Origin of the sequence: Pseudidiomarina woesei (genome assembly GCF_001418345.1) — a bacterium.
GTDB lineage: Bacteria > Pseudomonadota > Gammaproteobacteria > Enterobacterales > Alteromonadaceae > Pseudidiomarina > Pseudidiomarina woesei.
The window spans coordinates 1-115,343 of the sequence record NZ_LIPW01000003.1; the positions used below are offsets into that span (position 1 = coordinate 1).

General features: G+C 47.6%; 109 protein-coding genes, 1 tRNA gene and 1 riboswitch (1 of these 111 running past the window's edge). Of the genes, 43 read left to right on the forward strand and 67 right to left on the reverse strand.

From position 1 onward, the window contains the following. Window positions 1–198: 198 nt before the first annotated feature. Window positions 199–1,869, reverse strand: a complete 1,671-nt coding sequence (locus ASC40_RS05800; RefSeq protein ID WP_055438853.1) for a S8 family serine peptidase — start codon at window positions 1,867–1,869, stop codon at window positions 199–201. Window positions 1,870–2,087: 218 nt separating this feature from the next. Here ASC40_RS05800 and trmA point away from each other — a divergent pair, with 218 nt between their 5' ends. Continuing rightward, a complete protein-coding gene (gene trmA / locus ASC40_RS05805) occupies window positions 2,088–3,200 on the forward strand; it encodes a tRNA (uridine(54)-C5)-methyltransferase TrmA (protein WP_055438854.1) in 1,113 nt (370 codons plus the stop codon). Here the strand turns inward: trmA and ASC40_RS05810 are convergent. From ASC40_RS05810 to efp, 3 genes are read right to left on the reverse strand one after another with little or no spacing between them, the layout of a single operon-like run. Continuing rightward, entirely contained in the window at window positions 3,184–3,564 is a 381-nt protein-coding gene (locus tag ASC40_RS05810) for a MerC domain-containing protein (protein ID WP_055438855.1), read from the reverse strand. The genes trmA and ASC40_RS05810 overlap by 17 nt on opposite strands. Before the next feature lie 53 nt (window positions 3,565–3,617). Continuing rightward, entirely contained in the window at window positions 3,618–4,589 is a 972-nt protein-coding gene (epmA, locus tag ASC40_RS05815) for an EF-P lysine aminoacylase EpmA (RefSeq protein ID WP_055438856.1), read from the reverse strand. Window positions 4,590–4,597: 8 nt separating this feature from the next. Further along, window positions 4,598–5,167: an elongation factor P gene (gene efp / locus ASC40_RS05820; protein WP_055438857.1), complete on the reverse strand. Its 570-nt coding sequence runs from the start codon at window positions 5,165–5,167 to the stop codon at window positions 4,598–4,600. A gap of 111 nt (window positions 5,168–5,278) precedes the next feature. On the opposite strand from efp, the gene epmB reads away from it, so the two are divergent. Beyond that, window positions 5,279–6,277 (forward strand): EF-P beta-lysylation protein EpmB, encoded by a 999-nt coding sequence (gene epmB, locus ASC40_RS05825; RefSeq protein WP_241971001.1) that lies wholly within the window; start codon window positions 5,279–5,281, stop codon window positions 6,275–6,277. Between the two features lie 4 nt (window positions 6,278–6,281). Here epmB and ASC40_RS05830 read toward each other — a convergent pair whose 3' ends face one another. The 5 genes from ASC40_RS05830 to ASC40_RS05850 form a co-directional block, all read right to left on the reverse strand. Further along, entirely contained in the window at window positions 6,282–6,797 is a 516-nt protein-coding gene (locus ASC40_RS05830) for a DUF3016 domain-containing protein (RefSeq protein ID WP_055438859.1), read from the reverse strand. A 274-nt stretch (window positions 6,798–7,071) separates the two neighbouring features. Further along, complete coding sequence (locus ASC40_RS05835) at window positions 7,072–7,752, reverse strand: hypothetical protein (RefSeq protein WP_055438860.1); 681 nt, start codon at window positions 7,750–7,752, stop codon at window positions 7,072–7,074. 8 nt (window positions 7,753–7,760) lie between these two features. Next, window positions 7,761–8,921, reverse strand: coding sequence for an RHS repeat domain-containing protein (locus tag ASC40_RS05840; RefSeq protein WP_055438861.1), 1,161 nt, complete (start codon window positions 8,919–8,921; stop codon window positions 7,761–7,763). A gap of 311 nt (window positions 8,922–9,232) precedes the next feature. Continuing rightward, on the reverse strand, window positions 9,233–10,867 hold the full coding sequence (gene groL, locus ASC40_RS05845) for a chaperonin GroEL (RefSeq protein ID WP_055438862.1): 1,635 nt from the start codon (window positions 10,865–10,867) through the stop codon (window positions 9,233–9,235). A 12-nt stretch (window positions 10,868–10,879) separates the two neighbouring features. Further along, window positions 10,880–11,173, reverse strand: coding sequence for a co-chaperone GroES (locus tag ASC40_RS05850; RefSeq protein ID WP_055438863.1), 294 nt, complete (start codon window positions 11,171–11,173; stop codon window positions 10,880–10,882). Window positions 11,174–11,349: 176 nt separating this feature from the next. Here ASC40_RS05850 and cutA point away from each other — a divergent pair, with 176 nt between their 5' ends. The 12 genes from cutA (at window position 11,350) to ASC40_RS05910 (ending at window position 23,894) form a co-directional block, all read left to right on the forward strand. Continuing rightward, window positions 11,350–11,673: a divalent-cation tolerance protein CutA gene (gene cutA, locus ASC40_RS05855; protein ID WP_055438864.1), complete on the forward strand. Its 324-nt coding sequence runs from the start codon at window positions 11,350–11,352 to the stop codon at window positions 11,671–11,673. Then, window positions 11,670–13,448, forward strand: a complete 1,779-nt coding sequence (locus ASC40_RS05860) for a protein-disulfide reductase DsbD (protein WP_245622220.1) — start codon at window positions 11,670–11,672, stop codon at window positions 13,446–13,448. The genes cutA and ASC40_RS05860 overlap by 4 nt, the downstream gene beginning before the upstream one ends. A gap of 145 nt (window positions 13,449–13,593) precedes the next feature. Further along, window positions 13,594–14,058 (forward strand): type II 3-dehydroquinate dehydratase, encoded by a 465-nt coding sequence (gene aroQ, locus ASC40_RS05865; RefSeq protein WP_055438865.1) that lies wholly within the window; start codon window positions 13,594–13,596, stop codon window positions 14,056–14,058. A 32-nt stretch (window positions 14,059–14,090) separates the two neighbouring features. Beyond that, window positions 14,091–14,552 carry an acetyl-CoA carboxylase biotin carboxyl carrier protein gene (accB, locus tag ASC40_RS05870; RefSeq protein ID WP_055438866.1) on the forward strand — a complete coding sequence of 154 codons (462 nt, stop codon included), beginning with the start codon at window positions 14,091–14,093 and terminating at the stop codon, window positions 14,550–14,552. 23 nt (window positions 14,553–14,575) lie between these two features. After that, entirely contained in the window at window positions 14,576–15,925 is a 1,350-nt protein-coding gene (accC, locus tag ASC40_RS05875) for an acetyl-CoA carboxylase biotin carboxylase subunit (RefSeq protein ID WP_055438867.1), read from the forward strand. Window positions 15,926–15,930: 5 nt separating this feature from the next. After that, window positions 15,931–16,812, forward strand: a complete 882-nt coding sequence (gene prmA / locus ASC40_RS05880; protein ID WP_055438868.1) for a 50S ribosomal protein L11 methyltransferase — start codon at window positions 15,931–15,933, stop codon at window positions 16,810–16,812. Window positions 16,813–16,936: 124 nt separating this feature from the next. Further along, window positions 16,937–17,902, forward strand: coding sequence for a tRNA dihydrouridine synthase DusB (dusB, locus tag ASC40_RS05885; protein ID WP_055438869.1), 966 nt, complete (start codon window positions 16,937–16,939; stop codon window positions 17,900–17,902). A gap of 18 nt (window positions 17,903–17,920) precedes the next feature. Beyond that, a complete protein-coding gene (fis, locus tag ASC40_RS05890; RefSeq protein WP_055438870.1) occupies window positions 17,921–18,214 on the forward strand; it encodes a DNA-binding transcriptional regulator Fis in 294 nt (97 codons plus the stop codon). 68 nt (window positions 18,215–18,282) lie between these two features. After that, window positions 18,283–19,851, forward strand: coding sequence for a bifunctional phosphoribosylaminoimidazolecarboxamide formyltransferase/IMP cyclohydrolase (gene purH / locus ASC40_RS05895; protein WP_055438871.1), 1,569 nt, complete (start codon window positions 18,283–18,285; stop codon window positions 19,849–19,851). An 86-nt stretch (window positions 19,852–19,937) separates the two neighbouring features. Then, a complete protein-coding gene (locus ASC40_RS05900; RefSeq protein ID WP_055438872.1) occupies window positions 19,938–20,789 on the forward strand; it encodes a class I SAM-dependent methyltransferase in 852 nt (283 codons plus the stop codon). Between the two features lie 11 nt (window positions 20,790–20,800). Beyond that, entirely contained in the window at window positions 20,801–22,093 is a 1,293-nt protein-coding gene (gene purD, locus ASC40_RS05905) for a phosphoribosylamine--glycine ligase (protein WP_055438873.1), read from the forward strand. 79 nt (window positions 22,094–22,172) lie between these two features. Next, window positions 22,173–23,894: a GGDEF domain-containing protein gene (locus tag ASC40_RS05910; RefSeq protein WP_072243401.1), complete on the forward strand. Its 1,722-nt coding sequence runs from the start codon at window positions 22,173–22,175 to the stop codon at window positions 23,892–23,894. On the opposite strand, the gene ASC40_RS05915 is transcribed toward ASC40_RS05910, so the two are convergent. The 4 genes from ASC40_RS05915 to ASC40_RS05930 form a co-directional block, all read right to left on the reverse strand. Next, window positions 23,891–24,259, reverse strand: coding sequence for a MaoP family protein (locus tag ASC40_RS05915; protein WP_055438874.1), 369 nt, complete (start codon window positions 24,257–24,259; stop codon window positions 23,891–23,893). The genes ASC40_RS05910 and ASC40_RS05915 overlap by 4 nt on opposite strands. A gap of 112 nt (window positions 24,260–24,371) precedes the next feature. Further along, a complete protein-coding gene (locus tag ASC40_RS05920) occupies window positions 24,372–26,564 on the reverse strand; it encodes a TonB-dependent receptor (protein ID WP_055438875.1) in 2,193 nt (730 codons plus the stop codon). 2 nt (window positions 26,565–26,566) lie between these two features. Further along, window positions 26,567–28,651 carry a cytochrome D1 domain-containing protein gene (locus ASC40_RS05925; protein WP_072243402.1) on the reverse strand — a complete coding sequence of 695 codons (2,085 nt, stop codon included), beginning with the start codon at window positions 28,649–28,651 and terminating at the stop codon, window positions 26,567–26,569. 140 nt (window positions 28,652–28,791) lie between these two features. Then, complete coding sequence (locus tag ASC40_RS05930; protein WP_055438876.1) at window positions 28,792–30,078, reverse strand: acetyl-CoA hydrolase/transferase family protein; 1,287 nt, start codon at window positions 30,076–30,078, stop codon at window positions 28,792–28,794. A 60-nt stretch (window positions 30,079–30,138) separates the two neighbouring features. On the opposite strand from ASC40_RS05930, the gene ASC40_RS05935 reads away from it, so the two are divergent. Genes ASC40_RS05935 through ASC40_RS05945 form a run of 3 tightly spaced genes read left to right on the forward strand, consistent with a single transcriptional unit; the run spans window position 30,139 to window position 31,561 of the window. Further along, entirely contained in the window at window positions 30,139–30,510 is a 372-nt protein-coding gene (locus tag ASC40_RS05935; protein WP_055439130.1) for a DUF423 domain-containing protein, read from the forward strand. Then, entirely contained in the window at window positions 30,510–30,914 is a 405-nt protein-coding gene (locus ASC40_RS05940; protein ID WP_055438877.1) for a hypothetical protein, read from the forward strand. The genes ASC40_RS05935 and ASC40_RS05940 overlap by 1 nt, the downstream gene beginning before the upstream one ends. Further along, window positions 30,908–31,561, forward strand: coding sequence for a hypothetical protein (locus ASC40_RS05945; protein ID WP_055438878.1), 654 nt, complete (start codon window positions 30,908–30,910; stop codon window positions 31,559–31,561). Before ASC40_RS05940 ends, ASC40_RS05945 begins: the two co-directional genes overlap by 7 nt. Here the strand turns inward: ASC40_RS05945 and arsJ are convergent. The 7 genes from arsJ to orn form a co-directional block, all read right to left on the reverse strand. Beyond that, entirely contained in the window at window positions 31,551–32,762 is a 1,212-nt protein-coding gene (gene arsJ / locus ASC40_RS05950; protein ID WP_055438879.1) for an organoarsenical effux MFS transporter ArsJ, read from the reverse strand. The two genes, ASC40_RS05945 and arsJ, sit on opposite strands and share 11 nt — an antisense overlap. Then, complete coding sequence (locus tag ASC40_RS05955) at window positions 32,756–33,757, reverse strand: ArsJ-associated glyceraldehyde-3-phosphate dehydrogenase (RefSeq protein WP_055438880.1); 1,002 nt, start codon at window positions 33,755–33,757, stop codon at window positions 32,756–32,758. Before ASC40_RS05955 ends, arsJ begins: the two co-directional genes overlap by 7 nt. Next, on the reverse strand, window positions 33,747–34,505 hold the full coding sequence (locus ASC40_RS05960) for a metalloregulator ArsR/SmtB family transcription factor (protein WP_245622222.1): 759 nt from the start codon (window positions 34,503–34,505) through the stop codon (window positions 33,747–33,749). Before ASC40_RS05960 ends, ASC40_RS05955 begins: the two co-directional genes overlap by 11 nt. 122 nt (window positions 34,506–34,627) lie before the next feature. Next, window positions 34,628–34,703, reverse strand: a tRNA-Gly gene (locus tag ASC40_RS05965). Between the two features lie 43 nt (window positions 34,704–34,746). Continuing rightward, a complete protein-coding gene (locus tag ASC40_RS05970; protein ID WP_055438881.1) occupies window positions 34,747–35,061 on the reverse strand; it encodes a hypothetical protein in 315 nt (104 codons plus the stop codon). Then, window positions 35,061–36,377, reverse strand: a complete 1,317-nt coding sequence (locus ASC40_RS05975) for a hypothetical protein (protein WP_055438882.1) — start codon at window positions 36,375–36,377, stop codon at window positions 35,061–35,063. Before ASC40_RS05975 ends, ASC40_RS05970 begins: the two co-directional genes overlap by 1 nt. Window positions 36,378–36,413: 36 nt before the next feature. Beyond that, entirely contained in the window at window positions 36,414–36,959 is a 546-nt protein-coding gene (gene orn / locus ASC40_RS05980; RefSeq protein WP_055438883.1) for an oligoribonuclease, read from the reverse strand. A gap of 91 nt (window positions 36,960–37,050) precedes the next feature. Between orn and rsgA the strand changes: the two genes are divergently transcribed. The 3 genes from rsgA to ASC40_RS05995 are packed head-to-tail and all read left to right on the forward strand — an operon-like array spanning window position 37,051 to window position 39,706. Further along, window positions 37,051–38,109, forward strand: a complete 1,059-nt coding sequence (gene rsgA / locus ASC40_RS05985; protein ID WP_055438884.1) for a small ribosomal subunit biogenesis GTPase RsgA — start codon at window positions 37,051–37,053, stop codon at window positions 38,107–38,109. Continuing rightward, complete coding sequence (gene asd, locus ASC40_RS05990; RefSeq protein ID WP_055438885.1) at window positions 38,106–38,975, forward strand: archaetidylserine decarboxylase; 870 nt, start codon at window positions 38,106–38,108, stop codon at window positions 38,973–38,975. The genes rsgA and asd overlap by 4 nt, the downstream gene beginning before the upstream one ends. A gap of 2 nt (window positions 38,976–38,977) precedes the next feature. Further along, window positions 38,978–39,706 (forward strand): glycerophosphodiester phosphodiesterase, encoded by a 729-nt coding sequence (locus ASC40_RS05995; protein ID WP_055438886.1) that lies wholly within the window; start codon window positions 38,978–38,980, stop codon window positions 39,704–39,706. A 13-nt stretch (window positions 39,707–39,719) separates the two neighbouring features. Here ASC40_RS05995 and ASC40_RS06000 read toward each other — a convergent pair whose 3' ends face one another. From ASC40_RS06000 to nudC, 4 genes are all read right to left on the reverse strand, one after another. Next, window positions 39,720–42,830: an efflux RND transporter permease subunit gene (locus ASC40_RS06000; RefSeq protein WP_055438887.1), complete on the reverse strand. Its 3,111-nt coding sequence runs from the start codon at window positions 42,828–42,830 to the stop codon at window positions 39,720–39,722. Between the two features lie 3 nt (window positions 42,831–42,833). Next, entirely contained in the window at window positions 42,834–43,892 is a 1,059-nt protein-coding gene (locus ASC40_RS06005; RefSeq protein WP_055438888.1) for an efflux RND transporter periplasmic adaptor subunit, read from the reverse strand. A gap of 131 nt (window positions 43,893–44,023) precedes the next feature. Continuing rightward, complete coding sequence (gene hemE / locus ASC40_RS06010) at window positions 44,024–45,088, reverse strand: uroporphyrinogen decarboxylase (RefSeq protein WP_055438889.1); 1,065 nt, start codon at window positions 45,086–45,088, stop codon at window positions 44,024–44,026. Between the two features lie 83 nt (window positions 45,089–45,171). Beyond that, window positions 45,172–45,993, reverse strand: a complete 822-nt coding sequence (gene nudC, locus ASC40_RS06015; RefSeq protein WP_055438890.1) for an NAD(+) diphosphatase — start codon at window positions 45,991–45,993, stop codon at window positions 45,172–45,174. Between the two features lie 88 nt (window positions 45,994–46,081). Here nudC and ASC40_RS06020 point away from each other — a divergent pair, with 88 nt between their 5' ends. Beyond that, window positions 46,082–46,552 carry an Rsd/AlgQ family anti-sigma factor gene (locus tag ASC40_RS06020; RefSeq protein WP_055438891.1) on the forward strand — a complete coding sequence of 157 codons (471 nt, stop codon included), beginning with the start codon at window positions 46,082–46,084 and terminating at the stop codon, window positions 46,550–46,552. A gap of 28 nt (window positions 46,553–46,580) precedes the next feature. Here ASC40_RS06020 and ASC40_RS06025 read toward each other — a convergent pair whose 3' ends face one another. Beyond that, window positions 46,581–47,360, reverse strand: a complete 780-nt coding sequence (locus tag ASC40_RS06025; protein WP_055438892.1) for an FKBP-type peptidyl-prolyl cis-trans isomerase — start codon at window positions 47,358–47,360, stop codon at window positions 46,581–46,583. Between the two features lie 87 nt (window positions 47,361–47,447). On the opposite strand from ASC40_RS06025, the gene ASC40_RS06030 reads away from it, so the two are divergent. Further along, window positions 47,448–47,681 carry a SlyX family protein gene (locus ASC40_RS06030; protein ID WP_055438893.1) on the forward strand — a complete coding sequence of 78 codons (234 nt, stop codon included), beginning with the start codon at window positions 47,448–47,450 and terminating at the stop codon, window positions 47,679–47,681. A 68-nt stretch (window positions 47,682–47,749) separates the two neighbouring features. Beyond that, a complete protein-coding gene (locus tag ASC40_RS06035) occupies window positions 47,750–48,643 on the forward strand; it encodes a phosphoribulokinase (protein WP_055438894.1) in 894 nt (297 codons plus the stop codon). On the opposite strand, the gene ASC40_RS06040 is transcribed toward ASC40_RS06035, so the two are convergent. From ASC40_RS06040 to rpe, 8 genes are all read right to left on the reverse strand, one after another. After that, entirely contained in the window at window positions 48,640–49,482 is an 843-nt protein-coding gene (locus tag ASC40_RS06040) for a 23S rRNA (adenine(2030)-N(6))-methyltransferase RlmJ (protein WP_055438895.1), read from the reverse strand. The genes ASC40_RS06035 and ASC40_RS06040 overlap by 4 nt on opposite strands. An 11-nt stretch (window positions 49,483–49,493) precedes the next feature. Further along, the gene (locus ASC40_RS06045) at window positions 49,494–49,895 is read right to left on the reverse strand and encodes an OsmC family protein (protein ID WP_055439131.1); all 402 of its coding nucleotides are present in this window, start codon (window positions 49,893–49,895) and stop codon (window positions 49,494–49,496) included. A gap of 51 nt (window positions 49,896–49,946) precedes the next feature. Beyond that, complete coding sequence (astD, locus tag ASC40_RS06050; protein ID WP_055438896.1) at window positions 49,947–51,416, reverse strand: succinylglutamate-semialdehyde dehydrogenase; 1,470 nt, start codon at window positions 51,414–51,416, stop codon at window positions 49,947–49,949. Beyond that, on the reverse strand, window positions 51,416–52,444 hold the full coding sequence (astA, locus tag ASC40_RS06055) for an arginine N-succinyltransferase (RefSeq protein WP_055438897.1): 1,029 nt from the start codon (window positions 52,442–52,444) through the stop codon (window positions 51,416–51,418). The genes astD and astA overlap by 1 nt, the downstream gene beginning before the upstream one ends. 33 nt (window positions 52,445–52,477) lie before the next feature. Continuing rightward, window positions 52,478–53,680 (reverse strand): aspartate aminotransferase family protein, encoded by a 1,203-nt coding sequence (locus ASC40_RS06060; protein WP_055439132.1) that lies wholly within the window; start codon window positions 53,678–53,680, stop codon window positions 52,478–52,480. Window positions 53,681–53,870: 190 nt separating this feature from the next. Then, the gene (locus tag ASC40_RS06065) at window positions 53,871–54,458 is read right to left on the reverse strand and encodes an anthranilate synthase component II (protein WP_055438898.1); all 588 of its coding nucleotides are present in this window, start codon (window positions 54,456–54,458) and stop codon (window positions 53,871–53,873) included. Between the two features lie 3 nt (window positions 54,459–54,461). Then, complete coding sequence (trpS, locus tag ASC40_RS06070; protein ID WP_055438899.1) at window positions 54,462–55,466, reverse strand: tryptophan--tRNA ligase; 1,005 nt, start codon at window positions 55,464–55,466, stop codon at window positions 54,462–54,464. Between the two features lie 18 nt (window positions 55,467–55,484). Beyond that, a complete protein-coding gene (gene rpe, locus ASC40_RS06075) occupies window positions 55,485–56,156 on the reverse strand; it encodes a ribulose-phosphate 3-epimerase (RefSeq protein ID WP_055439133.1) in 672 nt (223 codons plus the stop codon). Between the two features lie 160 nt (window positions 56,157–56,316). On the opposite strand from rpe, the gene ASC40_RS06080 reads away from it, so the two are divergent. Further along, window positions 56,317–56,619: a hypothetical protein gene (locus ASC40_RS06080; RefSeq protein WP_055438900.1), complete on the forward strand. Its 303-nt coding sequence runs from the start codon at window positions 56,317–56,319 to the stop codon at window positions 56,617–56,619. A gap of 4 nt (window positions 56,620–56,623) precedes the next feature. Further along, window positions 56,624–56,842, forward strand: a complete 219-nt coding sequence (locus tag ASC40_RS06085) for a DUF2970 domain-containing protein (protein ID WP_245622224.1) — start codon at window positions 56,624–56,626, stop codon at window positions 56,840–56,842. Here the strand turns inward: ASC40_RS06085 and prlC are convergent. Further along, complete coding sequence (gene prlC, locus ASC40_RS06090) at window positions 56,820–58,877, reverse strand: oligopeptidase A (RefSeq protein ID WP_055438901.1); 2,058 nt, start codon at window positions 58,875–58,877, stop codon at window positions 56,820–56,822. The two genes, ASC40_RS06085 and prlC, sit on opposite strands and share 23 nt — an antisense overlap. Window positions 58,878–59,043: 166 nt before the next feature. Here prlC and ASC40_RS06095 point away from each other — a divergent pair, with 166 nt between their 5' ends. After that, window positions 59,044–61,329 carry a S9 family peptidase gene (locus tag ASC40_RS06095; protein WP_055438902.1) on the forward strand — a complete coding sequence of 762 codons (2,286 nt, stop codon included), beginning with the start codon at window positions 59,044–59,046 and terminating at the stop codon, window positions 61,327–61,329. Window positions 61,330–61,339: 10 nt separating this feature from the next. Here ASC40_RS06095 and ASC40_RS06100 read toward each other — a convergent pair whose 3' ends face one another. Then, entirely contained in the window at window positions 61,340–62,047 is a 708-nt protein-coding gene (locus tag ASC40_RS06100) for a M48 family metallopeptidase (RefSeq protein ID WP_055438903.1), read from the reverse strand. A 153-nt stretch (window positions 62,048–62,200) separates the two neighbouring features. Here ASC40_RS06100 and gorA point away from each other — a divergent pair, with 153 nt between their 5' ends. Beyond that, a complete protein-coding gene (gene gorA, locus ASC40_RS06105; protein WP_055438904.1) occupies window positions 62,201–63,553 on the forward strand; it encodes a glutathione-disulfide reductase in 1,353 nt (450 codons plus the stop codon). A gap of 48 nt (window positions 63,554–63,601) precedes the next feature. Here gorA and ASC40_RS06110 read toward each other — a convergent pair whose 3' ends face one another. The 5 genes from ASC40_RS06110 to ASC40_RS06130 all read right to left on the reverse strand — a co-directional run bounded on the left by ASC40_RS06110 (window position 63,602) and on the right by ASC40_RS06130 (window position 70,430). Continuing rightward, window positions 63,602–64,276, reverse strand: a complete 675-nt coding sequence (locus ASC40_RS06110) for a DNA-3-methyladenine glycosylase I (RefSeq protein ID WP_055438905.1) — start codon at window positions 64,274–64,276, stop codon at window positions 63,602–63,604. After that, window positions 64,277–64,693: a hypothetical protein gene (locus ASC40_RS06115; RefSeq protein WP_141656116.1), complete on the reverse strand. Its 417-nt coding sequence runs from the start codon at window positions 64,691–64,693 to the stop codon at window positions 64,277–64,279. A 146-nt stretch (window positions 64,694–64,839) separates the two neighbouring features. After that, on the reverse strand, window positions 64,840–66,327 hold the full coding sequence (locus ASC40_RS06120) for a DUF3300 domain-containing protein (protein ID WP_055438907.1): 1,488 nt from the start codon (window positions 66,325–66,327) through the stop codon (window positions 64,840–64,842). Between the two features lie 119 nt (window positions 66,328–66,446). After that, a complete protein-coding gene (gdhA, locus tag ASC40_RS06125; RefSeq protein ID WP_055438908.1) occupies window positions 66,447–67,799 on the reverse strand; it encodes an NADP-specific glutamate dehydrogenase in 1,353 nt (450 codons plus the stop codon). Between the two features lie 111 nt (window positions 67,800–67,910). Then, the gene (locus ASC40_RS06130; RefSeq protein ID WP_055438909.1) at window positions 67,911–70,430 is read right to left on the reverse strand and encodes an ExeM/NucH family extracellular endonuclease; all 2,520 of its coding nucleotides are present in this window, start codon (window positions 70,428–70,430) and stop codon (window positions 67,911–67,913) included. Between the two features lie 104 nt (window positions 70,431–70,534). Between ASC40_RS06130 and ASC40_RS06135 the strand changes: the two genes are divergently transcribed. Both ASC40_RS06135 and ASC40_RS06140 read left to right on the forward strand, forming a co-directional pair. Then, a complete protein-coding gene (locus ASC40_RS06135; protein ID WP_055438910.1) occupies window positions 70,535–70,975 on the forward strand; it encodes a DUF488 domain-containing protein in 441 nt (146 codons plus the stop codon). A gap of 2 nt (window positions 70,976–70,977) precedes the next feature. Continuing rightward, a complete protein-coding gene (locus ASC40_RS06140; protein ID WP_055438911.1) occupies window positions 70,978–71,673 on the forward strand; it encodes a 2OG-Fe(II) oxygenase in 696 nt (231 codons plus the stop codon). Here ASC40_RS06140 and ASC40_RS06145 read toward each other — a convergent pair. Then, on the reverse strand, window positions 71,662–72,111 hold the full coding sequence (locus ASC40_RS06145; protein ID WP_055438912.1) for an OsmC family protein: 450 nt from the start codon (window positions 72,109–72,111) through the stop codon (window positions 71,662–71,664). The genes ASC40_RS06140 and ASC40_RS06145 overlap by 12 nt on opposite strands. Window positions 72,112–72,205: 94 nt before the next feature. On the opposite strand from ASC40_RS06145, the gene ASC40_RS06150 reads away from it, so the two are divergent. Both ASC40_RS06150 and ASC40_RS06155 read left to right on the forward strand, forming a co-directional pair. Beyond that, window positions 72,206–73,885, forward strand: coding sequence for an NAD-dependent malic enzyme (locus ASC40_RS06150; protein ID WP_055438913.1), 1,680 nt, complete (start codon window positions 72,206–72,208; stop codon window positions 73,883–73,885). Between the two features lie 68 nt (window positions 73,886–73,953). Beyond that, window positions 73,954–74,949, forward strand: coding sequence for a hypothetical protein (locus tag ASC40_RS06155; protein WP_055438914.1), 996 nt, complete (start codon window positions 73,954–73,956; stop codon window positions 74,947–74,949). Between the two features lie 2 nt (window positions 74,950–74,951). On the opposite strand, the gene ASC40_RS06160 is transcribed toward ASC40_RS06155, so the two are convergent. Continuing rightward, entirely contained in the window at window positions 74,952–76,160 is a 1,209-nt protein-coding gene (locus ASC40_RS06160; RefSeq protein WP_055438915.1) for an Nramp family divalent metal transporter, read from the reverse strand. A 153-nt stretch (window positions 76,161–76,313) separates the two neighbouring features. Between ASC40_RS06160 and ASC40_RS06165 the strand changes: the two genes are divergently transcribed. Beyond that, complete coding sequence (locus ASC40_RS06165; RefSeq protein ID WP_055438916.1) at window positions 76,314–77,174, forward strand: universal stress protein; 861 nt, start codon at window positions 76,314–76,316, stop codon at window positions 77,172–77,174. Window positions 77,175–77,176: 2 nt separating this feature from the next. After that, window positions 77,177–77,626: a methylated-DNA--[protein]-cysteine S-methyltransferase gene (locus tag ASC40_RS06170; protein ID WP_055438917.1), complete on the forward strand. Its 450-nt coding sequence runs from the start codon at window positions 77,177–77,179 to the stop codon at window positions 77,624–77,626. A 14-nt stretch (window positions 77,627–77,640) separates the two neighbouring features. Here ASC40_RS06170 and ASC40_RS06175 read toward each other — a convergent pair whose 3' ends face one another. After that, window positions 77,641–78,162, reverse strand: a complete 522-nt coding sequence (locus tag ASC40_RS06175) for a WYL domain-containing transcriptional regulator (RefSeq protein WP_169782088.1) — start codon at window positions 78,160–78,162, stop codon at window positions 77,641–77,643. Between the two features lie 194 nt (window positions 78,163–78,356). Between ASC40_RS06175 and ASC40_RS06180 the strand changes: the two genes are divergently transcribed. The 3 genes from ASC40_RS06180 to ASC40_RS06190 are packed head-to-tail and all read left to right on the forward strand — an operon-like array spanning window position 78,357 to window position 80,028. Beyond that, a complete protein-coding gene (locus ASC40_RS06180) occupies window positions 78,357–78,653 on the forward strand; it encodes a hypothetical protein (protein WP_055438919.1) in 297 nt (98 codons plus the stop codon). 23 nt (window positions 78,654–78,676) lie between these two features. Further along, window positions 78,677–79,114 carry a DUF3667 domain-containing protein gene (locus tag ASC40_RS06185; protein WP_082432479.1) on the forward strand — a complete coding sequence of 146 codons (438 nt, stop codon included), beginning with the start codon at window positions 78,677–78,679 and terminating at the stop codon, window positions 79,112–79,114. 26 nt (window positions 79,115–79,140) lie between these two features. Beyond that, window positions 79,141–80,028, forward strand: a complete 888-nt coding sequence (locus ASC40_RS06190) for a MaoC/PaaZ C-terminal domain-containing protein (RefSeq protein ID WP_055438921.1) — start codon at window positions 79,141–79,143, stop codon at window positions 80,026–80,028. Window positions 80,029–80,077: 49 nt separating this feature from the next. Here ASC40_RS06190 and ASC40_RS06195 read toward each other — a convergent pair whose 3' ends face one another. The 6 genes from ASC40_RS06195 to recC form a co-directional block, all read right to left on the reverse strand. Next, window positions 80,078–80,275 (reverse strand): hypothetical protein, encoded by a 198-nt coding sequence (locus tag ASC40_RS06195; RefSeq protein WP_055438922.1) that lies wholly within the window; start codon window positions 80,273–80,275, stop codon window positions 80,078–80,080. A 158-nt stretch (window positions 80,276–80,433) separates the two neighbouring features. Next, window positions 80,434–82,959 carry an acylase gene (locus ASC40_RS06200; RefSeq protein ID WP_055438923.1) on the reverse strand — a complete coding sequence of 842 codons (2,526 nt, stop codon included), beginning with the start codon at window positions 82,957–82,959 and terminating at the stop codon, window positions 80,434–80,436. 74 nt (window positions 82,960–83,033) lie between these two features. Beyond that, a complete protein-coding gene (gene arfB / locus ASC40_RS06205) occupies window positions 83,034–83,450 on the reverse strand; it encodes an alternative ribosome rescue aminoacyl-tRNA hydrolase ArfB (RefSeq protein WP_055438924.1) in 417 nt (138 codons plus the stop codon). Further along, window positions 83,443–85,383: an exodeoxyribonuclease V subunit alpha gene (gene recD, locus ASC40_RS06210; RefSeq protein WP_055438925.1), complete on the reverse strand. Its 1,941-nt coding sequence runs from the start codon at window positions 85,381–85,383 to the stop codon at window positions 83,443–83,445. Before recD ends, arfB begins: the two co-directional genes overlap by 8 nt. Further along, window positions 85,380–89,030 (reverse strand): exodeoxyribonuclease V subunit beta, encoded by a 3,651-nt coding sequence (gene recB, locus ASC40_RS06215; RefSeq protein WP_055438926.1) that lies wholly within the window; start codon window positions 89,028–89,030, stop codon window positions 85,380–85,382. Before recB ends, recD begins: the two co-directional genes overlap by 4 nt. 1 nt (window position 89,031) lies before the next feature. After that, window positions 89,032–92,514, reverse strand: a complete 3,483-nt coding sequence (recC, locus tag ASC40_RS06220) for an exodeoxyribonuclease V subunit gamma (RefSeq protein WP_055438927.1) — start codon at window positions 92,512–92,514, stop codon at window positions 89,032–89,034. 158 nt (window positions 92,515–92,672) lie between these two features. Here recC and ASC40_RS06225 point away from each other — a divergent pair, with 158 nt between their 5' ends. From ASC40_RS06225 to ASC40_RS06240, 4 genes are all read left to right on the forward strand, one after another. Further along, entirely contained in the window at window positions 92,673–93,200 is a 528-nt protein-coding gene (locus tag ASC40_RS06225) for a protein tyrosine phosphatase family protein (protein WP_055438928.1), read from the forward strand. A 74-nt stretch (window positions 93,201–93,274) separates the two neighbouring features. Then, the gene (trhO, locus tag ASC40_RS06230) at window positions 93,275–94,204 is read left to right on the forward strand and encodes an oxygen-dependent tRNA uridine(34) hydroxylase TrhO (protein ID WP_055438929.1); all 930 of its coding nucleotides are present in this window, start codon (window positions 93,275–93,277) and stop codon (window positions 94,202–94,204) included. Between the two features lie 81 nt (window positions 94,205–94,285). Beyond that, on the forward strand, window positions 94,286–94,759 hold the full coding sequence (locus ASC40_RS06235) for a Dps family protein (RefSeq protein WP_055438930.1): 474 nt from the start codon (window positions 94,286–94,288) through the stop codon (window positions 94,757–94,759). A gap of 74 nt (window positions 94,760–94,833) precedes the next feature. Beyond that, window positions 94,834–95,031, forward strand: coding sequence for a DUF3185 family protein (locus ASC40_RS06240; protein ID WP_055438931.1), 198 nt, complete (start codon window positions 94,834–94,836; stop codon window positions 95,029–95,031). A 72-nt stretch (window positions 95,032–95,103) separates the two neighbouring features. Here ASC40_RS06240 and ASC40_RS06245 read toward each other — a convergent pair whose 3' ends face one another. The 6 genes from ASC40_RS06245 to ubiD all read right to left on the reverse strand — a co-directional run bounded on the left by ASC40_RS06245 (window position 95,104) and on the right by ubiD (window position 102,293). After that, on the reverse strand, window positions 95,104–96,429 hold the full coding sequence (locus ASC40_RS06245) for an MFS transporter (RefSeq protein ID WP_072243404.1): 1,326 nt from the start codon (window positions 96,427–96,429) through the stop codon (window positions 95,104–95,106). Window positions 96,430–96,452: 23 nt separating this feature from the next. Then, complete coding sequence (locus ASC40_RS06250) at window positions 96,453–97,193, reverse strand: phosphotransferase (protein ID WP_169782089.1); 741 nt, start codon at window positions 97,191–97,193, stop codon at window positions 96,453–96,455. Window positions 97,194–97,216: 23 nt separating this feature from the next. Further along, window positions 97,217–97,783 carry a nicotinamide riboside transporter PnuC gene (pnuC, locus tag ASC40_RS06255; protein WP_055438934.1) on the reverse strand — a complete coding sequence of 189 codons (567 nt, stop codon included), beginning with the start codon at window positions 97,781–97,783 and terminating at the stop codon, window positions 97,217–97,219. A 36-nt stretch (window positions 97,784–97,819) separates the two neighbouring features. After that, window positions 97,820–99,904 (reverse strand): TonB-dependent receptor, encoded by a 2,085-nt coding sequence (locus ASC40_RS06260; protein ID WP_055438935.1) that lies wholly within the window; start codon window positions 99,902–99,904, stop codon window positions 97,820–97,822. Between the two features lie 56 nt (window positions 99,905–99,960). Further along, window positions 99,961–100,079: riboswitch (TPP riboswitch) on the reverse strand. A 25-nt stretch (window positions 100,080–100,104) separates the two neighbouring features. Next, window positions 100,105–100,803 (reverse strand): NAD(P)H-flavin reductase, encoded by a 699-nt coding sequence (fre, locus tag ASC40_RS06265; protein ID WP_055438936.1) that lies wholly within the window; start codon window positions 100,801–100,803, stop codon window positions 100,105–100,107. 2 nt (window positions 100,804–100,805) lie between these two features. Next, complete coding sequence (gene ubiD / locus ASC40_RS06270) at window positions 100,806–102,293, reverse strand: 4-hydroxy-3-polyprenylbenzoate decarboxylase (RefSeq protein WP_055438937.1); 1,488 nt, start codon at window positions 102,291–102,293, stop codon at window positions 100,806–100,808. A 117-nt stretch (window positions 102,294–102,410) separates the two neighbouring features. Between ubiD and ASC40_RS06275 the strand changes: the two genes are divergently transcribed. After that, window positions 102,411–103,400, forward strand: coding sequence for an endonuclease/exonuclease/phosphatase family protein (locus ASC40_RS06275; protein ID WP_055438938.1), 990 nt, complete (start codon window positions 102,411–102,413; stop codon window positions 103,398–103,400). A gap of 6 nt (window positions 103,401–103,406) precedes the next feature. Here ASC40_RS06275 and rho read toward each other — a convergent pair whose 3' ends face one another. Both rho and trxA read right to left on the reverse strand, forming a co-directional pair. Beyond that, window positions 103,407–104,672 (reverse strand): transcription termination factor Rho, encoded by a 1,266-nt coding sequence (rho, locus tag ASC40_RS06280; protein ID WP_055438939.1) that lies wholly within the window; start codon window positions 104,670–104,672, stop codon window positions 103,407–103,409. A 232-nt stretch (window positions 104,673–104,904) separates the two neighbouring features. Further along, window positions 104,905–105,231, reverse strand: coding sequence for a thioredoxin TrxA (gene trxA, locus ASC40_RS06285; RefSeq protein WP_055438940.1), 327 nt, complete (start codon window positions 105,229–105,231; stop codon window positions 104,905–104,907). A gap of 88 nt (window positions 105,232–105,319) precedes the next feature. On the opposite strand from trxA, the gene rhlB reads away from it, so the two are divergent. Together rhlB and ASC40_RS06295 are read left to right on the forward strand one after the other, a co-directional pair. Continuing rightward, window positions 105,320–106,588, forward strand: coding sequence for an ATP-dependent RNA helicase RhlB (gene rhlB, locus ASC40_RS06290; protein WP_055438941.1), 1,269 nt, complete (start codon window positions 105,320–105,322; stop codon window positions 106,586–106,588). 9 nt (window positions 106,589–106,597) lie between these two features. Beyond that, window positions 106,598–107,521 (forward strand): Ppx/GppA phosphatase family protein, encoded by a 924-nt coding sequence (locus ASC40_RS06295; protein WP_055438942.1) that lies wholly within the window; start codon window positions 106,598–106,600, stop codon window positions 107,519–107,521. Between the two features lies 1 nt (window position 107,522). On the opposite strand, the gene hemB is transcribed toward ASC40_RS06295, so the two are convergent. The 10 genes in view from hemB to ubiE are tightly spaced (at most 17 nt apart) and all read right to left on the reverse strand, a layout consistent with a single transcriptional unit that may run on beyond the window. Beyond that, on the reverse strand, window positions 107,523–108,524 hold the full coding sequence (hemB, locus tag ASC40_RS06300) for a porphobilinogen synthase (protein WP_055438943.1): 1,002 nt from the start codon (window positions 108,522–108,524) through the stop codon (window positions 107,523–107,525). 13 nt (window positions 108,525–108,537) lie between these two features. After that, entirely contained in the window at window positions 108,538–110,337 is a 1,800-nt protein-coding gene (locus tag ASC40_RS06305) for a sensor domain-containing diguanylate cyclase (RefSeq protein ID WP_055438944.1), read from the reverse strand. Between the two features lie 7 nt (window positions 110,338–110,344). Next, window positions 110,345–111,124, reverse strand: a complete 780-nt coding sequence (locus tag ASC40_RS06310; RefSeq protein WP_055438945.1) for a TatD family hydrolase — start codon at window positions 111,122–111,124, stop codon at window positions 110,345–110,347. Continuing rightward, window positions 111,124–111,657, reverse strand: coding sequence for a hypothetical protein (locus ASC40_RS06315; RefSeq protein ID WP_055438946.1), 534 nt, complete (start codon window positions 111,655–111,657; stop codon window positions 111,124–111,126). The genes ASC40_RS06310 and ASC40_RS06315 overlap by 1 nt, the downstream gene beginning before the upstream one ends. 3 nt (window positions 111,658–111,660) lie before the next feature. Beyond that, complete coding sequence (tatC, locus tag ASC40_RS06320) at window positions 111,661–112,395, reverse strand: twin-arginine translocase subunit TatC (protein WP_055438947.1); 735 nt, start codon at window positions 112,393–112,395, stop codon at window positions 111,661–111,663. Then, window positions 112,388–112,795 (reverse strand): Sec-independent protein translocase protein TatB, encoded by a 408-nt coding sequence (tatB, locus tag ASC40_RS06325; protein WP_055438948.1) that lies wholly within the window; start codon window positions 112,793–112,795, stop codon window positions 112,388–112,390. Before tatB ends, tatC begins: the two co-directional genes overlap by 8 nt. A 5-nt stretch (window positions 112,796–112,800) precedes the next feature. Continuing rightward, window positions 112,801–113,016, reverse strand: a complete 216-nt coding sequence (gene tatA / locus ASC40_RS06330) for a Sec-independent protein translocase subunit TatA (protein WP_055438949.1) — start codon at window positions 113,014–113,016, stop codon at window positions 112,801–112,803. A gap of 17 nt (window positions 113,017–113,033) precedes the next feature. After that, a complete protein-coding gene (ubiB, locus tag ASC40_RS06335) occupies window positions 113,034–114,677 on the reverse strand; it encodes a ubiquinone biosynthesis regulatory protein kinase UbiB (RefSeq protein WP_055438950.1) in 1,644 nt (547 codons plus the stop codon). Further along, window positions 114,674–115,288 (reverse strand): ubiquinone biosynthesis accessory factor UbiJ, encoded by a 615-nt coding sequence (locus ASC40_RS06340; protein ID WP_055438951.1) that lies wholly within the window; start codon window positions 115,286–115,288, stop codon window positions 114,674–114,676. Before ASC40_RS06340 ends, ubiB begins: the two co-directional genes overlap by 4 nt. After that, on the reverse strand, window positions 115,288–115,343 hold the end of the coding sequence (ubiE, locus tag ASC40_RS06345; protein ID WP_055438952.1) for a bifunctional demethylmenaquinone methyltransferase/2-methoxy-6-polyprenyl-1,4-benzoquinol methylase UbiE. The gene runs 700 nt beyond the window's last position; only the last 56 of its 756 coding nucleotides appear in the window; the start codon falls outside the window, past its right edge — the gene reads right to left on this strand; it ends in the stop codon at window positions 115,288–115,290. The genes ASC40_RS06340 and ubiE overlap by 1 nt, the downstream gene beginning before the upstream one ends.

Below are 115,343 nucleotides of genomic sequence, written 5' to 3' on the forward strand. Positions count from 1 at the left end.
TTTTCAGACTCAAAACTTGTGCTTTTGGCGACTTCGTTGTCTGCCTCAAGCGTGGGGCGCATTTTAGAGATTTAACTGGCTGCGTCAAGCGCCTTTTTCACATTTTTATGTGTTTTTTTGCCGACTGCTGATTTTGTGAACGAAGCGCGCAAAAAAAGCCCACCGAAGTGGGCTTTTGAGATAAAAAGTAATCAGCTCTTACTTTTTGCCATTACCTTTACCATTACCTGGGCCCTTGGTACCGCCATCGTCACCACCGGTGTCTCCGCCACCCGTGTCACCGCCAGTAGAACCACCACAGCCATTCGCTGTTAAGTAATCGACAGCATCTTTCGCTTGTACCAAGCCGTGACCATACATTGTGTCTCGCCCAGCGGCTCCTAAATCTTTAGCGGTGACTGCTAATGCGTTACGAATGTCGTCGTTAGAACAAGTCGTGTGATGCGACCATACTAATGCAGCTACGCCGGCAACGTGAGGTGTGGCCATAGAAGTACCGTCAAAGTATGCCCAGTCGCTATCAGTTACACCAACTGTTGTGCTGTTGCCAACTTGTCCTAATAAAGCAGCACCATCGGTATCACTAACGCCAACCGCTGGAATTGATGCAACGTAGTCACCCATAGTCCCCAATAAAGCACCGGGTTCGTTATTATAAACAACGGCACCAACACCACCACCGGATTCACAGGCTTGTACTTTTTCAGCAAATGACACAACGCCGCGCTCAATTAAACAGACTTTACCTGCTGCGTCTTGGCACGCAGAGTCACCTAAACCACAGTTTGCTAATGCACCTGTTGCCTGAGTACGTGCTGTACCTTCCATTGCCAATGCTTCAAACGCCGTACCCGCAACAGTTAGTTCAACTTTCTCGCCAGTTCCGCGTGGAACTGATGACAATACAGAAACACCTGGGCCCGCTAACTCAACCTGATCGGTTTGCTGCGAAAATGCTGCATGCTGTTCATTTGCATCAACTGCGGCGACAGAAACAACCGCGTCATAAGACGCTGGATATGAATGACGAGTGTTGCCGTCGTTACCCGCCGCAGCGATGCTGAGAATACCGGCTGCATTTAGCTGAGCGAATGCGCGTTCTTCGGTGCGGTTTGCACGTGAACCACCTAAGCTCATGTTAATTACATTTGCGCCATAATCAGCACATTGTTCGGCAGCGGCCATTAATGAAGAAGAATATGCCCAACCAGAAGCTGAGAATACTTTCACAATATGAAGATTTACCTGGCCGTTTGGCATAACACCCACAACGCCTTCGCCATTAGATAGAGCAGCGATGGTGCCGGCTACGTGTGTACCGTGACCATTTTCGTCGGTATACCAAGTACCCGTGCCTGAGTCATTCACACCGGTTACACCTGAAGTTTGTAGGTCTGGGTGTCCCATATCGTAGCCGGAGTCGATAATACAAACCGTACGAGTACCAGCTGCGCTATCAGAAACCAAGTCAGCCTGCACCATTTCGATACCATATGGCTTACCTGGTTCCCACTGAGTGCTTAGAATTTCGCGTTTTTCATCAGGAGTTACACTGATTACATTAGGGTTATTCATTAAGCCATGAATAGCTGAATGTGGAACTTCAATCGCCATGGCGTTGAATCGTTTGAATTGTTGTTTGATCTTGTCTTTATCTTTATCGCCGTCTTTATTGTCATCCTTACCATCCCAATGACCATCGGCGTCCTCATGAAGTGCAGCTTCAATTAAATGCTTGGAACCTGGCTTAAATTCGACAATAACACGCTCAAGTGCATCGCCTGCTTTACCATGAGCGTGAATAGCTGTGCTAACAGCTAATGAAAGCGCCGCTAATGTTAGCGCACCTACTTTGGTAGCTTTAGACATAGATTTAACCTTTTTATAGTTTTCTAATTGTTGTTCTTTATAATTTGAGTTGTTTTCGCAAACTTATTTTTTAAGTCGCGACTCCGCATCTTGTAACATTTTGTAACTATGCGCAATGTTATATTGTCAGTTTATGGTAAAGATCTATCGCTTCAGCTTGCTGTAGACTTTTCATTGAGCATCGTTACAATGCGCGCTCACTTATTTTAGGAGACGTTATGGCACACCTAACAACGAACCCAGCTGACTATACACGACAACTCGATGAAAAAGCTCAAACGTTGACGGCCATGCTCGCTCCTTTTTACAACGACACACTTGCCGTATTTGCATCGCCAGAAGAGTTTTACCGCATGCGTGCCGAGTTTCGTGTTTGGCATGACGGCGACGACCTGTACTACATTATGTTTGATCCCGAAACGCGGGAGAAAATTCGCATAGAATCATTTCCCGTTGCAAGTCGCCTTATTAATCAACTGATGCCAGCCGTGCTCGACTTCATTCGTACGCGCCCGGAACTTCGCCAAAAACTATTTCAAGTCGAGTTTTTAACTAGCACCACTAATGAAGCATTGATCTCAATGCTGTATCACCGTCAGCTTGACGCTGAATGGGGAGCTTCCGCGCAGGAGCTTCGTCAGTTTTTAAGCCAGTTTGGAAGCATTGATATAATTGGTAGAGCGCGAAAGCAGAAAATTTGTCTGGATAAAGACTGGATTACCGAGACCTTGATCATTGAAGGAAAGAAGTTTCAATTTCAACAGGTTGAGAATAGTTTTACACAGCCTAACGCAGCGGTAAATCAACACATGATTTCTTGGGCATTGGCGGCAACTGCGGATAATGCGGCAAACAGAAGTAAAGACTTACTTGAGTTATATTGTGGAAATGGCAATTTTAGCCTGCCACTTGCGCAGAATTTCCGCCAAGTGTTAGCGACAGAAATAAGCAAAACCTCGGTTAATTCAGCGCGCTACAATTGTGAGCTAAATGGCATCGATAATGTCACCTTAGTGCGCATGTCTGCTGAAGACTTCAGTTTGGTTATGGCGGGTGAGAAAGAATCGCGGCGTGCTGAAGAAGCTAACTTGAGTAGTTTTGATTGTAAAACCGTCCTTGTTGATCCTCCACGGGCCGGCTTAGATGATGATACTATTGAATTGGTACGACAGTACGAGACTATTGTGTATATCTCGTGTAATCCGGAAACTTTAGTCGATAACTTAAAGTCTTTGCAGCGCACTCACGAAGTCATTCAAGCGGCATTGTTTGATCAGTTCCCGTACACCCATCATATGGAAGCCGGGGTTTTACTTAAGCGGAAACCGTAGCGGGTTTGATTTGGCGCACTAAGCGTAGGTTAATCCAGTGCGCTGCAACAATTAGCCCGGCGCCAACTAGAATGATGATGGGTTCGCCCATTTCGCCTAGGCTATCTTTGTGCCAATACACAAAGCCACCGAGCAGCAGCATGACAAAAGGGTAAAATTTTGCGTGTTTACGAATACCTGCTGATAAGGCGATAATTCCAAGTACAATACTAGTACCTAAAATAACGCGCTCAAGCAGTTCTTCACCGATAAACGACAAACCGATTAACGACAACAACGGTAGAATAACAGGCAGCAGCAAGCAATGCAGCGCACAAAGCGTGGTCACCCACATTCCTGTTTTATCTAATGAGCGTTGTGTCATAACGGTTCCTTACGACCTGATTCAGCGGTTTGTTATAGTATAACATTACTTAATCAGGCGCAAGAAATTGCGAAGGGTAACACTTGCGCAATGTCATCTTTTTTTGACTGCAACATCAACAAACGGTCAAAGCCTAATGCAACTCCGGCGCATTCAGGGAAGCCTGATTCTAACGCAGCAATCAAGCGAAAGTCAGCCATGCGCTCAGGTTTCTGGTGTTGCTGGCGTAACACATTATCATGCTCAAATCGCTGCTGTTGCTGCGACGCATCTGTCAGTTCTTGATAGCCATTAGCGAGTTCAATACCACCGACATACACTTCAAAGCGTTTAGCAACGCGAGAGTCGTGACGACATAACTGCGCCAGAGCTGCTTGGCTAGCTGGAAAGTCATTGATAACTGTAATGCTCTTTGGGCAAAAGCTCGGCTCAATAATAACTGACATCGCTAGCTGTAACAGCGTATCCCGGTCATCTTCGCGCGCACTCAGTTCGGCGACGTGGCTGTGCTGGCTGAGATTTGCTTTAATTTCAGCTACCGTTGCTGTTAGTGGGTCGAGTTGCAAGGCTTGCAAAAAAGCCTGTTGGTAGCTCAACTGGGTTACCGGCAAACTGCCGAGCGTTAATTGCAATAACGCAATCACCTCATCGATTAACTGCGTCATTGTGAAGCCAACCCGATACCATTCAAGCATGGTAAATTCAGGGTTATGATGACGCCCAACAAGGTCATCCCGAAATACTTTACCCAGCTGATAAATGCTCGTTTGATGCGCAGCAACCAACCGCTTCATGGCGTATTCAGGTGATGTTTGTAAGAAAAACGGCAGCTTAGGAAACGCTTGTAATTCAGTGGTGAGATTTCCCAAATGAAGATCGGTGACGCCAAACCGGCTTAATAATGGCGTATCAACTTCTAATACATCGCGCTGGGAAAAAAAATCTCGTACAGCGCGAAACAATGCAGCTCTTTGTTTTAATGTCGCAAGCGTTGCGCTTGGACGCCAATTATCAGAGAGCTGCATACCTAAACTTATTTTTGTACGCGAGACACGTATTCGCCAGAGCGCGTGTCTACTTTGACAACTTCGCCGGTTTGTACGAATAGCGGCACACGAACAACAGCGCCAGTTGACAAAGTAGCAGGCTTGCCGCCGGTACCCGCTGTGTCGCCTTTCAAGCCTGGGTCAGTTTCAACAATTTCAAGCTCAACGAAGTTCGGCGGGGTTACGGCAATTGGATTGCCATTCCACAACGTCAATGTACAAACGTCTTGCTCAACTAGCCACTTGGTCATGTCGCCTACAGCTTTCGCGTCAGCTGCTAGCTGTTCGAAGGTTTCGTTGTTCATGAAGTGCCAGAACTCGCCATCGTTGTACAAATAAGCTAAATCCATGTCGATAACGTCGGCACCTTCAACAGAGTCACCAGACTTAAAGGTTTTTTCAACAACTTTGCCGCTGATCAATTTACGGATGCGAACACGGTTAAATGCTTGGCCTTTACCAGGCTTCACCACTTCGTTTTCTAAGATGTTGCACGGTTCACCATCTTGCATGATTTTCAAACCGGCTTTAAATTCGTTTGTGCTGTAATTCGCCATAGCTTCCTCATATGCTTTCAAATTAAGCGATTTCGCCGGCAATAATAAACCATAACGGGGCAATTTTCAGGTAAAATAATTCGCGTTAATCAACATTTTTAAAAGGTGCCTGTGTTAAATCGTCAAATCGTACAAGTACGCCCTCAGTGGCAACAGGAACTCGCACAAGCCATTAGCGATCCATACCAACTGGCGGAAATTCTTGAATTGCCAAAGTCTTGGGCCGATCACCACGCCGCCGCTCGTGAATTGTTCCCATTGCGGGTACCACGATTTTTTGTCGACTTAATGCAACACAAAAATGAACAGGACCCCTTGTTGTTACAAGTTATGCCGAATGCGAATGAATTTCTGCAGCACCCAGAGTTCATTACCGATCCGTTACAAGAACAGCAAAGCAGCTATACGGGCATCTTGCATAAATACAGCTCACGCGTACTGGTGATTTTACGTGGTGGTTGCGCAGTAAATTGTCGATACTGTTTTCGGCGTCACTTTCCGTATGAGCAGCATCACTTTGGCCGCGAGCAGTTAACACAATTAGTCGCACTAGTGAAATCAGATACCGCCGTTAACGAGGTTATTTTAAGTGGTGGTGATCCGTTAATGGCTAACGATACGCAATTATCTAAAATTATAGATGCCCTAGAAGCGATACCTCATTTGAAACGTATTCGCATTCATACTCGCTTACCAGTGGTTATTCCTTCTCGGCTTACGAAAGAACTGTGCCAGCACCTGGCACGAAGTCGACTGCAAGCGGTAATGGTGTTACACATAAATCACCCTAATGAAATAAGCTCACTATTAAACACGCACCTGAATGATTTTCGCCGAGTCGGCATTACTTTGCTAAATCAGAGTGTATTACTAAAAGGCGTTAATGACAGCGCAGCCACTTTAGTTGAATTAAGTGAACGTTTATTTGATGCTGGGATAATACCCTATTACTTACACCTGTTAGACAAAGTTGCTGGTGCCAGTCATTTTGATATAGACGAAAAAAAAGCACGCAACCTGTTGATAAAGGTGCGTGCTCAAGTTGCAGGGTTTTTAGTGCCTCAGCTAGTTCGCGAAATTGCCGGCGAACCGAACAAAACGCCGATTTGACCGATTATTGTTTAAATGTGTCGCTAAACCAACGATCTAACAATTGCTTTTCGTAATACAAGTTATCGCGTCCGGTTGCCATTGTTGAACGACGCGTCGTCATAGGCGCTAAATTTTTTAATTCAATCATTTCGCCACTGGAAATCGTTTCACCTTGATCGTTCAAATATTCAAACGAAATTATCAGCTCAGGATAAGACAGGTCATCAAGTATACGTTGATGTGTACTTGCCAATGCGCCAAACGTCGGTTCAATGCGGCCGGCAATATCGACATCATTGAAAGTAACCGCCAATGAATTACTTGCAGGCAACTGTTCTGCCAATTTTTCAACGTGTTCCGTCAATGCTTTCATAACCGATTCTTCAAAGCGATCTTGCCGAGCATTTACCGCCTTAATATCAGTGAATGATTTTACGTCATCCCATTTCACTGTAACTTGGGCTGCGTGAGCTGATGATGACACAAGCCCGATTGACACACTCAAAACACCTATTACTAAGAATTTCATCGCATTCATACTATCTCCTTAGAACACTCTATCAGCACATTTTGCTGTACGTGTTTCACTAATTATTATCCTGTAAGATGCGGTGGACTCAAAGTTTGTGACAAATAATAAAGTGCCTGTGACCTTATCGGCCGGAAAAAGCGTGCAAATATTCTACGAGATGACTGTGTTATAAATGGGGTATTTACAGGGCTGCTGGTGATGCTCCGAATGCCTATCCGAAAAAGCCAAGCGGGGGCTTGGCTTAATAAGTTACTCTTTTATCATTAAATAATTTACTCAGCTATAAATTATCATCCAGTAATTTAATCGACTGAACAATTGACGTTTCTATCTCTTTTGCGGCAGCTCTCCAATTACTTTCTGACTCTTTAGAATTGGGTGTATAGTCAAAACTAAGCTGTAAGTAATGAGTGTCGGACAGTTTTGTCACATAATTAGAATTAGGCTGATTACGATAAGTGATATTATAATATACAAATTCTTTTCCATTAATTTCGATCTCTTCATATTTCTTTGGTAATTCCACAACGGCTACACCATCAATATAATTCCCGATCATTTCTTCATGCTCTTTTCTAGTCTGCTCCTTAAGGTGTGTTTTTAAGGCTTGACTATTTTTCAAGGATTCACTATCTGTAATTTGAACTAAAGCAATAAAAGACAAATTTCCATAAGTGCGGCCAATAAAGCGTGACTTCCATCCCCAAACATTTTTTATAAAAATATGAACATTATGTTTATTGTAAATAGACCTATCAGCTATATTCACAGTCGAAGGAATTTCTTTTTCTTTTCCAAAGATAAACTCTTTATCCTGTTCTTTGGCAGGCAGCGAAATTTCTAATACCTTATCACCAAGGTTAATTTTGTGATGAATCATTTGTTCATTTCCAGAATCTTGTTTACTTAAAGTACAGCTTGTAAATAACAATGTTGTCGCTAATAGTACTACAGTTTTCATGGTTGCTCCTAATGAGTATATTCGCACATTTGGCACGGCATTGTATGAGGACTCCAGTAGGGATCATTCTCACTCCCAACCAAAGATGGTGCGTTCCATATAGACCGAATTATTTTGAAAGGATTTGCTGTATTGAGACCGATAATGTTAGGGACTGCATCACCAGGGTGATTTAAAAAGCCTCGAATGCTCACGTTAGAAGATGCCATAATTCTTTTGGTCATCCAAGTATTGCTGGCTGATGCATGAAACGCAACTGTAGTATTAGATAAATCTTTTCCTAAATACCTGACAGCTTCTGCAAAAATGGCACCGCCTTGACTATGGGCAACCCACTTTACTCTTATCCCAGCCTTTTGAGTATCATCCAGTACTCTAGCAAGCCCTTTTGCAACATCAGTAGTCCAACCCATTTTATCTCGGAAGGTTTCCCATGAATCCCAAAACACACCTTCTGTTGGGTTATGGTACAGTGTGTATTCTGTAATTTCGTCATCTTCGTATGCATGCTCTAAATGATCACCCATCAGCCCTGCCGCCCTATCAGCTTCATTCAGAATTCCATTTACAGCCGCATGCGCCGTCGTCACAGAATCGACTTCCCCTGCAATCTGCCACTTACCTTTAACTTTAACTACTTTATAAAGTGTTCCGCCAGATGAGGATTTTGAGCTACTACCTCCTCGCCTTTTCTTGATATATCCATCATCTTCAAGCTTACTCATTAACTTTTCAGCTTCTTGACCCTTAATGGCTTTAGGATGATTTAAGTTAACGTATCCATTCGATACTTCGAAGCCAAGTTTGGTTAACACTTGCTCTAACTCTTCCAACGTGCCTGTTTCGCGATCCCATATGGTTTCCCATTTATACCCACTCGGATCCGTCCCTGCCAATGGGTTGTTCATGATGTAGCTGTAGGGGTTCATGGACTGGCTGTTACCAGGGCTTTGAACGAATGGATCAACGGAGAGGAATCGGCCAAGATTGTAGTCGTACACCCGCCCGTTCATATGAATCAACTGCGCTTCATCAATGTGCTCGTGGTCGGTGAAGCCGCGTTGGGTGAACGGTGTGCCGCTGGCGATGGTCAATAGCGTGGCCGTGGAGCTAGCCTGCATGGTGCCATAGCGTGGCTTGCCAAATGGGTCGTAGCTACGATGCTCCATAATGAGATTGTGGTGGTTGGTTAGCGTTACCACCGAGCCTAAGCGGTCACGCAAGGTGTAGGTGATGTCGTAGCGCGGTACTTCCTTGTTGAGTTTGCATGAACGTCCGTGCTTTTATTGGTTTGTTATAAACTGTTTATAACAATTTAATAAATAAATGCAATAAAATTTTAACCTTTGCTGTGTTCACAAATAAAAAGGGAGATGCCGAAACACCTCCCCTTTCCTGACTGTCTACATTGATGTCTATAATTGCGTCTACACCAATATCAACTAATTGTTTTTGAATGGATTATATGATGCAACCGAAATTACATCATGCCGCCCATTCCGCCCATGCCGCCCATGTCTGGTGCAGCCGGCTCTTCTTTTGGAATTTCAGCAACCATAGCTTCAGTGGTAATCATCAATGCTGCCACTGATGCTGCAAATTGCAGTGCTGAACGCGTTACTTTGGTTGGATCCAAAATACCCATTTCTAGCATGTCGCCATAGGTATCGTTGCCTGCGTTGTAGCCATAGTTGCCTTCACCGTTTTTCACGTTGTTAGCTACTACTGATGCTTCGGCGCCAGCGTTGGTTGAAATTTGACGCAATGGCGCTTCCATAGCGCGCAATGCCAGCTTGATACCTACGTTTTGGTCTTCGTTGTCGCCACGCAAGTCAGCTAGTTTGCTCGCTGCGCGAACTAGGGCAACACCACCACCAGGTACCACGCCTTCTTCAACCGCTGCACGAGTTGCATGCAGGGCATCTTCAACGCGCGCTTTTTTCTCTTTCATTTCCATTTCAGTGGCTGCGCCAACCTTGATTACCGCAACACCGCCAGCTAATTTAGCTAGACGTTCTTGCAGTTTCTCACGGTCGTAGTCTGAAGTGGTTTCTTCAATTTGCTGACGAATCTGGCTAACGCGACCTTCAATGGCTGCTGCATCGCCGCTGCCATCAACAATGGTGGTGTTATCTTTGTTGATAACAACACGTTTCGCGGTACCTAAGTCTTCAAGCTGCGCTTTTTCTAGTTCCATGCCAATTTCTTCTGATATGACATTACCACCAGTCAATACTGCGATATCTTGCAACATTGCTTTACGACGGTCACCAAAGCCAGGTGCTTTTACGGCTGCAACTTTGACGATACCGCGCATGTTGTTCACAACCAAAGTTGCTAAGGCTTCGCCTTCAACATCTTCAGCGATGATCAACAATGGTTTGCCTGATTTCGCAACACCTTCAAGTACCGGCAACAATTCACGGATGTTTGAGATTTTCTTATCAACCAACAAGATAAATGGGCTGTCTAACTCAACTGAGCCGCTTTCTTGATTGTTGATGAAGTATGGCGATAAGTAGCCACGGTCAAACTGCATGCCTTCAACCACGTCAAGCTCGTCTTGCAGCGCTTGGCCTTCTTCAACGGTAATTACACCTTCTTGACCCACTTTGTCCATCGCTTGGGCAATGATTTCGCCAATAGTGGCGTCAGAGTTTGCTGAAATGGTACCAACTTGCGCAATCGCTTTTGAGTTGTTGCACGGCTGAGACAATTCTTTCAGCTCAGCAACAGCAGCGATAACTGCTTTATCAATACCGCGCTTGAGGTCCATTGGGTTCATGCCCGCAGCAACTGCTTTTAGGCCTTCGTTAACGATAGCCTGCGCTAAAACGGTTGCAGTGGTGGTACCGTCACCCGCTTCATCGTTTGCTTTAGACGCGACTTCTTTTACCATTTGTGCGCCCATGTTCTCGAACTTGTCTTCAAGCTCGATTTCTTTGGCCACTGAAACACCGTCTTTGGTGATTAGTGGCGCGCCAAATGATTTTTCTAAAACAACGTTACGGCCTTTCGGGCCCAAAGTTACTTTCACTGCGTCAGCAAGAACGTTCACGCCTTTCAGCATGCGCTGACGTGCATTGTTACCAAATTTTACTTCTTTAGCTGTCATGTTCGTTTCTCCTTAACCTTCGATGATCGCAAGAATGTCAGACTCACTCATGATCAGGTATTCTTCACCGTCGATCTTCTGAGTTTTTACACCGTAGCTTTCGTTAAATAGCACAGCGTCGCCTACTTTTACGTCTAACGCTTTCACGTCACCATTGTCCAAAATGCGACCATTGCCTACGGCAACAACCTCACCGCGGGTTGATTTTTCTGCTGCTGAACCGGTCAGCACAATTCCACCTGCAGATTTGGTTTCTGCTTCCGAGCGCTTAATGATCACACGATCATGTAAAGGACGAAGTTTCATCGTTGATAACTCCTAAACCTAAGGTTGTGGTTAATAACACTGCCCCAGTGATGAGCCGGAGCTGTTAAAAAATTGTCTGTGCCCCTGTTTATGGGGGAGAAAAATTTGATATCAAGGTTTTCTGATAATTTTTTTTTGTTTTCGTATACTGAGCAAAATGTTACCAAGGTGAGCTTATGCAAACTGAATTTCGCTTAGTGCTTTGTAGCTGTCCTGACAAACATGTCGCCAAAGCCATTGCCGACAAAGTGTTGCGCGCGCGACTTGCTGCTTGTGTGAATATCTCAGCGGCAAGTACATCAATGTACTGGTGGGATGATCACATTCATGCCGAAGAAGAAGTCACAATGCAGATCAAAACCACCAACGCTTCATTGAACGCGTTATTTGATCTGATTCAAACTGCGCACCCGTATGATGTGCCAGAATTAATTGCTTTACCCATAACCGAAGGTTCGCAAAGTTATCTTGCGTGGCTAACACAGGTAACCCAACAATGATGCATCAGCTGTACCGTATTGCTCTTGGTTCTCTCGTTCTTATTTGTGCCATGCTATGGGCAGTTGCGCCTTCTACGCAGGCTGCACAAAGTCAATTTGAGCTGCAACAAAACGACTTGTTTGCCTCACAAAATCAGTTTTTACCGGTTGATGAGGCGTTTCGTTTTGACTTTCAGCAACAAGGTAGCCAGTTGACCTTAACGTGGGATATTGCTGACGATTACTATATGTACCAACATCGGTTTGTGCTGAAATCGCCAGTACAGTTGGCTGCTGAACCACATCTGCCGCCAGGTGAAGCGCACTTCGATGAATTTTTTGGCGAAACCACGGTATATCGGAATTCCGTAGAAATCACCTACCAGTTACATTCAGCCACCCCAGATCAAGAATTCATTATTTCTTACCAAGGTTGCGCCGATGCTGGCTTATGTTACCCGCCGACTGAAAAAACTGTTTATCTAAACGGCGTTCAGGGCGAAGGTGAAGCTGCTGTGAATTTTGAACAAATTGCCGAAAACAGCCAACAAAATACCTCAAGCTTTTTTGACACCATTACCGACCAGCCTTTGTGGCTTGTTCTACTTATGTTTGTGCTGCTCGGCATCGGGCTCGCATTTACACCCTGTGTATTACCCATGTACCCAATTATTTCAGCCATTATTATGGGGCAATCGAACAACGCCGCGAAACCGCTTAGTACGCGCCGTGCGTTTACCCTCAGCTTGGCCTATGTGCAAGGTATGGCAATAACCTATTCTTTGTTAGGTATAGTGGTTGCATTAGCCGGACTGCGATATCAGGCCATGCTGCAACACCCTGCAATATTGATCACGCTGGCGGTAATTTTTGTGGTGTTATCACTGAGCATGTTCGGTGCGTATACCTTGCAATTGCCGCAACGCTGGCAGAATTACTTCAACCAATTAAGTCAATCGCAACGCGGTGGTGCGCATTCCAGTGTGTTTATTATGGGCGCGGTGTCCGGGTTAATTGCTTCACCTTGCACTACGGCACCGTTATCAGGCGTATTGCTGTTTATTGCACAATCAGGCGATATCACTATTGGCGGTGCGGTGCTGTATGCGCTGAGTGTTGGCATGGGCCTGCCGTTATTGCTGTTTGGCGTTACCGGCGGCAAGTTGCTACCCAAAGCCGGCGCTTGGATGAACACCATCAAACGGTTGTTTGGTGTTGTGCTACTGGGCGTTTCCTTAGTGCTGATTGAACGGCTAATTCCATACACGATTGCTGACTGGTTGTGGGTCGTCTTTATTATTGCCAGTGTTGCGTACATGGCACTAAATGACATACGCGAGTTGACCACCAAAGTTGCTGCGCGATTTACTACGGTATGGATAGCCATTGGTGCGGTTTTACTGTTCGCTTGGTGGCCACAGCCACACCATAGTCTGCCATTTGAGCAGGTTTCGAGTGTTGCAGAAATTGAGCAGGCGCTGCAACGTGCCGAGCGTAATAACCAACTGGTCATGCTTGATCTCTATGCAGATTGGTGTGTGGCGTGCAAAGATTTTGAGCGCAAAACATTTGCCGATGAGCAAGTGCGGGCAGTTACCGACGACATGGTATTGTTGCAAGCTGATGTGACCATGAACTCGGCTGAAAATAACGCCATTTTGCAGCGTTTTCAGGTTTTGGGGCTACCCACTATTTTATTTTTCAGCGCTGAACAAGAACTTAATCGCTCGCGAGTAACCGGTTTTATGCCGCCAGAAACCTTTGCTGAACACATTCATGCGTTAAAAACACGTTAAAACTTGCTGCGATCGGCGGTGATAAGACCAGTATTTTGCTGCTTATCTGCATTTTTTCTCTATAATGCTGAAATAACGGTTGAACTAGAGGCCTATACTGGCCTCTAATATCAATACAATAACGTTCGCAGCAGATAGCAGCATTATGACGACAAATAACCAGAAAAAACATAGAGTTCTCTTGCTCAACGGGCCTAACCTTAATTTGCTAGGCACCCGTGAACCCGATGTTTATGGTCATGCCACGCTTGACCAAATTGAACATCAACTGCGTGAACAAGCCGAAGCCATAGGCATTACTTTGGATTGTCGTCAATCAAATGCCGAGCACCAACTTATTGATTGGGTGCACGAGGCACGTACAACTCACGTTGACTTCATTCTCATTAATCCGGGCGCATACACCCATACAAGTATTGCGTTACGCGACGCTTTGGCCGGTGTAGCTATTCCGTTTATTGAAATTCATCTTTCCAATATTCACGCTCGCGAAGCATTTCGCCAGCATTCCTATTTAGCAGATATCGCAACTGGTGTTATTTGTGGTTTTGGCGCGCAGGGCTACGACTTTGCGTTGCAAGCAGCCAAACAGCAACTTTCACAGTCATAACTTTCTAGACATTTATTGGGGTTAAAGCAGGCATGGATATTCGTAAAATTAAAAAGCTTATTGAACTCGTCGAAGAGTCAGGCATTGCCGAATTAGAAATTACCGAAGGTGAAGAGTCAGTACGTATTCACCGCGGCGGCAGCCAAAGCGCACCAATGCATTATCAATTACCACCTCAGCAGTATGCCCACGCACCAGCGCCGGCACCAGCAGCGCCAGCCGCTGCACCAGCTGAAGCGCCAGCCGCACCAGAGCTATCTGGTCACGTGGTTAAATCACCTATGGTGGGTACCTTCTATGCAGCTCCAGCTCCGGGCGCCGCTGATTTCGTAACCGTTGGCCAACAAGTTAAAGCTGGTGAAACCCTGTGTATTGTTGAAGCCATGAAGATGATGAACCAAATTGAAGCCGACAAAGGCGGCGTGGTGAAGCAAATTCTTGTTGAGAACGGCGAACCGGTAGAGTTCGACCAACCTCTGTTTGTCATCGAATAAACGTATCGATACAGGACATAGTCATGTTAGATAAGGTAGTGATAGCAAACCGAGGCGAGATTGCGTTGCGTGTTCTGCGCGCATGTAAAGAACTCGGTATTAAAACTGTGGCGGTGCATTCAACCGTCGATCGTAATTTGAAGCATGTGTTGTTAGCCGACGAGTCTATTTGTATTGGTAATGCACCAGCAACCGACAGCTACTTAAATATTCCGCGCATTATTAGTGCCGCTGAGATTACCGACGCGGCGGCTATTCACCCAGGTTATGGGTTCTTGGCTGAAAACGCTGATTTTGCCGAGCAGGTAGAAAACTCAGGCTTTATTTTTGTTGGCCCTACGGCAGATGTTATTCGCTTAATGGGCGATAAAGTATCGGCAATTGAAGCCATGAAAAAAGCCGGTGTTCCGTGTGTGCCAGGTTCTGGCGGCCCACTAGGTGACGACGACGCAACCAACAAAAAAATCGCCAAGCGTATTGGTTACCCAGTGATTGTAAAAGCTGCAGGTGGTGGCGGTGGCCGCGGCATGCGCGTAGTACGCAAAGAAGAAGAGCTAGTACGCGCTATCAGCACCACTAAGGCTGAAGCCGGTGCTGCATTTGGTAATGACATGGTGTACATGGAGAAATTCCTAGAAAACCCGCGTCACATTGAAATTCAGGTTTTAGCCGATGGCCAAGGTAACGCGGTTTACTTAGGCGAGCGTGATTGCTCCATGCAACGTCGCCATCAAAAAGTGGTAGAAGAAGCACCAGCACCTGGTATTACGCCTGAAATGCGTAAGTTTATTGGTGAGCGCTGTGCGAAAGCATGTATAGAAATTGATTATCGCGGCGCGGGTACTTTTGAGTTCTTATATGAAAACGGTGAGTTTTATTTCATAGAAATGAACACCCGTATTCAGGTGGAACACCCAGTGACCGAAATGGTAACCGGTATCGATCTCATTAAAGAGCAATTGCGCATTGCTGCGGGTCGTCAGTTATCTATTTCACAAGAAGATATTGTAATTCGCGGGCATGCGGTTGAGTGCCGTATTAACGCGGAAGATCCGAACACATTCGTCCCATCGCCAGGCTTAATTAGTCGCTTTCATCCACCTGGTGGTCTAGGCGTCCGTTGGGACTCTCATGTGTATGCGGACTATAAGGTACCGCCTAACTATGATTCGATGATCGGCAAGCTCATTACTTACGGTGAAAATCGCGATGTGGCTATTGCTCGTATGCGCAATGCCCTGAGTGAGCTTATTATTGAAGGCATCAAAACCAACGTGCCGCTGCAAAAAGACATCATGGCTGATGAAAACTTCCAGCACGGTGGTACCAACATTCATTATCTTGAGAAGAAACTTGGCATGGGTGGTCACTAACCCCTATGCCTTGGATTCAACTGACTATTTCTGCGCCTGAAAAGCATGCCCCACTTATTGGGGACATGCTTGAAGGCAATGGTGCCATGGCCGTCACTTACCGTGATGCCCAAGATAACCCTATATTTGAACCGCCTATTGGCGAGTTGGTGTATTGGCAAGAAACTTTAGTTACCGGTTTATTTCCAGCTGAAACCAATATGCAGCCAATTATTGCTAACTTGCAAAAATCGAGTTACTTCAAAAACGGCCTGCAGTACAAAACCGACCAACTTGAAGATAAAGACTGGGAACGTGAATGGATGGATAACTTTCATCCAATTCAGTTCGGTAAACGCTTGTGGGTTTGCCCCAGTTGGCGTGATATTCCAGACCCAAGTGCGGTCAATATTATGCTAGATCCTGGCATGGCCTTTGGTACCGGCACTCACCCAACAACGGCCTTGTGTTTAGGTTGGCTTGACGGGCAAGACTTGTCCGCCAAGACGGTCGTCGACTTTGGTTGTGGCTCAGGCATTCTTGCTATCGGCGCTCTACTGCTGGGCGCTAAGCGCGCAGTGGGTATTGATATTGATCAGCAAGCCTTGATTGCTAGTAAAGAAAACGCCGAACGCAACGGTGTTGCCGAGCAACTTGAAGTTTATTTACCAGCCAATCAACCGGTACTCAAAGCCGATGTGGTGGTGGCAAATATTCTTGCTGGCCCACTGCAAGAATTAGCGAGCGTGATTAGTGATTATGTCGCTGATGATGGTGAATTAGTCATGTCAGGCATTCTTGAACGCCAAATTGCAGACGTACAAGCAGCCTATGCTGAACACTTTGATTTTAGCCCTGCACAAATCAAAGAAGGCTGGGTGATGCTGCACGCGAAGCGTAAACGGTAATATTCGCGCGATTTGTCAAGAGCAAAAAGTGCAAAAAAGGCGGCTTTTGTACAAATTACAGCCTTTTCTTTAGCCGCCAAATTCCCTAAAATTTCCCACCCTTGAGTTGCACAGTTTTTAACCGATGCGGATCGGCACTTATCAATTAGACAATCCGGTAATACTGGCGCCTATGGCTGGAGTCACCGACCTTCCCTTTCGACGTTTATGTCGTGAGTTGGGGGCTGGGCTTACCGTGTCCGAAATGCTTTCGAGCAATCCGCAGGTGTGGGACACCAAAAAGTCGCGGGACCGAATGGCCCACGCTGACGAACCTGGTATTCGAGCCGTGCAAATCGCTGGAGCAGAGCCTGAGTTAATGGCGGCAGCAGCTCGGCACAATGTCGAGAATGGCGCTCAGATCATTGACATCAACATGGGCTGCCCAGCTAAGAAGGTGAATAAGAAGCTTGCAGGTTCGGCTTTACTGCAATACCCCGACCTTGTTGAAGACATCATCAAGGCCGTTGTTAACGCAGTTAACGTACCTGTAACGCTAAAATTTCGCACAGGGTGGAACCCAGAAAACCGCAATGGTGTTGATATTGCTATGCTTGCCGAGCAACTTGGTATTCAGTCATTGGCGGTTCATGGCCGAACCCGCGCTTGTATGTACAAAGGTGACGCAGAATACGACACCATTCGTGCAATTAAAGCTGCTGTGCGAATTCCTGTGGTGGCCAATGGTGATATTACGTCGCCAGAAAAAGCCAAACAGGTACTAGATTACACGGGTGCCGATGCCATCATGATCGGCCGCGGAGCCCAAGGTAATCCATGGCTGTTTCGCGAAATTGCGCATTATTTGGCAACGGGCGAACAGCTTGCTCCACCGAGCATCGATGAAGTTCGTGAAGTGGTTTTGCGTCATGTCGCAAATCTGCATACGCATTACGGCGAATTCAGTGGAGTAAGGATTGCCAGAAAACATGTGGGTTGGTATTTGCAACAACAGCAACCTGCATCAGTATTTCGGAGAGAGTTTGTTGGTATAGAACATGCCGACGAGCAACTTGAAGCTCTCACGAATTTTTTTGCAACAGTAAACTAGAAGAGATAGAGCGCACCTATGTTTGATCAAAACGCAAATCGTGACCCGATTTCTCCATTTACCACTTTAGGTAATAACGCCCAACCGAAGCCATTGCGCGACTCGGTGAAGCAAGCAATGAACTCGTTCTTAAAGCAACTTGACGGGCAAGACCCAGAAGAACTTTACGAATTGGTTTTGGCAGAGCTTGAAGCTCCGTTGTTGGAAGAGGTCATGACCTACACGCGTGGTAATCAAACCCGCGCCGCAACGATGCTCGGCATCAACCGCGGTACCTTACGTAAGAAGCTGAAAAAATACGGCATGAACTAATTGCCCCTAAAAAAGAGCGCCCTGTGTGCTCTTTTTTTCTTTGTAGACATTAAAAAAGGTAGAGCACCATGCAACATCGTCCTATTCAACGCGCCCTTTTAAGTGTTTCTGACAAAACTGGAATTGTCGCCTTTGCACAAGCGCTCGTGCAGCGCGGCGTAACTATTCTTTCCACCGGCGGCACCGCCAAATTATTGCGTGAACACCAAGTACCGGTTACCGATGTGTCAGAGCACACCGGGCAAAATGAGATCATGGACGGTCGGGTCAAAACACTACACCCGAAAATTCACGGGGGTATTTTGGGCCGTCGCGACCAAGACCAAGCGGTTATGAATGAGCAAGACATTGCACCGATTGATCTCGTCGCGGTGAATCTGTACCCGTTTGCGCAAACCGTAGCGGACCCCAATTGTAGCCACGAAGACGCCGTCGAGAATATCGACATTGGCGGCCCCACCATGGTACGCGCGGCCGCGAAGAACCATCGCGATGTCACCATCGTGGTTAACGCGAGCGACTATGACAGCGTCATTGCTGAAATGGACGCTAACGACAATAGCTTAACCTTTGAGTCGCGTTTTGACTTAGCCATTAAGGCGTTTGAACACACAGCCGAGTACGACGGCATGATCGCCAATTACTTCGGCGCTCGTTTACCCAAGCAAGAAAGCAAGTTTCCGCGCACGTTCAACGCACAGTTTGTGAAAAAACAAGATTTGCGCTACGGCGAAAATAGCCACCAAAGTGCCGCTTTCTATGTTGAAGCACAGCCAGCGGAAGCTTCTGTAGCCACTGCCAAGCAAATACAGGGCAAAGAACTGTCGTTCAATAATATAGCTGATACCGATGCAGCCCTTGAGTGCGTCAAGTCGTTTGAGCAACCAGCTTGTGTGATTGTTAAACACGCGAATCCGTGTGGCGTAGCTGTTGCCGATACAGCACTTGAAGCATACAACCGTGCTTTTAAAACTGACCCAACGTCAGCCTTTGGCGGTATTATTGCCTTCAACCGCGAGCTTGACGCAGCAACAGCGAAAGCCATCGTTGATCGTCAATTTGTCGAAGTGATTATTGCCCCAGTTGTTAGCAATGAAGCACGTAATATTGTCGGTGCGAAAGCCAATGTGCGCTTGCTTGAGTGTGGTACATGGCAAGCTAATCGCCCAGCCGCTTATGACTTTAAACGAGTTAACGGCGGGCTATTGGTGCAAGACAGCGACCATGGTGAAATCACCATCGATGATTTAAAAGTCGTGAGTGACGTGCAGCCAACAGCTGAGCAGTTGAACGACTTGATGTTCTGCTGGAAAGTCGCGAAGTTCGTGAAATCAAACGCTATTGTGTATGCCAAAGACGGCATGACTATTGGTGTTGGTGCCGGCCAGATGAGTCGGGTGTACAGCGCCAAAATCGCTGGCATTAAAGCCGCCGACGAAAACCTTGAAGTTGCCGGTTCAGTAATGGCTTCAGACGCGTTTTTCCCATTCCGCGATGGCATTGATGCGGCGGCCGCTGCTGGTATTAAGGCAATTATTCAGCCGGGCGGGTCTATTCGTGACGAGGAAATCATCGCAGCAGCTAACGAACATGGCATTGCCATGGTGTTTACTGGCATGCGCCATTTCCGCCATTAATTTAACAACGTAAACGACGGATTATTTGCCCAATAGCTAGCCACGGTTTAGGATGAATGAACATTAACAACGTTAGGAGCACGGCAATGACTGTAAAAAGCGGTATGTTGACATCTCTAGTTGTATCCTTGGCCGTGGTTGGTCTTTGGGGGTGTTCAAATGATCAATCTCCCCAATCGGTTGAAGAGACAGACTCATTAGCGACAGTAGTTGCCAGTACTGATCGTAGTGATGCGAATCGCGCGCGTGACGACTATCGTCACCCCTATGAAACCCTACAGTTTTTCGGCATTCAACCAGACATGACCGTGGTTGAGATTTCCCCAGGCGGTGGTTGGTATACTGAAATTTTAGCACCTTACTTGAAGCAAAAAGGCACACTTTATGCGGCTCATTTTCCTAGCGAAACGAACAGCGAGTTTTATCAGCGTTCGCGCGCTCGGTTTATTGAGCGCGTGTCAAATGACGCCAACTTTTCTAATGTCATTGTCACCGAGTTTTCACCTACGGGTACAAGTTTAATAGCTCCCGCGAACAGTGCAGACTTAGTTTTAACCTTCCGTAACCTTCATAATTGGTACATGGGCGGTAGCGACGAAGCCGTGCAACAAGCGTTTCGACAGTTTTATAATTCCTTGAAACCGGGCGGCGTGTTAGGTGTCGTTGATCATCGTCTACCGGAAACGCGTCCAGACACGGATATGGAAAATACCGGTTACATGAAAGAAAGCTACGCCATTGCCATAGCTGAAGCCGTTGGTTTTGAGCTACTAGAACGAAGCGAAATTAACGCAAACCCGAACGATAGCGCGGACCATCCACGCGGCGTTTGGACATTACCACCAACCCTGCGGCTTGGTGACGAAAACCGCGATGACTACTTAGCCATTGGCGAGAGTGATCGGTTTACCCTTAAATTTGTGAAACCTAAAACTTAACGAGAGAGTTCATGAACGTATTGGTGATTGGCGGCGGCGGCCGTGAACATGCTTTAGCATGGAAAGCGGCGCAAGCCGACGATGTAAATACCGTATTTGTCGCACCGGGAAACGCCGGCACTGCACTTGAACCGAATATAAAAAATGTGCCCATAGCCGCTGACGACGTCAACGGCTTATTGGCATTTGCGCAGCAAAACCATATTGATCTAACTATCGTGGGCCCTGAAGCGCCATTGGTATTGGGCGTGGTAGATGTATTTCGCGCAGCTGATTTAGCGATTTTTGGTCCAACACAAGGCGCAGCGCAATTGGAAGGGTCAAAAGCCTTTAGCAAAGACTTCTTGGCTCGTCATAACATTCCTACAGCTGCCTACGGTACCTTCACTGACGTTCAGCAAGCGAAAGCTTACGTTGAGCAGCATGGCACGCCTATTGTGATCAAAGCTGACGGATTAGCTGCGGGCAAAGGCGTCATCATTGCACAAAATCAAGACGAAGCCTTTGCCGCTATTGACGATATGCTTGCCGGTAATCGCTTTGGTGAGGCCGGTAGCCGTGTCGTTATCGAAGAGTTTTTAGTGGGTGAAGAAGCCAGTTTTATTGTTATGGTTGACGGCAAGACTGCATTGCCGTTTGCATCAAGCCAAGATCATAAGGCCCGCGATAACGGCGACAAAGGTCCAAATACCGGTGGTATGGGTGCGTATTCGCCCGCCCCTGTGGTAACCCCAGAAGTTCATGATTGGGTTATGCAAAACGTTATTCAGCCAACCGTTGAAGGCATGGCTGCAGAGGGGCATCCGTATACTGGCTTTTTATATGCGGGCTTAATGATAGCGCCTGACGGTACCGCCAAGGTACTGGAATACAACTGCCGCTTTGGCGACCCAGAAACCCAACCTATCATGGTGCGCTTGCAGTCAAATTTGGTGGAATTATGTCAAGCAGCGTGTGCTGGTCAACTGGCTGGTCGTGATATTGCTTTTGACCCACGTGCTAGCGTGGGTGTAGTGATGGCCGCCGGCGGCTACCCAGATAACTACGGCAAAGGCGCAGTCATTGAGGGCATTACTGAAGCCGAGGCAGAAGGTACTAAAGTGTTCCACGCCGGCACCGCATTAAACGATAATAATCAATTGGTAACCGCTGGCGGTCGCGTACTTTGCGTGACCGCGCTAGGTGATACCGTGACCCAAGCACAGCAAACCGCTTACGCAGGCGTAAGCAAAGTGTCATGGGACAATGTCTATTATCGTACTGATATTGGCCATCGTGCTATTCGCCGCGAACAAGCAAGTTAACTGGGCACTATCTGTCACAGTAATTTAATAAAACCTAACTAGAATCTGTAGTTCAAATTCGCTTCTAGTTAGGTTTTTTATGCAGTGCGCTCAAGCTGTAGAGACTGGTATTCAATTTTCCGACTTACAAGCTCATTTCCAGCCAATTGTTAATCTTCATCAAAGCGCCATTATTGGCTATGAATCCCTCATTCGTGGACCAAGCGAGCATCCCCTTGCCATGCCTCGTGAATTATTCGCCTATGCCGAGCGCATAGGACAATCGAACGAACTTGAAATAGCTTGTCGCCGCGCTGCGTTACAAAGCTATGCTCGCTTTACCCACGAAGGGCTACTGTTTATAAATGCTAACCCCAATACACTATATGACCCTAGCTTTCCGCGGGGTATGACTATAAGAGAAGCCGAGCTCGCCGGATTTCCGCCATCACAGATTGTTATCGAGCTGTCTGAACAGTTTCCGTTAAATAATATCAATAAACTGAAAAACGTAATCACGCAGTATCGTAAACAAGGCTTTAAAATTGCCCTAGATGACTTGGGCTCAGCCTATGCTGGACTCACAATTTGGGCTGAACTGATGCCTGACTTTGTGAAAATTGATCGGTACTTTATTCAAGAAATACACTTGTCGCCAATTAAGCGCGAGTTTGTCCGTAGTATTATTACAACGGCGCGTGCCCTTGGCGCGGAAGTTATTGCCGAGGGCATTGAAACAGAGTTTGAATTACGCGAACTGCAGCGATTAGGCGTGACCTTAGCTCAAGGATATTTTATTGGCTACCCTGCACCTACGCTGCAACTGCAAGTGAGCCAACGTGTACACCAAGTGATTGATAGTTTTCGGCAGGCGCGCAAAGATATTATTGCTGCATTGGTTGAACAAGTACCGACCGTAAGCCCCGATATGCCTAGCCTAAAAGTGCTTGATTACTTTATCAATAACAAAGAAATTATGTCCTTACCTGTTATTGAACATGGCAATGTATTGGGTGGTGTACGCCGCGAGCAACTGCTGGAAACGTTTAGCAGTTCATTTGGGCGGTCGTTGTATGGCAATAAGCCCATTGGCAAACTGATGGAAACCAACCCACTGGTGGTTGATTGCCATACGCCTTTGGAGCTGGTGAGCGAACTAGTTACTGAAGACTCTGCAGTAGAAGTGCATCGACAAATCTTGGTCACCGAAAACGGTATTTACCAAGGCATTGTGTCCGTTAGAAGTATACTTAAAACTATTACTGATTTGCGTTTGCAAAGTGCTCGCCATGCAAATCCGTTAACCTTACTGCCTGGTAACGTACCTATTCATCAAGAAATTGAAAGCTACTTACAAAGCTACCCAAGCTTTTATGTTGCCTACTTTGATTTAAATAACTTCAAGCCCTACAACGACTATTATGGTTACGGTAATGGCGACCGGGTTTTACAGTGGTTAGGTCAAATTCTAAGCCAACTTGCGCAAGTAGATAACATTTTTGTTGGCCACGTTGGTGGTGATGACTTTGTCGCGTTATTTACCGAAAAACACCCGTGGCGTGAGTTCTGTGAACAAGTTATTCATCTTTTCGACAACGGTGTGGCCGACTTTTATCATGACAACGATAGGCTTGCTGGGGGGATTCAAGCGCAAGACCGCAACGGTGATATGCAGTTTTTTGGCTTGCTCGGGTTAGCTATAGGAGTGGTAAACATTGATTCGGCAACTTGTGTGTCTCACCAAGATGTCGCTGCACTGGCGTCAGCAGCAAAAGCGCTGGCGAAAACGAAGTCCACCAGCACTGTGCATTTGCTTAGCTAGTCTTCAACCACCAAGTCGTCATCATCGCCACCACCGCTAATTTCGAAAGCGTCGTCAGTGTAGCGGCTACGGCCGTACATGCTGCCTACTTTCGGGCGATTAATACGTGCTTGATATTTTGACCATGCTTTTTCAATTGGCGACTCTGCGGCTTTTTCACCTCGAGCAACAGAGAGCAATGATTGCTCTTCGGCTGACTCTGGCTCTAACTCGCCGCTCATCAAAGCTGCAATCAAGCTGCCATGTTTCGCAATTAAGTCACTTTCGCGAATAGAAAAATCACCCGAACGAGCGAACCCGTATGGATAGTTTTTGAAGTCGTTAAACGGCTTCTTGATAATTTGATCACGGTTCATTGTTGCCATTGTGTGCCCATCCTCCAGACCAACAACTACAGGTAAACGGTTACGCCTCTATGCGTCACTGACGATATAGAGGCGAAACTAAAGTTTGTCAACAATTATTCGCGATTTGGCGTTAAAAAGTATAATAAATTGCAGCGCCAACACTTAAGCCCGACTCGGCAAGCACAGCCAGTTGAGGGTCATTCTCGGCGATACCGCTAACGCGCGAGTTACGCCAATACTGTCTATCGGTTAAGTTAAACACGCCTACACTAATATCGGTATCGGTATTCACATACCAGCGTGTTAGCCAATCTAAGGTTGCATAGCCTGGTGCCGAGAATAATTTTGCTCCGCCCTCGTCGACTAATTCGCGCTGCCCACGCACGGCGGTGAGCACTAGTCGAGAATCCCAAGTATCGGCACTATACTGTACTTCAGCGATAGCCCGAGGCGGAGCGACATCAGCAATGGCACGACCGCTTTGACGGTCCTCTCCACGGCTATATTCGGCACTAACTGCGGTAGACCACGAATCACTCAGTTGCTGTGAGAAAGTCGCTTCTAGCCCTTCTATGACTACTTTATCGCGGTTTATCGATTGAAACACGAGTAAACCTCGTACAGGATCAAAACCAAGCGATGCCCGGCTTTGAATAAAGTCACTATAGCGATTATGGTAAGCGGTTAATGACCACTCACTTTCGGCAGAACGCCCGCGAACGCCAGTTTCAAATGCGTAGCCACGTTCGGCTTTTAAATCGGGGTTTGCAATTGCGAGCACGTTAAACTGTGGATAATACAAGCCAATATTAACGTCCGAGAATGGCGGCGCACGGTAACCACGTGCATATTGCGCAAACCACTCCGTGTTTCCAGCAAGCGGCCACACAATGCCCAACTTCGGCAACCATGCATCATGGGTTAAATCGGTCACTTCGGTATTTGGGTAGCGTAATTCAAATAGTGCGTCGTCTCGGGTACGCAAACGATAGTGCTCATAGCGCAATCCAGGACTAATCACCGGACCGTCAGGCCACAGTTGAAACTCATCGTGTACGTAAACACCAAGCTCAGTAACTCGCGAGCGCGGAAAATCGCGCAATGGAAAAGTTTCCCCGAGTAACACGTTGGTTGACACGCCAGTGGTTAAATTTGTTTGCAACGCGTCACGCTGATCTTCTAAGACAGAGCTAGATATTTCAAATCCGTAGCCCAGACGATGACGCAGTTTAGCAAGCCGTAGATCGGTCTCTAAGTCAGCACCAATACCAGAGGTTTCTTGAGAAAAGTCAAATAACCGTTGTATGTCCAGCGGTTCTGGCAGCAGCATGCGCTGTTCATAAGAGTCTTGCTCAATGACGCTGTGCTGTTGATAAACACGCCATTGCCCTCGGTCAATCCAAGCTGTTGGGGCCATATCTAAATCAGCTACTATACGATATTGATCGCGACTGTCATCACCAATAAGACTGGTTGTTGCAGCTAACCGTCCGCTGCCTATTACCGAGTTAATATCGGTATTTCGCGATTCGCGTTGCAAATCTAGGGTAACGCGCCATTCACCAAGTTCAGAGTCCGCCGCTGCGCGCAACAGTGCGGCCTGTTGACGGCGATGTTGATGGTCTCGCTTATCACTGGCGAGCCCCTCTGACTGCATATCTTGTCCATATTGAACTGCAGCTGCGACCATAAAACTTGTGTCATTATCAGCGAATGCTGTCGCGGCCATCACTTTGGCTCGGTTACTATCGCTATTCATACCGAATTGTATTCGTGAGCCGTGGTTGGCGCTTGTCAGCACATCTTGGGCGTCTAATAAGTTTACCGCAACCACCCCACCAAGGGCTTTGCTGCCATAAAGTGTTGAGGCTGGTCCACGTAAAATTTCTACGCGACTGGCCAAGCCAAGCTCTAATAATCCTCGGCCTGTATTTGAATAGGTTCCCACCGCAAAATAATCCGCGACAGGTATTTGATCAATTACGACTGCGGTGCGGTTACCGCCAATACCACGAATACGAAAACCGCTGTGACCAAACCGGCTAGTAGTGTCATCGAGTTCGACTCCAGGTTGATAACGCACCATATCAGATGCGTTAAGTACCACATTACGCTGTAGGTCTTCTTCACTAATAATTGAGACCGTTCCCGCAACCTCTGAAAGTTGACGTGGTTGCCTATGAGCAACCACGGTGATTGTTTCCATAACCTGCTCTTGCTGAGCTGTTTCTGCTTCGCTCACTTCTTGTGGTAAAGCCAGTGCTAACGAGGGCAGTACACCAACTGCCCCCGCCACAACACCAACAAGTGCTGATAGTTTCACGCTTAGTACACCTCATTCCGTGTGTTGTAGTTGTTAAACTTGCCAGTTGGGGTAACCATTTTTTCACCCTTAATGACATGTTTTAATTTGCGTGTTTTGTCGTCCACAATAACAATTGCAGACTCTTCTTCTTGGCCGCTCCAAACCGAGAACCAAACTTCGTCCCCCGCCATGTTGTACTCTGGCTGCACGATGCGTTTTGGACCCGGGCCTAAATCAGCCCACTCACCAATTGGCAACACTTCATAGCCAGCGTCAAGATTGTCGATGTTAAACACCGCAACAGATTGCGATATTTTGGCATCAGGGTTAAACGGAGTATCAACCCAAAGGTTATTCGACTTCGGATGGGTTTTAATAAACAGCGAACCACCGCCTTGGCCTTCTAGCACACGAACCACTTTAAAGGCGTTATCTTTGTGGTTATCTGGGTCGGTACCAATGAGCGTGATATCGGCATTACCCAAAGCACTAGTTGCCCACACTGGACCATACTCAGGGTCAACAAAGTTGGCACCTCGGCCGGGGTGTGGAATCCGTTTTACCGGAATCAACGCTTCAAGTTCACGGTCTTGTGCGTCAACCACGGCAATGGTGTCGTTCTCGTTTGCGGCAGTCATGAAGTAACGGCCAGAACGATCCCAACCACCATCGTGCAAGAACGGTGCGGCATCAATGGTAGTCACCTGCAAGTTATCTATGTCGGAATAGTTCACCAGCTTAATTTGCCCAGTTTCTTTCACGTTTACGATAAACTCAGGGTGTTTGTGCGAGCCAACAATAGCAGCCACACGAGGTTCTGGGTGATACTCTTGGGTGTCTACGGTCATACCACGGGTAGAGACAATTTTATGTGGTTCAAGAGTTTGCCCGTCCATAAGCACATAGTGCGGTGGCCAGTAGGCGCCAGCAATGGCGATTTTATCTTCATAGCCCTTAAAGCGTGAGTTCTCAACCGAACGCGCTTCTAGACCAATTTTAATTTCAGCAACCACTTGCGGTGGGTTCATGTACAAATCGATTAAGTCGATTTTGCCATCACGGCCTATGGTGGTGAAATAACGGCCTGAGCTTGAAGCCCGTGAAATATGCACGGCATAACCGGTTTTCACGTAGTTCAAAACTTTTTTGCTGGCACCATCAATAATGGCGACTTCACCGGCATCTCGCAGAGTCACAGCAAACATATTGTCAACGTTGTAGTTATGCTGAGGCTTTTTCGGACGGTCTTCCGGCTTCACGTGTACAACCCACGAATCTTTCATGTCTTTCATGCCCCACTCCGGAGGAGTTGGTGGTTCATGCTGTAAGAAACGCGCCATCATGTCGATTTGCTCAGCCGTTAACTCACCGGAAGTACCCCAGTTTGGCATGCCGCCTGGCGAGCCAAAATTAATGAGTGCTTTAAGGTAGTCTGTGCCTTTTTGCTGAGTAATATCGGTAGTGAGTGGCAAACCTGTTGCGCCTTTACGAAGTACGCCATGGCAACCAGCACAGCGTTGGAAGTAAATTTCTTGTGCTTTAGCGAATTCCTCTTCGCTAATATCAGGTGCACCCGGCGTTTTCATCATTTTTCCACCTGTTACAGCCGACGGTGCGCCCTTGTAAGAAACTTCTGCAACTGTAGAGCCTTGATGTGGCTGGCCTGCTGCTCGGTCTTTCAAGCCCAACTCAACACGTACATCTTCCACTTCTTCTTCAGTGACCTTACCGCCTTTATTACCCCAACTCGACAACACATAATTGGCGATATCAGCAATGTCTTCATCGCTGATATGCTGCATAGGGGGCATCACTGCGTTATATTTCTGGCCGTTTACCTCAAGCGGCCCAGACATACCTTTTAAGATAGTACGCACTACATGTAGTTTGTCGCTAGTGACATTCGGGTTACTGGCTAATGGGGGGAATGCGCCGGCTAGCCCTTTACCGTTCGGTTGGTGACAGGCTTGGCAATTCGCCTCATAGGCTTTCTTGCCGTCATCAGAAGCTGAAGCAACTGGGCTTACTGCAGTCAACAACAACCCTGTTGCCGCTGCCAGTATCGATAGTTTCGGATACAACTTTGTTACCACTTTAGTTTTCATTAGACGTCCTCCTTGTGGACACTCTTGAAATGAGACCTTCATGTCTGGTCAAGCTGATCTGATACTAAGCCTAGTACATGTTTATTTTTTGATCTATATCACTAATGTGAGTAGGGTTTTTGGACAAGAGTGAGTACCCCTTAGGAGGTACGCACCTTTAATCCCCAGTCTTGCCAAGCCTGTTTTGCTAACTCTTCGCGAAACTGTGGGGCAGATATGCTAATGAGTGCTTCAGCGCGTTCGGTTAAGCTTTTTGCCCGTAAATTAGCAACGCCATATTCAGTGACCACATAATGCACGTGCGCTCGGGTGGTCACCACACCAGCCCCAGGATTTAGCATGCTGCTAATTCGCGATACAGTTCCACCGCACGCGGTTGCTGGTAGTGCAATAACTGAACGGCCACCTTCTGACAAACTTGCCCCACGCACAAAGTCCATTTGTCCGCCAACGCCTGAATAAATTTTGGTGCCCATGGAATCCGCACAAACTTGGCCACTCAAATCAATTTGCAAAGCACTGTTAATGGCCATTACTTGCTTGTTTTGCCGTATTACTGACGTGTCATTGGTGTATTCCACATCTAAAAACGCCACCATGGGGTTATCATCAACAAAGTCATAGAGCGCCTGACTTCCCATGGCAAACGTAGTGACAATTCGGCCACGGTGCTTGCGTTTGCGTGAGTTATTTATGACGCCACTTTCAACCAGCGGTAATACACCATCAGAAAACATCTCAGTATGTATGCCGAGGTCTTTGTGATTACCTAAGCAACGTAAGGTTGCATCAGGAATAGCGCCTATACCCATTTGTAAACAATCGCCATCGTTGATTAAGCTAGCAACCCGCTCGCCAATTTGCGTGGTAATTGCCGACTGCTGCGGTTGCAAATGCAGGGGCATTGGCGCCGAAAATTCAAAATAGCGGTCAATTTGCTTCAAAGAAATAAACGAGTCTCCATGGGTACGTGGCATTTGTGGATTTACCCAAGCAATGACTTTGCGAGCTACTTGCAAGGCCGCGCGAGTTGCTTCAACCGAAATGCCTAGACTGCAGTTACCATGTTGATCTGGTGGCGAAACTTGAATTAACACGGCATCTAGATGCTGCTCGCCTGAACGGAAAAGCTTCGGAATCTCAGACAAGAATATGGGCACATAGTCAGCCAAGCCTTCATTAACTGCAGCACGGGTAGACTTACCCACAAAGAAAGCCCGCTGCCGCAAATGACCTTCTAGCTGTGGGTCACTGAGTATTTCGCTATGTTCGGTATGCAACTGCAATAAGGTTAAATTTTTACGTTGCAAAGCTACCTCTGCAAGACCTTCCAACAACTTGTATGGCGTTGCAGCCATAGACTGGCACCAAATAACATCATTATTTTCGAGAATTTCGAGGGCTTCTACAGCATTTTGCACGAGCATAGTGGTTCCTTTTCAGGTACATTTTTGCCATATCAATTGGCAACAGTGAGTTTAGATACTATGAAAGTATTCGTTATGCTCGGCGCAATCAATATGGCTATTGGGGTAATTCTTGGCGCATTTGGGGCACATGGCCTTGAGCACATTATTTCAGCAGATATGATAAAAGTGTTTCAAACCGGTGTGCAGTATCACATTTATCATGCTCTCGGGTTACTGATGGTTGCGGTGTTACTTATTCCTTATCCACACGCAGGGGGCTTGCGCACCGGCGGTTGGATTATGTTCGCCGGCATCATTTTATTCTCCGGTAGTCTATATTTACTGGCATTAACTGGTCTGAAGTTTTTTGGCCCCATTACACCGCTTGGTGGCGTTTGTTTTATTGTGGCTTGGATATGGATATTTTGGGCGATGCTTAAGGAGTTTTAATGAAAAAATTCATTTTAATCACTTTATTGCTCGTTTGGGCAAGCCCAACATTTGCGTGCAACAGCCCATGGGAAAAATGCTGGGCTGGGCAAGAATTTAAAGACAACAAGTGCAGCCCAGAGGCTCAACTAATGAGTGCCTATGAAGCCAAACAATGGCTACGGGAAAACCCTCAGTGGCGCTTGCCAAGCGCAGAAGAACTGAAACAACATTTTTTGAGTAGCAATGCTAATCACCTCCGGCAATTGGCCGCCGGGCAGGGTATGAGCGCAGTGTTGAGTGGCGATGTTATGCAGCATGGCAATGAGCTACTTGCTGTATCAGTGAATATTCAAACTGGTGCTGTTGAACTGCAACCCTGGCGACAGCCATTATTAGTACTTTGGAGAAAAACATCATGGTAAACCTTAAAAAGGTCATGACACGGTTGCCAATTTTTGCTGTTTCAAGCCTGTTATTTTTCTTCAGTACGAATGCCAATGCCTGCTCTTGCATTACCCCAAATACCGTGCGCGATTTCAATGAGGCGCAACACGTATTTTTAGCGCAAATAAAAGAAGTTATTGTGGTTCGCGCTGGGCATGAGGCGTCCTACGACCCCGGTGAAGTTAATGGGTTATTTGACGTAGTCAAAACCTTTAAAGGCGAACCTGCTTATGTAACCCATTTAGTGGCGCAGCATAAGCCTAACGGCGGAATGTGTGGCGAAACACTCGCAAAGCAACTCTATCTTGTTTTTGCTCAAAGTGACGGCACGGTTGGTGTAAGCCTGTGCTCTCCGACAAAAGTTGCGACGCGCTTAAGCCCAAATAAAATTGATCTTATTGAGCGCCTTGCCAACTCAGAGCGAGCCAAATATATGAACGGTATATTTGATGCCGAAACGGGGCTTTTAACGCTAGAAGGCAGTGCGCAAGGTCAACCTATATTTGAAGGGCGTTTAGGAGTTTATGAAGGCCGCCATAGTGTCCAATTTGAAGGTTATCAGTTAACGAGTGGAGACTTGGTCATCAGCCAGGTTATAACCATCAACGAACAGGCTATGAACTAGCCTGTTCGCGCTTCGGAAGCCATGACACGGCTAACGCTGCAAGCACCAGCATGGCGCTAGAAACCACTAAGCAGGCAATTAGCCCCCATTGCTGATAGACCCAACCCGACAAAACAGTACCTAGCAGGCGCCCGCCAGCATTTGCCATGTAATAAAAACCAACGTCGAGCGACACGCCATCGTGGCGTGAATAAGCCACTATCAAGTAACTATGTAGCGACGAATTAAGCGCAAACAAGATACCGAAAATAGCTAGGCCAATAATGACTGCTTCGGCAACCGGTAAATGTTGCCAAAGTGCAACTGCAAGCCCCAATGGTGCAGCACACAGCAAACCAGCCCACACCACAATATGCTGCCGTGCTGTGGTCAAATCTGCACCGGTAAAACGTGGCGCCACAGCCTGCACCACACCATAGCCAATCACCCATGCGGCCAAAAAGCTACCCACCTGCCAATGGCTCCAATTCAGCTGTGCTGCTAAGAAAACTGGAAGCGCCACCACAAACCAAACATCGCGCGCCCCAAACAGCATGAATCGGGCGGCCGCCAATACGTTAATAGGTTTGCTTTTTGACAATAGCTGGCGAAACTTGGGTTTAAACGAAGCCTTACCCACGTCTTTAGTTAATACCATTAAGCTTATTAACCAAACCAAGGTCAGCATAATCGCCATGCTGGCAATGGCCCAAGTGAAGCCTATAAGCGTGAGTAACAAGCCTCCTAAGAAAAACCCAATACCTTTTAAGGTGTTTTTAGAGCCGGTTAATAACGCCACCCATTTGTACAGTTGGCCTTGCTGGCTGTCATCGACTAATAGCTTAATGGTGCTTTTCGCACTCATTTTGTTCAAGTCTTTGGCAATACCAGACAGCGCTTGCGCCAGCATAACCCACACCACTGTGAGTATAGCTGGTGGCACCAATAACATAGTGAGCGCGGCAATTTGCAGCCCTAACCCAATATTCATGGTGCGGTTAAGCCCCCAACGGGCGCCTAACCAGCCGCCAAACAAATTCGTGACCACCCCAAAAAATTCATAGAAAACAAAGAGCATAGCAACTTCAAGCGCGCTGTATCCAAGCTGGTGAAAATGCAGTACCACTAGCATCCGTAACGCACCGTCGGTAAGGGTAAATGCCCAGTAGTTGCCGGTAACAATAAGGTATTGCTTAACCTCTGGGGCTAGCCGACTTAACATGTGCCAACCTTTTCAATCAACTCAACGGTGCGATTTGCATAGCCCCATTCATTGTCATACCACGCATAGATTTTTACATGGGTACCGTTAATCACTTTGGTTGATAGTGCATCAATAATGCTTGAGCGCGGGTCGGTTTTATAATCAATGGACACCAACGGACGTTCTTCGTAGCCAAGAATACCCTTGAGCTCGTTTTGGGCGGCAGACTTTAGCCAGCCGTTAATTTCAGCAACTGAAGTTGGCTTGTTCACTTCAAATACGCAGTCGGTTAAAGACGCATTGGCCAAGGGTACACGAACTGCATGACCATCAATTTTGCCTTTAAGCTCAGGAAATATTTCCACAATAGCGGTTGCCGACCCCGTTGACGTTGGAATGAGGCTCATACCGCAAGCACGGGCGCGGCGCAGATCTTTATGCGGAGCGTCCAGAATACTTTGGGTGTTGGTTAGGTCATGAATTGTGGTAATTGAGGCGTGTTTAATGCCAATTTTATCTTGTAACACTTTTACTACCGGTGCCAAACAATTGGTGGTACAGGAGGCTGCCGTAACAATTTGGTGTTGCGCGGGGTCAAACAGGTGGTCATTCACACCCACCACAATATTCAATGCACCGGGTTCTTTTACCGGCGCAGAAACCACCACGCGTTTTACTCCTTGCGCTAAGTAGTCATTCAGTACGCTAACTGTTTTCATTTTGCCCGAGGCTTCTAGCACCACATCGCAGTTGTGCCAGTTATTTTCACCAATAGTTTTGTGGCGACTAAAGGCAATACGGCGCTCACCAATAACTAAGGTGTCACCCTCGGCGGTTGCTTCGTGCTGCCAACGCCCATGTACCGAGTCAAAATTAAGCAAGTGGGCAAAAGTTTCGGCATCTGCTCCCGGATCGTTGACTTGCACAATGTCAAAAGCTGGATTGTTCCACGCAATACGAAATGCCAACCGGCCAATGCGGCCTAAACCGTTAATTCCCAATTTAACTGTCATGTTGTGTCTCCAAATGTTCTGTGCTCGCCGAACAATGTATCGGCGTGGGGTAAAGCTGTGGATTATGGTTCGCTGTGGTGTCTATCACTTGGCGCATCCAGTCCGGCATGCTTTCGTTCAGTCGGTAATAAACCCAGCGCCCTTGCTTACGATCAATCAGTAGTCCAAAGTCTCGTAATTGCGCTAAGTGGCGCGATACTTTTGGCTGCGACATACCCGTTGACTCAACAAAGTCACACACACATAACTGGGCATGCTGCGCCAACATTAAGATCATAGACAGTCGTAAAGGGTCTGCCATTATTTTGAAAAAATCTTCGGGGCTATTAAATAATTGCTTATGTTTTCTGCCTTTGCGCAAAATCAGCAAGAACATACGTATGCGCTCACTTAGTTCATGTACCGTGCGAGCGTAGGCTTGGGGGTCAGAACTGCTCACTGGATCGGGAAAGTCCCACGCGATGAATTTACTATGCTGAAATTCTGCTTGGCATTCATGGCGCGCACGGTCACACAAGCTAATGACGTAATCAAACTCATGGGTAGGCAAGTCAGCAAGGCTTTTAGCACTGAGCCCCGTAGTATCAACCTTAAACTGCCTAAGCGTTTCCAACGCTTTTGGTTCAACAGATGTTGGTGCTGACCCAGCGCTATATACCTGAATGCCTTGGCCAACAAACAGCCGCAAAATAGCTTCGGCCATAATGGAGCGTGCTGAATTTGCAGTACACAAAAATAATATCTTCACGAGGCACCATATATTTGTTTATCCATATATATGGTAGATCGAATATATTAATCAAACAAGAAAATTCTGAAACGCAAAAAGCAAAAAGCCCGAAGGCGTAAACCTTCGGGCTTTTTTAAATTTGGAGCGAGAAACGAGATTCGAACTCGCGACCCCAACCTTGGCAAGGTTGTGCTCTACCAGCTGAGCTATTCTCGCAATGTGTTAACGAGGGCGTATTTTACGGATCAGGGCATTCTCGTCAACCACTTTTTTCGGTTTTTTCGTTTTTTTCGTCCGTTCGCTCGTTAATTAAACATTCTGGTGTTTTTTTCCACTCAACAACAACCGGGCTAGCGGTTTTCACACCTTGGTTATCCACAAATACGATAGAATTCTTTTTAACCCGATCAAACCATGACTGCACCGGCTCTATATCATCAATAAAATTTTGTGCCTTGCAATACCATTGTTGTAGGTCAGAAACGGTGCCTGAGCTATCTTGGGCGGCCATCACTGGCGAACTCACTAAGCTCATAAGACCAACTAACGTCATTGTGGTTAAAACATTGCACATTATTCGGCCTCCTTCGCTTTGGTGGTCAGCTTCGCTTCTAATTCTAGCTGCCGCTGTGGTGGCTCTCCCGGCAGCACCAAATACAAAGAGTTACTTAACATCGGCATGCCATCGGGCATGACTTTGTTCTCAAACACCAACTCAATATTGAGTTTGGCAACATGACTGTCATTACGAAACGATGGATTGAGAAACAGATCGGGCTTCACCCCGTTGGTTGATATTTCCTGTGGAAATAGTGACGAAATCGCGCGTGCAATACGTTTACCAATTAACCGCTTAAATTCTTGTTCGTAGTCATTTAAGCGCGCGTCAACCGGCATATAGCGATAAACCGAATAAGTTAAATAGGCCTCAGCGTGACGCACTAAATCATCGCGCTGCCGTTGCGATTGTGCTCGGCCTAAAGTTCTAAAAAGCGTATCGCTAACATAGGTTTTAAACCCTTCGCGAAGGTCAGTTAATGGCCGCCATTGGCGCGCCGTGAGAATTGCTTTGGCGCAACTTCGCGCGCGGCCATCCCAATTCTCGTAAAGCTCCGACATACTCGGTACGCCGCTGCCATGCAGCTCCAGCAGCCACTGTTTGGCAGACTGACTCATACGCTCTTCAAAGTAGCCCTCAAACTTCATGAATTTTTTGTATTCGCCGCGAGTTAGCGCCAATACACCAGGCTCCATTTGTAACTTCAGCGGCAAGAACCGTTGTTGGTGGTCACGGTTAAACGCCAGCATCTTCGCCACCGCGCCATTAAACACGCGCTCCTCGTCATTAAGCGACGAACGTGACAGCGACTGAATATAATTTTCATAAAGCTGCTCGCGCGCTTGCTTGGCTTTGCGGCGCAAGCGAAATGGCTTATAGGGAACGTCTTTTGTCAGCTTGAGAAAATTTTCGTACGCAATTATGGTATTGCGCCGCTCAGCCAAATAGAAATTTCTTTTGTGAGACTGTACCTGCCGAAGCGCGAAAAAACCGACGCTGAGCAGCTTGTGTAAGCCCCAAAAGAACGGCGGTAACAACCACCACAAATAAGTTTTCACGAAGCCGCCAGGAACGGCAAACGGCACCTTTGTTTCGCGCAACTGCTGTGGCGTCAGTGCTACTTCACTATCTACTTCAGGCACATACCAAACCAGTTCAGCTAGCGCCTGAATGGGTATCCAGCGATTAATATGCCACGCCAAATAAGCGGTTTGCTGGCCATATGGCGTTTCGATAACGGCTTGCTGTTCGGCAAAAACCACATATTTGGGTGGCCCAAAAGTAAACCCAAGAAGTACAACTAAACCTCCGACAATAAGGAGCTTTAACATGTGCTTCGTATTCCTTGTTGTTGTTATTATCTAATTTCAAGATTTAAATAAATGAGTTCGATAATATTTAAGTTCTTCTATCGACTCACGAATATCGGCTAAAGCTGTGTGTGCGCCCTGTTTAGTGAGCCCATTGGCCACTTCCGGTGCCCAGTATTTTGCTAATTGCTTCAGTGTACTGACATCTAAATTGCGGTAATGAAAATAAGCTTCTAGCTGTGGCATATGCTGGGCTAAAAACCGGCGGTCTTGGCAAATGCTGTTCCCACACATAGGTGAACTGCCTTTCGTAACCCACTGTTCTAAAAACGCAATCGTTTCATCACTAGCTTGCTGCTCATCATAGCGGCTCTCTTGCACGCGCGCTACTAAGCCAGATGTCGTATGGGTGCGAACATTCCAGTCGTCCATTTTATCGAGGTTGGATTGCGGTTGATGCACCGCAATCACTGGCCCTTCAGCAAGTACGTTCAAGTCGTAATCCGTCACAATGGTGGCAATCTCAATAATGTGATCATAATCAGGGCTCAAGCCTGTCATTTCGAGATCAATCCAAATAAGACGTTCTGCACTTGCGCTCATAGTTTGTCCTTGCTGTTGGTTACAATTAAGTTCAGGCACTATTGTGCGTAATAATGTATGATCAAATCCAGTATGAACTGGAAATTATTACATGGCAAAACAACGACGACTAAATAAAGGGCAACTACGCCGTATTCGTTCGAACCAAGAAAAACGTATACAGCAAGCAGAGCTGGAAACCGACATTCAAGATGCCGTACTAGGTAGTTCTGAGGCCGGCATTGTGGTTAGCCGATTTGGTCATCAAGCAATCATCTGTACCGACACTGAAGCGTCATTGCGGTGTCATATTCGTCGCACCGTAGACTCATTAGTTTGTGGTGACGTGGTGGTATGGCGACGCTTTCAGCAAGTGTCCGGCGATGTAGTTGGTGTCATTGAGGCGGTTCAACCACGTCAATCTCTATTGTGTCGCCCAGACTATTACGACGGTTTAAAGCCAGTTGCAGCGAATGTCGACCAAATTCTCATTGTTTCAAGTGTGGTCCCTGCGTTTTCAAGTCAAATTATCGATCGCTATTTAGTGGCCTGCGAAGACATTGAAGTGACTCCAGTTATTGTGCTTAACAAAGCAGACTTAATCGCGGGTTTAGATGAAACCGAACAGCAAGAAATATACAACGCCCTCGATGTCTATCACGATATTGGCTATCAAGTTTTAAAAGTCAGCGCGAAACACCCACAATCGTTAGTTGACCTGCACCACTTGTTAGACGAGCACGTGTCGATTGTTGTAGGCCAATCGGGGGTGGGTAAGTCGTCGTTGGTCAATGCGTTATTGCCAGACATTGATGCCGATGTTGGTGCAGTTTCCGACAACTCTGGGCTTGGCCAGCACACAACCACCGTAGCCACGCGCTATGCGGTGCCTACTGGTGGTATTTTAATTGACTCGCCTGGTATTCGTGAATTTGCCTTATGGCACCTAGAACCAGAACGTGTTGCGTGGTGCTATCGCGACTTTCGGCCTTACCTTGGCCAATGCAAGTTTCGCGACTGCAAGCATATTGATGATCCAGGCTGCGCGTTACAAGAAGCGTTGGAAGCAGGTGACCTGCACGCACTTCGGCTGTACAATTTCCATAGAATCATTGAATCCATGTCGGCCAATAAGCCGACCAGAGCAAATACTCGAGGTAAAAAGTCGTGAATTGGGATCGCGTAAAAATTCAATTGCAGCATTGGTTACCTAAGCATGCATTGTCACGTTTAGTCGGTAAGTTTGCTGCTGCGCAAGCAGGCTGGTTTACGCAGGCGTTTATTCGCTGGTTTATTCGCCAATATAAAATTGACATGAGTGAAGCTATTCACGAAAGTCCGAACGCATATAAAACGTTCAATGAATTTTTCACCCGTTACTTAAAACCAGAACTGCGCCCGCTAAAAGCGGACAAACCAGAGTTATTTGCACACCCGGTTGACGGCGCTATTAGTCAATTAGGCGACATTGACGAAGGCCGTATTTTTCAAGCAAAAGGGCATGACTATAGTTTGACTGAGTTAGTTGGTGGTGACCCGCGCGACGCTCATGCCTTTCGCGACGGTGATTTTGCGACTATTTATTTAGCACCGAAAGATTATCATCGCATTCATATGCCATGTGATGGTGTACTGCGTAAAATGATTTACGTTCCAGGTGACTTATACTCAGTCAATCCGTTGACGGTTGCCAATGTACCCAATTTATTTGCCCGCAATGAGCGCGTTGTCGCTATTTTCGACGGTGAATTTGGTAAGTTCGCTATGGTTTTGGTCGGCGCAACTATTGTTGCTAGTATCGGCACAGTATGGTCTGAAACAGTAACGCCACCGCGTGGCACCGATGTTCACACATGGGAATATCCGGCCAGCGGCCAGCAAGCCATAAGTCTTAAAAAAGGCGCTGAAATGGGCCACTTCAAATTGGGATCAACGGTTATTTTGTTGTTCCCCGATGACGTCATTGATTTTGCCGAAGACCTTAAAGCAGGCACAACAACCCGAATGGGGGAAGTGCTCGGCAAACGCGACGATTAAACATGCTTATTTTTGCGCATCGCGGTGCCAGCTTTGAAGCCCCGGAAAATACTATTGCGGCTTGCGGGCGAGCACTTGATGCGCAAGCTGATGGCATTGAAATTGATGTCTACCCGCTTGAGGACGAATGGGTTGTATTCCATGATCGTTACCTTGCCCGCCTAACCGCGCACGAAGGTCGACTTCAAGATTTCACCCTCGCACAGCTACGTAGCTTAAAAGTATTCGGTCAACACCCTATTCCCACGTTAGACGAAGTGCTCGACTTTGTTGGCGGGCGCTGTATGGTTAATATCGAATTAAAAGGCGCAGATATCACTCGCGGTTTAACACGTCATTTGCGCCGCGCCGTGGAACGAGCTGGATTTCAACCCCAGCAGCTGTTGGTATCGAGCTTTAACCACCACTGGTTAAAACAACTCAAAGAAGACCATCCAGAGCAATCTATCGGTGCGCTGACTACCAGCTGCCCTCTCAGTTATGCACTTTTTGCCAGTGAGTTACAGGCGTGGTCAGTACATATTGACGTCGACTTTGTCACCTCTGAATTTGTCGTCGATGCACACCAGCGAGGGCTGAAAGTGTTGGTATTTACAGTAGATGAACCTCAAGACATGCTCGAGCTTAAGCGCATGGGGGTAGATGGTATTTTTACCAACCACCCCGCGCTCGCTAGAAACGTGCTCAATGGCCTATATGTTGACGCCAAAGAGGCAAATCGCTGGGTTTGAGTGGTCAGCGCCGCTACAGCGACGCCTCTGTTTTATTGTCTGGGTGCTGCTGTTCAAGCTGCGCCAGCTCATGCGCCAATTGCTCAGGCGAAGATGTGTTGCGAGCCAATAGCGAGTACAGCGCTGGAATAATAAATATCGTCAAGAACGCCGACAATGCTACCCCAGAGAAAATAACAATACCAATCACCATGCGGCTTTCTGCACCAGGTCCAGAGCCCAGTATAAGCGGTAGCGAGCTCATTAAAGTGGTGAACGCCGTCATCACAATTGGACGTAAACGCTGCTGTGATCCCTTCACAATTGCATCGTCGAACTTCATGCCTGCATCGCGCAGCTGATTAGCAAACTCAACAATAAGTATGCCGTTCTTCGCCGCTAAACCAATCAACATCACGATACCAATTTGGCTATAAATATTAATCGTCATATCTGTTGCATATAAGCCAATAATTGCCCCTAAGAACGCAATTGGCACCATAAGCATGATAACGAGCGGGTGTATAAAACTTTCAAATTGCGCAGCTAGCACCAAATAAGCAACCAACAAAGCCAAAACAAAAACAAATACAACTGAGCTGCCGCTCTCTTTGTACATTTGTGATTCGCCTTTGTAATCGATACTAACGTCCTCCGGCAATTCAGTTCGTACAATCTCTTCTAGATAACTTAACGCTTCTCCTAGCGAGTAACCTTCAGCGAGATTTGCTTCAATAGTAATACTGCGCATACGGTTGTAACGATTCAATGAACCGGACGTGGCCTGCTCTTCCACCGTGACAAGATTCGATAACGGAATTAACGAACCAGAGCTAGCTGAGCGTACATAAATATTATCGATAGCCGTTGGGCTGCGATAATCTGAACGCTCGCCTTCAAGAATCACGTCATACTCTTCGCCGCGATCAAGATAGGTCGTTGCGCGTCGCTGGCCAAGCATGGTCTCAAGAGTTCGACCGATATCACCAACCGAAACACCAAGATCAGAGGCGCGTTCTTGGTCAATTCGAATGAGCAACTGTGGCAAGGTCGCTTTATAGTCGCTGTCTAGGTCTAACAAGTTTGGATTTTGGCTGGCCTTTTCAACCACAATATCGCGATATGCAGCCAGTTGCTCGTACGTGTTACCTTGAAGGACGAACTGTACGGGCCGACCGCCACCACCACTTATGCCGCTGCGCATAAATGCAAATGCACGCACTCCGGTAACTTGGTTCAGTTGTTTTGATACCTCGTCCATCAGCTCAAAGGTCGACCATTCCCGTTCCTCAAAAGGCACTGCGCCGACAATCGCCACGCCAGCGGAGTTGCCCCACCCCGGCGAACGAATAATTAAGCGGTCAACTTTGCCTTGATCAATATACGGCATCAAAATACTTTCAATTTCACGCATATTGGCTGAATTCGATTCAAAGCTCGCGCCTTCCTCACTGCGAACCATGACATAAAAAGTACCGCGGTCTTCAGGGGGTACAAACTCTTGCTCAATAAATTGCATCATGCCGTACGACAAAACACCGGCTAGAATGACTAACAACGCGGCCATCCAAGGATACGCCAAAGTGCGTTTTAATACGCGTACATAACCGCCTTCTACCCAATTAAAACCTTTATCGATAACTTGGCCGAATTTACTCGAGCGCTCTTTTTTGTGAAGGATTTTAGAGCTCAACATTGGCGATAACGTTAACGCAGCAATGCTTGAAAACGCTACTGCGGCGGCAATTGCTAGCGCAAACTCAGTAAATAGCTGGCCTATATTGCCGTCCAAAAAAGCGAGTGGCACAAACACAGAGATCAACACAAGAGTGGTTGCGATAACCGCAAAACCTACTTCTCGCGCCCCGCGATACGCAGCAAGTAATGGCGGCTCGCCAGCTTCTACGCGACGGTATATATTCTCAAGTACCACAATAGAGTCATCAACCACTAGGCCAATCGCTAGCACTAAGGCCAATAACGTTAGCAGGTTAATAGAGAAACCCATCGCAAATAGCGCAATGTAAGATGCAATGATTGCAACTGGTACCGTTAACGCAGGAATCAAAGTGGCTCGAATGTTTCCTAAAAACATATAGATAACAACAACCACAAGGGCCATTGCGATACCAAGCGTGTTGTATACCTCGTCAATTGAGCCCTTAATGAAAATCGAGGAATCGTAGCTCGGTACAATGAACATGGTTTCCGGCAAAGTCTCAGAGATTTGGTTAATCTCACGCTTGACGTTCTCAACCACTTCTAAGGTATTGGCTTTAGACTGCTTCACAATACCAATACCAACCATGTTGATGCCGTTACCGCGGAAATCGGTTTTGTCATTTTCTGCGCCCATTTCAATGCGCGCTACTTCCGCTAATCTAACTAACTGCCCGTTATCACCCCGCTTAATAGTCAGCCGTTTGAAATGTTCTGGGGTGAGATAGGTGCGAGCCACGCGTACGGTAAACTCACGATCAATTGACTCTACTTCGCCGGCAGGTAATTCAACGTTTTCCGAACGTAGACGGCTCTCAATGTCGGTCACGGTAATATTGCGGGCCGCCATGGCATCGCGATCGAGCCAGACGCGCATTGCATAGCGGCGCTCGCCGCCCAATTGCACCCGCGCCACACCATCAACCACTGACAGACGATCGGCTATGTAACGGTCGGCATAGTCGGTTAATTCAAGCACCGACATGGTTTCACTGCGTAAGTTATACCAAACGATGGTGCTTTCGTCGGAATTTGCTTTAGACACCTCAGGAGGGTCTACTTGTTCAGGTAGGTTATCGAGCACTCGTGATACTCGGTCACGGACGTCATTGGCGGCCGCGTCGATATCGCGGTTTAAGGTGAACTCAATACTAATTCGCGAACGTCCGTTTCGACTGCTCGAGTTAATATTTTTGATCCCTTCAATACCACTAATGCGGTCTTCAATAACTTGCGTTATTTGAGTTTCAACAATATCTGCTGAAGCGCCTGTATAATTGGTATCAATAGAAACGACCGGTGGGTCGATATCTGGATACTCCCGCAATGGCAACATGGTGAATGCCACAATACCGAAAACAATCAGCAGAATATTAACCACCGAGGCAAAAACTGGGCGTTTTACCGATACATCTGAGAGCAACATGGGTTAGCCCTCCCGAACGGTTACAGCAACGCCATCACGCAAGCGCACCATGCCTTCTGTGACTATTTTGTCACCTGCTTTTACGCCATCTATCACTTCGACAATACCCGGCTTGCGACGACCTAACGTAACCGGTGTTTGCTGCGCGATATTGTTTTCGTCAATGACGTAAACAAAGCTTTGATCGTTAATCGGAACAATAGCTTTTTCAGGTAAAATCATGGTTTTATCGACACTGCGTAACAAATTCACACGCAGCAACATGCCTGGACGCAATTTGTTGTCATTGTTCGGAATGATTGCACGCACAAGAATAGAACGCGTCAATGGGTCAACACGCGAATCAATACTACGAATTTCACCGCGGAATTCTTCACCTGGATATGCGCCGCTTCGTGCAGCAACGGCCTGCCCTAAACTTAAGCTGGCAAAATAAAGTTCGGGAACATTAAAGTCCAACTTGATTGGAGTCACATCGTCTAGTGTCGTTATTTGCTCGCCTGGCGAAACTAAAGAGCCCACACTGACATGACGAATACCTAACCGACCACTAAAAGGTGCAATAATACGTTTCTGCGCCAGCAATGTTTCCGCGACTTCAAGCTCTGCAATAATGTTTTTAACCGCAACGTCTTGCGTTTCCAACTGCTGCTGCGACGCTGCATTTTGACGACGTAAATCGACTAGTCGTTGATATTGACGATTCGCTTCGGCCAAGCGAAACTTGAGCTCTTGAACACGTGCTTTTTCCTCGCGCGAGTCCAACTCAACCAGAAGTTCACCTGCTTTCACAACGTCGCCATCATCAAAATGCACAGCCATAACCACGTCTTGGGCTTGTGCTGTAACAACAATCGATTCATTGGCTTGCGCTGTACCTAAAGCTTCAATGACATCACGGAACTCGCTGATTTGCGCTGTTTGAATTCGCACAGGTACCGGGTTTTGAGGCCGCTCTTCTTTACCGGCATTCGGGTCGGCAAAACCGAAAAAATAAACAGCAGCACCAATAAGTAGCACTACAAAAATGAAAATTGGATTGAAAAGATTTCGTGCGGCCATAAATCCCTCAGGTTACAACGTTGGCATAATGTCATTCTTGACTCTATTGTAACCTAGGGATTTTATCGGGCATCCCCACTTATCGGACATTAAGCGGGGTTTACCGCAAATATGCCACGCAGCGGGCTATCCTACTTGTGATAAGCGGGGCTAAGCTTGTGAACCGCCTCAATAAATGCCCCTGCATGCTCCGGATCCACCTCAGGGTGAATTCCGTGACCTAAGTTAAATACGTGGCCATGCCCATGACCATAACTAGCAAGAATGGTTGCTACTTCTTCTTCTATACGTGCCGGTGGCGCGTAAAGCACACTCGGGTCCATGTTGCCTTGCAACGCAACGTGACCATTGACTGCTTGACGAGCAAAACCAAGGTCTGTTGTCCAATCAACACCTAAAGCGTCACAGCCAGTTGCAGCCATATCGGCTAACCATGCGCCACCATTTTTAGTGAACAAGGTTACAGGTACTTGACGGCCGTCAGCATGACGAGTTAAACCATCAACAATTTGCTGCATATAACGCAGTGAAAACTCACGATAATCGCGTGGACTCAATACCCCACCCCAAGTATCAAAAATCATCACAGCTTGAGCGCCGGCAGCTATTTGTGCATTTAGATAACTGGTCACAGACTGCGCTAGTTTATCAAGCAACAAGTGCATGGCTTGCGGCTCGCTAAACATTAGCTTTTTAACTTCACTAAAGTTCTTGGTACTGCCGCCTTCAACCATATAGGTCGCGAGCGTCCATGGGCTGCCTGAGAAACCTATCAATGGCACTTGGCCGTTAAGCTCACGGCGAATGGTGCGTACGGCATCCATCACATAACCAAGCTCTTGCTCAGGGTCAGGCACACCAAGTTTAGCAATGCTGGCCACGTCGCGAACGGGATGCTTAAACTTTGGCCCTTCGCCAGCTTCAAAGTACAAGCCTAGGCCCATTGCATCAGGAATAGTTAAAATATCTGAGAACAAAATGGCAGCATCTAGCGCAAAACGACGTAAAGGTTGTAATGTCACTTCACAGGCCAACTCCGGATTCTTACAAAGTGACATGAAGTCACCAGCCTGCTTACGTACTTCGCGATATTCAGGCAAATAACGCCCAGCCTGACGCATCATCCAAATTGGCGTGCGCTCGGTCGGTTGACGCAACAGCGCGCGTAAGTACAAATCGTTTTTCAACTCAGCCATGTTTGTATGTATCCCATATAAATTCCATGCGTGTATTTCGCATGCTTGGTAGCCTTGAATCAAGTTGGGGTATTTTATCAGGATTAGCTATTTCTTTCCTGATCAATTTCAGCTTTTACGCGCATAATAAGCTTGTGAGCAATGGTTCCCTCGCCAGGTATTCGTGGTAGCTTGTTAATATCAAACCAACCGCCTTCTTCTAGTTCGAATGGGTCAATTCTGACCTCGCCACCAGCCCAATCTGCAACAAATCCAACCATTAATGAATTCGGAAATGGCCACGACTGGCTGCTTACATAGCGCGGGTTTTTAATATGCACGCCGGCTTCTTCCATGACTTCGCGAACCAAAGTTTGCTCTAGCGCTTCACCGGCTTCAGCGAAACCGGCAAGTACCGAATAAAGGCCCTCCGGATGGCGTTTGCCACGGGCTAACAAAATTTGGTTGTCGCGACGAATAGCAACAATGATGCACGGAGAAATACGGGGATAGCAACGATGCTGACAGCTATGGCAGTGCATCGCTAGCTCCCAATCTACAGCCTGCATACGCGCGCCACAACGGCCACAAAAACGGTGGGTTGCTAAAAAATCAGCCACTTGTTTGGCCCGAGCTGCCATCGCAAACAACTCATCGTCACCTTCGGTAATTAACTCACGAACACTTATAAAGTCGCCAACTGCGCCAAAATTAGTATCGCCGAAGTCAGCAATAACAAGATAACAATGCCGCTCGCGCAGCTCGCCAATAAACACCGTTTTATACTCGCGTAAATCAGGCATTGGCAATTCGCTTAAATAACCGTGGGGTATTTGTTTATCTGCGGCAACCAAAATGTCGCCGGCAGAAATGACAAACCACCATACGGGTTCGTCCAGCGCAGGTTTTTGGTACGGCTTATTCATGCGGTATTCACCTAATTATGTGAAAAACAGTTGACGCTAGCTTAGCATCATCAGTAGATTGGAAGCTATTCAGCAAACGGAGAAAACCATGTTACGACGTAACGAGCAAGCCAAGCAACGCTGGGGAGGCGCCCACGCCGCTGTGGATACTTGGTTACATGAACGACAAGCCATGCTCATAGAGTATTTTAAACTCGCCGGCTTGCCCCCGTATGAGCGCGATGCACAGGCATTACCTGCCGCGCAGGACGTCAGCAATTTTTGTGGGCTATTGATGGACTATGTTTCTGCCGGCCATTTTGAAATTTATGACCAAATAATTCGTAATAGCCGCTCAGCTCCTGAGTCTACCCGTGAGCTTGCCGAAGAGTTATTTCCGCTAATTAGCGACACCACCGATATTGCGTTGGACTTTAACGACAAGTACAGCGAAGTAACGCCTGAGTCCGAATTAAATGGCTTTGATCGCGATTTGTCTAATTTAGGTGAAGCAATTGAGTTAAGAATGGAATTTGAAGATAGGTTATTAAATACCTTAGAGCAGCATCAGCTACTCTAAGGGTAACAAACAGCGTAAGCCGAGCAAATTATTGCTTGGCTTCAACCTCTACGTCCGGCTGTTCTGGGTCTTCAGGCTGAACCACTTCAAGTAGCTCAACTTCAAAGATTAATGTTGCGTTTGGTGGAATTTGACCATTGCCTGCACCACGCTCACCATAGGCGATATCGCTAGGAATAACGAAGCGATATTTGTCACCTTCGCTCATTAATTGTACGCCTTCAGTCCAACCAGGAATAACTCGGTTCAGTGGGAACACGATAGGTTCACCGCGGTCGACTGAGCTGTCAAAAACTTCGCCATTGACCAGGGTGCCATGATAATGCACTTTCACCAAGTCGGTTGCTGCTGGTGACGCACCACCTTCAGGGCCTTCCGCCATGACTTCGTATTGCAGGCCTGATTCAGTCACTTGCACGCCATCTTTTTTCGCGTTCTGTTCTTGATAAGCTAGGCCTTCTTCAAGTGCTTTACCGCCAATAACAGCGTTACGTTGCTCAGCAATTTTTGCTTGCATGGCCATAATCAGCTCTTCAGCTTCAGCTTGAGGAATTTTAGTCTCGCCTTTAATTGCATCAACAAAACCAGTAATAACCAATTCACGGTCTAATACAAACTCAGCTTCGTCTTGGCGATCAAGGGTTTGCCCTACAAATTCGCCTAAGCTTGAACCAAATGCATAAGCCATTTTCTCTTGTTCAGCTTCTGGTGCAGCTTCACTCACTGGGTATTTTTCTTGCTGTTGCATACATCCAGATACTGCAAGCGCGATTACTGCCAGCGCTAATGGCTTCTTAAATTGCTTCATTTATTGTCTCCAGGATTGAATTCTCTGTCAGAGTAAGTTGTAATTCGTCGCGCTGAATATACTACACATAATTAGGGGTGTTTGCCTATGGCTGCGCACGATCAAGATGACTTAATGCAACGAATAGCTGATCTCGAAAGCCAGCTCGCTTTTCAGGAGGACACCATTGAAACGTTGAATCAATTGGTAACTCAACAAGCGCGTGAACTGCAAACACTGCAGCGTAAGATGCAAGTATTAGGCGAAAAGTTCCAACAAATTAACGATCGCCAAGGCGACACAACAAGCAGCCCTGCTGATGAAATTCCTCCCCATTACTAACGTGCACAAAACTTGACCCGCCGCGAGCGACCCCGTATAACATTCCTTCTACTTTTTGCGGAGGTCTCATGTCCATTCAACATCCTATTATTGCCGTAACGGGCTCATCTGGTGCAGGTACCACCACCACCAGCCAAGCTTTACGTCATATTTTTCGGTCATTGGATGTTGAGGCTGCTTGTGTTGAGGGCGACAGCTTTCATCGCTACTCACGGCCGGAAATGGAACTAGCAATTCGTAAAGCCCAAGAGCAAGGTCGTCATATTAGTTACTTTGGCCCTGAAGCTAATGACTTTGCGCGTTTAGAGGCATTGTTTAGACAATATGGTGCAACCGGTAACGGTGAAATTCGCCGTTATTTACATAGCTTCGATGATGCCGTCCCATATAACCAAGTACCTGGCACATTTACCCCTTGGGAACCGCTTCCAGCAGACACTGATTTATTGTTTTACGAAGGCTTGCACGGCGGCGTTGCCGGCGAAGGCTATGACGTAGCGCAACACGTCGACTTACTTATCGGCATGGTGCCCATTGTTAACCTAGAATGGATACAGAAGCTTCTACGTGATACGTCTGAGCGCGGACATTCGCGCGAAGCTGTTACGCAAAGTATTGTGCGCAGTATGGAAGATTATATTCACCATATAGTGCCGCAGTTTTCACGAACCCATATTAACTTTCAACGCGTACCCACCGTAGACACCTCGAACCCGTTTAGTGCCAAAGATATTCCGTCGCTCGATGAAAGTTTCGTGGTGATTCGTTTTCGTGGCATGAAAAACGTCGATTTTCCGTATTACCTACGCATGATCGACGGCGCATTTATGTCGCGCATGAACACTCTAGTGGTGCCGGGCGGAAAAATGGTATTTGCTATGGAATTAATACTAGCGCCGCTTATTGAAGAAATTCTTGATAAGCAGCGCAATGGTGGGCACATCGACTGGCTCAGCCGTTAAAGCCAAATTGCCTGATATTCGGCACCGCGATCTTGGGCAAGTATGGGCGTCAAATAGGCCATAATGTCGTCGGCCTGTTGAGTTAAGCCAAACGGCGGATTGATAAATAACATGCCGCAACCGTTGAGCTTGGAGGTATCTTGCGCTTGGCGAATTAAGATATCCACCGCAAATAGCTTCTCAACACCCGCAATTGCTTTCACTTTCTGATGAAAATCACCCACCGTTAGCGGATCTTTTATTGGGTACCACATCGCATAAATGCCATTGGCCCATCGTTTGACGCCTTCGCGTAAAGCGCGCACCACTTGGTCAAACTCATCCCGCTGCTCAAACGGTGGATCGATCAACACCATACCGCGCTTTTGTGGCGGAGGTAGCAGGGCTTTCATGGCGCCGTAACCATTGTTGGCTTGCACCTTAATTTGTCGCGCTGCAGGAAATTCTCGAACATTCTCACTAAGCTCTTGGGCGTCTTGCGGGTGCAATTCACACAAAGTGAGTTGGTCTTGACTGCGTAAGTGTGACGCACTAAACCAAGGCGACCCTGGATACCAACGCAGCTCAGTTGGAGCGTTGTGACTTCGTACCATATCAACATAACGCTGCACGGGCCCAGGTAGGTCGTTGCGCTTTAGTAAACGCGCAACACCATGCTCAGCTTCAAGGGTTTTCTGTGCTTGTTCGCCTAGCAAGTCATACATGCCCAAACCTGCGTGGGTGTCGAGCAGAAAAAATGGCTTATCTTTTTGTTGTAGATATTCTAATGCAACACACTGAAGTACGTGTTTGACAACATCGGCAAAGTTGCCGGCATGGTAACTATGCCGATAATTCATTCTGGTACCTTCTATTGTTCTTCAATGCTGTAGCTATGGGTAATGGTAACCGACGCTTCAAGCATTTTCGCAACTGAGCAATATTTATCAGCAGACAATGCAACGGCGCGTTCTACATGCTTATCAGCAACATTGTGACCGGTTACCACAAAATGTAAATGCACTTTGGTAAAAACAGCCGGTACCGCATCGGCACGCTCGCCATTCACTTCACAGCGCACACCAGACACCTGTTGGCGCGCTTTCTCCAAAATGCTAACCACGTCAACCGATGAACAGCCACCGGCAGCCATTAACACAAGCTCCATCGGGCTTGCTGCGTCTGCTTTGTTGCCGTCCATAGTTACGCTATGGCCAGAACCTGAGGTTGCGTCAAACACCAAGCCGTCACGCCAATTGACTGTTGCTTTCATTGCTGCTGCCATGGCCAATTTCTCCTCGCTATGCAAAGCTAAAAACAGGGCTTAAAACTTAAGCCCTGGTGCTAACTTGTCTGGCATAGCAACATGCTCTGCCTCAACAGATGCTACCGGATACGCACAGTAATCTGCAGCGTAATAGGCACTTGCGCGGTGATTACCGCTGGCACCAATACCACCAAACGGCGCTGCGCTGCTGGCCCCAGTAATAGGTTTATTCCAGTTCACAATTCCGGCGCGAATACGTTTGAAGAAGTAACGATAGGTTTCTTCGCTGTCACACAAAATACCCGCCGACAAGCCATACTTGGTGTTGTTCGCTTCGTTAATTGCCGCGTCAAAATCGCTATAGCGGTACACTTTTAACAGCGGTCCGAAGTGCTCAATATCAGGCATTTCTGCTACGTTGGTTACGTCCAAAATGCCTGGCGTAACAAAGCCCAAGTTATGGTCTTTTTGCAGCATTTTCAGTAGCACTTTAGCACCTGCATCTATTAAATCGTTTTGTGCTTTCACCATGTCAGCTGCAGCTTTAGCAGATATCATAGCGCCCATAAACGGCTGTGGGTCGGCCTCATAGTCGCCCACTTGAATATTCTCAGCCACTTCAATTAAACGTTTCAACAACGCATCACCTTTTGCTCCTTGTTCGATGAACAAGCGACGGGCACAAGTACAACGCTGGCCTGAGGTAATAAATGCCGATTGCACAATGTCATGAACCGCAGCGTCAAGGTCAGCCACGTCTTTCACCACAAGTGGGTTGTTGCCCCCCATTTCCAGCGCCAAAATTTTATCTGGGCGCCCTGCAAATAGTTTATGTAGCACATGCCCCGTGCCTGAAGAGCCGGTAAAGAATAAACCGTCAATTTGTGGGTGAGCAGACAATGCTTTGCCAGTGTCGACCAAACCTTGGACCAAGTTCAGCACGCCCTTTGGCAAACCTGCTTTTTCCCATAGTTTCACAGTAAACTCGGCAACTTTTGGGGTCATTTCACTGGGCTTGAATACCACGGTATTACCGGCCAACAACGAGGGTACAATGTGTCCATTCGGAAGGTGTCCCGGGAAGTTGTATGGCCCATACACCGCAACGACACCGTGAGGTTTATGGCGAATAAAAGCCTTGCCGCCAGGCATTGGGTTTTCAACCGTACCGGTGCGCTCTTGATAAGCACGCTCGGAAATAGCAACTTTGCCAATCATGGCGCCAACTTCGGTTAGTGTTTCCCAAATTGGCTTACCGGTTTCTTCAGCAATAACGTGAGCTAGCTTTTGCTTATTTTCTTCGAGTAGCTCGGCAAAGCGCTTACAAATAGCTAAACGCTCTTCAAATTCAAGGTCAGCCCAGGGGACAAATGCTTCACGCGCAGCGCTGACGGCTGCATCCACTTGTGCTTCCGTTGCTGCTTTGCCTTCCCAAACTACTTCATTACGAGCAGGGTCGATTGACTTGAACAAGTCACCTTCACCGGCAATCCACGTGCCGTTAATAAATAAATTCTGGTCTGCCATTAGTTTGCTCCTGTCAATGTGACAAATCGAACGTAGTCGCCGTCTTGCACCTGTAGTGCTTGCGCGGCTTCGGCATCAATAACTACATGATCTGAAAATATGTTTAACGTGCGTTGAATAGCGCGGAAGTTAGCCACTTGAGTGTTGCACACTATGTAACGCGCCTTGGCGTTATCGGTGCTACCAATTTTTACCGGTAATTTTTGACTGTCGCGGACACTTTTAATGTTAGCAACTTCCACTTCAACTGTTGGGCCGGCATCAAAAATATCGACATAACCGCGGCAGCGGAAACCTTCAGCTTCTAACATTTTTAGCGCTGGCCGAGTGTTTTCGTGTACTTTGCCAATAACTGCTTGCGCTTCTGGCGGTAATAACTTCACGTAAATAGGCAATTGCGGCATCAATTCAGCCACAAAGGTTTTCTCGCCAATACCGGTTAAATAATCAGCTTGCGTAAAGTCCATTGAGAAAAAGTGTTGCTGCAACCAGCCCCAAAATGGAGACTCGCCGTTCTCGTCTGAAACACCACGCATTTCAGCAATAGCAATGTTGCTAAAACGATGACGAAACTCAGCCATAAAAAGCATACGAAAGCGTGAAAGTACGCGTCCGTTCATATTTTTGCGGTAGGGTTCCCGTAAGAACAAGGTGCACAGTTCGCTGACACCGGTGTAATCGTTACACAAGGTGAGGGTTTCTAGTGCGTTGTAGATATCAAGTTCTTTTGAATGGTGTATCACTTTACCAAGGCGGTAATGATAAAAGGCGTCGGTTAACCCAACAGCGGCTTCAATACCACTGCAGCCAACCACTTCTCCGGTATCTGTGTCTTCCATGACAAACAAGTAACCTTCTTCGCCAGGTTCACTTACCTGTTCACGGGCGAAGGCTTCCTGCGCTCGCGCAATACGACGACGCAACAAGGTTTCATCCACCGGCAATGAGGTAAAGCCGTGGCCTGACTCAACTGCACAGGTGTAAAGCGCCGCATAGTCCTGCGGCGTAATCGGACGAACCACTAGCATATAAGCTCTCCGCGTTCCTTCAGCCTAATCAAGTTAACCAACTAACTTAGCTACGGCACGCTCAAATCGCTGTAAACCTTCCGCAATGTCTTGCTCAGGAATAATCAACGATGGCGTAAAGCGAATAACACTTGGGCCAGCAACAAGAACCATGGTGCCTTCTTCCGCAGCGGCATTAAGAAAGTCACGCGCTTTGCCGTCAAATTTATCATTCAACTCTGCGCCAATAAGCAATCCTTTGCCGCGAATATCTTTAAAAATGTCATACTTTTCGTTAATTTCGGTTAATTTCGCCTTAAATAACTGCTCACGCTTTTGCACGCCAGTCAGCACGTCATCAGTATTCACCACATCAAATACTGCTTCGGCAACGGCACAAGCAAGTGGATTACCGCCATAGGTGCTACCGTGCGTGCCAGGCTTAAGGTGTTGAGCAATATCAGTGGTCGTGAGCATAGCGCCGATTGGGAAACCGCCGCCTAAAGCTTTCGCCGTCGACAAGATGTCTGGGTTGACACCAAGTTGCTGGTACGCATATAAACTACCAGTACGACCGAAACCAGTTTGTACTTCGTCAAAAATTAATAACGCATTGTATTTATCACATAGTGCGCGTACGCCCTTCACGAACTCAACGTCTGGGCTAATTACACCGCCTTCGCCTTGCAAAGGCTCCATCATGACAGCACATGTTTGCTCAGACATTAGCTTCTCAAGCGCAGCTAAATCGTTATAGTCTACGTGCTGTACCGCGCCTGGCTTCGGGCCAAAGCCGTCTGAATAGGCAGGCTGGCCCCCTACTGTAACGGTAAAGAAAGTACGGCCGTGGAAGCCTTTGTTAAACGCAATAATCTGGTTTTTATCAGCGCCAAATTTATCCAGCGCCCAACGGCGCGCTAATTTCAGTGCTGCTTCGTTCGCTTCAGCGCCTGAGTTAGCGAAATACACACGCTCAGCAAAGGTTGCATCGGTTAACTTTTTCGCTAAACGAATAGCTGGCTCATTGGTGAAAACGTTGCTTAAGTGCCACAGTTTATTGCCTTGCTCAGTTAATGCTTTCACCATAGCTGGATGACAGTGGCCCAAGCAGTTCACGGCAATACCGCCAGCAAAATCTACATATTCTTTGCCTTCTTGATCCCAAACACGCGAGCCTTCGCCTTTCACCGGAATCATTTTTGCAGGGTTATAGTTAGGCACCATAACATCGTCGAATAAGGCGCGGTTCACGTTAATTTCTGTAGTCATAAGATTCCCTCGTTGTCTAAACGTGGATGACTCGTGGAGCCATCGGTGAACTATTTTGTGCGCATATTATCGCAGAAAAAAGCACCGCTGTCGTGCTCACAACGTAGAAAAAACGGGGGATTTCGGTAACTTAACTGGATTTGCACAAGGCGTGCATAAGTATTCAATTCAGGCGGTTTTATGCTGAATAGGTAAGCGTTAAAAAATTTTTAAAAACATCATGCCCATACTCACTTTCAATGGCTTCTGGGTGATATTGCACCCCCCAAATAGGCAAATCACGATGATGCACCGCCATAATTTCTCGTTCGCCCTCAGCGTCGCTTACCCACGCATCAACAACCAAGGTTTCCGGTATGGAATTCGAGGCCAACACCAATGAATGATAGCGAGCCACGCGAAAGCGCTGCGGTAAATTTGTGAACAGCCCTTGGCCATTATTTTCTAATAGAGAAGTTTTGCCGTGCATGACTTGCTTGGCACGCACAACGTGCGCGCCGAACACTTGGCCTATGGCCTGATGACCCAAGCACACGCCTAGTATTGGCACCTTACCGGCAAAGGTGCGAATTGCGTCTAAGGTAATGCCCGCTTCATTCGGCGTACAAGGCCCTGGCGATATGACAATACCTGTTAGCGGCATGGCACGCATTTGCTCAATACTTATTTGATCGTTGCGTACCACGTCTATTTCCGCACCAAGCTCGCGAAAATAGCGAGCTACATTGTGGGTAAACGAGTCATAGTTGTCGATAAGTAACAACATAAATTATGGGCGCGGCACAAACCCAATTACGTCGTACACCTTGCGCAACGTTTGTGCTGCATGCTCGCTAGCAGCATCTGCGCCTTTGCCCATCACTTGGTTCAAATAGTCGCGATTGTTTCTCAACTCGTGATAGCGCTGCTGAATAGGCTCTAACATGGCAACCACAGCTGCCGCCGTATCACCTTTTAAATGACCGTACATTTTGTCTTCATAGTCCGGCACTAAATCGGCAATCGCACGCCCTGTTGCCGCAGACAAAATCGACAATAAATTCGATACGCCAGGTTTTTCTTCGGTATTAAAGTAAATACGCGCCTGCTCGTCGGAGTCTGTTACTGCACGTTTTAGCTTTTTGGTTATTTTCTTGGGGTCTTCCAGCAAGCCAATAAAGTTATTCTCGTTGTCATCTGACTTTGACATTTTCTTGGTTGGGTCTTGCAGACTCATCACGCGTGCACCCACTTCTGGAATAAAAGGGTCGGGAATAGTAAACACGTCGCCATAAATATTATTGAACCGAGTTGCCACGTCACGCGCCAGCTCAAGGTGTTGCTTCTGGTCGTTACCCACCGGCACTTCGTTTGCTTGATACAACAAAATATCGGCAGCCATGAGCGCTGGGTAGGTAAACAAACCGGCATTAATATTGTTGGCATGACGGTCAGACTTGTCTTTGAATTGCGTCATGCGGTTTAACTCACCCATTTGGGTGTAGCAATTCAAAACCCATGCAAGTTGCGCGTGCTCTGGCACATGAGACTGCACAAAAATAACGCTCTTGTCTGGGTCTAAACCACAGGCCATATACAACGCTAAACCGTCGAGGGTTGCTTCACGCAATGCTGCTGGGTCTTGCCGCACGGTAATAGCGTGCAAATCAACGAGCATAAACCGACAGTCATGGGTGTCTTGCATGTTTACCCACTGACGCAAGGCGCCAATGTAGTTGCCAATAGAAAGTTGTCCTGATGGCTGACAGCCACTTAATACAATCGGTTTACTCATGGTTGTTGGGTCCGTTTTTTACGACACAGACGCAAGCTGTTCGCGCATATCGCGAATCACTTTTGCGTAATCAGGTTGGTTAAAAATCGCAGAGCCTGCGACAAACATATCAGCGCCAGCGGCGGCAATTTCCGCAATATTATCGACTTTGACACCGCCGTCAATTTCTAAACGAATATCACGGCCACTTGCCGTAATTATTTGGCGCGCTTGGCGCAGCTTATCTAAGGTGGCGGGAATAAATGACTGGCCACCAAAGCCAGGGTTTACCGACATCAACAAAATGACATCGACTTTGTCCAGCACATAATCTAAATAATGCAGTGGTGTTGCTGGGTTAAATACCAAGCCAGCTTGGCAGCCAGCGTCTTTTATTTGTTGTAGTGATCGGTCGATATGAGTCGAAGCTTCTGGATGAAAGGTAATGATAGACGCGCCAGCTTTGGCGAAGTCGTCAATCATACGATCCACCGGCTGCACCATTAAATGCACATCAATTGGTGCGCTAATACCGTAATCTCGTAACGCTTTGCACACCATGGGGCCGATAGTTAAGTTCGGCACAAAGTGATTGTCCATAACATCAAAGTGAACGACGTCTGCGCCCGCTTCTAACACGTTTTCGACTTCTTCGCCTAGTCGCGCAAAGTCGGCTGATAGTATCGATGGAGCAATAAGAAAATCGCGCATAATGTCCTCGCCGGTCACAAAGTTGCCATAGTGTACCAAAGGTGGCGCAACCCTTGCCACGCTTAAGCTGAATTAAGCCTCAAAAAATATCAGAATAGAGTTGGCAGATGCGTCGATTTCTTGCTATTTTAGTAGCTCAATTATTAAGCGGAGGTTCTCCATGAAACTGTCATTCATGTCAGTAATGGTTGCAACAGGCTTTGTGCTCATCAGCGCAACGTCCGCTTATGCTTGGCAAAATGACCAAGCAAAAACCGTCAGCGAATGCGAAGCTCTGATGAAAAACAGTGAACACGTTGACTCCCACGCTATCTGCCAAGCTCCTGAACAAAGTGTGACCTGGGGCGGCTGGTTCAGCGGCAAGAGCCGTTCAACACAATTTCACTTCCTCGACTTATTTGAACTGCTCTTTGGTAGCGGTGAATCAAAACAACGTGACTATAATCGCCCAATAAGCGGTTAACGACATGTCTAAACACATGCCCGAACAACAGCCGCAAAAGCCTCGTTTCTGGGATATCGTTGTTAGTGTTCTAGCGGCACTTTTTGGGGTGCAATCCGACAAAAATCGCCAACGCGACTTCAACCACGGTAATCCCGCTGTTTACGTCGCCATTGGCGCAGTGTTTGTGGTTCTTTTCGTGCTCACACTTATTCTGGTAGTTAACTGGGTTGCTCCAGGCTAACAATACCACTGTGGCGTAGCAGCGCATCGACACTTGGCTCACGCCCGCGAAACTCTTTAAATAGCTCCATCGCGTCACGCGATCCACCACGTTCTAATATAGCCCGAAGAAAGTCCTGCCCAGTATCACGATTGAAAATACCCTCTTCTTCAAAACGCGAATAGGCGTCTGCAGACAATACTTCGGCCCATTTATAGCTGTAGTAACCTGCCGCATAACCGCCGGCAAAAATATGCCCAAAGCCATGTTGAAAACGGTTGTACGCTGGCGGTTTACGCACCGCAACTTGCTCACGAACTGCATCAAGCGTTTGCTGAATAGTGTCGCCATCCGTTGGGTTGTAGTCACGGTGAATACGCAAGTCGAATAGACTGAACTCCAACTGCCGCACCATTTGCATGGCTGACTGAAAGTTACGTGCGGCTAGCATGTTATCGAGCAAATGTTGTGGTAACGGTTCGCCCGTTTCATGGTGGCCAGAAATCATCGCCAATGCTTCTGGTTCCCAGCACCAGTTTTCTAAGAACTGCGACGGTAGCTCAACCGCGTCCCAAGCCACGCCGTTAATACCTGACACGCCAGCAACATCTACTTTGGTCAGCATATGGTGCAAACCATGACCAAATTCGTGGAACAAAGTGAGCACTTCATCATGGGTAAACAGCGCCGGCTTACCGCCAACAGGCTTATTAAAATTACAGGTTAAATAGGCCACCGGTAACTGCAATTGATGTTGCGCCGTAATTCGACGTACTGCACATTCAGCCATCCAAGCACCGCCACGTTTACCTGTGCGTGCATATAAATCAAGAAAGAAGCTACCACGTACGTCGCCGTTGTTATCGGTAATAACAAAGTAACGAACCTGCGGATGCCAAGTTTCGGCATTTTCTTGTTCTTCAATGCGCAGGCCAAACAACGTCTGCACCACATTAAATAAACCACTAACCACCTGTTGTTCAGGAAAATAAGGGCGTAGTTGCTCATCAGAAATAGCATAACGCTGTTGTTTCAGCTTTTCGCTGTAATAGGCAACGTCCCAAGCTTCTAGGTGGGTGACAGCAAAATTCTGCTGGGCAAAATCCAGCAGCTCTTGATAGTCTTGGCGCGCTTGCGGTAGCGAATGTTGCGCTAAGTCCATTAAAAACTGTTCAACCTGCGCAGGTGACTCTGCCATTTTGGTTGCCAAGCTCAGTTCAGCATAATTGGCAAAGCCGAGTAACTGAGCTAGCTCATGACGCAGCGCCAAGGTTTCGGCCATAATCGCGCTATTATCAAATTGACCTGCCTGCGGCCCTTGATCAGACGCTCGGGTGCAGAAGGCTTCATACATAACTCGGCGCAACTCTTGATTATCGGCGTAGGTCATTACCGGCAAATAACTTGGAAAGTCTAAGCCAAAACGCCAACCTGTTTGCTCGTGTTCTTCCGCTGCTGCTTTGGCTGCGGCAAGCGCACTCTCAGGTAAACCCGCTAACTCAGATTCATCGGTCACTAAATAATGCCAGCTGTCAGTTGCATCCAATAAATGATTGCTAAATTGCGATGATAACTCAGAAAGTTTGGTTTGAATTTGAGCATAACGTTGTTTTTGCTCGGCAGGCAAAGCAATGCCCGACAGCTCAAAATCACGCAAAGTGTCGGTCACCACTTTGCGCTGTGCTTCCGTTAAACTGGCGAAGCTGTCGCTGGCGTGCAGTGCTTTAAACCCTTGATACAAACCTTCATGCTGACCGACAAAGGTGCCGTATTCAGACAATAGCGGCAGGCATTGATCATGAGCTTCACGTAACTCGGCTGAGCTCATCACCGCATTTAAATGCGATACCGGCGACCAGCTGCGCTCCAGTAAATCATCAACCTGTTCAAGTGGCTCAACCAACCCTTCCCAGCTAAAATCGCCTACAGCTACCACCTGCTCGATGGTTTGTTTACAATCGGCAATTCGCTGCGTTATCGCTTCGACAATATGCTCAGGTTGTATGGCTGAAAATGGCGGTAAATGGTAATCACTGAGCAAAGGGTTTTGACTCATACAACTTCCTCTTGAATAATGCGCATATACGCGAAGTAAGCACGAAGTACGCGCGAACCGAATAATGGCTTAATTGACGCGCAATTCGTACTCTCAATTCTGCTTTAATTATGGGTCTTGTTGGCTTTTTTCAAGGCATAACACGACCTAACAACAGGGAACTATTATGACAACATACACCGCAAGTTGGTTGCGTCATACGGCACTAGGCATAACCACCGCTGTATTGATATCAGGTTGTAGCACACTTCATAACGCCAGTGAACCAGCACCAGTAACATCTGCAGATGAATCGCATATTAATCTCGACACGCTGTATGCTGAAGGCAAATATAACGCCCGTGGCGTTGGCCCAACCCGCTGGTTAGCTGATGGTAGTGGCTATACGGTGTTAGAAAGTGCTGCAAACGGTGGTCACGACTTAGTGCGTTATCATCCAGAAACCCAACAACGCACCCTGTTAGTCAAAGCCGATGAGGTGCGCCCATCAGCTAATGAAGAGCCTCTGCATATTGCCGATTACAGCTGGTCAGAAGACGGCGATAAGTTACTCATATTTACCAATACGAAACGGTCGTGGCGAACGCATACCCTTGGTGACTATTGGGTGTTTGACCTTAACAGCAAGCGCTTGCAAAAACTTGGCGGCCAAGCTGAACCCTCTACCTTGCAATTTGCCAAGTTTGACCCACAAGGCAATCGTGTTGCCTACGTAATGAAAAACAACATTTACGTGGAAGAGCTTGCAAATTCACGCATTACTCAATTAACGCGCGACGGCAATGACACTATCGTAAATGGTACTTTTGACTGGGTGAACGAAGAAGAATTTTTCTTGCGTGATGGTTTTCGCTGGAGCCCTGACGGTAAGTCTATTGCTTATTGGCAACTAGACACCGAAGGCACTCCGTTGTTTACCATGATTAACAACACCGACGCGCTATACCCAACGTTAAAACAGTTTCCTTACCCGAAAGTAGGCGAAACAAACGCCGCAATGCGCATTGGCGTCATGCCAGCAAGTGGCGGTAAAACCACTTGGATGAAGGTACCTGGCGATGCTCGCCAACATTATTTAGTGCGCATGCAATGGGCCGGTAATAGCCAGCAGCTACTTATTCAACAATTAACCCGTTCACAAGCGGTCAATAAGGCCTATTTAGCCAATGCGAAGTCAGGCGCAGTGCGTGAACTGCTGCAAGAAACCACCGACAGCTGGGCTGAATATGTCGACGACGTACAGTTTATTGACCAAGGCCAAGCATTTACCTGGTTAAGCGAGCGTAGCGGCTTCCGCCATATTTATGTGGTGCAGCGCGACACTGGGCGGCTCAGCACCATCACGCGCGGAAACTGGGACGTTATTGAAGTACTACAAATTAATCCCAAAACTGGTTGGGTATACTTTATTGCCTCACCAGAAACGCCGCTAGAACGATATTTGTTCCGCGCCAGTTTAGACGGCAGTGGTAAGTTGGAACGCTTAACACCAGATCAACCAGGCACGCACAGCTATCAGCTATCTGCCGATGCTAAATACGCCGTACATACCTTTTCTGACGTGAACACCATGCCGGTGGTAGACATGATTAGCCTGCCCGATCACCAAAGCATTCGCGTTATTAAAGACAACAACCAAGCCCAAGATGCATTTGATAAGCTAAAACGCGGCATGTTTGAATTTTTTCAAGTGGAAGCCCGCGACGGTTTAAAACTTGACGGCTTTTTGATGAAGCCCGCTGACTTTGACCCAAACAAAAAATACCCCATTGTATTTTATGTCTATGGCGAGCCATGGGGACAAACCGTCAGCAACAGCTGGGGCGGTGAACGCTTTATGTTTCACAACTACTTAACCCAACAAGGTTATCTTGTGGCTTCCGTGGATAACCGCGGAACACGCTCGCCGCGAGGTTTTGAGTGGCGCCGCTCAATTTATAAAAACCTTGGTGTTATTACCGTGCGAGATCAGTACGATGCGCTGCAAGCCATGCTCGATCGCTGGGCATTCATTGATGCCAATCGGGTGGGTATATGGGGCCACAGCGGTGGTGGTTCGCAGACATTAAATGCTCTGTTCCGCTACCCAGACGCTTACCATGTAGGCATGGCTTTAGCACCGGTTCCCGACTTGACGTTGTACGACACTATTTACCAAGAGCGTTATTCAGGCTTGCTTCCCGAGTCAGCAGCAAGCTACCGCGAAACATCAGCCATTACCCATGCCAAAAACTTGCAAGGCGACTTGTTACTGGTACACGGTACCGGCGATGACAATGTGCATTTTCAAGGTTCAGAGCGCTTAGTGAATGAACTGGTGAAGCATGGTAAACAATTTGATTATTTTGCTTACCCTAATCGTACCCATGGTATTGCCGAAGGCGAGGGTACGACGCAACATTTGCGAACCATGATGATTGAGTTTTTAAAGCAAAACTTACCGCTAAACTAAGTTCTTTTAGTTACACTTGGTAGTCTAAGTAATCCGCGTTAAGCACGGTAATGCCGTGCTTGCGCAACCACACCTCAGCATCTTGAAAGTTTGGCGAGTGCTGCTCAACCAACTGCCAAAACGCTCTGCTATGGTTAAATTCCCGCAAGTGGCATAGCTCATGAATGACTACATTGCGCACCACCCATTCTGGCGCTATCCATAGTTTCCAAGTGAATTTTAGTTCGCCCTTGCGGGTGCAGTGCCCCCATTTGCTGCGAAAGTCGCCCACCGCCCAACCACTCGGGTTCAGGCCATGCTGCTCGGGCCACTGCGCAAAAAATTCATCAAGCCACATTTGCGCCTGTTGTTTATACCAAGCCACAACTGACAGCCGTGGCTCTCGGTCGCCATGACTTCGCGGCGTAATGGTGGCGATAAGCTGCGTGCCTTGACGCATTACCTGCTTACGACTGGCATGCTCCACCACTAACTGCAGCGGTTCACTGAGCCAACGCAGACGCTCTCCGGTTTGCCACTGCCGACGCTGTAAACGCCCTAATTGTTGCTGCTGCCGCGTCAAGTGGCGTTGCACCCATTCGCGCTTCTGCTCAACAAACTGCCGAATGGCCTGCTCGCTCATATGCAACGGAGCCTGCACGAATAACTTTCCGTGCTGAATTTTCAAGGCTAAATTGCGCCGTCGCTTGCTGCGATTCACGGTATAAACTGATGTCATAGATTTAGGTCATCGATTGCGGTCATCGTTTTTTTCGACTCATTTTAGGTCACTTAACACTCGGGTTGCATTGCACCGCGTGGCAATTTCGGCGATCATAGTCATCTTTATGCACTTAATTCAACACGCTAGCATGTCTTAGGAGTAAAGCACATGACTCGACATTACGATTATCTGGCAATCGGCGCCGGCAGTGGCGGCATTGCATCAGCTAACCGCGCGGCCATTCGTGGCGCTAAAGCCGCTGTTATTGAAGCAAAAGCGGTTGGTGGAACCTGCGTTAATGTTGGTTGCGTACCGAAAAAAGTCATGTGGTATGGCGCCCATATTGCTGAGGCAATTAAATACAGCTCGGCGTACGGCTTTAACATTGAACAAAAAGGCTTTGACTGGGCAACGCTAGTGAAAAACCGCGAAGCCTATATTGAACGCATTCATGGTGGTTACAAACGCGGCTTTGAAAGTAACGGCGTTGAGTACATTGAAGGCTTTGCGCGCTTTGTTGACGCCAACACCGTCGAAGTAAACGGCGAGCACATTACCGCTGACCACATTACCATTGCGGTGGGTGGCCGAGCGATGATCCCTGACGTTCCAGGTGCTGAGCACGGCATTGACTCAGACGGCTTCTTTGCGTTGAACGAACGCCCTAACAAAGCTGTTGTGGTTGGCGCGGGCTATATTGCGGTAGAAATTGCTGGGGTATTGCATGCCCTTGGTAGCGATGCACACTTACTTGTTCGTGGCGACCGCCCTCTGCGCTACTTTGACCATGATATTACCGACGCGTTGCTTGAACGTCTAAAACAAGACGGCCCAGAGCTACACACCGGTTGTATTATTGATCGCGTTGAAAAACAAAAAGACGGTTTGCTAAGTGTTTATTGTGAAAATGGTGAGGTTATTGAAGGTGTCGATTGTTTAGTTTGGGCTATTGGTCGTGAGCCAACAACGGACAAAATTAACTTAGCTGCGGCGGGCGTACAAGCCGATGCGCACGGGTTTATTCGCACCGACAAATACCAAAATACCAATGTTAAAGGTATTTACGCGGTTGGCGATATTACTGGTGAGGCACAATTAACGCCGGTTGCCATCAAAGCAGGCCGTTTGCTCGCTGAACGTTTGTTCAATAAAGACCTGCCCGACGCACACATGGATTACAGCCTAATACCAACCATTGTATTTAGTCATCCAACCATTGGTACCGTGGGCTTAACGGAAGCTGAAGCACGTGAAGTGCACGGTGACGACGTTAAAGTTTATAAGTCTCAATTCGCAGCTATGTACAACGCAGTCACACCACATCGCGCGCTCAGTACATTTAAGTTAGTGTGCACAGGCCCAGAAGAGCGCGTTATTGGTTTGCATGGTATTGGCGAAGGCATGGATGAGATCTTGCAAGGGTTTGCGGTCGCCATGAAAATGGGCGCAACCAAAGCTGACTTTGATGCCACAGTAGCACTGCACCCAACTAGCGCAGAAGAGTTTGTCACTCTGCGATAACCCCATGAAGGCATGCGGCTTCACTCCGCATGCCTATCCCCGCGAATTCTATCCCCGTACATCTATCGACATCGACAAAATACGTGATAAATGGCTATATGGCAGGCCTGTCTCGGCATGCCATTCATTAAACACCTGTTGAATCTGCTCAGCGCCACGCTTGCTGTACGGCGAGGCACCTAACAAATTATGATTGCGCATTGCCGTTAAATTATCGGGCGTAAGCAAGTATCCATCCCAGCCCACTCGACGCAGCACATGCTGAGCAGCAGTACCACCTAAACGGGCTCCATGCTTTTTCAAATAAGCCAATAACTTATGTTGTTCTGCGCTGGGCCAATTCGCTAAAAACGTACCAAAACTTCCATGTTGCTCTGTAACTTCAACAATCATGCGCGCGTTCAGCGGAACTGTGGCGATTTTTTGCGGGTTGCGAACAATACGTGTGTCGCGTGCTAACTCGTCAAGCCGCTCCGGAGGAACCTGCTGCCAGTAAATCGGTAAGAACCCGGCGAATGCTTCTTCAAAACCTTGCCATTTATTCTCAATCACCTGCCACGCAAAACCTGCACGAAATACACAACGCGTTATTTCTGCAAGAAAGCGGTCATCGCCAATACGCCGAATAGCATCACCCTTGGCAAGTACAGGCAACCGCTCATGCACCGCCTCGTTGCTGCCGTGCCGAGCGATTGCTTGATCATAAAAGTACTGAAACTTCATTTATTCTAAATAATATGCGGTTGCATGAACAACAGGGGTACGTTGCGCTGGCACTGCACTGACAGTTTGGCCATCGTAAAGCCCGCCCGTGACACCGCCTGAGGTGGTTTGTTGATATTCAATTTTGTCGATAACCATAATATTTGCGCCCAACTTTGCTGCTTGAACGAGAGCACGCTCAATTGCATACGAGCGCTTACTTTCATCGGTTTCACGTACACCATAGCTAAAGTTCGAGGTGATTTTTGCAATCGGCTCAGCGGCCGCAGGCGCTAGTTCAACGAGTTTTACTTGACTAGGCTCGATAGCGGAACGTGATTGACCTAGCAATTCCACACCGCTATTTGTGCTGCAGCCAGCTATGGTCAGCAGCCCAATAAATAGAGTCATTATGATTGCGGTTCTAACAACTAACATAGTGCCTCCTTTGGGTAAAACCTCTTCGTTTGAGGCGCTAAAACCAATAAACGAAGTTGGAAAGCTCATAGTATTTCGCTTTCCAACTTCAATAACAACCTAACTTAACGCGTCGAATCGGTGGTTTAACCGATTCGACGCCGCGACTATTGGTCACGATTATGGCCGCGCACCGGAGTAACGCTATTTTGATTCCGTGACGGCCGAGATATTACCGGAGCAGCCCGTTGTACCGGCTGGCTAACTTGAGGTTGCCGCACCTGAGGTTGCCGTACCTGGGGTTTAACGACCTGCGTGGGGCGTGGGCTAGGGCGCACCACGTTCGGTTGCCGAACAACAGGATTACGAACCGCTGGTTTACCAAAATCAGGTTTGTGAACATCTGGCTTGCGGACATCTGGCTGTCGCACCACCGGCATGCGCGCTTCTGGCTGACGTACTACCGGACGCTCAGTTCGCGGCTGCTGCATTCGTGGTTTCTCGACTCGCGGACGTTCCACGCGCGGTTGCTCAATAATGCGTTTATCAACAATGCGTTTATCCACGGGTTTTATCGCCCGCTGCGGCTGCTTTATACCTACCGTCGGCTGGCTTAATTCACGTTTCACCGATGCAAATTTAGGCCGCGGCTTGGGGTCTTCAATGCGCATATTGCGCACCGGTGCATCACGATTAACACCGCGCGCACTTAATACCGGTTGCACCGGTTCACCTTGAACCATGTAATACTTAGGCTGACGAGGCTGTAAATCACGGTGACGATATTCCACCCCGCGACGATGGCGCGGATTGTGATTCCAACGCTTACCGTCATGTCTCGTCATATAATAGTCACGACGCTTTTTCGGCGGTGCCGTGTAGTAATGATGATTAATCACCACATAACGTTGTGGCCAGAAAAAGTGACTAAAGTAAAAGCGCGATGGTACGTTATAACTAATACCCCAATAAATGCCAGAGCCAATACTAACGGTTAGCGACGGCCGTGCCCAATACACCGGCGGATGATTGTGCCACCACCAGGAACCGTACACGACGCGGGTATCATAATAAGGAACATAAACCACTTCACGGCGAACGTTCTCAATAACAATGGTGCGCTCAGCGCGCTCAACATTGACGTGCTTGTTCGACTTTAAGTTGCCGGCATCATATGCATGTTGGCGCAAGGTTTGAACCCGATCGAGAACATCCTCTTGTTGGGCCAAAAAGGCTTCGCCAATAGCTTGAGTCCATACCAAGTCATCGCTCATTTGTTTTAGTACATCCGGTGTACCCACCAACGCCTTAACGCTGTCGTCCCAAGCCTGCTCACTTGCAAGCTCTATGGCTTGTTCAGGTTGCAGGTGCGCGTGCTTCTGCGCCCACCGCTCGGCCTGAACCACTTCTAACGGATAGGTGGCAGCGATCAGAATATGGGTTAATAGACTATCAGGATACAAAGCAACCGGCGCTAATAAGCGGTCAAGCTCAGCTTCGCTATAGTAAACTACGTTTGCCTGCGCACTGTCTTGATAGGTTTCAGCGTAAGCAGGGGTTGCTGCGGTAGTTAGTACCACCGCTCCCGTTGCCCATGACAACGCTAAAGCCAAGGCCGACAGACCGGCGCGTTTTTTCAATTGAGTGTTATGCATGCTTCATGCCTCCAAACGGCAGATAGCTACAACTGCTATCAGTTACTAGTTTAGTCGCTTTTTTAGCCAACATAGTTGCATGCACCACCAATATTTTTGTAAAGATTGCGTTAGCCGAACTAAACTAACCCTTGTTCAAGCATGGCATCGGCCACTTTTCTAAAGCCCGCAATATTCGCCCCAAGCACTAGCTGCCCCGGCTTACCAAACTCTTCTGCTGTACGCGAAATATCTTTGTATATGGTCTTCATAACCTGCTGTAAACGCTCATCTACTTGCTCAAAGGTCCAACGCTGCATACTGGCATTCTGCGCCATTTCAAGTTGACTTGTGGCAACACCTCCAGCATTTGACGCTTTGCCTGGACCGTAAGCCATTTGGCTTTCTTGCACCGTGTCAAATGCTGACTCTGTGAGCGGCATATTGGCGCCCTCAGTAATTGCAATACAGCCATTTTCGATGAGGCATTCAATATCAGCACGAGTTACTTCATTTTGTGTGGCGCACGGAAACGCCAAATCGACCTCGTAACGCCAAACTTGATGCCCGTCAGACGGGTAATCTTCGCGTGGCGTATAAGTTGCTGAAGAATGTGTTTCTAAATATTTTTCTAATCGCTCATTGCGCTGCTCTTTAAGCTGCTTCACTAGGTCTAAATCAATACCTTGGTCGTGATATATCGTGCCAGACGAATCACTACAGGTGACGGGCTTGGCCCCTAGCTCATAAAGTTTTTCCATGGTGTAAATGGCCACGTTACCTGAGCCTGAAACGGCGCAACGTTTATCTTTAAGTTCGTGATCGCGGTCAGCCAGCATATAATTGGCGAAATAAACGCAGCCATAGCCAGTGGCCTCTTTACGAACAAATGAACCACCCCACGCTAGCCCTTTACCGGTAAGCACCCCATCAAATTGATTTGCTAAACGTTTATATTGCCCGAATAAATAACCAAGCTCGCGAGTTCCAACACCAATATCACCAGCCGGCACATCGGTAGTTGGCCCTATATGGCGAAATAATTCGCTCATAAAAGACTGGCAAAAGCGCATAATTTCGGCATTCGATTTGCCTTTAGGATTAAAATTCGCGCCCCCTTTCCCGCCCCCAATAGGAAGCCCAGTCAAGGCATTCTTAAAAATTTGCTCAAAGCCTAAAAACTTTATTATCGACCCATTAACACTGGGGTGAAAGCGCAGCCCGCCTTTGTATGGTCCTAAAGCTGAATTAAATTCAATGCGATAGCCTTTGTTGACTTGCACTTGCCCCTCGTCATCCATCCACGGCACCCGAAACATGATCTGCCGTTCCGGTTCTACAATGCGAGCAAGAATAGCTTGTTCGCGGTAACGTGGATTTTGCTCTAGCAGCGGCTCAAGACTTTCCAAGACATCTTCCACCGCTTGATAAAACTCAGTTTGTGCAGGGCTCGTCTGTTTTAACTCTTCGATGGTGTCGTGAATATACGTCATGTTGCTTCCTTTTCGGTAACGCCTACTTTCTTATACTCACGTTAGTCTTATTTAGCACAAAAAAAAAGCGCTTGGCCAAGCCAAGCGCTTTATATCAACTATATTATTGGCTTATACGCGACGGCGTACTAAACCTAAGAACAAGCCACTTAATACCAACCAAAGCGGGAATGAACTGCTTGTGGTGGCATGGTCAATGTTCTCATGCTCTTCTTCTTCAGCAGGCGGCTCTTCCACGTCTGCATCACCGTCACCTTCGTCAGTAGGGTCGTTTGCTACTGTTGTAAATGCAACGATAACTGGGTCGTGGTCAGAACTACGATACTGATCAGGCGCGTAGTAAGTTTCTTCTAAACCATTTTCTTTGTATTCAAGGTTATAGTCCAAAACTTCTGGCTCGTCAGCGTTAATGTGCCAAGCTTGCGCTGCCACAACTTTCGCGGTTAGTTCTGCTGAGGCAAAGGCATGCTCCAAGCTACCTGACTCGTTTTGGTACACATAAGTATGGGTAGCCGCACCATCAGCGAACTCAGCTTTCAAGTTGGTGAAACCACCAGCAACCATTGCAGCAATTGGGTCTTCCATGCTGTACGCGTTCATGTCGCCCATGACCAAAACATCAGCAACAATACGACCAGTTGGGTTACCAGCTAACCACTCTTGCAGTTTCTCTACTGCAGCAACACGAGTAGCATTCCAGCAGCCTTGGCCGTCATCGGCATCGGCATCACCGCCGGTAGCAGAACCACAGCTTCCTTTAGAACGTAAGTGCGTTACCACAAAGGTAAACTCGTCTTCGTTCACAAGGTCTTTAAACGTTTGAGCAACCGGTGGACGGTTACCAAAGTCAAACGGTTGTGCTGTAGTAAATACCGCGGTACCTGTTTCAGCAACGCGGTCGCTACGATAAATGATAGCGTTTGTAATAGCATCGGTACCAACTAAGCCGCTACCACCAACGTTTGCGAATGCCCATTCACCAGAGCCTTCAGCATTTAGTTCTGCAACGAGTTGCGCCAACATGCTGTTTTCGCCGTTGCCGTCGTTTTCAATTTCAACCAAACCTACAACGTCAGCACCAAGGGCAACAATAGCAGCAACAACTTTCGGAAGTTGACGCTCATATTCCATGATGTTTGTCGCGCCGCGCGAGGTTGGGAAACCACCGCCTTGGCCGTCACCATTGAACAGGTTCAATACGTTGAATACTGCAACGCGAACATCACCTTGTGCCGCTGCATCTGGCTCTGCTGTACGTGGGTTTACGTCAACAAATTGCAGGTCGACCGTTGGCAACAAGCGATATTCACTGAAGCCGTAGTGAATAATACCTTGGGCGTTGGTAATTTCAGTACCTAAACGCAAAGTATTTTCAGCGCTTAAACCACCTGGAGGGAATGGCACTACTGCTGGGCTTGCGCCACCTTGGGCGTCGTCAATTAAGAACTGACGGCTGTCTTTAAGCGCTGCGTAAGCATTCGCTGCATCGCCTGGCTCAGCAATTTCAGTTGGGCTCATGATCCGCTCATCAGCTACCCAGAACTCACCATACTGAGCCAATGTCTCAGTACCCGTAACAACTAGTGGCGCCGCAGAGCTGACTAACATGCCTTCAAAGCGCTCGAATTCATCGCGCGAGCTTAATGGCAACTCTAAAGCCGCAGGTGTTACAGTTGCGCCTTCAGAACACACGACAATTTCAGATACAAATGAAAGCTGAGTCGCGTTGTAGTATTCAGCCACTTCACCTTGTAGGCGAACAACTTGGCCAACAACTGGCGCAGTGCCTTCTGGCAAGTAAACAAAAATACCTTCTGAGCTGTTTGGATCAGCATCGTTATCCGCGTCTTCTTCTTGTAAGAAGAAACCATTTAATGGGCGTGCGCCATCTTTGTATACACCGGTAACAACGGCTTCAACAGTAACCACCTCGCCAACGAACGGACTTGCAGCACCGTTTTCAGATAGGCTATTGCCTTGTACTTGGTGAATAAATGTAGCGGGGTCACCACAAGCACCAAGCTCAGGTGATGGTTCTGGCTCTGGCTCAGGTTCTGGGTCTGGCGGCGTGCTACCGAAACCATTATGAGAACCTAAGTTGCTAATATCGTCAATTGGGTATGCGTCCCACTCAACATCTGGGAAAAACTCGTCGGTTACATCGGTATCACCAGCCGTAACGGTTGATTTGCGACGAATCGTTTGGTTCTGCATCGATACGCCGTTGCTTTCCCATGCAGTACCTGGGTCAACACCTACTTGGCCCATGGCATCAATAACGTCTGCGCCATTTTTAAATACAATGGCATCATCACCGTTGTAATATAAGTTGCCAGTTTGGTTTGCTAAAGCCAGAATTTCTGCGTTAGCAGACGGGTGGGCAACAACATAAATGCCATTTGCGGCCAACGAGCCTGAAAGTTGAATTGTCTGGCTAGCAGAAGTGCCACCATTTGAATAAATTTCAATGGTATAAGTGCTCAAATCAACTGCGGTATCACCCGGGTTAAAAATCTCTAATGCTTTATTATTACTTGAGCCTTCAATGTGCTCTGATAGAAACAGTTCTGCACTTGCCGTACCTGACACCAGCAGGGCCGAAAGTGCAATTGCTAGATTGTGGCGTTTCATAATCCATTCTCTTATTGTTGTGTAATCCCAAGACGACGGGTTGATCACTATAACTTATTTCAGTTAACAATTTAATGACTTTTTGTGACAGCAAGGTGACAAAAATGCAGAAAAATTACACAGTAGTTTTCAAGCGCGCTTATGACAAGGTATGCGCAGAAGATGGTCAACGCATACTTGCCGATCGAATATGGCCACGTGGTATTAAAAAGAACGATCTAAAACTTAAAGATTGGTGCAAAGACTGTTGCCCGTCGAGCCAGTTACGTAAAGATTATCATGCCCAGAAACTCGACTTTGAGAGCTTTGCTAATGCCTACTTTAAAGAGCTTGAGAGTAATCCTGACGTTTTGATTCCGCTTATGAAAGCAGCCAGAGAAGATAAGGTCACGCTTATTAGTGCAGTAAAAGCGTTTGAGTATTCACACCTTCCAGTGTTAAAACATGCGCTACTGAAGGCATTGGAACAAGAAGATAACGAAGCCGACGGCAATGCGCTGAGCTCACCAGTTTGTTTTGGAAACGACTTTAATTATTGGGGATAAGTGTGAATAACGATTTTATTGAAATATACGACGACGCGCTGCCAGCTGATTTTTGCGACCGCTTTGTCGAGCTATTTGAACGTAGCCCTCATAAACAGGCGGGTCGCACTGGGGGTGGTGTCGATACCGAAAAGAAACTCAGTGAAGATTTATACTTAAACCAACATCAAGATTACACACGTGAACTACAAACTATATGTGACGTTACCACCAAGTATGCGCTGGAGTATTTTAAAAAGTACCATTTTGCCTTAATTGCGCCGGTCGCACTTAAGGTTAAGCACCCGAAAACCGGTGAGCCAGTAAATTTAACTCATGAAAACTTTAATGAAATTGCGACTGGAAATGAGCAAGCCTACATGCAATTGCTGTATCGGCTTGGCCCTATTCAGGCGCAAAAGTACTTAAAAAACCAGGGCAATTATAACTACTGGCACTGTGAGGTTTACCCCGAAAAAAACAGCGTTGAAGCATTACATCGCAGCCTATTATTTATGTTTTATTTAAATGACGTGGAAGACGGTGGCACCACTGATTTTTACTATCAAAACCGGAGTATTAAGCCCAAACGCGGACGCATGGTTATTGCGCCCGGCTATTTTACCCATACTCACCGAGGTACGGTGCCGAAATCCAACGATAAGTACATTCTAACCAGTTGGATTCTTATGAACTCCGGCAAGCAATTATTCGGGTGATTTGAGTACTTGCCCAGCTTCGTCCAATACGGTGACATCAACATGAATGCCGCTGCGGACACTTTGGGTAACTACGCAAAAGTTTTCAAATTGCTCTAACACACGGTCGAGCTTATCAATATGCTCGGCTGCTTGGCCTAAATTAAGCTCTACCTGCATCGCTGAAATACGCAAACGGCCGTCAACACGCTCCATATCTCCTTGCACTTTAGCGGTAACTTGGCCTGGGTCACCTTTGTATTTTCGTATTGCAAACATCAAGCTAGCAGCTAAGCAATTGGCTACTGCTGCAGCAAGCAATTGGCTTGGACCAGGCCCTTCACCATGGCCTACCGGTTCGTCCTCATCGGTAATAATTTGCCCAAACTCGCCAAAATCAACTTCGAATTTATAATGTTCGAGCAGTTTTAAATTCACCACAAAAGCCGGATTTTCCATGTCTTCCTCCGTTTAATCTGCAATAATATGCGGTTCATTCAATGAGCAATTGCCCTGACTCAATACGTTACACCAAGCGCAAGGAGAATGATTCATGAAGAATCCGCTGTATATTCCTTATGCAGGCCCTAATTTGCTAGAAACACCGCTGCTTAATAAAGGTAGCGCGTTTACCCGTGAAGAGCGAACTGCATTTAATTTAACCGGTTTGCTACCTCCTCGCTATGAAACGATTGAAGAGCAAGTGCAGCGCTGTTACATGCAGTATTCAAGTTTTGATACAGCTATCAATAAGCACATATACTTGCGCGCAATTCAGGACAATAACGAAACTTTATTTTATCGCTTATTACAGCAGCATCTTGAAGAAATGATGCCGATTATCTACACCCCTACCGTAGGCGATGCGTGCGAACAATTCTCTGATATATATCGTAGTTCACGCGGCTTATTTATCTCTTACGAAGACCGTGACCAAATGGACGACATATTGCGCAACGCGACGAAGCGCAAAGTGAAAGTGATTGTCGTTACCGACGGTGAGCGTATTTTGGGGCTTGGCGACCAAGGCATTGGCGGTATGGGCATTCCAATCGGCAAACTCAGCTTATATACCGCCTGTGGTGGTATTAGCCCAGCCTATACGTTGCCAGTTTGTTTAGATGTCGGTACGAATAACGAAAAGCTGTTAAACGACCCCATGTACATGGGCGCCCGCCACAAACGGATTAATCAAAACGAGTACAATGCTTTTGTTGATCGCTTTATGGTAGCAGTGCGCCGCCGGTGGCCAGAGGCAATGGTGCAGTTTGAAGATTTCGCGCAACCTAACGCAATGCCAATTTTACGCAAGTATCGTGATGACTACTGCTGCTTTAATGACGATATTCAGGGCACTGCTGCAGTAACCGTAGGAACCCTTTTGGCAGCATGTCGCAGCAAAGGCGCACAGTTAAAAGATCAAACGGTTGCTTTTGTTGGTGCTGGGTCTGCCGGTTGTGGTATTGCGGAGCAAATTATCCAGCAAATGGTCGCTGAAGGGCTTACCGATGAGCAGGCTCGGCGACAAATTTTCATGGTTGACCGATTTGGTCTACTTACCGAGGGCATGGCCGACTTGCGTGACTTTCAGCAAGCGTTAGCTCAGCCATTAAGCAACCTTTCGCATTGGCAGCACAGTGGCGATTACGCATCATTACTAGATGTTATGCATTGTGCCAAACCGGGAGTGCTAATTGGTGTTTCAGGCCAACCCGGGCTGTTTACTGAACAAGTGATTCGTGCCATGCAGCAATACACCGAACAGCCAATCATATTTCCTTTATCGAACCCTTCACGACAAATAGAAGCACACCCTGCGCATGTGGTTGAGTGGACCAACGGCAATGCCATTATTGCCACCGGCAGCCCATATGACGCGGTAAAATTTCAGGGGCAGGAATATCCCATTGCACAATGTAACAACAGCTACATTTTCCCCGGTATTGGGCTTGGTGTGATTGCAGTAAAAGCGCGAAGTATTTCCGATGAGATGTTAATGGCAGCAAGTAATACTTTAGCAGAGGCATCACCTCGTGTGCTCGGCGAGAGTAACCAATTACTTCCTGGCATTACCAACATTGCCGAATTGAGTAAAAAGATTGCTTTCAATGTCGCCAAAGTTGCTCAGCAGCAAGGGCTAGCTTTAGAGGTAAGCGACGAAACTTTACGGCAGCGAATCGATGCGAATTTCTGGAAGCCGGAGTACCGTCGCTATAAACGCGTTAGTATTTAACTTTTCTTAACTAGCCGAATTCGACTTTTCCTTGTATCTTCAATACATAACAGATGCAAGGAGGTCGAATGCGTTTGGCCATTGCACTGCTGCTACTGGCTGTTGTACCAACAGCCGCGGCACAGTCTCAAGAGTCACCACCGCCATCAAAGTCAAAGTCTGAAGAGTCGCAAGCCAAAACCGAGCGCGATGAAGCAGCAATGATTGACGACTTTCGTGCGGGCTTAACAAATTCGGTCAATGCAACTGCAGCTTGGCTTGACTCTTTCTTTGCCGACTCGGTTAATCCTGACGACTATGACACAGCTTCAGGCAGCCTGACGCTAACGCCCGAATGGGATGAACATGACGGCTTTGAGCTTGACTCAAGTTTTCGTGCCCGGGTTGTTTTTCCTCATGCAGAGCGCCGCTTCTCGGCCATTATTGGTCGCGCCGATTTCGATGACTTTATCAACGATACTCAACAAACGCGCCCTACCGTCATTCGACGCGATCAGTCTGACGAAGAATGGATGGTTGGGCTAGGCTTTGATCCCTACGTGCAAACGAATCATAGCCTATCTTTTGGCGCCGGTGTCCGTGGCGGCTTGAATATGGACCCCTACGTTCGTGCTCGCTATCGCTATGAAACCATTGTTGACGACAATGCCGAACTAAATGTGCAGTCAGTCGCTTTTTGGCGCGATAGCGATGGGTTTGGCGTTGCACAAACATTTGAATATGACACAGCTTTTTCGTCCAAATGGTTTGGCAAGTCATGGTTTCGAGGAACCTTCGCTGAGCGAACCGAGGGCGTGCGTTGGCAAGCCTCGCAAAAGTTATATTACATGTACCATCACGAACGTGCAGTGGGTGCTGATATTTGGTGGTACGGCGAAACAGAAAATCCTGTCCCCATGCGTGACTACGGCATTCGCGCACTTCACCGCAGCCGATTCAGCCGCGAGTGGTTATTTTTAGAGGGCTGGGTTGGTATGCACTGGCCACGTGATACGCTAGCCGATGAACGCCATTCACGTTGGATTGTTGGCATTGAAATAGAAATGCTATTTGGCGGTGATTAAGCTTATAACCAGCCTAAGCCAGCAGCAATACTCCTTCCCCCTAAGCCAATAGCGACAGCGCAAACTATACTGCCCAGAATATTTTGTCGAAGCGAATTTCGGTATTCGCCCAAATCGCGATGATTGCACACCCAAACTAGGAACAGAGCCATAACTGGCAACAACAAGCCGTTGGCTACCTGCGCAAACAATATGACCTCTATGGGCTTCAAACCTAACGAAGCAATCAGCACGCCAACACTCAATATGCTAAGCCATATAGCGCGAAACTTTTTGTCGTGTAAATTATTTGAATACCCTAGCACGCCGCTAAGCGCATAAGCCGAAGCCAAAGGCGCGGTGAGAGATGACGATAAACCTGCCGCAAATAAGCCGGTGGCCATAAACAGCGTGGCGCCATCACCAAACAAAGGTGTCATGGCTTTACCTAAATCAGCCGCGCTTTCTATGCTTATAGCTTGACCAAAAAAGGCCGCAGCCGCCGTTGCCACTATTGCCATCGAAATAAGCCCGCCCAATGGAATTGAGACATAAATATCCTGTCGAGCTTGCTGCAAGTCGTCTGCCGAGCGCCATTTCTGTGCACAACTAGACGCATGTAAAAACAAATTGTAAGGCACAACCGTAGTACCGATGAGAGCCACCACCATAAGCAGGCTTCCTGATGGAATAGACGGTACTAATAATCCGCTGAATAAATCCCCCCAATTTGGCTCGGTGAGAATAAAGGTCGCCAAAAAGGCAAGACTCATTAAAAGCACTAAACCAATTAATACGTTCTCAATGATTTTATAACTACCCTGCCAGAGCACGATCGCAGCTAAAACACCCAGAATAAGAGGTATCCATTGGCCATCAATGGGCAACAAATCGGCTAATCCCATGCGGGCACCACTAATATTTCCGCCCTGATACACACTATTGCCAATAATAACCGCAGCAAAAATCAGCGATACGACTAACCATCGAAGCCCTGGGTGAGCGATTGCTGCACGAATAATTTCACCGAGCCCTTTACCTGTAACAACGCCAAGTCGCGCCGCCATTTCTTGTAAAATCATGGTCGCTAGAACTGAAAACACCAATGCCCACAAGAGCGCATAACCGAAGTTAGCACCAGCTAACGACGCTGTAACCACAGTTCCTGGCCCGATAAATGCTGCCGCTACGAGGGCTGCGGGCCCCATGCTAAAGCGTGATTTCTGTTTCAAACTGCACCTTTTGAATTGTTTCGTTTTTATCAATATAAATAACTTGTTACTTGTTCGACTTCAAAGACACGAATGAACATGTCATTATCATTCAACAATCACAGCACAATCTGTTCAATACCAAAATAATGGGCCACAAGGAGAATAATAACAATGACAAATGTAGTTGCCTGTATTGATGGTTCACGTGCCACTGGTGCCGTATGCGACTACTCCGCATGGGCAAGCCTGCAAATGCAGGCACCGTTAATCTTATTGCACGTGCTAGACGAAGGCCGCTACCCAGTAGCCTCAGACATGACCGGCAATATAGGTTTGGGCAGTCGCGAAATATTGCTTGATGAACTTGCCGAACTAGACGCCAAACGCAACAAGCTCGCTCTACAGCAAGGGCATCATATGCTTGAAGCTACGCAAGTTCGCGCGCGAAAAGCCGGTGTCGAGCAGGTTACTATGCGCCAGCGTCATGGAGATTTAAGTGACACACTACTCATGCTGGAGCAAGACACACGGCTTTTTGTGTTAGGCATTCACGGTCAAGACAGCAGCGAACAAGAGCGTGAGTCACGCCATATTGGCAGTCACCTTGAAACCGTCATTCGCTCAGTTCACCGCCCCATTTTATTGACGCCCGAGCAATACCAAGCGCCGCAAAGCGTGCTGTTTGCCTATGACGGCAGTAAAACGACTGAGAAAGGCATCGATATGGTTGCCAAAAGCCCGCTGTTCAAAGGGCTACCAATTCATGTTGTTATGGTTGATGCAAACACCGAAGTGAATCAGCAACTGCTGCTTCAGGCACAAAAAACGCTAGAAAAAAATGGCCATGAAGTCACCGTTGCACTAATTACCGGCGACGTGGAGCCCGCTTTACATGAATACCAACACCAGCATCAACTGGATGTTTTGGTTATGGGTGCTTATGGTCATTCACGCATCCGCCAGTTTTTAGTTGGCAGCACCACAACTAGAATGATAAATAATAGCGAAACTCCAGTGCTGATATTGCGTTAATTATGTTTCAATCGAGCTTACAATCGCCTTTAGGCCCAGTCACAGCAACAAGCCAAGACGGTAAACATATTACCGACATCTCTTTTTGTGCTCCCTTTTGCCAACAAGCATGCGCAGTAACCGAACAAGCTGCGCAACAGCTTCTTGAATACTTTAATGGCGAGCGATGCACCTTTGATTTACCACTTGCCCCAACTGGAACTGCTTTTCAGCAACAAGTATGGCGGGCACTGCTGAGTGTTGCGTACGGCCATACCGCTAGTTACAGCGATATTGCACATATGATTGAAAACCCCAAAGGAGTGCGCGCCGTCGGTTTAGCAAACAGTCGCAACCCCATTGCGATTGTCATACCTTGCCACCGCGTTATTGGCGCGAACGGCACGCTTACAGGTTATGCTGGAGGGCTTGATAAAAAAGAATGGTTATTGCGGCACGAGCACGCCATATAACAGCTCACTTATAGTTATTTTTTGTGGCCATTATAACTGGCATGCATCCGACTAATGTGCCCTTCAATTTCATCGCGAAGTTGTTTGGGCTCTAAAACTTCTGCATGCTCACCACAGCTTAGTATCCACGCCACTAGTTCATTACTAATTACCACGCTAGCTTTAACAATAAAATGCTCGCTATTCGTTTCAACAACTTGTTGCGAATGTAGTGGGTTGTTGGTTAGCAAATTGGATAAACTTGCTGCACATTTTAGCTTCACCTCTGCGACAGCTCCGGTACGTGCGTGATCTGCCAAACTCAGAAATGGTAACTGCGGAGCGCTTTGCGCAATACTCCAGCCATAAGGCCTAGAGCGTTCGTCCGTGGTCAGCGGGAACACTTCTGAGAGCTCAATTAAATTGCGCTGTATGGTACGAACACTTACATCAATACCTTGCTCATAAAGGCGTTGTCTAAGCGTTTTTGCGTCAACTTTGTGCGGTTGTCGTGGCACATGACGTAACAACATTAAATATCTTAATACGCTCTGCACTGACTTGCTCCTTGTCATTTGTGTTAGCAGATAGCTTACCGCCAACTTGCGACATATCATGTCGCAGCAATTGTTTTTTGTAAAACAACCGCAAAATAACACTATGCCACATTGTATAGTGACAGCGCTAAAGCTTTACTTACAGCAGTAAAGCCATAAAACTTAAACAACACGACTCACAGGAGTATTTCGCTATGACTCGCAAATTCATTTTATTATCGGTATTCATCACCGCTACTTTTATTTTGACGCAGCCGGTGTTGGCGCAGTCACAATCTTCACAACAAGGGCAACAAACTGCTGAACAGGCCAAACAGGAAGCAGCTCAAAAGAAAGCAGAGCGTGATGCCTTGCGTGAAAAAATGAAAGCCGAAAAAGAAGCATTGCAAAAACAACGCAACGAACAAAATGAAAAATTAAAGGCCAAGTCATCGGATGAGAAGAAATCTAACGCAAAAACTGAAAAAAAGGACGATAATGGCGATAACTAACGCCCACTTTATGACAGGTTATCGTGGAACAATTAGCGTCACATGAGCAACAGTGTTTAAACTGTGAACAACCACTGCAAGGTGAATATTGTCACCATTGCGGACAACATCATCGGGTTTATGTGCGCAGTATATTCGCAGTACTTGGTGATTTAATGGGCGAACTGGGTCACTGGGACTCGCGCTTCTACCGAACCTTGCGGGGGCTGTTTTTACGTCCTGGGTTTCTTTCGCTTGAGTTTATGCGTGGCCGACACGCGTCTTACGTGCCGCCTTTGCGGCTCTATTTCTTCATCTCATTAATCGCTTTTATTATTTTTTCAGCGGCTATAGATAAGGGCATTGTTACCACTGAAGCGAATGCGACAGATGCCTTAAACTCGGATGCTGCCGTCGGAGTTGTGGTAGGGTTTGTTCAAGGACTCAGGCGGTATATACTTAGCGCTAATGTGGTTTTATAACCCGTATATTTAAGGATGAAAACGTAATGCACGTGGATACCCCAATCACGTTACCAAACCTTCCTGGCATGTTTGTACGTTCACTGTTTACCGTGGCGCGCAAAGATCAAGAGGCAGCAGAAGCGAATGTACTGAATGCTGAATTTAGTGCTCCGGCGTTTCCTGCTGAATTGGTACAACGCTATCACGATGCATTTGGCGGATTTATTAGCCCTCTTCCTCTTACGCTTATTTATTGCTTAGCGCAACGGGTGCATTTAGCGCAAATGCTTGGCGAACATTTTCCTTGGCCAGCGCCGGGCTTGGTTCATGTTAGCAACCGCATAGAGCAATTACAGCCGCTCGACCCCAATGAAGGCTTCCACTTAAAAGCCTCTATTCAAGTGCCAGCGCGCGGGCCAAAAGTATCACCGCGTCGTTTACGCCCAGTATTTACAGTTGAGTTTTGGCAGTCAGAACAACATGTCGCAACCTGTATCAGCGAATATCAGGTCATGCCTAAGCAGCCTGAGCGCTCTCGCAAACCCAAAGAAGCGAAAATCGTGGATGCCCCTGCTGGTGACTGGCAATGCATGAATAGCTGGCAATTAGATGCCCAGACCAGTCGCAGCTACGCACGGTTATCTGGTGACTTTAATCCAATCCACTTACACCCTTTATTGTCTCGGTGGTTTGGTTTTGAGCAACCCATTATTCATGGAATGTACATGTCCGCCAGAGCTCAGGCGGAGATTGAGCGCAGCATGAAACAGCCAATTACAGCCATTGATGTAACATTTAAGCGCCCAGTACCGTTACCAGCGAATGTATCACTATGGCACTGCCAAACAGACGAAAATACCAGCAAATACCAAGTGTGCGGCGCTGAAGACAACCTTCAGCGCCTTGAAGGGACAGTTACCTGGGCGGTTTAAGCCGCTCTATGCCCAATGAACCCAACGACCGCTGCCAGTCCGGTTACGGTTACGCGGTGGATTTTGAGGAATTGCTAAAAAAGCGGCGCCAGTATTCCCATGTCAGCCAAGGGTTCGAAGGCACAAAATTAAATTCACTGCCTTCGCCAATCACCAGAATATCGGTGCCTTTGGTCAGTTTCTCTCTAAGTTCATATGCAACTGTCACGCCACCAAGCTCCGTTCCAACCACGACAACTTTAGCCATAACGCCACCTGTATTGATTATTTTTTGAACCGTATAACTATGGTTGGCAGTTTGTATTTCGTAAGTAGCTAAAATAATATTTCGATATTAAATTGCTCTGAAGCAAAAAAACCTTCTCCAATTAGAGAAGGCTTTTAGAGGTTCATAGATAACTACTTTTAATTCAGCGAGTCTCCTGTCAGATTCAACGTCGTTACTGCATTTGCTTCAATATCGCTATTGTTAAAATGCAACGTTCGCAACTGTGGCTCAGAAGAATACAAAAGCGTTTGGTCAATGTAATGATCGGAACCAATGTTTGAGCTTTGCGAATAGGTTAATAGACCGTCTGCAACTGGTCCATCTTCGGTAAATTCCATCGCAAACATCCAGCTTGAACCATAGGTAATATGATACCCACCCGCTGCGGCACTCAAGTCGCTACCTGGCAGTAACGGGTAACGGTGACGGGGTAACACGGTACCGTCGTTGCCCATATTACTGCGAAATACATTGAAGCCGCCTTCCACATTGTGAGCACCACCCCAAGGTAATTTTTGCCCAGATGGCGTACCATCAGGTAGGCTACGTTCAACAAATTGCACACTACCTAAACTAGCTGCCGGATCTAATCCAGCGTTTGTAATGCGCTGTTGAGCGGTTGCCAATTGCTGCAACACAGTAGCATTTGCTGCAAGAGTATTTGGCGTGGTGGTTGGTTGCGATGCATCGTATGGGACCTGCCATTGCGGATTACGATTAAATTCAAAAGCAAATTCGCGGAACATCATGGCACCTTGACTATCAAGGTTCATGCGGCCATCCCACAAGCCTAAGGCGTTGCAAGCAGGAGTAATATCAACAGTACTGCCATCTGGCATGGTGACCGGTGTCGCGCCCTGCGCCTCACACTGGGCCATTAAATCAGCTAATACAGCTTCGCCCAAGAAGTTTCGGTTACCAATAAGACGATCAACTAAGTCTTCGCGCGTGAAACGACCGTCAACGGAGCCACCTTCGGTGAGCATTTTTTGCCCCATCCGTGACCGCAGTGATTGCTGATTCCCAACTGGCCCCCAAAGTGGTGAAACCCCACTAATTGGAGCTGCAGGGTTTGTTAACCAAAAGCTGTCGTTCGAGTTCTGCACAAAGTCAGTGCGTTCAAGCTGCGGCGCCTGTTCAAATGGCACGGTACCTTGCGGCATATAAAGGCTATCATCGCCTGGGAAAATAAATAACCCGGCTTGTTGTGTCAGTGCCTGATAAAGCGGATTCGCGCCCCACGCTGCTAATGCTTCAGGCACTATATTTGGTACTGACGAGCCATCGGTAAAGAACGCTTGACCATTTTTATCAACCGCCATCGCGTTGTTAAATACCGTGCCGGTATAGTCCACAAAGGTTTGCTTATATTCCTCAATGCTTGATGCCATATTCATACCCAACCAATGGTCAAACAAGTCGTAGTTTGGCAGGTTTGCGTCATGCAAGGCATAAGCAACGGCTTGTCCAGTTTGATCGGTTCCCCAGGGTAGTGCATTTGGAATGACAATAACTGGCCCAAACTCGCTGTAATAACTAGTTTTGCGCAGCGTCATACTACTTTCCGCCCCAGTCGCCACCTGAATCTCGTGAGTTTGGGTGGTCATAGGTACACTTTCACCGTCGAGCATATAGCTGGTGCCGCTTGCGTCATTTGGGTCTAGGGTTAAGCGATGAATAGTAAAGCGCGATGCAGTAGAAAACGTATGCGTCCACGCCACGTTTTCATTAAAACCAATATTGATAATACCTGGCATTCCCGATAACGAACCGCCGACAACTTTTAAATGTCCCGGCACTTCAATACCAAACTGCCAAAAACGCTGATTACCTGTATGTGGGAAATGCGGGTTAGCAATAAGCATGCCTTTTTCTGAAGCACTAAGCTCGCTACCAATAGCCCATCCGTTTGAACCAGCTTCAGTTGGATTGGTGTCTGGAATACCCACGGTCTCGGGGTCAAAGGCTAAGCTAACCGGTTGGCCATCAACCGATGTCACAAAGCTTTGATTGCTTGGTACCGCCAGGAATAACGGACCGGTAAAATTAGCCGCACCTGGCAACAAAGCAACGCCTTGCGCATAGGTCATTAGATCAATTGGAGTAATATCACGTACCCAAGGTTGCCCTGCACAGGTTGGATCCATGTCGGCTAATGCGGTTTCATTAATATACTTGTTATAACCTGCTGCATAACCTGTCATCAACGCTTGCGCATGCTCACTAATTTGGCTGAAGCCAGCTTCAGCGTTGGCCCGAATACCTAAGGTTAAAAAGCCAAAATCGGTCAGTAAGTTCTCTGAGTCACCAGAACCTGGCACCGCATCAGGGCCAAAAAAGCGCGCGCGCTGCGAATTAAACTTCACAATTTGGTCGGCTAGAATACACAGGTTATCTTGGGCAAAAGCGAAACCAACGCCAAAGCCTAAGCTTTCCATATTGTCGGCTTTCACATATGGCACGCCGTAGTCAGTCCAAGTCACATCTGCATCTAAGTTACCACTTGGTGCAAACGCAACTAACCCTGTCGGCTCTGTAGGTGGCGGGGTTCCCGTGGTAGGCGGCGGTGCATCGTCCGAGCCGCCACAGCCTGTCACGGCAAAAATACTGCCAGTAAGCACCAACGCCGCCAACGACGTACGCTTAAAGTTGTTCTTTTTCATATGCATACCTAATTGTTGTTCGAATTATGTTAGCAGAGTATGGATCGGACTGGTCGGAGCTGCAAGCTCAATAATTAATCAATTTTGCCACGCATGGCTTTTATTGAGCTGCGCTTTTTCTTCGCATCAATACGTTTTTGTTGGGCTGCCTTCGAAGGTTTGGTCGCAATTCTGCGTTTGCGCGTTACGGTGACACTCTTAACTAATGCGACGAATTGCTGTAACGCATGCTCGCGATTTTGCAATTGACTGCGCGTTTCTTGGCATTTGATAATTATCTTGCCGCTTTGTGTAATGCGATGGTCACTTAGCGCTAATAATCGGCTTTTATAAAGCTCGGGTAACGAACTTGCATTAATATCGAAGATTAATTGCGCGGCTGTCGAGACTTTATTGACGTTTTGCCCACCGGCACCCGAGGAACGAATAAATTGCCATTCAAGTTCCTGCTCGGGAATGGCCACACGTTGCGAAATGACAATGTCAGGCATCGGTAAGCCCTCCGTTACGTTTGACGCGACGCTGCACAGCTTTAATAACAAGCTGCGGCTGCGAACAAATTAAAGTGAAATTACTTTTGGCACGAGTAATACCGGTATATAGCAATTCTTTCGTCAAAATAGGTGCATCCGTTTGCGGCATAACCATGACTGTGTGGTTAAATTCAGAGCCTTGTGACTTGTGAATGGTCATGGCATAGGCCGTATCAATTTGCGTTAGTCGACTTGGCAACACCCAGCGCACGTCACCTTGTGGATTCAAAAATGCAACCCGCAAGGGCTCACCTTCTGCACGTTGCAGTACCACGCCAATATCACCGTTACGAAGATTAAGATGATAGTCATTGTGCGTCACCATCACTGGGCGTCCGCTAAACCAACCGTGTTGTTGGGACTGATCGCCGTGCAGCCAATACGTCACGCGCTGATTAAAAGCGTGCATTCCCCAGTTGCCTTCTCGCACGGCGGTCAGCAATTGAAATTCACCCAATTGCGCAAGAATTGCTTTCGCCCACTCATTAACGCCTTGCTCGCTGTTATCGTTTGGCCCCTTGCTAAGTAACTGCTGCAGCGGCGCATAACCGTCTAACACAAGCCGCTTGATGTTAGCATCATCCGCATGGCTACTTTGCAATACATGAATATTATCGAATTCTGGGTGGGTTGCGGCCATAAGCTGACTATCGCGCAGCCATTGCTGCAGCCACTCAATACGCTGCTGGTTAACCTCATATGCTAATTTGCCAATACCTTTTTCGGCATCAAAGCGACGACTTTCATGAAACATCGTAGTGTGCTGAAGGTATGGCCAGCGCTCTGCGTCTGCATCTAATGTATGATCTGGCATAAGGTTTGCTGATGTTTTATTCAGCCATTCGATTAACTCTGGTGCGTAATGACCTTGCTCGGCCCCTTCACACAATTGCCCTAAAATGGCCCCCGCTTCTACCGACGCTAACTGGTCTTTGTCACCTAGCAAAATAAGTCGCGCATGTGCAGGCAATGCAGCCACCACAGCGGCCAACATGCCAATGTCGACCATCGAGGCTTCATCAATAATCAACACGTCAGCATGCAGGGGGTTGCTCGCATTGTGGCGAAATCGCCGTGAGTGAGGCACGGTGCCTAATAATCGGTGTAACGTCACCGCGTCGCTAGCTAATCCTTCAGCCAATACGTCGGCAACCTCTTTAATAGCGTCTAAGTTTCCTAATTCTGCACTAATTGACTCACTCATGCGGGCCGCCGCTTTCCCAGTGGGAGCCGCCAACCGAATACGCAGTGGCGCTGCTTGGGTACGTAATTTTTGTAGCGTGGCTAACAACCGCACCACGGTATAAGTTTTTCCGGTGCCTGGGCCCCCAGTCACAATAGTAAAACGGCTGCGCATGGCCATTGCGCACGCCGTGCGCTGCCAACTAATCCGCTCTGTTTGGCCAAACAAGGCATCGAGTACGCGCCGTAAGCGCTCAGTATCGACCGGTACCTGCGCGACCATACGCCGCTTTAAGTCCGCCTTAATGCGCTGTTCATAGTCATAATACCGGCGTAAATATAAGCGCGTTCCTTGCAATACCAGTGGGCTGTTGGGTTGATTAACCACAGCACTTTGCTGTAACTGGCTCAGGCAGTTATCTAGGGTCGACACTGACGCGTCTGCCTCTAGCAATGCCTTGGGTGCTTGGCACACCTGTAAGCTATCAGCTGTAGCGTGCTCCGGCGGCAAGTTTAACGACCGTTCGAAATTGTGATAAAGCGAATTAAGATCAAGACAAGGGTGCCCATGACCAAGCTGCACGCTAGTCAAAGCGGCCATGAACGCTGCACTCTCCGACGCACCAAGTTGCTGTAATTGTTCAGCTAAGCTCACATCAATGGCTCGAATCCAGCCATGTTGGTACCATAGTTGCAATGCGTGCATCATAGAAGCTTCTCCTTAAGCGTGAACTGGCTTGCCAAGTCTTCTATAAGCTCGCGCGGTGGGCGGTCATAAAACGCCCCTGCTTGCGCCCCATGCACGCCGCGTAAAAATAGATAAACAGCACCGCCAATATGGGTGTCGTAATCGTACGCACTCCCCAGTCGCACACTTAACAACTTATGCAGTGCCACCAAGTAAATGACATACTGTAAGTCATAGCGGCTGGCTAAAATTTTATCGCGCATAGCGTCGTGAGTATAAGCAGCCGCGTCATGACCGATGTAATTCGACTTATAGTCAGCCACGTAAAAACGGCCCTTATACTCGAATACCAAGTCAATAAAGCCTTTGAGCATACCGTTAAGCTGCGTTGGCAATACTTGCGGCCTATCATATCCAGACAACACGTACTGTTGCACTTGTCGATCTAATGGTTGCACCTGAACATGCGCCGCTGGAAACCAAAACTCAGGTTCCGCTTGATAACTTTGCAAATCGGCAAGTGCTAACCGCTGATCGCCCGCTTTAAATGGCACACTTAACAAAGCCTGCAACCAATCGGTGAGTACTTCACGGTTACTCGCCCAAGGCTCAAGTTGGGTGCGTTGCTCAACAAACTTTTGGCGCAACACAGTATCGTTCGCTAAGCGCGCAAATCCCTCAGTAGCAGCATCTTCAAGTAAGTTATGCAAATAGGTTCCTGCTTCAGCGCCCTTCGGAAAACTATGTATGCTATTCGGCTGCGGCGTTTGTCGCTGCTCTGGTAGCTGCTCCGCTGGCTGTTCATAGCGCGCTTCTAGAGCGTTCTGAGCATCAACGGTATCGGCCTGCCAGTCGCCATACTTCAGCGCACTATAGCTAGCCACCCACCACTCGTCACGCGGGCGTGCGGGTATTTGGCAAAACTGCAAACTCGGTGTATTACTCTGCGGTGGCTGGTAAACACTGCTAGTGACCACCTCAGGCACTGCCACACGGGAACAATGCGCAGGTAACGAAAGCTGTGTTAAATCAAGCGCACTGCCGCCCCCTAGCAAGTAACTTAAAGCCGTATCATTAAGCGTTTTGTAAGGTGCCAGGCCAATATAAGTGGCAAATTGGGCTCGGGTTACCGCCACATAGAGCTTACGAATGTCTTCTTCGAGCCGCTCTTGATCTATTTTTGCCGCCACAGCGGCATCCGAGTCATCAAATGCCACTTGAATATCACCCGAGCTAGAGTGATACACCGCAGGGTATGTCACGCGATTACTCAGCTGGTTGGTATTGGCAATAAAGGGTAAAAACACTAACGGATACTGCAAGCCTTTCGACTTATGAATAGTCACCACTTGAATTAATTGATTATCGCTTTCTAAACGCACCTGCAGCTCTTGGCTATCGGTACGGTTATTTGACTGTTGAGCGAGTTCAATATGCTCTTGCAAATAGCGCAGCACGCCGGCCATACCCTCAGTAGTAGCGGCATGTTGTTGCAGTAGCTCAGCTAAGTGCAATACATCGGTCAGCTTACGCTCACCGTCCGCCTCAGCTAAAAGCTTCGCGGGCACGTCGTAATCATGCAGTAGCCGCTGAATAACAGCTAATACGCCATGGCGTTGCCAGCGCTGATGATAACTCAGCACTTGCTCAGCGAAGGCATCCCATTTCAGTTCATCATTCAAGGTGTTATCAACAGTTGCTAATGATAAATACAGCAACTGACTGAGTAGCGCGGTGCGTAACAAACTTGGATCACGCGGCTGCGCGCAGGCTTGCAATATCTGTAGCAACTGCCCCGCCACGGGGCTTGCAAATACTGAATCACGGTCAGACAAGTACACACTACGCAAGCCACGCTGACGCAATGCTTCACGAACGACTTTTGCCTCACTCGCTTTATTGACCAAAATGGCAATATCACCCGGCTGCACTCGGCGTAGGGTGCCATTCTCTACAAAACCCGTGGTTTCATCATGCAGCAGTTGCACAATTCGCTCGGCTTGCCAATTGGCTAGCTGGTGATGCAATACATCGTTATTAACCTTGTCATCACTACCAACCTCCACACAATCAAATTGCAATGCAGCTTGTTCTTCACCTTGCGTAACCCACCGTGCTTTTAGACCATTTGCTTGCACCGGCAAAAACGGCAAGGGGTCATCGCCGCTGTCACTATCACGAAAGTGAAATGGCCCACGAGGCGCTTCTTGCGCCTGTAAAAACAGCGCATTACTTGCCGCGACCATGGCATCGGTTGAGCGGTAATTGGTACCTAGCGTGTAATGGCGTCCTGTGGTGGCTCGCCGTGCTTTCAGGTAGGTGTGTATATCGGCGTTTCGAAACGAATAAATAGCCTGCTTAGGGTCACCAATTAAAAACACGCCATGCTCTTCGGGCGTGTTGTCTAAACAGTAAACCCGATCAAAAATGGCATATTGTACCGGGTCTGTGTCTTGAAACTCGTCCACCATAGCAATCGGAAACTGCTGACGAATGGTGGCGGCCAAGTCATCACCAAAGTCGCCGTGTAACGCGTTGCGAAGTCGCGTCAACATGTCATCAAAACCCATTTCAGCGCGCTGTTTTTGCAGTTGCGCAAAACGTTGATGCAACCATTTAGCGGCATGTTTTAATAAGCTTACGCGTGGCGCCGGTAGCGCGTCCGCGGCAGCTTTTAGGTCCATGAGCGTCTGCCAAAACGGGTGTTCCGGCAGGGCTGTTTTCAAGCTGTTTTCGGCTAAATCTTGCGGGCTCAGTTTCAGCCAGCCGCTGTCTGGTTGCAGTGCCGGCAGTAGTGGTGCATTAGCGTTCGCTAATTGCTCGGCCCAGCCACGAATTTGGTCGAACCATTTACTAACCGAATCCGCTCGCAATTTTTGTCCATTGAGTTGCTTGCTATCACGTAGATCAGCTAACAGTTGCTCACACTCATCAGCCCACTGTAGCCAGTCGAACTTATGAAAGGTATCACGCAGTTGCTGCTGAGCTTTGGCCTGTTGCTGCAGCACCTCCGCCGGCGCTACTGTCGTCTGCTCTGCGGCATAACTGACAATACCTCGCGCGCTTTGTAGCAGCGCCTCAGGGCTGGCAAAAGCATCACAAATAACTTGGTACTGCGTCAGTTCTGACTCTGACAGCACACTCACGAAAGTGCGCCAGTAATCATGACTTACCTGCTCCCACATGGCCGCGGTATCGGTGTTAAGCTGCTGTGTAAATAAGCTGCCGCTGGCAAAAGCATGCTCGCGTAACATGCGATTACACCAACCATGAATGGTATGCACCGCAGCTTCGTCCATGGCTTGGGCGGCCAAATCTAACAAGCGGCCACAGTGCGGATGCTCAGTCACGGGAAATTCCGCTTTCAAATCAATTAAAAACGGGTCTTTCACGCTAATATCGCCACGAAAGTAAGCGGCGGCCTCGCTGAGGTTGGCACGGATGCGATCGCGTAGCTCTTCGGTCGCCGGCTCGGTAAATGTCACCACTAATAGTTCGTCGGGCTTATAGCAGCGCGGAGTTTTATGCCCTAGCACTAAGCGCAAATAAAGGGCAGCAATCGTGTAAGTTTTTCCAGTACCCGCGCTTGCCTCAATTAAGCGGCTATTGTGCAACGGAAACGTTAACGGCTGTAGAATATTCATTACTGCAGTTGGTCCATTACTCATGTTATTCAGCCTCCTTGCCGCTAGCCACAAGCTCACTGAGTAGTGGTCGATATATGGCTTCAGCCACGTCTTGCTGCTGCCCAGCAGCTATAAGTGTCGCGTAATTGGGGAAAAAGCGCGTTAAATAAGGCACTTTTTGACTGTGTGCCTGCTGTTTAAACCCGCCCTCTTCAAAAAACGTCGCAACTTTATCGTGTTCAACCTTAAACTCGTCACTATCCAGCGCGTCTTGCCAAGTTTTATAGTTGGCTTTTAAGCCTTCTAACGCAAGCTCAAAACCAACACCGAGCGGTTGCTGCAGGCCGTGTGCCAACCAACTTAATAAGGTATTCAACAGGGTGTTTGCGGTGTCTTTTTGCAACGGGGCAAAGGTTAATACCCCCTCGCTACCGATTAATTTGGTGGTGGTTGGGTTTTGCGTATTGAGCAGTAGATGCTCCGCCCATTGTTGCACCCCATATTTGGGCCGCGGCGACCCATTTTTTTCCACAATTTTAGATGGCGTCACATGCAAGTTTAACCAAGTGCTCATCGCATCAGCGCCGTTATCACCCTCATTATTACGCCGTAAGTGGCTAAAAGTTGCTTCCACGGTGTACCCATTATCAGCCGTGTACGCTACTTGCGTGGTGGCCACTTTATGAGGATACATTTGGCAAAGCTCAGCAACCCGCTGAAATAGCAACTCGCTACTTTGCGCCAACTCATTTTTCATCGCTACACCGGCTGCCCCAAATGGTACATCACCAGCGCGTTGCAATTTGGCCAACGCAGCCTGCAATGTAGCCTGGGCTTGGGCTTCATCACCACCATCAAGAATAACTGGTAAAGCCGCTTCAAACAGCCCATTTAGCAATTGCCACTGGGTGAGATTATCTAAGGTAAAGCTTTCGTCGTCACGCAAGCTCAGCTGACTTTGATGCAAATACGATTGCAAACGCAACTGGGTAAATAATCGCGCCGGCTCTTTGATAAAGTCTGCCAGGTGCTTTATGGTCAGCGGGCGCTCCAAATTATACGGCGTTAACGCGCTGTGTTCTGTCGCTTGCTTGCTATCGGTGTTGGCTACTTTGTGCACCACGTGCCACTCGCTGGCATAGGTAAACAATTCCTGAGCCTGAGGCTCAGGCGCGGTAAAGTACGCTTGGCTAAACGGTTGTAATGGGTGAGTTAATACCCACGGCTTCCCATTACGACGACCACCGTATACGCGCTCAAGGTGTTCCAGCAATTGATTAACCACCACGGCGGCGGGCTTCTCGCTATTATCTCGAATACTGCGGCCTTGCCAGCTGATATATAACCAATGCTGAGCTGACAGTATGGCTTCTAAAAATAAGTAACGGTCGTCTTCACGGCGCGAGCGATCGCCCGGTAGCGGGTCTTGCGCCATCAAATCAAAATCAAACGGCTTTTGCGCACGCGGGTAATCACCGTCGTTCATACCTAACAAGCATACGCACTTAAACGGAATAGCGCGCATTGGCATAAGCGTGGCAAAGTTAACTTTACCGGCCATAAAGCGTTGATTGAGGTTCATGTCATCCACCCCAGCCAACCAGCTTTCAAGAACCACGGTCAGCGTTATCGGCTCATCGAGCCCCGCACTTTCAGTAGCCTCTAACCAACTTTGTAAATGTTGTTGCAGCCTATTTAGCATCACCACGTCAGCGTCTTCTTCTGGCGCAAATAAGCACATTAAAAATTGGTTTAAATAGTTTGCCCACTGTTGCGCAGAACGGTTTTCATAACCACTGTTGGCGTGATTTATTAATACTTGCACAAACTGGTACAAACCACCGGCAATATCAGCTTCTAAGCCGTCAATATCACCAAATGGTTCAATACCCTGCCAGTCGCTTTGTAAGTGCTCACTATCGCCTAGCGCATAACCTAAAAGCATTCGCTGCAAACCAAACAGCCAAGTGTTGATGGTGCTGTCGGGTAGGTTTAGCTGCTGCCTGTGGGCACCATTTAAACCCCAGCGCACACCAGAACCATCGGCCCAGCGTTGCAACTGCGCCAGCTGCTCAGAATTAAGCCCAAACCGAGCCTGTACAGCTTGCACTTGTAGAATGTCAAACAGTTCACTGGCACTTGCACGCTGTTGATTAATCGTTAGTGCATATTCTAAAGCAATGAGCATGGGGTGCCGATGACGCGCCCCCTGGTCAGCCAAACTGTAGGGAATGTAACGTGGGTCATCGCGGTCCAAACGCCCAAAGACGGCCTCAATGTGCGGTGCATAGCGGTCAATATCAGGCACCATCACCATCACATCACGTGGCTCAAGACTTGGGTCAGCGGCAAAACGTGCTAATAACTGGTCGTGCAGAATTTCAACTTCTCGTTGTGGGCTATGGGCACAATGAAACGCCACCGCATCGTCACGCAATGTCGTTTGCTGCCACCGCTGCTTGGCTTCTTCGGGTGCGTTTAAGTGCAAAATATCGTGCCGCAGCGCATCTAAAATCGACGGGCTTTCGGGCAATACTTCGTCGAATAAATCCAGTTTTAAGGTTGGAAACTCTGTGCGTAATGCGTCGGTATCGTCAAACTCATCAAGCAAGCGAATGTAATCGCGCCCCTGCTTACCCCACGACGCCAATAGTGGATGCGCTGTTGCATGGATTAGATCGGCATCGGCTGTTGCCCCACTGTGGCGGCGTTGTTGGCGTGGCTTCACGTAATAATTGTAAATGTCTTTACCGTCAATAATGTCAGCCCAGTAAAACTGACACGGGTTATGCACACACAGCACCACTTGAGTGAAGCGGCTAATAGCACGCAACACTTCAAGGCTTTGCTTAGGCAAACTGGAAATACCAAAAACCACGACGCGCGGCGGAATGCCCACAGGTCGGATTGATGCAGTTAACCGCTCACAGGCGTCAATAAAATGTTGGTGCAACAGCGCTCGGTTATTCCATTGTTCGTCACCAACATCAGCGAGTACATAGCGCCACAGCAGCGGTTGCCAGCGTTGCGTTTCGGGTACCTTAGCGTCCACGCCTTGAGCCCAGTCACTTAGCCACTCAGCTCGGTATACTTGGTATTGGTCAAATAAATCGGCCAGGCGCTCACACAACTGAAAGCACTTACGTGAGTCTGTATCATCGGCCATGTAACGCCGCAGCGTCGCAAATTCAGGTTCGTGCAAGTGCGCCGGTAAAATTCGCATTAAGCGCCACGTTAACCGGTTTTTATCAAACGGAGAGTGACGCGGAATATCGTCACCGAGCACGGCGCGATAAGCCTGCCATTGAAAACGGGCGGGTAACATGACATCAACCATCGCGGCAATACCTAAGTCAGCCGCTAAATGTTGTTTTAGCCATTGGGCAATACCATTGGACTGCACTAATACAGCTTCATTAGCCAACGGTGGCAGTGGGTATTGGCGATTTAACTTCACCACAAGGTCGGTTAAGTCCTGTAACCTGTGACTGTGGGCAACAATAAATCCTGGGGTAAGATTACTCATGACTGATCCTCTGCATGGTCTGCCTCTCATCCTAACCAAATAATGCGCGTGAAACTAGTTCAGTAATGACCGTTTAGTTGATTTAGCAACTTGCGAAATAGACCGATTTCTCTATAGTTAACCCCACTTGTATTTAGAAATTCTTTAAGGAGCTTGTTATGCGATTTTTGCACCTATTAAGTTTGACTTTTGTCGCCTTACTTTTACTAAGTGGGTGTAACGACAAGCCGACCGTCAATAGTATTCCTGTTGAGGTGGCTGATGTGACTAATATTCATCATCCAAACGCACAGCACTTTACCTCAGGGCAGCCCACCGAGGCCCAACTGCAGGCTTTCAAAGAGCTTGGCGTAACCAAGGTCATCAACCTGCGTAGCCACGAAGAAATGGCCAGCATTGAGGAGTCAACGTGGGCCGCTAATTTAGGTATGAGTTACCACCACCTACCCGTTACCGGTGGTGATGACCTCACTCGCGAAAATGTGGCTGAATTTCATCGCATTATGAGTGCCAATGAGGGTGATAAAACACTCCTCCATTGTGCGAGCAGTAATCGTGTGGGTGCTATGATGGCGCTGCGAGCTGCTTGGTTTCAAGGGGCGACAAAAGAGGAGGCCCTGGCTAAGGGCCAAGAATATGGCATGAGAAGTCTTGAGCCTTTGGTGGAAAAGCTGCTCAACGAATAATTGTATGCTAGAATGCGCGCGCAATTTTTGACCTCGGATTTGCGATCCGAATCGCCAAAAGAAGGAAGTAATTAATGTATATTTGCGCCGCACTCTACAAATTTGTTGAGTTCAACGATTTTGAGGCTTTTCGTGAGCCACTCTACAATTGCATGATCGAAAATGAAGTTAAAGGGACTTTGTTACTCGCTCGTGAAGGCATCAACGGGACTATTTGTGGCACTCGCGAAGGTATTGATAACGTACTTGCGTTTATTCGTAATCGCACCGAATTTAGCGACATTGAACACAAAGAGTCACCGAGTGACACGCAAGCGTTTTACCGCACCAAAGTAAAACTGAAAAAAGAAATCGTCACCATGGGCATTGACTGGGTAGACCCGAAAAACGTGGTCGGCACTTATGTCGATGCTAAAGATTGGAATGACCTCATACGCGACCCTGAAGTATTGCTTATTGATACCCGCAATGATTACGAGTACGCGGTGGGCACATTTGAAGGCGCAATTAACCCTAAAACTGAGTCATTTCGTGAATTCCCGCAGTACGTGAAAGACCATCTTGATCCAGAAAAACACAAAAAAGTGGCTATGTTCTGTACCGGTGGTATTCGCTGTGAAAAATCGACGGCCTACTTAAAGTCTATTGGTTTTAATGAGGTATATCACCTTAAAGGCGGAATTCTGAAGTATCTTGAAGAAGTTCCTGAAGAAGAAACCACCTGGAATGGCGATTGTTTTGTGTTTGATCAACGCGTAACCGTACGTCATGGGTTAGAACAAGGTGAGTATGACCAATGCTACGCCTGCCGTATGCCTATTACTGAGCAGGAAAAGCAGTCCGAGCATTATCAAAAAGGGGTGAGTTGCCCACATTGTTTTGATAAAACAACACCTGAGCAAAAAGAGCGTTTTGCCGAACGTGAAAAGCAAATTCAGCTCGCGAAAAAACGCGGTGAAGCGCACATTCGCGACGGCAAAGCCGATGAGGCTAATCGAGTTTAAGCATTGTCACAGGCCCCTTGAATTGGTCTATACTGGTACCCATGTATAAGTTATAAATCAAATTCAAACAAGGAGTTAAACATGCAACAGCTTAACGTTATTGGCCTTGACCAACATCATGCAGAACAATTGGCAGAGCGCTTAAACCAGTTACTAGCAAACTACCAAGTGTTCTACATGAACGTCCGTGGCTTTCATTGGAATATCAAAGGCAAAGAGTTCTTCGAGTTGCATGCTAAGTTCGAAGAAACCTATAACGACCTATTACTTAAGGTTGATGAAATTGCCGAACGTATTCTGACTTTAGGCCAACGTCCGTTACATGCTTATTCAACGTACATTAAAGCCAGCGAAATCATTGAAGTGAAAGACGTGCATGACGGTAAAGCTTGTGTGCGCGAAATTCTTGATAGTTACCGAGTTGTTATTCGCTTACAACGCGAAATTCTTGAAATTGCTGGCGACGCCAATGACGAAGGTACTGCCTCACTCATGAGCGATTATATTAAAGAGCAAGAAAAAACCGCGTGGATGTTAACTTCTTATTTAGGTTAATTCGCTATCTCAGTAATTTTTGCTAAGCTGAGCAAGTAGTACCTTAATCCATGAAAATAAAAAGGAAACATTCGATGAACAAGATCATTGGAATCGTTCTATTAGTGGTTGGTGTTATTTTGCTGTATTTCGGTTGGGAAGCGTATAACTCGGTAGCCTCTGAAGCTACCCAAGCTATTACTGGTGAAACCACCGATGAAGCCATGTGGTACTTAATTGGCGGCGCTGTAGCCGTAGTAGTTGGGCTGTACGGCGTTATTCGCGGCAAGTAATCACTTGTGCGGTATCTTACCTAAAAAGCGAGCTCACCGAGCTCGCTTTTTTATTACGCAGCTTGTAATCACTTAGTCTTGTTGCACATTAGGCAAACTAAATGCCCGCGCTGCTGCAACAAGGCCTAAACCAATCAATAACCCAATAACCGCTTCAACACCAATGAATTGGTCTAGTAGACCTAATAAAATACCAAGCAATAACACCACGCCAATAACAGTGTTGGAAACAGCAGTGTACTGCGCTCGGTTGTCTTGCGTGGCCATGTCGACCAAATAAGTTTTTCTTCCCACTCTTGCACCATGATGAGCCACCGCTGCCGCAAAAATAATAAAACCAGACAACCATTGCTGCGCGAGTAAGTCTGGCCGCCACAAATATAGCGCCAACGCCACTGCCATAACTAGCGTGGCTAATAAAGCCGCAGCTGCCATAACATGGTTGCTTGCGCTATCTGACCATTTTCCCCAAAAACGCCCAGCCAACATACCGGCTAGGCCACTTGCTAACATTAAGCCACCTAGGCCCGTTAAGCCGCCATCGCCACTGCGCTGAATCATCACAACAATGTAGGGAATAGCAAACGCCGACGCCACAAGCAGTGCACGCGTGAGAACAAACTGACCGAACTTCTTGTCTTGCCATAACAGCGCAATCGATTTCAGGGCTTCTATAACTGCGTTACCGCCGCCCTCTGTTGCGCCTGGAACTTCGGGCACTTGTGCATAAATAATTGCCGCCACAACCCACAACAGCGCCGCAAAACTAAGTAAAGCGACAAATATCCAGGCATCGCCTTCACGTTGCGTGTCGGTTAGGCTTGGTGCGACTAAAATAGCAATTGCCGTTAACAACGACAGAGTACCCGCTACCGAAGCTGCCAACCCAGATAAGCGACCACGTCGAGTTTTAGAGATAGTTTTACCTTGCACGTCTTTTATGGCAACCGAGCACACGCCGCGCGACAAGCTAAAAAGTGCGAGCAAAATAACAATTGCCCATCCAAAGGTTTCCCCTTCAGTGGTTACAATGGCTGCCACCATGGCCACTAAACTTAGCGCTTGGCCAATACTTCCGGCCACCCAGAACCATTTGCGCACGGGCGTTTCACGCATACGTTGGGCAACAAACAACTGGGGTAATAAAGCCAGCGACTCCCGTAATGGGACTAACGCTGCGATGAAGGCACTTGGCGCACCTAAGGCAATCAGCATCCACGGCAAAACTAACCGTGCACTCACCAAAGAATCACCGAGTTTAGTCAGTGTCAGCGCCCACAAATGCGCCATAAAAGCTTGCGGTTGGTCGTTACAGGCACTATCTGGAATGTCTTTGCACACCCGAGCATCTTCGTCTTCTGCTAGGTAGCCGTACATGCGGTCGGTTAACTTAGACATCGTCACTCCTTGTCACTGAGGGGTTAAACGTGGTGATGCTGCAAATGATGGTGTAGTTCATACCAAAGCTGACTGATAGTGTTCGACAGCTCAAGCCATTGCGCTAGTTTATCGCTGTCAATTTGCTCGCCCGATGCGCCTTCATAGGCGTTGATAAAAGCTCGACGCTCGGCAAATTCAAGTTGATTCACCTGAATGGCGTTAGCCAAGTCAAAATAACGATCGCCAAGCCCTGCATATTCCCAATCAATAACAATAGGCTGCTGTGCCAAAAACACATGATGAAAGGCTAAGTCATTGTGACAAAAAACCGCATTCTTACCGAAACTATCAATGAGCTTTCGTTGCTGCTGCAAACGCTTCTGAAATTGCCGTGCGCGCTCCGACTCATACTCAGCTAAATTATCACAGTAACGTTGCAAGCGCGTGCGTAGCGACCATACAGGAACATCTACTTGCAAACGGTGAATATGCGCACTCACTTCTCCAAGGCGCTGTATTTTAGTGCCCATTGATTTTCTATCATGGGCTAAATCAGGAGCTTCAATAAACGCCTGTAATAACAAGCCTTGAGCAGAGTCATAATGCAAAATTTGCGGTGCAATACCTTGTTCGGCTAATTGCTGTTGAACGTTAACCTCTTGGTCGCGGTTAAGCCCATAGGGGTGATCAAAGCGAAAGTGCTTCAGCACATACACACCGCTAGTTGCGGTTATTTTGTAGACATCATTCGCGACACCGCGTAAAAGCGGTTCAGTTTTCATGACACCGTGTATCGGTAAATTCGTTAGCCAGTGTTGTTGCATACTTCCTGTTGACTCCGGCGCCAGCTCCACATTGCATATAAAATTAGCACAATATAAACGGCAAATAGTCCGCTCGTTTTTTCAAAACCTTTAATAGCATATAGGTAAATATACACACTATCGATCACTAACCAATAAAGCCAGTTTGAATATAGTTTACGGGTAAGCAGCCAAGTCGCAAATAAACTAAAAATAGTGGTGAAACTATCCAACCACACTTGGTCTGCTGCGGTATAGCGCTGCAGCAATAGCGCACATAACGCAGCCACTAGTGACAAAATTGCAATAGCAACCGCATGCCAGCGCCAACTATACCCTTCCTGCTCAGTGGCATCACCGGTGGCAGCGCCATAGCGCCACTGCCACCAACCATAGCCTGCCAAAACTACATAAAATGCCTGCAGCGCAGCTTCCATATAAAGCTGCGCGCCTAACATTAAGTAGGTATAAATTGCGCAACTTATCGCCCCTGCTAGCCAGCACCATAATGACTGGCGCGCGGCTAACAACAAGTACAGAAGCGCTAACACAATCGCGGTTAGCTCCATGCGGCACACCCCGCTAGTTGCATAGGTTTCATATCACTACATAACATAATTGAAAGTCACCCCAATGCGACGCGGTTCACCCCATTGCACATAAGTTTTTGGCGCATATTCAATACGCGGGTCGTTACCAAAATAGAAACCACGAGTTGCATAATCTTTATCTGTTAAATTACGCCCCCAAAGGGTAACCGTCCAGTGTTCAAGTTGCCACACAAGGTTGGCATGCAGCAACGTCATATTATCGCTACGGCTGTTATGCGAGTCTGAAAAATAAAAACTATCTTTGCTGTCGATTTGTAAACTGGCACTTAAGTTTTCCTGCAACTGCCAATGCACCCCGGTATTGAGCTGATAACTCGGTGCTTGCGCTTGTTCACGCCCAGTCATGTCAACGCCGTCTTCGGTCACAAAACCACGAATTTCGCTTTTTAGTAAGCCAATATTGGCAAACCAATTTAATTTTTCGTGTGCTTGCCAGCGTAGCTCCACTTCGGCACCTTGGGTTGTTCCGCCATCGGCATTATCAATAAAGCCAATGAAAGTTTGCTGACGGTTGATCCAACTTTTTAACTGTACCTGCTCGCGCCGCTGATGAAACAACGCAATATTTACAGCTACCTCATTGTTGGAGCTCACATATTTATAGCCAAGCTCAATACTGCTTAAGTATTCAGGGGAAAAGTTTGCGCGTGCTCGTAAATAAGCTTCAAGCTCAGGATTGTCACCTACTTTACCTAACGCCGCGCCATTCACACCACCAGCTTTGTAGCCACGCGACCAAGTGCCATACCATAGTTGATCGGCATACGGCTGATAACTCAAGCTAACACGCCCACCAAGCATAGTGTCGATTGGCTTTTCTTGCACCGCGTTGGTATCCATGTAGTTATTACGGTAACGCTCGACGCGAAGCCCTGTGGTTAACTGCCATTGCGCACTTAAATAGTGGCTAAGCTCTCCATACAAGGCGTGATGAGTGCTGTCGTATTGGCTTTGAAATAGCGCATCGGTGTATGCGTCCCAATCAAAAAAGGCACGCTGAAGGGTTTCTTCACGCTGATGGCTATACCAGCCAAGCACCCAGTCGGTGGGTAAACCAAACCAACTAAAGGGTTCGGTGCTGACGAGGCGCGCCTCGAAACTTTGGTCGGCACGGTCACGCCAATACGCATCTATCGATGAATATTCCCAACCTGGTGCAATACCCACGTAGCTCCAGTCTTCATCATAACTGTATAGTGTATCGGCGTTCAGCCAGCTATAGCTAAGCTCTAGTTCGTAACTACTTGCGCCTAAATAAGTAGCGGCTAAACGGCCAGCGTTAATACGCGCGTCGTCTTGCCCAGGCTGGTCAGAATAGGTTTGCCGGGTATTGTCTAATGAAAACGCATCATAGCCATTGTCTTGATTATAGTGATGCAAGGTGGTGCGTAATTGCCAATGCTGGCCCACGTCTGACCATAAATTGAAACGAGCCTGACGTTCCGAGCGCTGCTGTGTGTCGTCACGCTGCAAGTAAAGGTTTTCAGTGAACCCATCGTCACGCTGCTGATGAACACTCAAACGCGCGCGACCTAGTGCGCCAAGCTCACCGCCCGCCGCAAACCCGCCTTCAAGCGCGTTATAGTTGGCCGCGCCAAGCTGCCAAAAACCATCAAATTCATTAGCTGCTTGGGTACTCTCTAACACCAACATACCTGCCATACCGTCGGCACCAAAGCGACCACTCTGAGGCCCACGGTATACTTCAACTTGGCTAATATCAAACAAGGCTGCCGCTTGACCTAGGCCACTATAATTAATTCCATCAATAAGAATGCCCACCGATGGATTAATAGGGTCAACAAATTGACTGCGCTCACCAATGCCGCGAATTTGCATAAACCGTGCGCGTGAGGAACCACTCGAAAAATTCACATTGGGTATGACATTAAACACGTCTTCAAGATGCGAGCCGTGGCGCGCGCTGATACTGTCAGCTTGCAGTACCGACACGCTGGTGGGGGCTTGATGAACTTGCACGGCACGAAATTGCCCTTGAACTTGAATGCGTTCAACGGAATCGTTGTTATTTGTGGGCTCGGCGTTTAACGCCAATAAACTTACTACTGTTAGTAACATGGATTATTTCCTCAACGCTTAGTCAGAAACAATCCGGTCGGGCAGGTCATAAAATGGAGTGATAATGCTACCATCCCTACGCCAGTATTAACCGGATCAGGTGCAAAGGGTTCGCATGTTGCATCTCAGCCAAACCAGCGAAATAGTCGCTAATATGGCACCCCTTGGTAAAAATTGCGCGGCGAGTATAACAGAACTGTTTAGATAAACGCCAGTGCATCGCCGTAAAGTTGTGACAGCGGTAAGCCTTGCCCATGAAACGCGTCGCGAATAACTCGCACCATTTCAAAGCGCCCGGCCACATATACATCGGCTTCATTTAAGTCAGTTTGCTCAGCCATAACCGCATGGTGGACCAAACCTGTAGCCCCATGCCATTGTGCCGGTGCGTTTTCTACCACCGGGCAGTAATGTAAGGGTTCATGCTGGGCAGCTAATTCATGTAATTGCGCGTCGTAATACAAGTCTTCGGCATTACGGGCGCCCCAATATAACGTAATTGGCCGCTTAGAGCCGCTGCGCAAATGTGCTTGCAAAATAGACCAGGTATATGAAAAACCAGTGCCGCCAGCAATTAAAATAATCGGCCGTGGGCTATCGGCACGATAACTTGCCTGCCCTAATGGCACTTCAACGGTTATCTGCTGCTCTTCACGCATTTTGTTTAATACTTCAAGCGCGTATGGGTTATTCGCGGCTGCGCCGATGTGCAATTCAAGTTGCTGCGTACTTGAAGGGCATGATGCTATCGAAAAAGGTCGCTTGTCTCGCTCTCCCATCACCACCTGCAAATACTGGCCGGCTTCAAACTCAAGCGGCTCAGGTAGCTCTAGCACCACGCGATAAACCACAGGTGTGAGGTTTTCAATGCAGCTAACACGGCATAGCCATTGTTTCATAATCAGTTGTTTTCCTTTGAATTTGAAAAAATATCAAGACTGTCCCACAACGCATCGACACGTTGTTTTACTTGATCGTCCATCACAATGGGCACACCCCACTCACGATCGGTTTCACCCGGCCACTTATTGGTGGCGTCCATCCCCATTTTTGAGCCTAAACCGGAAACGGGCGAGGCAAAATCTAAGTAATCTATGGGGGTATTTTCAATCAATAATGTATCACGGGCTGGGTCCATGCGGGTGGTCATGGCCCAAATCACATCCTTCCAATCACGCGCGTTCACATCGTCATCGCAAACAATCACAAATTTAGTGTACATAAACTGCCGCAAAAAGCTCCACACGCCCATCATCACGCGCTTCGCATGGCCCGAGTACTGCTTTTTCATGGTCACAACGGCGACCCTATAAGAGCAACCTTCGGGGGGCAGATAAAAATCGACAATTTCTGGAAACTGCTTTTGCAACAAGGGCACAAATACTTCATTCAGTGCAACACCAAGCACAGCGGGTTCATCTGGCGGCCGCCCGGTATAAGTGCTGTGGTAAATTGGCTGTTTGCGCATGGTTATATGGGTCACCGTAAACACCGGAAACTCATCAACTTCGTTGTAGTACCCCGTATGGTCACCATAAGGCCCCTCGGGGGCTGTTTCGCCTGGGGCAATATAGCCTTCTAAAATTATTTCAGCGTGGGCTGGCACTTGAAGGTCATTACTTACACACATAGCGACTTCTGTTTTCCCGTCACGTAATAGGCCGGCAAAGGCATATTCCGATAGCGTATCTGGCACAGGCGTAACGGCGCCCAAAATAGTGGCTGGGTCAGCCCCAAGCGCTACCGCTACCGGGAAATTTTCACCCGGGTGAGCGCGTTGCCATTCTTGAAAATCTAACGCACCGCCACGGTGTGATAGCCAGCGCATAATGACTTTATTTTTGCCAAGCAGTTGCTGGCGATAAATACCTAAATTTTGGCGCTCTTTATGAGGCCCTTTAGTGACAGTCAGGCCCCACGTGATCAGCGGCGCCACATCACCAGGCCAACAATGCTGAATAGGAAGCGCGGTTAAGTCAACGCCATCACCGCTCATGACCACTTCTTGGCATGGTGCCTTTTTCAATTGTTTCGGCGACATGCTTAATACTTTCTTGTACATCGGCAGCAAATTCAGTGCATCGCGAAATCCTTTCGGTGGCTCTGGTTCTTTCAAAAAAGCCAATAATTTACCGACATCTCGTAGCGCAGCTACCGACTCTTGCCCCATACCTAAAGCAACCCGTTCAGGTGTACCAAAAAGGTTGGCTAATACCGGAATATCGTGACCTTTCACGTTTTCAAACAACAAGGCAGGCCCGCCCGCTTTAAGCGTACGGTCTGATATTTCAGTGATCTCAAGATAGGGATCAATTTCTTGTTGAATACGTTTTAATTCGCCGCGTTGTTCTAGCAGTTGAATAAAGCCACGTAAGTCTTGATATTTCACACTTGCTCTCGCTATGTTGTGCAGGCCAAGAAGTAAGCGCGCAGTATAAATGTTTTTGATATAGTTTTCAGCGTTAGCTGTTCAACCAGCGTTAACTCGTTTCATAGGGATATTGCCATGCTGGCGTTTTGGATCATAAGCGTAATCACAACTTTATTGCTCATCACCACCTTGCTACCACGTTCACAACGTACTGTGTGGTGGGTACGCGTGTGGGACTTTCCGCGACTTCAACAAAGTGCGGTGGCTTTAGTTTTGCTCATATTTAGTGCTGTGTTATTGCCAGCTTCGGCCTGCTCAACGTGGCTTCTTGTGAGTGTGCAACTAGGCTGTGGGGCATGGCATTTTTGGTGGATATTTCCTTATACGCCTTTAGCTGCGCGAACCGTCAAGCGCTACCGCCGCAAACGCGACGAAAGTCATATCGCCGAGCACATTCGGCTGCTCACAGTTAACGTGTTAGAGCCAAATCGCAACGCCGTCGAGTTAACTCAAATTATCAACAACGAGCGCCCAGATATTATTGTCGCGGTAGAAACTGACGAGTGGTGGGAAAAGCAATTTAGCGATATTGAAGACGACTTACCGCATGTTCTGCGGCGGCCGCAAAATAACCTATACGGCATGATGGTATATTCAAAGTGGCCGGTGACCAATGTCGAAATTTGTGAACTTGTGCAAGAAGGCATTCCGTCTATGCACTTTGATTTACAGTTACCGACACGCACAGTGCGCATGCATTGTGTACACCCAGCGCCACCTAGCCCAACTGAAAACCACAAATCGAAACAGCGTGATACAGAATTATTAATCGTAGCCAAGTTGGCTAGCAAAGAGTCCGGGCCAGTGATTGTGACAGGGGATTTGAACGATGTGGCTTGGTCGAAGTCGACTCGGGCTTTTTTACAAGAGAGTCAGCTGTTGGACCCGCGCATGGGCCGCGGAATTTACAACACGTTTCATGCAAAAATTCCGTTTATGCGCTGGCCGTTAGACCATGTGTTTCATAGTGAGCACTTTATGTTGGTTGAGCTCAAACGGCTACCGCCGTTTGGCTCAGACCACTTTGCATTGCTAACTGAATTAGCGCTGCGCAAACAAACCTAACCGTAGTTAGCTCTTCTGGCGTTTCATCGCCTCGAAGAATTCGTCATTGGTTTTGGTCATTTGTAATTTATCGATGAGGAATTCCATCGCTTCAGTTTCGCCCATTGGGTGAACGATTTTGCGTAGAATCCACATTTTTTGTAGCTCTTCTTGTGAGGTTAATAATTCCTCACGGCGCGTACCCGAGCGATTAAAATCAATAGCGGGGAATACGCGTTTTTCAGCGATTTTGCGGTTTAAGTGCAGTTCCATGTTACCGGTGCCCTTAAACTCTTCGTAAATCACTTCGTCCATTTTCGAACCAGTGTCAATTAGCGCCGTTGCGATGATAGTTAAACTACCACCTTCTTCAACATTCCGCGCCGCACCAAAGAAGCGCTTCGGTTTGTGCAATGCGTTCGCATCTACACCACCCGTTAACACTTTACCTGAGCTGGGAATAACTGTGTTGTAAGCACGCGCTAAACGAGTAATAGAGTCGAGCAAAATAACCACGTCTTTCTTGTGCTCAACCAAACGCTTGGCCTTCTCAATAACCATTTCAGCAACTTGCACGTGACGGTTTGCTGGTTCGTCGAACGTTGAAGCCACCACTTCGCCTTTCACCAGACGATGCATTTCGGTAACTTCTTCTGGACGCTCATCAATAAGCAATACCATGAGCACGCATTCAGGGTGATTTGCCGCAATTGACTGCGCAATGTTTTGCAGTAATAAAGTTTTACCCGCTTTAGGTGGCGCCACGATTAGACCACGCTGCCCTTTACCAATGGGTGAGGCAAGGTCTAACACACGCGCAGTAATATCTTCTGTTGACCCGTTACCACGCTCCATACGCATACGTTCGTCAGCATGCAGTGGGGTAAGGTTTTCAAAAAGAATTTTATTACGGGAGTTTTCAGGCTTGTCGAAGTTAACTTCGCGGATCTTCAGGAGGGCAAAATAGCGTTCGCCTTCTTTCGGCGGTCGAATTTTTCCAGATACCGTGTCGCCGGTGCGCAAGTTGAAGCGGCGAATTTGGCTTGGTGATACGTAAATATCATCGGGCCCTGCTAAGTAGGACGAGTCCGCCGAACGCAAGAAGCCGAAGCCATCTTGCAAGATTTCAAGCACGCCATCGCCATAAATGTCTTCGCCGCTTTTTGCGTGCGCTTTCAAAATAGCGAAAATAATGTCTTGTTTGCGCATCCGCGCCATGGACTCGAGGCCCATAGTTTCTGCGAGCTGAACCAGCTCGTTTACAGGTTTATTTTTTAATTCTGTTAGGTTCATAGGGGGGTTATGACTTTTTGGCCAATGGAAATAGTTAAACGTAATTTAGTTAAAAACGACTCGGGGTTTTGACTGCACGGCTGCCGGAAGGCTGGCAACCTGAAGAAAAGTTATGCCAAGAAAAGTAACACTTAAATTGAAAAACGTCCAGTTTTTCAGCGTAATTTGTGCAAAAGCACAGCAAAGGTTGTTGTCGATCAAGCCACAACAACCCGCTGAAACTTACCGACTGTTACAGGTTTTGTTCAATGAACTCAGCCAGTTGCGCTTTTGACAAGGCACCTACTTTGGTTCCTGCCACTTCACCGTTTTTAAACAACAATAAAGTTGGAATACCACGAATACCGTACTTTGGTGGGGTTTGGTTATTGTGGTCGACGTTCAGTTTACCAACAGTGATGCGGTCGCCAAATTCGTTTGCGATATCGTCTAAGATTGGCGCAATCATTTTACAAGGGCCACACCACTCTGCCCAAAAGTCTACTAGAACTGGCTTGTCTGAATTAAGAACATCGCTCTCAAAACTTTCATCACTTAGCTGAACAATTTTGTCACTCATGATAATCTCCGCTGCTGAATTCGCGTGAAATAATAAAACCCTATTATTTCTGTTTTTGAATGTTAGCGCAAACTGATATGCTTACGCCATGAGTAAAACACACTTAACAGAGACACGCTTCGCCGATCTCGACCTGCACCCGCAGGTATTGTCCGCACTGCAAAGTGTTGGATTTGAATATTGTACACCGATTCAAGCATTGAGCTTACCGATTGCTTTAATCGGAAAAGACGTTGCTGGGCAGGCTCAAACCGGTACTGGTAAAACCTTGGCGTTTTTGATTGCCACGTTCACGACGTTGCTCAACAACCCGCGTACCGGTGACAAACGCTATCCGCGTGCCATTATTATGGCGCCGACGCGTGAGCTTGCTATTCAAATTGCGAACGATGCTGAGCAACTCGCGGCTCACTGCGATATGCGCCTTGGCGTTGTTTATGGGGGCGAGGGTTACGATTCTCAACGCCAACAACTTGAAGAAGGCGTCGATATTCTTATCGGCACCACCGGTCGCTTGATTGACTATTACAAGCAGGGTATCTATCAGTTGGATAAAATCCAAACGGTCGTGCTCGATGAAGCCGATCGCATGTTCGATTTAGGCTTTATTAAAGATATTCGCTACATGTTCCACAAGATGCCACCCCCTGGAGAACGCCAGAGCTTGCTGTTTTCAGCCACCTTGTCGCAACGTGTACAAGAACTTGCGTATGAGCACATGAACTCACCAACGAAAGTTGAAGTTGAGCCACTACGCAAAACCGGTGAACGCATTACCGAAGAGCTGTTCTACCCGTCAAAACAAGACAAAATTAAGTTATTGCTGACGCTCATTGAAGAAGACTGGCCAGAAAAAGCCATTATTTTCGCCAACACCAAACACGTGTGCGAAAAACTGTTTCAATGGCTTGACGCAGACGGCCACCGAGTTGGTTTATTAACCGGTGATGTGCCGCAGCGTAAGCGCTTAAAAATTCTAGAGCAGTTTAGCGAAGGCGAATTAGACTTCTTAGTCGCTACCGACGTCGCCGCGCGTGGCTTGCATATTCCTGAAGTTAGCCACGTGTATAACTATGACTTGCCTGACGACTTTGAAGACTACGTGCATCGTATTGGTCGTACGGGTCGTGCCGGCGCGAGCGGTAAAGCAGTGAATTTGGCGTGCGAAGAGTACGTGTATAATTTACCAGCTATTGAAGAGTATATTGGGCATAGCATTCCGGTAACTAAATATGACCCTACCGCCCTGTTAAGCGACTTGAAAACTCCACGTTCTAGTCAACGCCGACCGCGCGGTGGCCGTCGTGGTGGTAATCAGCAACGCCGCAGCGGTGGTAACCGCAAACCCACAAGGTAACTAACGACGATGCAGGACGCACGCTTTGCCGCAATCGATTTAGGCTCAAACAGCTTTCATTTGATTATTGCCACGGTAAAGCGTGACGGACATTACCGCATTTTGGCCCGCCATCGGCAAAAAGTACGATTGGCAGACGGCTTTGATAAACAACTAGTTGTCAGTGAAGAAGCCATACAACGTGGCCTGGACTGTCTTAACCAATTCGCCACCTTACTGCAAGATATCCCTCGTGAACGGGTGCTTTGTGTGGCGACAGCAACGCTGCGTAAAGCTGCCAACAGCCATGCCATGTTAACCCGTCTCGAACACGCGCTAGGTTATAACATTCAAGTTATCAGCGGCGAAACTGAAGCCGAATTAATTTACCAAGGCGCAACGCAGCATCTGTTGCGCACGCAGCAACACGTATTAGTGCTAGACATTGGTGGGGCGAGTACTGAAATCATTGTCGGCCGAGGTTGTCAGCCCGATCATTTGGTTAGCCTAGATATGGGTTGTGTGACTTGGCAAAACCGCTTCTTCCCAGAACAGCATATTTCTGAAGCTAAATGCGCGGCTGCAATTGCTGCCGCGAAAGCCACTCTTGAACCTCATCGCAAACGCTTTTTAGCTGCACAATGGCAGCATGTTTGCGGCGCTTCGGGAACATTTCGCACACTTTACGACATGCGTAAGCGACCAAAGCAACCGATCACCTTAAGTTGGTTGCACGAGGTGTTGTCAGAGGTTATCGGTTTAGGTGACGTTAAGAACTTAGGTGAACTGGGTATACGTGGTGACCGCCAACCAGTGTTTGTTGGCGGTTTATGTATTCTCATTGCGTTATTTGAGTCGCTAACTATTGCTAAAGTTGATATCGCCAAAGGAGCGTTACGCGAAGGGCTACTGATACGCATGTTAACGCAACCGAATAGCCCGTTCACAAGCTAGTTTATTGATTTTTAAGCTGCTGCGCAGCGTACTTCGCAAAGTAAGTTAAAATACCGTCCGCACCAGCGCGTTTAAACCCTAATAACGACTCCAGAATAACATCATGGTTTAGCCAGCCATTGGCAATAGCGGCTTGCATCATGGCGTACTCACCACTCACCTGATACGCAAAGGTTGGTACTTTAAACTGTTCTTTTACGCGGCGTACAATATCTAAGTACGGCATACCAGGTTTAACCATGACCATGTCTGCACCCTCTTCAATGTCTAAAGCTACTTCGTGCAGAGCTTCATCACTATTGGCGGGGTCCATTTGGTAGGTCTTCTTATTGCCGCCTTTGAGATTTCCGGCGGAACCCACCGCGTCACGGAATGGCCCATAGAAAGCCGACGCATACTTAGCTGAATAAGCCATAATTTGCACATGAATAAAGCCGTTTTCTTCAAGCGCCTCGCGAATAGCGCCAATACGACCGTCCATCATGTCTGAAGGCGCGACCACATCCGCACCAGCCCGCGCATGTGACAATGCTTGACGCACGAGCGCCTCGGTAGTGATGTCATTTTGCACATAACCGTCGTTATCTATAATGCCGTCTTGGCCATGGGTTGTGAAAGGATCAAGAGCAACATCGGTAATCACACCAAGCTCTGGAACCGCAGCCTTAATGGCGCGCACCGCACGTTGTGCTAATCCATTGTCGTCCCACGCTGCTTCAGCGGTAAGTGATTTATCTTCAGCTGGCGTTACCGGAAACAAGGCCACAGCGGGAATACCTAAGGCGGCAATTTCCTGACACTCCTCAACTAACAAGTCTATGGATAAACGCTCAACACCAGGCATGGATGCTACTTGTTGACGCTGCTGCTCGCCCGGAATAACAAACACTGGATAAATAAAGTCAGCGGCACTTAATTGGTTTTCAGCGACCATGCGACGACTAAAATCATGACGACGTAACCGACGCATGCGACGAAACGGAAAATGACTGACATGCTGCATATATTGTCCTTCACTAGCTAGTTAGGTTAGATGACGCTCGCTCGCGCTCAGCAATAACACGAATTTGATCACGCCCGGCTCCTTTAGCGCGATACAGGGCTTCGTCGGCGGCCGCCAATAATTGTGTCGGCTGATCATAGACTCCAGGCGCCCCCACCGCAACACCAATACTGACGGTAATGTGCATAGGCCCATGATCGGTATCAAAAGCGTGTTCTCTAACCGCATGAGCCAACTTAACCGCAAGATCGCGGGCTCCGACTTCGTCGGTATCTGGCAATAACAAGGTGAATTCCTCACCGCCGTAGCGGTACAGGGTATCGCTAGCGCGACGCAAATTGCGCTTTAACAAGTGGGCGAGGTCAATCAGAATTTGATCACCCAACAAATGACCAAAGCTATCGTTTAACGCTTTGAAATGGTCAATATCCAGCATCATCAAGGTTAAATGCGAGCTATTTCTGCGGCAACGACGAAATTCGCGTTTAAACTCCTGGTTCAAGAAGCGTCGATTATATAAACCGGTCAGGCCATCTTCATTGCTGCGTTGCTCAAGCTCTTGATTGGCTTTTTGCAAACGCACCATGACTCGTTCTAGCTCCAGAGTACGTTGCGATACCATATCTTCCAGTTGATGGTTGATTTGTTCTTTAAGAGCTAACTGTTCTTTGCGACCGTCGTTAAAGCGTATGGCTAATGCCCACGACAATAACAACACTTGAAATGCCGAAGCTGCCATAATTGCGTAACGCTGCACAAACACCGACTCAAACAGGCCTAAATAGCCCAAGGCGTTAATACAAATCGCGCCGAGTAGAGCACTTAGGGCTAGTGTATAAATGCGCGCATAGATTAACCCGCGACGCCATAAGACAATACCACTGCCAAGCAAGAACGTACTGCTCACAACCGCCAAAATCAGCACAAATGGAATGAGTGTGCCGTAAGGTAGAAAAATGCTTAGCACAAAGGTTAAACCGTAAACGACCATGAAACGTCGCAGCCACTTATGAATAGTCACACTGTGAATTTTGGTTTGCAGTATGCCCATGGTCACCAAAGTGGCGAACATGATCATTATACTGCCAATCATGGTGACTATGCGGTCTTGCAGCCAAACCCAATTAGGCCACAAATATTGATAACCAACGCCATCTAGCCCTGCCATAAGTAAGCCAATAGATAGCGTATAGGCTGAATAATTTAAAAAGCTAATTTCACGCATCACCAAAAAGTTAAATAAGTTGTATATCGCCATACACAACAGTAGCCCGAAATACAGTCCCGTGGCGGCAACTTGATATTGGTTGGCTTCCATAAAATCCAGCGGCTCCCACAGTTCCAGTGGAAACCGTAAAGAGCTTTCCGTGCGCACACGAATGTAGACGTCATGAGCTGCATGGGTAGGTACGGGCACGACAAAGTTTTTATTGTGGACCGGGCGTTCAGCGAACGGCTGTTGATCTCCCAAGGAAATCTTATGAATAACCTGCCCGTTGCGCACAAAATACGCATCGATACTATCTAGCAGCGGATAGCCCAAGTACAACATTCGATCGGCGTCGCTGGCTTCAATGTGCATGCGAAACCAATATGCTTGCGGTGTATAGCCAAACGAAACTGCTTCACCCTCAGGAATGGTTCGCCACTGTTGCACCGGCGAATCAATAAGCTGCGTCAAAGTAGTATTCGCAGACTCTGCTTGATAGTAAATTGTCGGTTTTATCGGTTCTGCTTGGGCCTCGGGAAGCGCTGCCCCGAGCATCCAAACCACCAGTACAAACAGCAACTGGTGGAAAACTTTTGATTTCATAGCATCCCTATTTTGCAAAAAAGCTAACGCTGTTTTGCCAAGTTTGGGCAGCAATTTGGCTGACTTCCTGATGTCGTAGCTGCGCCAAAAACCCACCAATAGCCGGCAAGTAGCATGGCTCGTTCTGTTTTATTCTTGGTCGTACATGGCGTGGTGCTAAAAATGGCGCATCGGTTTCTAAGAGTAAGCGTTCTAGCGGAATATCAACTACCGCACGCTGTAAATCATGACCTCGACGCTCATCACACAACCATCCAGTTATGCCTATATAACAACCAAGTTCGAGGTAAGGTGCAAGCTCTTTTTTCCCGCCGGTAAAACAATGAGCGAGCATTTTGGGTATCGTTGACTGATAACGCGCGAGTAATTCGCACTGTTCTTGTTGTGCGTCACGTTCATGCAGATATACCGGCAGGCTAAGTTGTGCCGCAAGTTGCAGCTGCGCTTCAAAAACTCTGAGTTGTATTGGTTGCGGCGAGTAATTGCGATTAAAGTCTAAACCGCACTCGCCAATAGCCACCACACTGGGGTGTTGCGCTAACAGTGTTAGTTGTTCGATGAAATCGGCCGGGGCATCGGCCGCATCATGAGGGTGAATACCAACGGTAGCGAGCAGTTGCTGTGGGTACTGCTCACATAACTCAAGCGCGGCTCGGCTTTCGGCTATATTGGTGCCGATAACAAGCATTTTCTCAACCCCAGCTTCGCCCGCTCGCCGCAGCACGGCGTCAACGTCCCTAAGGAGCTTGCCGTTGGTTAAGTTAACGCCGCTATCGAACCAGCGCATTACTTAATTCGTTTTACCTGAGTTCGACGATTTTGACCTTCTCGGCCTAGGTAATAAGACGACATTAATCCACGCTCAAGATAATATTTACCTGAGGTATCAATTGCAAAGCGCTCAGCCGATACTTGCTGCCAAACTTGACCATTGCTCGTTTCGAAACGAATTTTACCAAGCCCATTCTCGCTATGGCTGACAATAGTAATGTAGATTTTGTCTTCGTCGCCGTCATCACCTTCGCTATTACGAGCTAGATGCTCACTACCAAACTCTGACTCGGCTTCTTTTTTACCAACGGCACGGGCATTTCCCAAACCTTTGCCGGCTGCTTTCGCTGCACCTTTAGCTGCATCTGGGTTTGCACCTACTGAGGTAGCTGATTTGCCGGCAGCTATATCATCAAAACACACTAAACGCTCTAATGGGTTCTTGATACTGGCACAAGCGGCTAACTCACTCGACAGGTCTTGCGCCTGGGTTGAAAACGACCACGTTAATGCCGCTACTACACCGGCTAATACCATAAACTGCTTCATTGATTACTGTTCCTGTTCTGTTTCGGGTTTCGGCTGATATAGACCCGCAATAACTAAGCCAAGTTCAAATAAAAGCCACATCGGAATTGCTAATAACGTTTGTGAAATCACGTCCGGTGGCGTTAATAACATACCCACAATAAAGGCTATGACGATAATATATGGACGCTTGCGACGCAATGACTCAACGCTGGTGGTGCCGCTCCAACAGAGCAAAATAATTGCCACTGGCGTTTCGAATGCAATACCAAACGCCATGAAAATAGTCAGTACAAAATCTAAGTAGCTGGCAATGTCTGTGGCTACCGTGACCCCTTCTGGCGCGGCTGCAGCTAAAAAGTTAAGAGCCAGTGGTAACACCACCAAATAGGCAAAAGCTACCCCCGAAAAAAACAGTAAGGTGCTACTTACCAGCAACGGAATAATTAAACGCTTTTCTTTTTTATACAAGCCAGGAGCAATAAACGCCCAAAGTTGCCACAGTAAATAGGGAATGGCGAAGGCAATTGAAACCACAAAAGCAAGTTTAAAGGGTGTAAAAAACGGCGTCGCCACGTCGGTAGCGATCATCGTTGTACCTTGCGGCAAGCTGGCGATCATGGGCGCTGCTAGCCACTGATATAACTCGTCTGCAAAAGTGGCAGCAATAGCAAACACTACCCCCACAGCTATCACTGCGTGCAGTAATCGACGTCGCAGTTCAAGCAGGTGATCAATAAGCGGAGACTGACTAGCCATTGCTGTCAGTACCATTGTTGTCAATACCAGTGTTGTCGCTAGACTTGTGATGTTTGGCCGGTGCGTCGGCAGCGGCTTTAGAACTCGCTTGCGGTTGACTTTCAGGCTTGGCATATGGCCTTTGTACTTGTGCCGCAGCTGAGCGTAATTCTGCAACCGAGCGCTGCAAGTCTGGCGGAAGTTCGTCCATGTTTAGTTGCTCGGCTTTTTTCAAATGCTCATGTAATTCTTTAATGCGTAGCTCATGCTTTAACTCTGCTTGCACATTACTGGAAAACTCACGCACTTTGGTAAAGCCCCGCTGCATTGAGCGCAAGGCCCCTGGCAAGCGCTCAGGGCCCAATACAATGAGCCCCAAAACAGCAATCACTAACAGCTCCCAAAAGCCAATATCAAACATACTGCTTATTTATCTTCTGGCTTTTTTTCAGCGCTGTCGTTGGTTTTGTTTTGCTGTGAGGAATCAAGCTGCTTCTGTTCTTGCTCGTCATCGCCAACCGACTTTTTGAAGCCCTTCACTGCCGAGCCTAAATCAGAACCAATATTACGCAGGCGCTTGGTGCCAAATATCAACACAATAATGACCAATACAATTAATAATTGCCAAGGGCTAATACCCATAATCGTTCCTCATAAAATTAATGGCTACGACGCCATGCAAATAGTCCGCTAGCAACTGTTAAGACAGCGCTGCCTGCCACCACCCATAAAGGCTGCTGGCTAATCCATAGTAACGTCGTACTAATCAATAGCCCGCTTGTTAATACAGCCCACCACAGTGCCCGTGTTTGTCGCAGTTGCGTTTCTCGCAATTGTGTTAACAGCGTCTGTTGAGCGTTCGCATGCGGCCGCTGTTGTTGTAAATAATCATAAAGCAAGGTGGGCATTTCGGGCAATTTTTCTGCCCAGTACGGCGCGTTTTCTTTCACCGCACGCACCACTGCGCGCCAACCTAGTTGCTCTTTCATCCAGCGCTCTAAGAAAGGCTTCGCGGTTTGCCACAAATCAAGCTGTGGGTATAAGGTTCGGCCTAACCCTTCAACATACAACAAGGTTTTTTGTAAAAGCACCAACTGCGGTTGCACTTCCATTTCAAAACGACGGGCGGTATTAAACAAATTAACCAATACATGCCCAAATGAAATATCTGCTAGCGGCTTATTAAAAATTGGCTCACAAACGGTGCGAATAGCTGACTCAAAATCTTCCACGTTAATGTGCGATGGTACCCAACCCGAATCAACATGAAGCTCGGCAACTTTGCGATAGTCACGATTAAAAAATGCTAAAAAGTTTTCAGCGAGGTACCGCTTGTCTTCGCGGTTTAAGGTTCCAACAATACCAAAATCAATCCCTAAATACTGCGGATCATCTGGGTTTTCACGCGACACAAAGATATTACCTGGGTGCATATCTGCATGGAAAAAACTATCGCGAAATACTTGGGTGAAAAACACTTCAACTCCGCGTTCTGCAAGCTTTTTCATATTGACGCCAAGTGCCATTAAAGTATCAACGTCGCTAACAGGAATACCGTCAATACGCTCCATAACCATAACGTTGTGACGACTGAAATCACTGTAAACGGTCGGAATATAAAGTAACGGCGAATTGTCAAAGTTACGCTTGAGTTGAATCGCATTGCCAGCTTCACGCAGCAGGTCTAGCTCATCCAGTAAGGTTTTGCGGTATTCTTTAACAACTTCTTTTGGCTTTAATCGGCGGCCATCAGGCAAGTGGCGAGCCAATACGCTGGCCAAGGTTTCCATTAAACGCAAGTCAGCATCTATCGAGGTGCGAATGTCTGGGCGAATAACTTTAATCACGACATCTTTGCCGGCATCGTCACCATGCTTAAGTCGTGCTGTGTGCACTTGCGCTATAGAGGCTGAAGCTAACGGCTGCACCGCAAAGTCGTCAAACGCTTCGTCGATGCTCACTAACTCGAGTGCTTTTTCAATAAGCTGCTGCGCTTGTTCGCCGGGAAAGGCCTTAACCTTGTCTTGCAGCACTGCAAGCTCGTTGGCAATATCAGGCGGTAACAAGTCTCGCCGCGTAGACAGCATTTGGCCAAACTTCACCCACACGGGCCCAAGACTTTCTAATGCAAGCCGTAAACGCGCTCCTGCCGGCTTATCTTTGTGCTTATTTGGCATCCAAAACAGCACGTAGCGACCCACCCGAAGGCTCCAAGGCAACCAGCGCGCCGGAATAATTTCATCAAGCCCGTAACTCAAAAACGTGCGAGTAATTTGATAAGCGCGCTGTAACCGAGTACTCACGAATTTTTCCTTTTGTTTGCCGCTGCCAAGTTACGCTCCAGCCGATCAACGGTGGCGCGCAATTGCTGCAACGCTTCGCTAAAGCCAGTGAACTCAGCTTGGCTAACCAATAACTGTTTTTCTTCCACTAGAACATCGCGAACCCAAGCTTTCTGGTCTGCCATAGCCTGCTCTAGCCAACGCTGGCTGCGCTTAAACGCTTGACTGAGAAAATGCGCCGGTACATCGCCAATACGCCGCGCCAGTTGTTCTTGCCAGTCAATGTCTAACGCCACAAATAGCTGTGCAAATTGCTGCGCCAGCATTGGGTCACCTTCAATATCTAGGGCATCGGCTTTAATAAGCCGAGTAATGTTGGCGGTGTCGCGCAACTCAGGTAGTACCGCTAAACGCGTCAAAATATGGCAATCGACAGGCTCGTTATCCACCCAACTAAAAATCAGCTGTTGCGAGCAAACCTGCAAGGTAAAGGGTTTACCCAGCTCGCTTAAGGTAACACGCAAACGCTTATCTGCCAGCTTGTGCAGGCGTGCAGGCGAAGCCTCATCTAGGCTCAGTAGTTGGTTTGCAAGCGCCTCTGCAGCGGCTGTCGGTAACACGGTAAACAACATTAGAATTTGAACCCGCGATGCAGCGCCACAATACCGCCAGTTAAGTTGGTATAAG

What these genes read in the sequence shown, in the direction of transcription:
- ASC40_RS05800 (WP_055438853.1), bottom strand. Translation starts at nt 1,869, where the DNA reads ATGTCTAAAGCTACCAAAGTAGGTGCGCTAACATTAGCGGCGCTTTCA.
- trmA (WP_055438854.1), top strand. Translation starts at nt 2,088, where the DNA reads ATGGCACACCTAACAACGAACCCAGCTGACTATACACGACAACTCGAT.
- ASC40_RS05810 (WP_055438855.1), bottom strand. Translation starts at nt 3,564, where the DNA reads ATGACACAACGCTCATTAGATAAAACAGGAATGTGGGTGACCACGCTT.
- epmA (WP_055438856.1), bottom strand. Translation starts at nt 4,589, where the DNA reads ATGCAGCTCTCTGATAATTGGCGTCCAAGCGCAACGCTTGCGACATTA.
- efp (WP_055438857.1), bottom strand. Translation starts at nt 5,167, where the DNA reads ATGGCGAATTACAGCACAAACGAATTTAAAGCCGGTTTGAAAATCATG.
- ASC40_RS05830 (WP_055438859.1), bottom strand. Translation starts at nt 6,797, where the DNA reads ATGAATGCGATGAAATTCTTAGTAATAGGTGTTTTGAGTGTGTCAATC.
- ASC40_RS05835 (WP_055438860.1), bottom strand. Translation starts at nt 7,752, where the DNA reads ATGAAAACTGTAGTACTATTAGCGACAACATTGTTATTTACAAGCTGT.
- ASC40_RS05840 (WP_055438861.1), bottom strand. Translation starts at nt 8,921, where the DNA reads ATGGAGCATCGTAGCTACGACCCATTTGGCAAGCCACGCTATGGCACC.
- groL (WP_055438862.1), bottom strand. Translation starts at nt 10,867, where the DNA reads ATGACAGCTAAAGAAGTAAAATTTGGTAACAATGCACGTCAGCGCATG.
- ASC40_RS05850 (WP_055438863.1), bottom strand. Translation starts at nt 11,173, where the DNA reads ATGAAACTTCGTCCTTTACATGATCGTGTGATCATTAAGCGCTCGGAA.
- cutA (WP_055438864.1), top strand. Translation starts at nt 11,350, where the DNA reads ATGCAAACTGAATTTCGCTTAGTGCTTTGTAGCTGTCCTGACAAACAT.
- ASC40_RS05860 (WP_245622220.1), top strand. Translation starts at nt 11,670, where the DNA reads ATGATGCATCAGCTGTACCGTATTGCTCTTGGTTCTCTCGTTCTTATT.
- aroQ (WP_055438865.1), top strand. Translation starts at nt 13,594, where the DNA reads ATGACGACAAATAACCAGAAAAAACATAGAGTTCTCTTGCTCAACGGG.
- accB (WP_055438866.1), top strand. Translation starts at nt 14,091, where the DNA reads ATGGATATTCGTAAAATTAAAAAGCTTATTGAACTCGTCGAAGAGTCA.
- accC (WP_055438867.1), top strand. Translation starts at nt 14,576, where the DNA reads ATGTTAGATAAGGTAGTGATAGCAAACCGAGGCGAGATTGCGTTGCGT.
- prmA (WP_055438868.1), top strand. Translation starts at nt 15,931, where the DNA reads ATGCCTTGGATTCAACTGACTATTTCTGCGCCTGAAAAGCATGCCCCA.
- dusB (WP_055438869.1), top strand. Translation starts at nt 16,937, where the DNA reads ATGCGGATCGGCACTTATCAATTAGACAATCCGGTAATACTGGCGCCT.
- fis (WP_055438870.1), top strand. Translation starts at nt 17,921, where the DNA reads ATGTTTGATCAAAACGCAAATCGTGACCCGATTTCTCCATTTACCACT.
- purH (WP_055438871.1), top strand. Translation starts at nt 18,283, where the DNA reads ATGCAACATCGTCCTATTCAACGCGCCCTTTTAAGTGTTTCTGACAAA.
- ASC40_RS05900 (WP_055438872.1), top strand. Translation starts at nt 19,938, where the DNA reads ATGACTGTAAAAAGCGGTATGTTGACATCTCTAGTTGTATCCTTGGCC.
- purD (WP_055438873.1), top strand. Translation starts at nt 20,801, where the DNA reads ATGAACGTATTGGTGATTGGCGGCGGCGGCCGTGAACATGCTTTAGCA.
- ASC40_RS05910 (WP_072243401.1), top strand. Translation starts at nt 22,173, where the DNA reads ATGCAGTGCGCTCAAGCTGTAGAGACTGGTATTCAATTTTCCGACTTA.
- ASC40_RS05915 (WP_055438874.1), bottom strand. Translation starts at nt 24,259, where the DNA reads ATGGCAACAATGAACCGTGATCAAATTATCAAGAAGCCGTTTAACGAC.
- ASC40_RS05925 (WP_072243402.1), bottom strand. Translation starts at nt 28,651, where the DNA reads ATGAAAACTAAAGTGGTAACAAAGTTGTATCCGAAACTATCGATACTG.
- ASC40_RS05930 (WP_055438876.1), bottom strand. Translation starts at nt 30,078, where the DNA reads ATGCTCGTGCAAAATGCTGTAGAAGCCCTCGAAATTCTCGAAAATAAT.
- ASC40_RS05935 (WP_055439130.1), top strand. Translation starts at nt 30,139, where the DNA reads ATGAAAGTATTCGTTATGCTCGGCGCAATCAATATGGCTATTGGGGTA.
- ASC40_RS05940 (WP_055438877.1), top strand. Translation starts at nt 30,510, where the DNA reads ATGAAAAAATTCATTTTAATCACTTTATTGCTCGTTTGGGCAAGCCCA.
- ASC40_RS05945 (WP_055438878.1), top strand. Translation starts at nt 30,908, where the DNA reads ATGGTAAACCTTAAAAAGGTCATGACACGGTTGCCAATTTTTGCTGTT.
- arsJ (WP_055438879.1), bottom strand. Translation starts at nt 32,762, where the DNA reads ATGTTAAGTCGGCTAGCCCCAGAGGTTAAGCAATACCTTATTGTTACC.
- ASC40_RS05955 (WP_055438880.1), bottom strand. Translation starts at nt 33,757, where the DNA reads ATGACAGTTAAATTGGGAATTAACGGTTTAGGCCGCATTGGCCGGTTG.
- ASC40_RS05970 (WP_055438881.1), bottom strand. Translation starts at nt 35,061, where the DNA reads ATGTGCAATGTTTTAACCACAATGACGTTAGTTGGTCTTATGAGCTTA.
- ASC40_RS05975 (WP_055438882.1), bottom strand. Translation starts at nt 36,377, where the DNA reads ATGTTAAAGCTCCTTATTGTCGGAGGTTTAGTTGTACTTCTTGGGTTT.
- orn (WP_055438883.1), bottom strand. Translation starts at nt 36,959, where the DNA reads ATGAGCGCAAGTGCAGAACGTCTTATTTGGATTGATCTCGAAATGACA.
- rsgA (WP_055438884.1), top strand. Translation starts at nt 37,051, where the DNA reads ATGGCAAAACAACGACGACTAAATAAAGGGCAACTACGCCGTATTCGT.
- ASC40_RS05995 (WP_055438886.1), top strand. Translation starts at nt 38,978, where the DNA reads ATGCTTATTTTTGCGCATCGCGGTGCCAGCTTTGAAGCCCCGGAAAAT.
- ASC40_RS06000 (WP_055438887.1), bottom strand. Translation starts at nt 42,830, where the DNA reads ATGTTGCTCTCAGATGTATCGGTAAAACGCCCAGTTTTTGCCTCGGTG.
- ASC40_RS06005 (WP_055438888.1), bottom strand. Translation starts at nt 43,892, where the DNA reads ATGGCCGCACGAAATCTTTTCAATCCAATTTTCATTTTTGTAGTGCTA.
- hemE (WP_055438889.1), bottom strand. Translation starts at nt 45,088, where the DNA reads ATGGCTGAGTTGAAAAACGATTTGTACTTACGCGCGCTGTTGCGTCAA.
- nudC (WP_055438890.1), bottom strand. Translation starts at nt 45,993, where the DNA reads ATGAATAAGCCGTACCAAAAACCTGCGCTGGACGAACCCGTATGGTGG.
- ASC40_RS06020 (WP_055438891.1), top strand. Translation starts at nt 46,082, where the DNA reads ATGTTACGACGTAACGAGCAAGCCAAGCAACGCTGGGGAGGCGCCCAC.
- ASC40_RS06025 (WP_055438892.1), bottom strand. Translation starts at nt 47,360, where the DNA reads ATGAAGCAATTTAAGAAGCCATTAGCGCTGGCAGTAATCGCGCTTGCA.
- ASC40_RS06030 (WP_055438893.1), top strand. Translation starts at nt 47,448, where the DNA reads ATGGCTGCGCACGATCAAGATGACTTAATGCAACGAATAGCTGATCTC.
- ASC40_RS06035 (WP_055438894.1), top strand. Translation starts at nt 47,750, where the DNA reads ATGTCCATTCAACATCCTATTATTGCCGTAACGGGCTCATCTGGTGCA.
- ASC40_RS06040 (WP_055438895.1), bottom strand. Translation starts at nt 49,482, where the DNA reads ATGAATTATCGGCATAGTTACCATGCCGGCAACTTTGCCGATGTTGTC.
- ASC40_RS06045 (WP_055439131.1), bottom strand. Translation starts at nt 49,895, where the DNA reads ATGAAAGCAACAGTCAATTGGCGTGACGGCTTGGTGTTTGACGCAACC.
- astD (WP_055438896.1), bottom strand. Translation starts at nt 51,416, where the DNA reads ATGGCAGACCAGAATTTATTTATTAACGGCACGTGGATTGCCGGTGAA.
- astA (WP_055438897.1), bottom strand. Translation starts at nt 52,444, where the DNA reads ATGCTAGTGGTTCGTCCGATTACGCCGCAGGACTATGCGGCGCTTTAC.
- ASC40_RS06065 (WP_055438898.1), bottom strand. Translation starts at nt 54,458, where the DNA reads ATGTTGTTACTTATCGACAACTATGACTCGTTTACCCACAATGTAGCT.
- trpS (WP_055438899.1), bottom strand. Translation starts at nt 55,466, where the DNA reads ATGAGTAAACCGATTGTATTAAGTGGCTGTCAGCCATCAGGACAACTT.
- rpe (WP_055439133.1), bottom strand. Translation starts at nt 56,156, where the DNA reads ATGCGCGATTTTCTTATTGCTCCATCGATACTATCAGCCGACTTTGCG.
- ASC40_RS06080 (WP_055438900.1), top strand. Translation starts at nt 56,317, where the DNA reads ATGAAACTGTCATTCATGTCAGTAATGGTTGCAACAGGCTTTGTGCTC.
- ASC40_RS06085 (WP_245622224.1), top strand. Translation starts at nt 56,624, where the DNA reads ATGTCTAAACACATGCCCGAACAACAGCCGCAAAAGCCTCGTTTCTGG.
- prlC (WP_055438901.1), bottom strand. Translation starts at nt 58,877, where the DNA reads ATGAGTCAAAACCCTTTGCTCAGTGATTACCATTTACCGCCATTTTCA.
- ASC40_RS06095 (WP_055438902.1), top strand. Translation starts at nt 59,044, where the DNA reads ATGACAACATACACCGCAAGTTGGTTGCGTCATACGGCACTAGGCATA.
- ASC40_RS06100 (WP_055438903.1), bottom strand. Translation starts at nt 62,047, where the DNA reads ATGACATCAGTTTATACCGTGAATCGCAGCAAGCGACGGCGCAATTTA.
- gorA (WP_055438904.1), top strand. Translation starts at nt 62,201, where the DNA reads ATGACTCGACATTACGATTATCTGGCAATCGGCGCCGGCAGTGGCGGC.
- ASC40_RS06110 (WP_055438905.1), bottom strand. Translation starts at nt 64,276, where the DNA reads ATGAAGTTTCAGTACTTTTATGATCAAGCAATCGCTCGGCACGGCAGC.
- ASC40_RS06115 (WP_141656116.1), bottom strand. Translation starts at nt 64,693, where the DNA reads ATGTTAGTTGTTAGAACCGCAATCATAATGACTCTATTTATTGGGCTG.
- ASC40_RS06120 (WP_055438907.1), bottom strand. Translation starts at nt 66,327, where the DNA reads ATGCATAACACTCAATTGAAAAAACGCGCCGGTCTGTCGGCCTTGGCT.
- gdhA (WP_055438908.1), bottom strand. Translation starts at nt 67,799, where the DNA reads ATGACGTATATTCACGACACCATCGAAGAGTTAAAACAGACGAGCCCT.
- ASC40_RS06130 (WP_055438909.1), bottom strand. Translation starts at nt 70,430, where the DNA reads ATGAAACGCCACAATCTAGCAATTGCACTTTCGGCCCTGCTGGTGTCA.
- ASC40_RS06135 (WP_055438910.1), top strand. Translation starts at nt 70,535, where the DNA reads ATGCAGAAAAATTACACAGTAGTTTTCAAGCGCGCTTATGACAAGGTA.
- ASC40_RS06145 (WP_055438912.1), bottom strand. Translation starts at nt 72,111, where the DNA reads ATGGAAAATCCGGCTTTTGTGGTGAATTTAAAACTGCTCGAACATTAT.
- ASC40_RS06150 (WP_055438913.1), top strand. Translation starts at nt 72,206, where the DNA reads ATGAAGAATCCGCTGTATATTCCTTATGCAGGCCCTAATTTGCTAGAA.
- ASC40_RS06155 (WP_055438914.1), top strand. Translation starts at nt 73,954, where the DNA reads ATGCGTTTGGCCATTGCACTGCTGCTACTGGCTGTTGTACCAACAGCC.
- ASC40_RS06165 (WP_055438916.1), top strand. Translation starts at nt 76,314, where the DNA reads ATGACAAATGTAGTTGCCTGTATTGATGGTTCACGTGCCACTGGTGCC.
- ASC40_RS06170 (WP_055438917.1), top strand. Translation starts at nt 77,177, where the DNA reads ATGTTTCAATCGAGCTTACAATCGCCTTTAGGCCCAGTCACAGCAACA.
- ASC40_RS06180 (WP_055438919.1), top strand. Translation starts at nt 78,357, where the DNA reads ATGACTCGCAAATTCATTTTATTATCGGTATTCATCACCGCTACTTTT.
- ASC40_RS06190 (WP_055438921.1), top strand. Translation starts at nt 79,141, where the DNA reads ATGCACGTGGATACCCCAATCACGTTACCAAACCTTCCTGGCATGTTT.
- ASC40_RS06195 (WP_055438922.1), bottom strand. Translation starts at nt 80,275, where the DNA reads ATGGCTAAAGTTGTCGTGGTTGGAACGGAGCTTGGTGGCGTGACAGTT.
- ASC40_RS06200 (WP_055438923.1), bottom strand. Translation starts at nt 82,959, where the DNA reads ATGAAAAAGAACAACTTTAAGCGTACGTCGTTGGCGGCGTTGGTGCTT.
- arfB (WP_055438924.1), bottom strand. Translation starts at nt 83,450, where the DNA reads ATGCCTGACATTGTCATTTCGCAACGTGTGGCCATTCCCGAGCAGGAA.
- recD (WP_055438925.1), bottom strand. Translation starts at nt 85,383, where the DNA reads ATGATGCACGCATTGCAACTATGGTACCAACATGGCTGGATTCGAGCC.
- recB (WP_055438926.1), bottom strand. Translation starts at nt 89,030, where the DNA reads ATGAGTAATGGACCAACTGCAGTAATGAATATTCTACAGCCGTTAACG.
- recC (WP_055438927.1), bottom strand. Translation starts at nt 92,514, where the DNA reads ATGAGTAATCTTACCCCAGGATTTATTGTTGCCCACAGTCACAGGTTA.
- ASC40_RS06225 (WP_055438928.1), top strand. Translation starts at nt 92,673, where the DNA reads ATGCGATTTTTGCACCTATTAAGTTTGACTTTTGTCGCCTTACTTTTA.
- trhO (WP_055438929.1), top strand. Translation starts at nt 93,275, where the DNA reads ATGTATATTTGCGCCGCACTCTACAAATTTGTTGAGTTCAACGATTTT.
- ASC40_RS06235 (WP_055438930.1), top strand. Translation starts at nt 94,286, where the DNA reads ATGCAACAGCTTAACGTTATTGGCCTTGACCAACATCATGCAGAACAA.
- ASC40_RS06240 (WP_055438931.1), top strand. Translation starts at nt 94,834, where the DNA reads ATGAACAAGATCATTGGAATCGTTCTATTAGTGGTTGGTGTTATTTTG.
- ASC40_RS06245 (WP_072243404.1), bottom strand. Translation starts at nt 96,429, where the DNA reads ATGTCTAAGTTAACCGACCGCATGTACGGCTACCTAGCAGAAGACGAA.
- ASC40_RS06250 (WP_169782089.1), bottom strand. Translation starts at nt 97,193, where the DNA reads ATGAAAACTGAACCGCTTTTACGCGGTGTCGCGAATGATGTCTACAAA.
- pnuC (WP_055438934.1), bottom strand. Translation starts at nt 97,783, where the DNA reads ATGGAGCTAACCGCGATTGTGTTAGCGCTTCTGTACTTGTTGTTAGCC.
- ASC40_RS06260 (WP_055438935.1), bottom strand. Translation starts at nt 99,904, where the DNA reads ATGTTACTAACAGTAGTAAGTTTATTGGCGTTAAACGCCGAGCCCACA.
- fre (WP_055438936.1), bottom strand. Translation starts at nt 100,803, where the DNA reads ATGAAACAATGGCTATGCCGTGTTAGCTGCATTGAAAACCTCACACCT.
- ASC40_RS06275 (WP_055438938.1), top strand. Translation starts at nt 102,411, where the DNA reads ATGCTGGCGTTTTGGATCATAAGCGTAATCACAACTTTATTGCTCATC.
- rho (WP_055438939.1), bottom strand. Translation starts at nt 104,672, where the DNA reads ATGAACCTAACAGAATTAAAAAATAAACCTGTAAACGAGCTGGTTCAG.
- trxA (WP_055438940.1), bottom strand. Translation starts at nt 105,231, where the DNA reads ATGAGTGACAAAATTGTTCAGCTAAGTGATGAAAGTTTTGAGAGCGAT.
- rhlB (WP_055438941.1), top strand. Translation starts at nt 105,320, where the DNA reads ATGAGTAAAACACACTTAACAGAGACACGCTTCGCCGATCTCGACCTG.
- ASC40_RS06295 (WP_055438942.1), top strand. Translation starts at nt 106,598, where the DNA reads ATGCAGGACGCACGCTTTGCCGCAATCGATTTAGGCTCAAACAGCTTT.
- hemB (WP_055438943.1), bottom strand. Translation starts at nt 108,524, where the DNA reads ATGCAGCATGTCAGTCATTTTCCGTTTCGTCGCATGCGTCGGTTACGT.
- ASC40_RS06305 (WP_055438944.1), bottom strand. Translation starts at nt 110,337, where the DNA reads ATGAAATCAAAAGTTTTCCACCAGTTGCTGTTTGTACTGGTGGTTTGG.
- ASC40_RS06310 (WP_055438945.1), bottom strand. Translation starts at nt 111,124, where the DNA reads ATGCGCTGGTTCGATAGCGGCGTTAACTTAACCAACGGCAAGCTCCTT.
- ASC40_RS06315 (WP_055438946.1), bottom strand. Translation starts at nt 111,657, where the DNA reads ATGAAGCAGTTTATGGTATTAGCCGGTGTAGTAGCGGCATTAACGTGG.
- tatC (WP_055438947.1), bottom strand. Translation starts at nt 112,395, where the DNA reads ATGGCTAGTCAGTCTCCGCTTATTGATCACCTGCTTGAACTGCGACGT.
- tatB (WP_055438948.1), bottom strand. Translation starts at nt 112,795, where the DNA reads ATGTTTGATATTGGCTTTTGGGAGCTGTTAGTGATTGCTGTTTTGGGG.
- tatA (WP_055438949.1), bottom strand. Translation starts at nt 113,016, where the DNA reads ATGGGTATTAGCCCTTGGCAATTATTAATTGTATTGGTCATTATTGTG.
- ASC40_RS06340 (WP_055438951.1), bottom strand. Translation starts at nt 115,288, where the DNA reads ATGTTGTTTACCGTGTTACCGACAGCCGCTGCAGAGGCGCTTGCAAAC.